The 112,622-nt window shown below is 65.6% G+C and carries 101 protein-coding genes, 2 tRNA genes and 1 pseudogene (1 of these 104 running past the window's edge); 31 read left to right on the top strand and 73 right to left on the bottom strand.

Translation table 11 applies throughout. The features are described from left to right. The first annotated feature begins 27 nt into the window (after window positions 1–27). Window positions 28–867, top strand: a complete 840-nt coding sequence (locus tag MRBLWH12_RS17420) for an SDR family NAD(P)-dependent oxidoreductase (protein ID WP_363550995.1) — start codon at window positions 28–30, stop codon at window positions 865–867. An 18-nt stretch (window positions 868–885) separates the two neighbouring features. On the opposite strand, the gene MRBLWH12_RS17415 is transcribed toward MRBLWH12_RS17420, so the two are convergent. The 9 genes from MRBLWH12_RS17415 to MRBLWH12_RS17375 form a co-directional block, all read right to left on the bottom strand. After that, window positions 886–1,548 carry a GntR family transcriptional regulator gene (locus MRBLWH12_RS17415; protein ID WP_363550994.1) on the bottom strand — a complete coding sequence of 221 codons (663 nt, stop codon included), beginning with the start codon at window positions 1,546–1,548 and terminating at the stop codon, window positions 886–888. Window positions 1,549–1,664: 116 nt separating this feature from the next. Then, window positions 1,665–2,372, bottom strand: coding sequence for an NADPH-dependent F420 reductase (locus MRBLWH12_RS17410; RefSeq protein WP_363551402.1), 708 nt, complete (start codon window positions 2,370–2,372; stop codon window positions 1,665–1,667). Continuing rightward, window positions 2,373–3,314 carry a GNAT family N-acetyltransferase gene (locus tag MRBLWH12_RS17405; RefSeq protein WP_363550993.1) on the bottom strand — a complete coding sequence of 314 codons (942 nt, stop codon included), beginning with the start codon at window positions 3,312–3,314 and terminating at the stop codon, window positions 2,373–2,375. Between the two features lie 33 nt (window positions 3,315–3,347). Continuing rightward, window positions 3,348–3,785: a Fe-S cluster assembly sulfur transfer protein SufU gene (sufU, locus tag MRBLWH12_RS17400; RefSeq protein WP_341975968.1), complete on the bottom strand. Its 438-nt coding sequence runs from the start codon at window positions 3,783–3,785 to the stop codon at window positions 3,348–3,350. Further along, entirely contained in the window at window positions 3,782–5,089 is a 1,308-nt protein-coding gene (locus MRBLWH12_RS17395; protein ID WP_363550991.1) for a cysteine desulfurase, read from the bottom strand. Before MRBLWH12_RS17395 ends, sufU begins: the two co-directional genes overlap by 4 nt. Window positions 5,090–5,296: 207 nt before the next feature. After that, on the bottom strand, window positions 5,297–6,751 hold the full coding sequence (locus tag MRBLWH12_RS17390; protein ID WP_363550989.1) for a glycoside hydrolase family 32 protein: 1,455 nt from the start codon (window positions 6,749–6,751) through the stop codon (window positions 5,297–5,299). A 67-nt stretch (window positions 6,752–6,818) separates the two neighbouring features. Further along, a complete protein-coding gene (locus MRBLWH12_RS17385; RefSeq protein WP_363550987.1) occupies window positions 6,819–7,652 on the bottom strand; it encodes a carbohydrate ABC transporter permease in 834 nt (277 codons plus the stop codon). A 9-nt stretch (window positions 7,653–7,661) separates the two neighbouring features. After that, entirely contained in the window at window positions 7,662–8,603 is a 942-nt protein-coding gene (locus MRBLWH12_RS17380; RefSeq protein ID WP_341975972.1) for a carbohydrate ABC transporter permease, read from the bottom strand. Beyond that, complete coding sequence (locus tag MRBLWH12_RS17375) at window positions 8,603–9,985, bottom strand: ABC transporter substrate-binding protein (RefSeq protein ID WP_341975973.1); 1,383 nt, start codon at window positions 9,983–9,985, stop codon at window positions 8,603–8,605. The genes MRBLWH12_RS17380 and MRBLWH12_RS17375 overlap by 1 nt, the downstream gene beginning before the upstream one ends. A gap of 150 nt (window positions 9,986–10,135) precedes the next feature. On the opposite strand from MRBLWH12_RS17375, the gene MRBLWH12_RS17370 reads away from it, so the two are divergent. Next, window positions 10,136–11,161, top strand: a complete 1,026-nt coding sequence (locus tag MRBLWH12_RS17370) for a LacI family DNA-binding transcriptional regulator (RefSeq protein WP_363550985.1) — start codon at window positions 10,136–10,138, stop codon at window positions 11,159–11,161. A gap of 66 nt (window positions 11,162–11,227) precedes the next feature. Here the strand turns inward: MRBLWH12_RS17370 and MRBLWH12_RS17365 are convergent, their stop codons facing one another. From MRBLWH12_RS17365 to MRBLWH12_RS17345, 5 genes are all read right to left on the bottom strand, one after another. Next, complete coding sequence (locus MRBLWH12_RS17365; protein ID WP_102194762.1) at window positions 11,228–11,362, bottom strand: methionine/alanine import family NSS transporter small subunit; 135 nt, start codon at window positions 11,360–11,362, stop codon at window positions 11,228–11,230. Further along, entirely contained in the window at window positions 11,359–12,981 is a 1,623-nt protein-coding gene (locus tag MRBLWH12_RS17360; RefSeq protein ID WP_363550984.1) for a sodium-dependent transporter, read from the bottom strand. Before MRBLWH12_RS17360 ends, MRBLWH12_RS17365 begins: the two co-directional genes overlap by 4 nt. A 160-nt stretch (window positions 12,982–13,141) precedes the next feature. Continuing rightward, window positions 13,142–15,403: a heavy metal translocating P-type ATPase gene (locus MRBLWH12_RS17355; protein WP_363550983.1), complete on the bottom strand. Its 2,262-nt coding sequence runs from the start codon at window positions 15,401–15,403 to the stop codon at window positions 13,142–13,144. 36 nt (window positions 15,404–15,439) lie between these two features. Beyond that, the gene (locus tag MRBLWH12_RS17350; protein WP_363550982.1) at window positions 15,440–16,393 is read right to left on the bottom strand and encodes a heavy-metal-associated domain-containing protein; all 954 of its coding nucleotides are present in this window, start codon (window positions 16,391–16,393) and stop codon (window positions 15,440–15,442) included. After that, on the bottom strand, window positions 16,393–16,602 hold the full coding sequence (locus MRBLWH12_RS17345; protein WP_363550981.1) for a heavy-metal-associated domain-containing protein: 210 nt from the start codon (window positions 16,600–16,602) through the stop codon (window positions 16,393–16,395). The genes MRBLWH12_RS17350 and MRBLWH12_RS17345 overlap by 1 nt, the downstream gene beginning before the upstream one ends. Window positions 16,603–16,812: 210 nt before the next feature. Here MRBLWH12_RS17345 and MRBLWH12_RS17340 point away from each other — a divergent pair, with 210 nt between their 5' ends. The 3 genes from MRBLWH12_RS17340 to MRBLWH12_RS17330 are packed head-to-tail and all read left to right on the top strand — an operon-like array spanning window position 16,813 to window position 18,795. Further along, a complete protein-coding gene (locus MRBLWH12_RS17340; protein WP_363550980.1) occupies window positions 16,813–17,481 on the top strand; it encodes a hypothetical protein in 669 nt (222 codons plus the stop codon). 31 nt (window positions 17,482–17,512) lie between these two features. Next, window positions 17,513–17,692, top strand: coding sequence for a hypothetical protein (locus MRBLWH12_RS17335; protein ID WP_341975981.1), 180 nt, complete (start codon window positions 17,513–17,515; stop codon window positions 17,690–17,692). A 17-nt stretch (window positions 17,693–17,709) separates the two neighbouring features. After that, complete coding sequence (locus MRBLWH12_RS17330) at window positions 17,710–18,795, top strand: GNAT family N-acetyltransferase (protein WP_363550978.1); 1,086 nt, start codon at window positions 17,710–17,712, stop codon at window positions 18,793–18,795. A gap of 86 nt (window positions 18,796–18,881) precedes the next feature. Here MRBLWH12_RS17330 and MRBLWH12_RS17325 read toward each other — a convergent pair whose 3' ends face one another. The 3 genes from MRBLWH12_RS17325 to MRBLWH12_RS17315 form a co-directional block, all read right to left on the bottom strand. Next, window positions 18,882–20,336 carry a cellulase family glycosylhydrolase gene (locus tag MRBLWH12_RS17325; RefSeq protein WP_341975983.1) on the bottom strand — a complete coding sequence of 485 codons (1,455 nt, stop codon included), beginning with the start codon at window positions 20,334–20,336 and terminating at the stop codon, window positions 18,882–18,884. A gap of 286 nt (window positions 20,337–20,622) precedes the next feature. Further along, window positions 20,623–21,474: a sugar nucleotide-binding protein gene (locus tag MRBLWH12_RS17320; protein ID WP_363550976.1), complete on the bottom strand. Its 852-nt coding sequence runs from the start codon at window positions 21,472–21,474 to the stop codon at window positions 20,623–20,625. A 33-nt stretch (window positions 21,475–21,507) separates the two neighbouring features. Beyond that, the gene (locus MRBLWH12_RS17315) at window positions 21,508–22,083 is read right to left on the bottom strand and encodes a TetR/AcrR family transcriptional regulator (RefSeq protein WP_363550975.1); all 576 of its coding nucleotides are present in this window, start codon (window positions 22,081–22,083) and stop codon (window positions 21,508–21,510) included. Window positions 22,084–22,168: 85 nt separating this feature from the next. Here MRBLWH12_RS17315 and MRBLWH12_RS17310 point away from each other — a divergent pair, with 85 nt between their 5' ends. From MRBLWH12_RS17310 to MRBLWH12_RS17300, 3 genes are all read left to right on the top strand, one after another. After that, the gene (locus tag MRBLWH12_RS17310) at window positions 22,169–24,661 is read left to right on the top strand and encodes an MMPL family transporter (RefSeq protein ID WP_363550974.1); all 2,493 of its coding nucleotides are present in this window, start codon (window positions 22,169–22,171) and stop codon (window positions 24,659–24,661) included. A gap of 27 nt (window positions 24,662–24,688) precedes the next feature. Next, window positions 24,689–25,516, top strand: coding sequence for an SDR family NAD(P)-dependent oxidoreductase (locus MRBLWH12_RS17305; RefSeq protein ID WP_363550972.1), 828 nt, complete (start codon window positions 24,689–24,691; stop codon window positions 25,514–25,516). 420 nt (window positions 25,517–25,936) lie between these two features. After that, window positions 25,937–26,386, top strand: a complete 450-nt coding sequence (locus MRBLWH12_RS17300; RefSeq protein ID WP_363550971.1) for a MarR family winged helix-turn-helix transcriptional regulator — start codon at window positions 25,937–25,939, stop codon at window positions 26,384–26,386. A gap of 65 nt (window positions 26,387–26,451) precedes the next feature. Here the strand turns inward: MRBLWH12_RS17300 and MRBLWH12_RS17295 are convergent, their stop codons facing one another. Then, complete coding sequence (locus MRBLWH12_RS17295) at window positions 26,452–26,835, bottom strand: VOC family protein (protein WP_341975986.1); 384 nt, start codon at window positions 26,833–26,835, stop codon at window positions 26,452–26,454. Between the two features lie 112 nt (window positions 26,836–26,947). Between MRBLWH12_RS17295 and MRBLWH12_RS17290 the strand changes: the two genes are divergently transcribed. Then, the gene (locus tag MRBLWH12_RS17290) at window positions 26,948–29,470 is read left to right on the top strand and encodes an excinuclease ABC subunit UvrA (protein ID WP_363550969.1); all 2,523 of its coding nucleotides are present in this window, start codon (window positions 26,948–26,950) and stop codon (window positions 29,468–29,470) included. 157 nt (window positions 29,471–29,627) lie between these two features. Here MRBLWH12_RS17290 and MRBLWH12_RS17285 read toward each other — a convergent pair whose 3' ends face one another. Then, on the bottom strand, window positions 29,628–34,640 hold the full coding sequence (locus MRBLWH12_RS17285) for a hypothetical protein (protein WP_363550967.1): 5,013 nt from the start codon (window positions 34,638–34,640) through the stop codon (window positions 29,628–29,630). A 175-nt stretch (window positions 34,641–34,815) separates the two neighbouring features. On the opposite strand from MRBLWH12_RS17285, the gene MRBLWH12_RS17280 reads away from it, so the two are divergent. Further along, window positions 34,816–35,217, top strand: a complete 402-nt coding sequence (locus MRBLWH12_RS17280; protein WP_363550965.1) for a nuclear transport factor 2 family protein — start codon at window positions 34,816–34,818, stop codon at window positions 35,215–35,217. Between the two features lie 66 nt (window positions 35,218–35,283). On the opposite strand, the gene MRBLWH12_RS17275 is transcribed toward MRBLWH12_RS17280, so the two are convergent. The 10 genes from MRBLWH12_RS17275 to MRBLWH12_RS17230 form a co-directional block, all read right to left on the bottom strand. Then, a complete protein-coding gene (locus MRBLWH12_RS17275; RefSeq protein WP_341975991.1) occupies window positions 35,284–36,045 on the bottom strand; it encodes a FadR/GntR family transcriptional regulator in 762 nt (253 codons plus the stop codon). Then, entirely contained in the window at window positions 36,038–37,228 is a 1,191-nt protein-coding gene (locus MRBLWH12_RS17270) for a mandelate racemase/muconate lactonizing enzyme family protein (RefSeq protein ID WP_363550963.1), read from the bottom strand. The genes MRBLWH12_RS17275 and MRBLWH12_RS17270 overlap by 8 nt, the downstream gene beginning before the upstream one ends. Window positions 37,229–37,267: 39 nt before the next feature. Then, window positions 37,268–38,236, bottom strand: coding sequence for an aldo/keto reductase (locus MRBLWH12_RS17265; protein ID WP_363550961.1), 969 nt, complete (start codon window positions 38,234–38,236; stop codon window positions 37,268–37,270). Window positions 38,237–38,248: 12 nt separating this feature from the next. Further along, on the bottom strand, window positions 38,249–38,557 hold the full coding sequence (locus MRBLWH12_RS17260; RefSeq protein WP_363550959.1) for an L-rhamnose mutarotase: 309 nt from the start codon (window positions 38,555–38,557) through the stop codon (window positions 38,249–38,251). A gap of 38 nt (window positions 38,558–38,595) precedes the next feature. Next, window positions 38,596–39,540 carry a carbohydrate ABC transporter permease gene (locus MRBLWH12_RS17255; RefSeq protein WP_363550958.1) on the bottom strand — a complete coding sequence of 315 codons (945 nt, stop codon included), beginning with the start codon at window positions 39,538–39,540 and terminating at the stop codon, window positions 38,596–38,598. Next, window positions 39,527–40,360, bottom strand: a complete 834-nt coding sequence (locus tag MRBLWH12_RS17250) for a carbohydrate ABC transporter permease (protein WP_363550956.1) — start codon at window positions 40,358–40,360, stop codon at window positions 39,527–39,529. The genes MRBLWH12_RS17255 and MRBLWH12_RS17250 overlap by 14 nt, the downstream gene beginning before the upstream one ends. Window positions 40,361–40,532: 172 nt before the next feature. After that, on the bottom strand, window positions 40,533–41,900 hold the full coding sequence (locus MRBLWH12_RS17245; RefSeq protein WP_363550954.1) for an ABC transporter substrate-binding protein: 1,368 nt from the start codon (window positions 41,898–41,900) through the stop codon (window positions 40,533–40,535). Window positions 41,901–42,120: 220 nt separating this feature from the next. Next, window positions 42,121–43,326, bottom strand: a complete 1,206-nt coding sequence (locus MRBLWH12_RS17240) for an amidohydrolase family protein (protein ID WP_363550953.1) — start codon at window positions 43,324–43,326, stop codon at window positions 42,121–42,123. Between the two features lie 74 nt (window positions 43,327–43,400). Then, entirely contained in the window at window positions 43,401–43,901 is a 501-nt protein-coding gene (locus tag MRBLWH12_RS17235; RefSeq protein ID WP_363550951.1) for a RidA family protein, read from the bottom strand. Next, complete coding sequence (locus tag MRBLWH12_RS17230; protein ID WP_363550950.1) at window positions 43,898–45,220, bottom strand: MFS transporter; 1,323 nt, start codon at window positions 45,218–45,220, stop codon at window positions 43,898–43,900. Before MRBLWH12_RS17230 ends, MRBLWH12_RS17235 begins: the two co-directional genes overlap by 4 nt. 157 nt (window positions 45,221–45,377) lie before the next feature. Here MRBLWH12_RS17230 and MRBLWH12_RS17225 point away from each other — a divergent pair, with 157 nt between their 5' ends. Together MRBLWH12_RS17225 and MRBLWH12_RS17220 are read left to right on the top strand one after the other, a co-directional pair. Next, window positions 45,378–46,295: a LysR family transcriptional regulator gene (locus tag MRBLWH12_RS17225; protein WP_363550949.1), complete on the top strand. Its 918-nt coding sequence runs from the start codon at window positions 45,378–45,380 to the stop codon at window positions 46,293–46,295. Window positions 46,296–46,410: 115 nt separating this feature from the next. Beyond that, window positions 46,411–47,535, top strand: coding sequence for a PLP-dependent cysteine synthase family protein (locus MRBLWH12_RS17220; RefSeq protein ID WP_363550948.1), 1,125 nt, complete (start codon window positions 46,411–46,413; stop codon window positions 47,533–47,535). A gap of 52 nt (window positions 47,536–47,587) precedes the next feature. Here the strand turns inward: MRBLWH12_RS17220 and MRBLWH12_RS17215 are convergent, their stop codons facing one another. Next, entirely contained in the window at window positions 47,588–48,259 is a 672-nt protein-coding gene (locus tag MRBLWH12_RS17215; RefSeq protein ID WP_363550946.1) for a maleate cis-trans isomerase family protein, read from the bottom strand. A 38-nt stretch (window positions 48,260–48,297) separates the two neighbouring features. Next, complete coding sequence (locus MRBLWH12_RS17210; protein ID WP_363550945.1) at window positions 48,298–49,608, bottom strand: MFS transporter; 1,311 nt, start codon at window positions 49,606–49,608, stop codon at window positions 48,298–48,300. Window positions 49,609–50,174: 566 nt separating this feature from the next. On the opposite strand from MRBLWH12_RS17210, the gene MRBLWH12_RS17205 reads away from it, so the two are divergent. After that, complete coding sequence (locus tag MRBLWH12_RS17205; RefSeq protein ID WP_363550943.1) at window positions 50,175–50,549, top strand: winged helix-turn-helix transcriptional regulator; 375 nt, start codon at window positions 50,175–50,177, stop codon at window positions 50,547–50,549. Here the strand turns inward: MRBLWH12_RS17205 and MRBLWH12_RS17200 are convergent. Continuing rightward, on the bottom strand, window positions 50,536–51,042 hold the full coding sequence (locus MRBLWH12_RS17200) for a CGNR zinc finger domain-containing protein (protein ID WP_363550942.1): 507 nt from the start codon (window positions 51,040–51,042) through the stop codon (window positions 50,536–50,538). The two genes, MRBLWH12_RS17205 and MRBLWH12_RS17200, sit on opposite strands and share 14 nt — an antisense overlap. Before the next feature lie 46 nt (window positions 51,043–51,088). Here MRBLWH12_RS17200 and MRBLWH12_RS17195 point away from each other — a divergent pair, with 46 nt between their 5' ends. Then, complete coding sequence (locus MRBLWH12_RS17195) at window positions 51,089–52,018, top strand: AEC family transporter (protein WP_363550940.1); 930 nt, start codon at window positions 51,089–51,091, stop codon at window positions 52,016–52,018. A 28-nt stretch (window positions 52,019–52,046) separates the two neighbouring features. Here MRBLWH12_RS17195 and MRBLWH12_RS17190 read toward each other — a convergent pair whose 3' ends face one another. Further along, entirely contained in the window at window positions 52,047–53,840 is a 1,794-nt protein-coding gene (locus tag MRBLWH12_RS17190; RefSeq protein WP_363550938.1) for a glycoside hydrolase family 3 protein, read from the bottom strand. A 9-nt stretch (window positions 53,841–53,849) separates the two neighbouring features. After that, window positions 53,850–55,127, bottom strand: coding sequence for an MFS transporter (locus tag MRBLWH12_RS17185; RefSeq protein ID WP_363550936.1), 1,278 nt, complete (start codon window positions 55,125–55,127; stop codon window positions 53,850–53,852). Between MRBLWH12_RS17185 and MRBLWH12_RS17180 the strand changes: the two are divergent. Continuing rightward, window positions 55,108–55,434 (top strand): annotated as a pseudogene (locus MRBLWH12_RS17180) (helix-turn-helix domain-containing protein); the annotation flags it as partial. The gene MRBLWH12_RS17185 and the pseudogene MRBLWH12_RS17180 sit on opposite strands and share 20 nt — an antisense overlap. Before the next feature lie 51 nt (window positions 55,435–55,485). Beyond that, complete coding sequence (locus tag MRBLWH12_RS17175; RefSeq protein WP_363551401.1) at window positions 55,486–56,430, top strand: TetR/AcrR family transcriptional regulator; 945 nt, start codon at window positions 55,486–55,488, stop codon at window positions 56,428–56,430. A 1,012-nt stretch (window positions 56,431–57,442) separates the two neighbouring features. On the opposite strand, the gene MRBLWH12_RS17170 is transcribed toward MRBLWH12_RS17175, so the two are convergent. Then, window positions 57,443–57,805 (bottom strand): winged helix-turn-helix transcriptional regulator, encoded by a 363-nt coding sequence (locus MRBLWH12_RS17170; protein WP_363550934.1) that lies wholly within the window; start codon window positions 57,803–57,805, stop codon window positions 57,443–57,445. Between the two features lie 85 nt (window positions 57,806–57,890). Here MRBLWH12_RS17170 and MRBLWH12_RS17165 point away from each other — a divergent pair, with 85 nt between their 5' ends. Continuing rightward, window positions 57,891–58,292, top strand: a complete 402-nt coding sequence (locus MRBLWH12_RS17165) for a nuclear transport factor 2 family protein (RefSeq protein WP_363550932.1) — start codon at window positions 57,891–57,893, stop codon at window positions 58,290–58,292. A 167-nt stretch (window positions 58,293–58,459) separates the two neighbouring features. Here MRBLWH12_RS17165 and MRBLWH12_RS17160 read toward each other — a convergent pair whose 3' ends face one another. Beyond that, window positions 58,460–58,972 carry a class I SAM-dependent methyltransferase gene (locus tag MRBLWH12_RS17160; protein ID WP_363550930.1) on the bottom strand — a complete coding sequence of 171 codons (513 nt, stop codon included), beginning with the start codon at window positions 58,970–58,972 and terminating at the stop codon, window positions 58,460–58,462. A gap of 710 nt (window positions 58,973–59,682) precedes the next feature. Here MRBLWH12_RS17160 and MRBLWH12_RS17155 point away from each other — a divergent pair. Beyond that, window positions 59,683–60,528, top strand: a complete 846-nt coding sequence (locus tag MRBLWH12_RS17155; RefSeq protein ID WP_363550928.1) for an SDR family oxidoreductase — start codon at window positions 59,683–59,685, stop codon at window positions 60,526–60,528. 330 nt (window positions 60,529–60,858) lie between these two features. Here MRBLWH12_RS17155 and MRBLWH12_RS17150 read toward each other — a convergent pair whose 3' ends face one another. From MRBLWH12_RS17150 to MRBLWH12_RS17120, 7 genes are all read right to left on the bottom strand, one after another. Next, window positions 60,859–61,125 (bottom strand): metal-sensitive transcriptional regulator, encoded by a 267-nt coding sequence (locus MRBLWH12_RS17150; protein WP_363550927.1) that lies wholly within the window; start codon window positions 61,123–61,125, stop codon window positions 60,859–60,861. After that, complete coding sequence (locus MRBLWH12_RS17145; protein ID WP_363550926.1) at window positions 61,118–61,414, bottom strand: hypothetical protein; 297 nt, start codon at window positions 61,412–61,414, stop codon at window positions 61,118–61,120. The genes MRBLWH12_RS17150 and MRBLWH12_RS17145 overlap by 8 nt, the downstream gene beginning before the upstream one ends. Further along, window positions 61,407–63,098, bottom strand: coding sequence for an FAD-dependent oxidoreductase (locus tag MRBLWH12_RS17140; RefSeq protein ID WP_363550925.1), 1,692 nt, complete (start codon window positions 63,096–63,098; stop codon window positions 61,407–61,409). The genes MRBLWH12_RS17145 and MRBLWH12_RS17140 overlap by 8 nt, the downstream gene beginning before the upstream one ends. Then, window positions 63,095–63,466 (bottom strand): thioredoxin, encoded by a 372-nt coding sequence (gene trxA, locus MRBLWH12_RS17135; RefSeq protein ID WP_363550924.1) that lies wholly within the window; start codon window positions 63,464–63,466, stop codon window positions 63,095–63,097. The genes MRBLWH12_RS17140 and trxA overlap by 4 nt, the downstream gene beginning before the upstream one ends. Before the next feature lie 93 nt (window positions 63,467–63,559). After that, window positions 63,560–65,860: an alpha-L-fucosidase gene (locus MRBLWH12_RS17130; protein WP_363550923.1), complete on the bottom strand. Its 2,301-nt coding sequence runs from the start codon at window positions 65,858–65,860 to the stop codon at window positions 63,560–63,562. 237 nt (window positions 65,861–66,097) lie between these two features. Beyond that, a complete protein-coding gene (cynS, locus tag MRBLWH12_RS17125) occupies window positions 66,098–66,580 on the bottom strand; it encodes a cyanase (RefSeq protein ID WP_363550921.1) in 483 nt (160 codons plus the stop codon). Then, entirely contained in the window at window positions 66,577–66,951 is a 375-nt protein-coding gene (locus MRBLWH12_RS17120; RefSeq protein WP_363550919.1) for a cupin, read from the bottom strand. Before MRBLWH12_RS17120 ends, cynS begins: the two co-directional genes overlap by 4 nt. Before the next feature lie 189 nt (window positions 66,952–67,140). Here MRBLWH12_RS17120 and MRBLWH12_RS17115 point away from each other — a divergent pair, with 189 nt between their 5' ends. Together MRBLWH12_RS17115 and MRBLWH12_RS17110 are read left to right on the top strand one after the other, a co-directional pair. Beyond that, window positions 67,141–67,857 carry a helix-turn-helix transcriptional regulator gene (locus MRBLWH12_RS17115; protein WP_363550918.1) on the top strand — a complete coding sequence of 239 codons (717 nt, stop codon included), beginning with the start codon at window positions 67,141–67,143 and terminating at the stop codon, window positions 67,855–67,857. 88 nt (window positions 67,858–67,945) lie between these two features. After that, window positions 67,946–68,767, top strand: coding sequence for a sulfite exporter TauE/SafE family protein (locus MRBLWH12_RS17110; RefSeq protein ID WP_414685021.1), 822 nt, complete (start codon window positions 67,946–67,948; stop codon window positions 68,765–68,767). Window positions 68,768–68,784: 17 nt separating this feature from the next. On the opposite strand, the gene MRBLWH12_RS17105 is transcribed toward MRBLWH12_RS17110, so the two are convergent. From MRBLWH12_RS17105 to MRBLWH12_RS17080, 6 genes are all read right to left on the bottom strand, one after another. After that, the gene (locus MRBLWH12_RS17105; protein WP_363550914.1) at window positions 68,785–69,384 is read right to left on the bottom strand and encodes a TetR/AcrR family transcriptional regulator; all 600 of its coding nucleotides are present in this window, start codon (window positions 69,382–69,384) and stop codon (window positions 68,785–68,787) included. Between the two features lie 104 nt (window positions 69,385–69,488). Then, window positions 69,489–71,918 (bottom strand): glycoside hydrolase family 3 protein, encoded by a 2,430-nt coding sequence (locus tag MRBLWH12_RS17100; RefSeq protein WP_363550912.1) that lies wholly within the window; start codon window positions 71,916–71,918, stop codon window positions 69,489–69,491. A 4-nt stretch (window positions 71,919–71,922) separates the two neighbouring features. Then, window positions 71,923–73,203, bottom strand: coding sequence for an MFS transporter (locus tag MRBLWH12_RS17095; RefSeq protein WP_363550910.1), 1,281 nt, complete (start codon window positions 73,201–73,203; stop codon window positions 71,923–71,925). Between the two features lie 300 nt (window positions 73,204–73,503). Then, window positions 73,504–74,298: an amino acid ABC transporter ATP-binding protein gene (locus tag MRBLWH12_RS17090; protein ID WP_363550909.1), complete on the bottom strand. Its 795-nt coding sequence runs from the start codon at window positions 74,296–74,298 to the stop codon at window positions 73,504–73,506. Next, the gene (locus MRBLWH12_RS17085) at window positions 74,295–75,275 is read right to left on the bottom strand and encodes an amino acid ABC transporter permease (RefSeq protein WP_363550907.1); all 981 of its coding nucleotides are present in this window, start codon (window positions 75,273–75,275) and stop codon (window positions 74,295–74,297) included. The genes MRBLWH12_RS17090 and MRBLWH12_RS17085 overlap by 4 nt, the downstream gene beginning before the upstream one ends. After that, window positions 75,272–76,201, bottom strand: coding sequence for an ABC transporter substrate-binding protein (locus MRBLWH12_RS17080; protein WP_341976016.1), 930 nt, complete (start codon window positions 76,199–76,201; stop codon window positions 75,272–75,274). The genes MRBLWH12_RS17085 and MRBLWH12_RS17080 overlap by 4 nt, the downstream gene beginning before the upstream one ends. Window positions 76,202–76,495: 294 nt before the next feature. On the opposite strand from MRBLWH12_RS17080, the gene MRBLWH12_RS17075 reads away from it, so the two are divergent. From MRBLWH12_RS17075 to MRBLWH12_RS17060, 4 genes are read left to right on the top strand one after another with little or no spacing between them, the layout of a single operon-like run. After that, complete coding sequence (locus MRBLWH12_RS17075; protein ID WP_363550905.1) at window positions 76,496–77,641, top strand: M20/M25/M40 family metallo-hydrolase; 1,146 nt, start codon at window positions 76,496–76,498, stop codon at window positions 77,639–77,641. Next, window positions 77,638–78,465, top strand: a complete 828-nt coding sequence (locus MRBLWH12_RS17070) for a GNAT family N-acetyltransferase (protein ID WP_363550903.1) — start codon at window positions 77,638–77,640, stop codon at window positions 78,463–78,465. The genes MRBLWH12_RS17075 and MRBLWH12_RS17070 overlap by 4 nt, the downstream gene beginning before the upstream one ends. A gap of 37 nt (window positions 78,466–78,502) precedes the next feature. Next, the gene (menC, locus tag MRBLWH12_RS17065) at window positions 78,503–79,627 is read left to right on the top strand and encodes an o-succinylbenzoate synthase (RefSeq protein WP_363550901.1); all 1,125 of its coding nucleotides are present in this window, start codon (window positions 78,503–78,505) and stop codon (window positions 79,625–79,627) included. 47 nt (window positions 79,628–79,674) lie between these two features. After that, window positions 79,675–81,357: a PucR family transcriptional regulator gene (locus MRBLWH12_RS17060; protein ID WP_363550899.1), complete on the top strand. Its 1,683-nt coding sequence runs from the start codon at window positions 79,675–79,677 to the stop codon at window positions 81,355–81,357. Window positions 81,358–81,400: 43 nt separating this feature from the next. Here the strand turns inward: MRBLWH12_RS17060 and MRBLWH12_RS17055 are convergent, their stop codons facing one another. Beyond that, window positions 81,401–81,988, bottom strand: a complete 588-nt coding sequence (locus MRBLWH12_RS17055) for a TetR/AcrR family transcriptional regulator (protein ID WP_363550897.1) — start codon at window positions 81,986–81,988, stop codon at window positions 81,401–81,403. Window positions 81,989–82,086: 98 nt separating this feature from the next. Between MRBLWH12_RS17055 and MRBLWH12_RS17050 the strand changes: the two genes are divergently transcribed. Continuing rightward, on the top strand, window positions 82,087–83,001 hold the full coding sequence (locus MRBLWH12_RS17050) for an alpha/beta hydrolase (RefSeq protein ID WP_363550895.1): 915 nt from the start codon (window positions 82,087–82,089) through the stop codon (window positions 82,999–83,001). A 97-nt stretch (window positions 83,002–83,098) separates the two neighbouring features. Here MRBLWH12_RS17050 and MRBLWH12_RS17045 read toward each other — a convergent pair whose 3' ends face one another. The 6 genes from MRBLWH12_RS17045 to MRBLWH12_RS17020 are packed head-to-tail and all read right to left on the bottom strand — an operon-like array spanning window position 83,099 to window position 88,253. Beyond that, entirely contained in the window at window positions 83,099–84,322 is a 1,224-nt protein-coding gene (locus MRBLWH12_RS17045; protein ID WP_363550893.1) for an aspartate transaminase, read from the bottom strand. Next, on the bottom strand, window positions 84,319–85,005 hold the full coding sequence (locus tag MRBLWH12_RS17040; RefSeq protein ID WP_363550892.1) for a 4-carboxy-4-hydroxy-2-oxoadipate aldolase/oxaloacetate decarboxylase: 687 nt from the start codon (window positions 85,003–85,005) through the stop codon (window positions 84,319–84,321). Before MRBLWH12_RS17040 ends, MRBLWH12_RS17045 begins: the two co-directional genes overlap by 4 nt. An 11-nt stretch (window positions 85,006–85,016) precedes the next feature. Continuing rightward, entirely contained in the window at window positions 85,017–85,775 is a 759-nt protein-coding gene (locus tag MRBLWH12_RS17035) for an SDR family oxidoreductase (RefSeq protein WP_363550891.1), read from the bottom strand. Continuing rightward, window positions 85,772–86,770 carry a biotin-dependent carboxyltransferase family protein gene (locus tag MRBLWH12_RS17030; RefSeq protein WP_363550890.1) on the bottom strand — a complete coding sequence of 333 codons (999 nt, stop codon included), beginning with the start codon at window positions 86,768–86,770 and terminating at the stop codon, window positions 85,772–85,774. The genes MRBLWH12_RS17035 and MRBLWH12_RS17030 overlap by 4 nt, the downstream gene beginning before the upstream one ends. Continuing rightward, window positions 86,767–87,486, bottom strand: coding sequence for a 5-oxoprolinase subunit B family protein (locus MRBLWH12_RS17025; protein ID WP_363550888.1), 720 nt, complete (start codon window positions 87,484–87,486; stop codon window positions 86,767–86,769). The genes MRBLWH12_RS17030 and MRBLWH12_RS17025 overlap by 4 nt, the downstream gene beginning before the upstream one ends. Next, the gene (locus MRBLWH12_RS17020; RefSeq protein ID WP_363550887.1) at window positions 87,483–88,253 is read right to left on the bottom strand and encodes a LamB/YcsF family protein; all 771 of its coding nucleotides are present in this window, start codon (window positions 88,251–88,253) and stop codon (window positions 87,483–87,485) included. The genes MRBLWH12_RS17025 and MRBLWH12_RS17020 overlap by 4 nt, the downstream gene beginning before the upstream one ends. Before the next feature lie 363 nt (window positions 88,254–88,616). On the opposite strand from MRBLWH12_RS17020, the gene MRBLWH12_RS17015 reads away from it, so the two are divergent. Beyond that, window positions 88,617–89,630, top strand: coding sequence for a LacI family DNA-binding transcriptional regulator (locus MRBLWH12_RS17015; RefSeq protein WP_363550886.1), 1,014 nt, complete (start codon window positions 88,617–88,619; stop codon window positions 89,628–89,630). 42 nt (window positions 89,631–89,672) lie between these two features. Here MRBLWH12_RS17015 and MRBLWH12_RS17010 read toward each other — a convergent pair whose 3' ends face one another. The 7 genes from MRBLWH12_RS17010 to MRBLWH12_RS16980 all read right to left on the bottom strand — a co-directional run bounded on the left by MRBLWH12_RS17010 (window position 89,673) and on the right by MRBLWH12_RS16980 (window position 98,769). Beyond that, complete coding sequence (locus MRBLWH12_RS17010) at window positions 89,673–91,034, bottom strand: MFS transporter (RefSeq protein WP_363550885.1); 1,362 nt, start codon at window positions 91,032–91,034, stop codon at window positions 89,673–89,675. 466 nt (window positions 91,035–91,500) lie between these two features. Further along, window positions 91,501–92,514, bottom strand: a complete 1,014-nt coding sequence (locus MRBLWH12_RS17005; protein ID WP_363550884.1) for a LacI family DNA-binding transcriptional regulator — start codon at window positions 92,512–92,514, stop codon at window positions 91,501–91,503. Continuing rightward, complete coding sequence (locus MRBLWH12_RS17000) at window positions 92,514–93,512, bottom strand: family 43 glycosylhydrolase (RefSeq protein WP_363550883.1); 999 nt, start codon at window positions 93,510–93,512, stop codon at window positions 92,514–92,516. The genes MRBLWH12_RS17005 and MRBLWH12_RS17000 overlap by 1 nt, the downstream gene beginning before the upstream one ends. Beyond that, entirely contained in the window at window positions 93,509–94,429 is a 921-nt protein-coding gene (locus MRBLWH12_RS16995; protein ID WP_414685047.1) for a carbohydrate ABC transporter permease, read from the bottom strand. Before MRBLWH12_RS16995 ends, MRBLWH12_RS17000 begins: the two co-directional genes overlap by 4 nt. After that, entirely contained in the window at window positions 94,413–95,294 is an 882-nt protein-coding gene (locus MRBLWH12_RS16990) for a carbohydrate ABC transporter permease (protein WP_363551399.1), read from the bottom strand. Before MRBLWH12_RS16990 ends, MRBLWH12_RS16995 begins: the two co-directional genes overlap by 17 nt. A gap of 59 nt (window positions 95,295–95,353) precedes the next feature. Further along, window positions 95,354–97,447 (bottom strand): beta-galactosidase, encoded by a 2,094-nt coding sequence (locus MRBLWH12_RS16985; protein ID WP_363550881.1) that lies wholly within the window; start codon window positions 97,445–97,447, stop codon window positions 95,354–95,356. Window positions 97,448–97,458: 11 nt separating this feature from the next. Next, a complete protein-coding gene (locus tag MRBLWH12_RS16980) occupies window positions 97,459–98,769 on the bottom strand; it encodes an ABC transporter substrate-binding protein (protein ID WP_363550880.1) in 1,311 nt (436 codons plus the stop codon). A gap of 211 nt (window positions 98,770–98,980) precedes the next feature. On the opposite strand from MRBLWH12_RS16980, the gene MRBLWH12_RS16975 reads away from it, so the two are divergent. From MRBLWH12_RS16975 to MRBLWH12_RS16960, 4 genes are all read left to right on the top strand, one after another. Beyond that, window positions 98,981–99,223 carry an aldo/keto reductase gene (locus tag MRBLWH12_RS16975; protein ID WP_363550879.1) on the top strand — a complete coding sequence of 81 codons (243 nt, stop codon included), beginning with the start codon at window positions 98,981–98,983 and terminating at the stop codon, window positions 99,221–99,223. 110 nt (window positions 99,224–99,333) lie between these two features. After that, window positions 99,334–100,443 carry a Gfo/Idh/MocA family protein gene (locus MRBLWH12_RS16970; protein ID WP_363550878.1) on the top strand — a complete coding sequence of 370 codons (1,110 nt, stop codon included), beginning with the start codon at window positions 99,334–99,336 and terminating at the stop codon, window positions 100,441–100,443. Next, entirely contained in the window at window positions 100,440–101,366 is a 927-nt protein-coding gene (locus MRBLWH12_RS16965; RefSeq protein ID WP_363550877.1) for a PmoA family protein, read from the top strand. Before MRBLWH12_RS16970 ends, MRBLWH12_RS16965 begins: the two co-directional genes overlap by 4 nt. Next, entirely contained in the window at window positions 101,363–102,088 is a 726-nt protein-coding gene (locus MRBLWH12_RS16960) for a cupin domain-containing protein (protein ID WP_363550876.1), read from the top strand. The genes MRBLWH12_RS16965 and MRBLWH12_RS16960 overlap by 4 nt, the downstream gene beginning before the upstream one ends. Before the next feature lie 1,001 nt (window positions 102,089–103,089). Here the strand turns inward: MRBLWH12_RS16960 and MRBLWH12_RS16955 are convergent. From MRBLWH12_RS16955 to MRBLWH12_RS16910, 10 genes are all read right to left on the bottom strand, one after another. Further along, window positions 103,090–104,109: a TerC family protein gene (locus MRBLWH12_RS16955; protein WP_363550875.1), complete on the bottom strand. Its 1,020-nt coding sequence runs from the start codon at window positions 104,107–104,109 to the stop codon at window positions 103,090–103,092. A 283-nt stretch (window positions 104,110–104,392) separates the two neighbouring features. After that, entirely contained in the window at window positions 104,393–104,740 is a 348-nt protein-coding gene (locus tag MRBLWH12_RS16950; RefSeq protein ID WP_363550874.1) for a substrate-binding domain-containing protein, read from the bottom strand. Window positions 104,741–105,014: 274 nt separating this feature from the next. After that, window positions 105,015–105,106, bottom strand: a tRNA-Ser gene (locus tag MRBLWH12_RS16945). An 89-nt stretch (window positions 105,107–105,195) separates the two neighbouring features. Further along, on the bottom strand, window positions 105,196–106,431 hold the full coding sequence (locus MRBLWH12_RS16940) for an LCP family protein (protein ID WP_363550873.1): 1,236 nt from the start codon (window positions 106,429–106,431) through the stop codon (window positions 105,196–105,198). Window positions 106,432–106,490: 59 nt separating this feature from the next. Then, window positions 106,491–106,575 (bottom strand) — tRNA-Ser (locus tag MRBLWH12_RS16935). A gap of 86 nt (window positions 106,576–106,661) precedes the next feature. Next, window positions 106,662–107,666 carry a LacI family DNA-binding transcriptional regulator gene (locus MRBLWH12_RS16930; RefSeq protein WP_363551398.1) on the bottom strand — a complete coding sequence of 335 codons (1,005 nt, stop codon included), beginning with the start codon at window positions 107,664–107,666 and terminating at the stop codon, window positions 106,662–106,664. Between the two features lie 46 nt (window positions 107,667–107,712). Further along, entirely contained in the window at window positions 107,713–108,333 is a 621-nt protein-coding gene (locus MRBLWH12_RS16925; RefSeq protein WP_363550872.1) for a hypothetical protein, read from the bottom strand. Beyond that, on the bottom strand, window positions 108,333–109,244 hold the full coding sequence (locus MRBLWH12_RS16920) for a carbohydrate ABC transporter permease (protein WP_341976060.1): 912 nt from the start codon (window positions 109,242–109,244) through the stop codon (window positions 108,333–108,335). The genes MRBLWH12_RS16925 and MRBLWH12_RS16920 overlap by 1 nt, the downstream gene beginning before the upstream one ends. After that, entirely contained in the window at window positions 109,241–110,221 is a 981-nt protein-coding gene (locus tag MRBLWH12_RS16915) for a carbohydrate ABC transporter permease (protein WP_363550871.1), read from the bottom strand. The genes MRBLWH12_RS16920 and MRBLWH12_RS16915 overlap by 4 nt, the downstream gene beginning before the upstream one ends. A gap of 19 nt (window positions 110,222–110,240) precedes the next feature. Then, window positions 110,241–111,530, bottom strand: a complete 1,290-nt coding sequence (locus MRBLWH12_RS16910) for an ABC transporter substrate-binding protein (protein ID WP_363550870.1) — start codon at window positions 111,528–111,530, stop codon at window positions 110,241–110,243. A gap of 301 nt (window positions 111,531–111,831) precedes the next feature. Between MRBLWH12_RS16910 and MRBLWH12_RS16905 the strand changes: the two genes are divergently transcribed. Continuing rightward, a protein-coding gene (locus MRBLWH12_RS16905; RefSeq protein ID WP_363550868.1) for a DUF6807 family protein crosses the window boundary here: on the top strand, window positions 111,832–112,622 show its start. 1,141 nt of this gene lie beyond the right edge of the window; the window shows 791 of its 1,932 coding nt (coding positions 1–791); the start codon lies at window positions 111,832–111,834; its stop codon lies off the right edge, out of view.

Raw genomic sequence — 112,622 nt, 5'->3', positions numbered from 1 at the left:
CTCGAGATCGCCCCCAGAGGAGGATGGATGCAGCCGCTCACGTTCACCGGCAGCACAACGGTCATCACCGGAGCCGCGAACGGCATGGGCGCCGCTGTCGCCCGCCTGCTCGCCGCCCAGGGCGCCCACCTCGCGCTGCTCGACCACGATGCCGACGCGCTGGCCGCCGTGGCCGAGGACCTGGCGAATACGACCGTGACGACGCATGTCGTCGACCTGCGCGATGACGACGCGGTCTTCGCGGCGGCCGCCGAGATCGCCGCTGCGCACGGGCAGGTGAACGCCCTGATCACCTGCGCAGGCTCGTCGATGCTCGGCTCTCTCGACCAGCTCACGATGGAGGAGATGCGCTGGCTGGTCGATGTGAACCTGTGGGGAACGGTCTCGATCACGAAGGCACTCCTCCCCGTGCTGCGCGCGGCGCCGGCGGCTCACATCACGCATCTCGCCAGCGTCTACGCCCTCGCCGCCCCCGCCGGTCGCATCCCCTATGCGCTGAGCAAGTTCGCCGTCCGCGGCTTCTCGGAGTCGCTGCGCCATGAGCTCGAGGACACCTCGGTCACGGTCGGGGCCGTCTACCCCGCCGGAGTGCGAACGGGGATCATCCTGCACGGCCGCTATGCGGCGGCGATCGATCCGGCCGTCGCGGCCCGGGCCGCCGCAGCGCAGGCGCAGATGTATCACACCGACCCTGCGGATGCCGCGGCCCGCATCGTGCGCGCCACGCAGCGGCGCCGCGCGCGAACGATGATCGGTCGCGAGGCGCGTCTCATCGATCTGCTCGTGCGCGCCAGCCCGACCGGATACTGGGCGGCGATGCGGCGACCGCTCCGTGCGGCGATCGACACGACGTCCCCCGCCTCCTGAGCCTGTTCGCGGTCGCGTTCAGTCCGACGAAGCGGCGCGCGCCAGGAGAACCCGTTCGGCGGTCGCCCGCCCGGCGGCGAGGTGCCGCGGCACGAGGACGCGCAGGGCATCCACGTCGCGCGCGATCAGCGCATCGAAGATGATGCGGTGCTCGGCAGCCATCGCGACGAGATCGTCGTGCTGCCCGAAGAGCCACTGCAGGCGCGTGATGAACACGCGGATGAGTTCATCGAGCATCTCGTTGCCGGCCAGCTCGGACACGATCTCGTGGAACCGTCCGGCGGCGATTCGCGCTGCTTCCGTATCGCCCGCGTGCGCGGCGCTCTCTTCCCGTTCGAGTGCGGCGCGCAACCGTTCGATTCCGGAGTCATCGTGCCGCTCGGCGGCGAAGACGAAGATCAACGTCTCGACAGACTCTCGAACTTCGCTGAGATCGTACAGGTCGCGCACGGTGAACTCGCGCACCACCGCCCAACTGCGCGGTCGCGCCACGACGACTCCCTCAGCGACCAGAGCGCGAATCGCCTCTCGCACCGGTAGACGTGACACGTGGAGTTCGGCCGCGATATCCCGCTCGATGAGCTTGGTTCCGGGCAGACGCCGGCCCAGCACGATGTCGTCGCGCAGAATCCGCGTCACCCGCGCAGATTCCAATTCCCCGACTGCCCCCAGCCCTGTCATGTGTAAATTCTCGCACTGTTCGGAGTTTCGCGTTCGCGTGTGTCTCCCCGCGCGTGCACGTCAAAGGGGGGCGGGATGCCGCAGCACCCCGCCCCCTTCATCGGCTGGGACGATCGTCAGGGCAGACGGTTCGCGAGAGCCAGGTTCGCGGTCAGCTCCTCGGCGTTCTGCCTGACCACGTACGCGGGACGATCGCGCTCCACGCGCCACGATTCGCTCAGCGGGCCGACGTTCACGGTGTCGAATCCGATCTCGTCGTAGAACCGCTCGACGAACTCGGCCGCGTCGTCATGGTCGCTCGCGGTCGCGAGTGCGCGCCGGTTCGGTGACCCGGCCGGGGCGCCGGCCGTCGCGATCTCCGAGGCCAAGATGTGGTTGAACGCTTTCGCCACCTTGGAGGTCGGCAGGTGCTGCTGGAGGAGCTCCGAGGTGGTGGTCTCCCCCTTGTCGAGAGCCTCGATGCGGCCGTCGCGCTCGAAGTAGTAGTTGTTCGTGTCGAGCACGATCTTTCCGGCGAGCGGCTCGACCGGGACCTGGTCGATCGCGTGCAGCGGCACGGTCACGACGACGACATCTCCCGCCGTTCCCGCCTCTGCGGCCGTGGCGGCTCGCGCCTTCGGGCCGAGTTCCGCGACGAGGTCGCCGAGGGTTTCCGGACCGCGGGAGTTCGCGATCACGACGTCGTAGCCGGAGGAGACGGCCGCGCGTGCGACCTGGGCTCCGATGTGTCCTGCACCGATGATTCCGAGAGTTGTCATGTCCGGGCCAACGCCCTCCGCACTGCGGTATTCCCGTCGGTGACGCCGGAAGTCACGAAGGCCGATTCACAGCTCCAGAAGGAGATGTTCTTCCAGCCGACGGTAGCCGAGCTGTTCGTAGAGCGAGACAGCACCGACGTTGAACCCGAACACGTGCAGTCCGATGGAGCCGGCACCGAGACGCTCGGCTTCTCGTTCGGCGGCGTGCATGAGCTCGCGGCCGTACCCCTTCCGCCGCTGATCGGCGGCCACCTCGATATCGAGGATGAAGGCATGCGGATGACCACCCCGTCGGCGCATGCCGATCCAGAGGATGCCCACCTCGACGCCGTCGACCGTCGCGGTGAACAACTCCTGACCCGGTGTCTCCAATCCCTGCGGCAGCTCCTGCAGGAACTGCCGGTGGGACTCCTCCACCGCCTCCTCCATCGTGTATCTGCCCGCATCGACGAGGTCCTGCGCGAAGGCCGCCTCGGATTCGATCTCGTAGCGGGGGTAGCGCTCCGGGGTCATCGGCGCCACCTCCACGTGGGCCGCGATCTGCCGACCCGGTAGCGGCTCGAGCAGCATCTGGATGGACGAGACCTGGAAGCCACGGCCGTCGGCGAACCGATGCCCCGCAGCATCCTGGGGGAACAGCCCCATGCTGACCCTGCGGACGTCATGCTCACGGCCCGTGTCCAGCACCGCGGCGAACACGGCGTCGCACTGCGCATCGCTGGGTTCGGTGCTGAACGCGAGATCGACGATGAACATCGTGGTGCTGTTCAGGCCGAGCCACACCGTGCCGATCTCGCCGTCTGCATCATCGACGATGCGCAGAATGCGCGACGTGGCCGTGTCCGTACCGTCGGGAATCAGGTCGGTGAAGTAGGCGTCGGCCTGGTCGACGGCATCCTGTCCCAGGCGCAAACCCGAGTCCTGCCGCAGCCGGATGAGCCGCGTCCTGGTGACTTCCCGCCACTCGTCGTAGCGGTCGGCATTCAGAGGAAGCAGCTTCAGAGGCATTCGTCCATCATCCTCTGTTGCCGCCGCGACCCGTCAAGCCAGCTTGTGCAGTGCGTCCTCCGCAGCGACCCAGGCCAGCATCGCGCACTTCACGCGCGCGACGTATTTCGATACCCCGCCGAGGGCCGCGGCATCTCCGAGCAGCTCCTCGTCTGGTTCGATCTTCCCGCGTGAGCGCATCGCCTCGCGGAACGCGGCGATCCGGACCTCCACCTCGTCGACGGTGAGCCCTTCGACGAGTTCGGCGAACAGCGAAGCGGATGCCTGCGAGATCGCGCATCCGTGGCCTTCCCACGCGACCGCTTCGATCGTGCCGTCGGCGGCGCGGTGCAACTGAAGGGTGACCTCGTCGCCACAGGTGGGATTCACCTGATGCGACTGCGCCGCGACCTCATCACGCAGCCCGAAACCGTGCGGGGTCCGGGAATGGTCGAGGATGAGCTCCTGGTACAGGTTCTGCAGGTCGCTCATGCGCCCCTCCGGAAGAAGTCGATCGCCGCGGCGACGCCCTCGATGACGGCATCCACCTCGGCGTCAGTCGTGTAGAGGTAGGTGCTCGCCCTCGTGGACGAGGTGACGCCGAGCCGCCGATGCAGCGGCTGGGCGCAGTGATGCCCGACGCGCACGGCGATGCCGCGATCATCGAGGAACTGACCGACGTCGTGGGAGTGGATGCCGGCGACGTCGAAGCTCGCGAGTCCCACCCGCGGCAGGTCGATGCCCGCGCCGAGCACACGGACACCGTCGATCGCGCTCAGCCCGTCGACGAGCTGCCTGCCGAACGCCGCCTCGTGCGCAGCGATCCGCGGCATCCCGACCGCCGTCAGATAGTCGACGGCCGCGGCGAGCGCGATGGCCTGCGAAACCCGCTGCGTGCCCGCTTCGAAGCGCTGCGGCGGCGGCAGGTACTCGGCGGTCGTCGTCGTGACCGTGGTGATCATCGAGCCGCCGGTGAGGAAGGGCGGCATCGCCTCGAGGAGTTCGCGCCGCCCGTACAGGGCGCCGATCCCGGTGGGTCCGAGCATCTTGTGGCCGGACAGCACGGCGAAGTCGACGTCGAGCTCTTTCACGTCGAGCGGGAGGTGCGGGGCCGATTGGCAGGCGTCGAGGAGCACGAGCGCGCCGACCTCACGCGCACGGGCGACGATCTGCGGGACCGGGTTGATCACGCCGAGCACGTTGGAGACGTGCGTGACGGCGACGATCCTGGTGCGCTCGTTGATGATGGTGGCCACGTCGTCGAGCCGCAGCGCGCCGTTGTCGTCGACCGGAATGACCCGCAGCGTCGCGCCGGTGCGGGCGGCGAGCTCCTGCCACGGGATCAGGTTCGCGTGGTGCTCCATCTCGGTGGTGACGATCTCGTCGCCCTCGCGCAGCCGGAGCCGGTCGGCCTCGGCACCGCCGCGTCCGATGGAGGCGTTGGACAGTGAGTAGGCGACGAGGTTGATCGCCTCGGTGGCGTTGGATGTCCAGACGATCTCGTCGTCATCGGCGCCGACGAAACGGGCGAGGGTGCTGCGAGCATCTTCGAACAGCTCCGTCGCCTCGGCGGCGAGCGTGTGGGCGCCGCGGTGCACAGCCGAGTTCATCGTGGACGCGAACTCGCGCTCGGCATCCAGCACGGCGAAAGGACGCTGCGACGTGGCCCCCGAATCGAGGTAGGCGAGCGGATGCCCGTTCACCTGCGTCTGCAGGATCGGGAAGTCCTCGCGGATGCGACGCACCTCCGCCTCGCTCAGCGGGGCAGCCAGGTCGACAACAGGGGAAGTGCTCATCCTTCAAGTTTCCCACCTGCCGCTGGGTGCGGGCCCGGTCGGAGTCGCGTCGGGGGCGAGATTGCGCGCATACGAGGTCGAAAACGCATCGGAAACGCGCCGTCGCCTCGGTGAGAGGTCAGAAACGCATCGCAAACGCGCGTTGAAGGAGCGTTTCTGACCACTCGCCGCCCGCGACCGCCAGCCGCAGCACGGCCACGCCGCTCCTCACCCCGACGCGATGACCCCGGCTACCGCGATCCGCTCCACGTGCACGGCTCCCCCGCGCCCCTCGATGGCGAGAGCCGTTCCCGCCTGCGGGGCGATCAGATCGGTGAGCACGCGAGTGCCTCCGTCGGCGAAGATCTCGATCGACGCGCGGTCCAGCCAGATGACGAGCTCAACCAGGCCTCCACCCGCGACAGGCATCACCTCGACGCTCGGAAAGCTCTCGGGCAGTCCTTCGGTGCCGGGGCGTCGATCGAGAGTGACCCGCAGGTCGCCGCGATCGTAGGCGAGGACGACACCGCCGTCGCCGGAAGGGTCGCATCGCAGATGGAGGGCGAACCCCGCCGCATCTCGGGTATCCACGCGCACGGTCATCCGCCCGGCTTCCGGCAGCCGCTCCATCAGCGTGACCCGCTCGTCGACGGACACCGCCTCGACCGCGCTCTCCCTCTCGAGGGGAGCGGACACGGGCTGCTGCCGCAGCCGGATCCGTCCCGCTCGACTGACGAGCGACAGCCGGCGCGGGAGCGTCATCATCCCGTGCCGAAGCAGTCCTTCACCGGCGGGCAGTTCCCGCGCATAGTCCCAATTCGACATCCACGCGATCAGGGTCCGTTCCTCGCGATCCAGACCGTCGAAAGTGACCCCGGCGTAGCAGTCGCGGCCGAAGTCCAGCCAGTCCGCCGGCTCATCCGTCGCCTCGGCATCCGCCGTGAAGGTCACGCCGTCGAAACTCCCGATGACGTACTGGGTGCCCGAGCCGCCCGCGACGCCGCCGGGGCTGAGGCTGATGATCAGCACCCAGCGCACCTCTGACGGGTCGCCGTCGACGGCGAGCGGGAACAGGTCCGGGCACTCCCAGACGCCGTCGACGGCCCGCTCCGGTCCGAAGCTCGACAGGAACGTCCAGCGTGTGAGGTCATCGGAGCGATACAGCAGCACCTGCCGGTCGACCGCCTCGACGGTGACCATCACCCAATAGCTGCCGGCCGGCCCGTCGTAGCGGAACACCTTCGGGTCGCGGAACTCCCCGGTGCCGCGATCGAGCACCGGGTTGCCCGCGTACTTCGTCCAGGTGAGTCCGTCGTCGATGCTGTAGGCGAGCGCCTGCGCCTGCCGACTCGGGTTCCTCGATGCCTGGGTGTACAACGCGACCAGCGCCGGCGCGTCGGCCGAGCCGAGACCCGACGTGTTGCCGTGATCGATGACGACGGATCCGGAGAAGATCTCCCCGGCCTCATCGTCGCGAATGGCCACAGGATGGTGTTCCCAACTGACCAGGTCGGCGCTGGACGCGTGCCCCCAGCTGATGTGATCATGCATCGTGCCATCCGGGTTGCACTGGTAGTAGAGGTGGTACTTGCCCCGGTGGAACACCAGCCCGTTCGGGTCGTTCATCCAGTTCCGCTCCGGAGTGAAATGCAAGAGGGGTCGGGGCGTATGGGCGTCGGTCACTACGGCATCCTTCAGGTGATCGGGTCGGGTCGAGGGTCAGGTATCAGGAGCGGGCCAGGGCCGTGGGCTACTTGCCGGCACCCGCCGTGAGGCCTTCGCGCAGCGGCTTCTGTCCGAAGATGAACACGAGCAGCGCCGGGATCATCGAGATGATCACACCGGCGAGCACTGTGGCCACGCTTCCGGTGCCGAGGTTGCCCTGCAGCGTCACGAGGCCGAGCGGCAGGGTGAAGTTCTGCTCGCTGATCGTCATGATCAACGGCCTGAAGAACTCATTCCAGTGGTAATTGAACGCGAGGATGCCGACGATGGCCAGCCCCGGTGCGGCGAGCGGCAGGTAGACGCCGAAGAACACGCGCCAGGGTCCGGCGCCATCGATCTCGGCCGCCTCGGCGAGCTCGGGCGGCAGGCTCAGGAAGTACTGTCGCATCAGGAACGTGCCGAACGCCGTCGGCAGTGCCGGAACGATCAGCGCGAGCAGGGTGTCGGCGAGCCCCATACCTCTGACGAGCATGAACACCGGCACGATCGTGACCTGCATCGGCACCATCATCGTGGCGAGGATCAGCATGAACAGAATCTTCTTGCTGCGGAACTCGAACCGCGCGAAGACGTAGCCGGCCATCGCCGCGCTGAGCATCTGCCCGACCACGATCAGCAGCGTCACCAGGGCGCTGTTCCAGGTGTACAACCAGACCGGGATGCGCGCGAAGACGTCGGCGAACGCGCCGCCGCCGAACTCGATGGCGCCGGTGTCGATGTTCTGCGGCGACATCGCCGTGATGAGCGTCCACACGACCGGAGCCAGGGTGAGGAACGCGGCGACGATGAGCAGCGTGTACTTGCCGAGCGAACCCAGTCCGCGCAGCGGAGAGGTCCTCTGGACCGCTTCGATAGTCATGTCAGTTCCTCACCCGTAGAAGACGAAACGCTTGCTGAGCTGGAACTGCACGGCGGTCACCAGCATGATCAGAATGGTCAGCACGATGCCGATCGCCGAGGCGAGGCCGAACTCGAGCTGCTGGAAGGCGGATTCGTAGATGACCATCACCGCGGTGCGGGTCTCATCTCCGGGTCCGCCTCGGGTGAGGACGTAGGGCTGGTCGAAGATCTGCAGGGCGCCGATGATCGCCATCACGCTCGCGACGAGCATCGTCGGGCTGATCAGGGGGATCGTGATCTGGCGGAACTGCCGCCACCCGGTCGCACCGTCGATCGAGGACGCCTCGTAGACCTCCTTCGGGATGGCGGCGACGCCGCCGATGAAGAGCAGGAACGTGAACCCGAAGTTCTGCCACACGTACACCAGCAGCACGACGACCTTCGCTCCGAAGCCCGTGGTGAGCCAGCCGATCTTGGCGACGCCGAACCAGCCGAGCACCTGATTCACCAGCCCGAACTCCTGATTGAACAGGTAGGCCATCACCAGGGAGACGGATGCCGCGGACAGGATCAGCGGGAAGAAGAGCGCCGAACGGAAGAACGTGCGCAGCCAGTTCGGCATCTTCGATTGGACCAGAACCGCCAGCCCCAGCGCGACGGCGAGCTGCAGGGTCACCGCCACGATCACGAACCCGATCGTGTTCAGGAACGACACCCGCACGGTCGGATTCGCGGCGAGCTGGACGAAGTTGTCGACGCCGACGAATTCCGGAGCCGTGATGATGTCCCAGCGGAAGAACGCCAGAACGATCGACCCGATGATCGGGATGAACGTGAAGATGCCGAGCCCGATCACGGTCGGCGCCAGGAACACCCAGATGAGGAGGCGGTTGCCGCGCTTCTTCTCCGGAGCGGGCTTCGCGCCCTTGGGCACGACAGTGGCGCGGGTGGAGAGCGTCGTGGTGGACATCATCGTCCCTTCAATGCGAGTTCGAGGTCACGCTGCATCGTCTCCAGTCCGCGGCGGACGCCGCCCTGACCGTTGGTGATGGTCGTGACGACGTTCTTGATCAGCGCGGACTCGACGGCTGCCTGCTGCGGAGGTGCGGGCATCGGCCCGCTCTCGGGGAACTTGTCCAAGGTGTCGTAGAACACCTGCCAGTGCTTCGGCCCCATGCCTGCGCCGTACAACTCGTCGTTGATCGAACGGCGAGGGATCGAGGAATCCGGGCGCGGGTGGGCGATGCGGAGACCCTCGTCGGAGATGCAGTACTTCAGCCACTCCCAGGCTTCGTCCTTGCGAGGCGAGGTCTCCATGATGGCGTAGCCGCCGGCCCCGAACTGGTGCCGCTGGCTGCGCATCTTCGGGAAGAAGCTCACGTCGTATTCGTCGTTGGCGACACCGGCATCGTTCAGTCCCTGTACCCAGAACCCGCCAGCGGGGGTCATCCCGACCTTGCCGGTGGAGAACAGTGAGACGAGCTCGTTGCCGCCGCCCTGCGCCGGGTTGGCCGCGAGGCCTTCGCTGACCATCTGCTGCAGGACTTCGAAGCTCTCGATCGTGCGCTCATTGAGGGCGTCGGCGTTCTCCCACAGCGGCCCACCGCCGCGCGGCTTCTCGTTCGGATAGAACCTGTTCCAGAGCCAGTCCCCGCCGGGGGCCTTCTCCTCGGTGAGGAAGCTGGTGTCGTTCACGTACAGCCACGGCACCACTCCGCCCCAGAGGCGGTTGTTCCAGAAATAGGGCAGGAAGTTGCCGTCGGCCGACTTCTTCATGGCGCGGGACACCTGGAAGAAGTCGTCGACCGTCCAGTCGTCACGCGGGCGCTCCAGCCCCGCCCGTTCCAGCGCACCCGTGTTGTAGAACACATTCGGGGCGTTGAAGTTGTCTGGCAGCTGGAAGAGATTGCCCTTGTACATGAACGCCTCGACGAGTGCGGGATTCACGTCGTCGAAGTACTCCTTCAGTTCGTCGCCGTCGCGCTGCACGTATTCGTCGATCGGGTGCGCCATCCGTGAGGCGAACAGCTGCGTGCCCTCGGTGGCCACCGTGACGACATCCGGCGGCGTTCCCGCGGCGACCATCGTGAGGATCTTGGCGAAGTAATTGCTCCAGTCCTGCCCCTGGATCGCGACGATGCGCACGGCGATTCCCGGATGCTTGCGCTGAAACCCTTCGACGAGCGCCTGCCGCGCTGCGGCATCCTGCGCGGTGCCGAAGAGCGCCACGGTCAGAGCGTCATCGCCTCTGCCGGGGATGTCCCCACCGGTGAGGCGAGGCCATGAGACGGCGGTGCCGATGGCACCGAGTCCGAGCAGGGCGATCATCGCCCTGCGACTGAGTTCAACCACGTTGTCGTTCCCCGCTCGTGAGTTTCGGCCTGAGCGGTCGACGACGACGAACTCAGGTGCTGAATTGATTCAGCAAGAGGAAAGTAGCACCCGATCCCACCCGATGGCAAGAGTTATGCTGAAATGGTTCAGCACTTGTCGGGGAGGCAGATGATGGAGAAGCCGGTCACGCGACGCGTCACACTCGCCGACGTCGCCCGGCAGTCCGGCATGTCCAAGGCGGCCGTGAGCATGATCCTCAACGACAAGCCGGGCACCCGCCTCTCCGAGCAGGCGACCGAGCGCGTGCGCGCGGCAGCCGCAGAACTCGGCTATCGCCCCAATCCTGCCGCCCAGAGCCTACGGCTCGGAAAGACCAGGGCGATCGGATTCATCTCCGACCAGGTGACGATCACCCGCTATGCGTCCGGCATGATCAGCGGCGTCCTCGCCGCGGCCAAGGAATACGGCCACACGGTACTGATCGCAGAAGCCGGCGAGGCCGGCCAATCCGGGATCGCCGACGCCTTCGAGTCGATGATCGACCGCCGGGTCGACGGGGTACTGGTGGGTCTCCTGGGGGCGCGCCTGATCGATCTGCCCGAGACCACCGTGCCCGTGGTCGTCGTGAACGGAACGACCACGGCAGATCACCCCAGCATTCTCCCGGATGAGCACACGGCCGGGCTGACGGTGGTGCGGCGGCTCACCAGCGCAGGCCACCGTCGCATCGGGCTGATCGGCGATGTGCCCCATGCGTTCGGCAATCCCCGCGAGAGCGTGACGATCGATCTGCGCTTCGCCGGAATGGAAGAGGCGTTCGCCGAGGCCGGGGTCATCCCGGTGCGGGTGCCCGTGCCGGATTGGATCCCCCAGGTCGGCTACGCGGAGACGCATCGGATGCTGGATGCTCATCCCGACCTCACCGCGATCCTCGCGTGCAACGACAACGTCGCCTTCGGCGTCTATCAGGCTCTGGCCGAACGTGGAACCCGCGTGCCGCACGACATCTCCGTGATCTCCTACGACGACGAAGAACTCGCCGGCTACCAGCGCCCAGGGCTCACCACCGCCCGACTGCCGTACGAGGAGATGGCACGACGCGGAGTACGGATGCTCCTCGGCGACAGCGAGCCGGCGCACGAGTTGGTGCCGATGCCGCTCATCGAGAGGGAATCGGTCGGCGGGCCGGCGTGAACGCCGGCGGTCACCGGGGAAACGATCACGCCGCCCTTTCGGTCGACGGTCTCAGAGCCCGACGGCCTAGAGCTCGACCGGCGGAGCGGGCTCGGATTCGGCGACTTCCGGGTGGCGTGCGAGGTTCACGATCGCGGCGATGAGGCCGCCCCAGACCGTGACCATGGCGATGATCATCATGACGATCGCTGTCGTGGTCATGCGCGTGCTCCCTTCTCGGACGGTGCCAGTGCATCGATCGTCCCGGTCTCCGGGTCGGCCTCATAGCTCTCATCGACCAGGAACTCGTCGTACTCGGGGTCATCCTTGGCGTGCGAACGGCCGCTCCACGGGAGGACCGACAGCACGAGCGCGAGGATCACCAGCGAGATGACCATCCCCCAGCCGAAGATCGCGAGGAACCATGCCGGATAGTCGCCGTACGGGGCCGAGGTCTTCGCGATGATCTCGCTGACGAGCAGGTAGCCGAGCACGATCGGACCGAGGACGCCGACGCAGATCTTCCAGATGCGGCCGACGCCGAAACTCGAGCGGCGGTTGAGGTGCTCCTGCAGAACCGGCAGCTTGTGCAGCATCCAGGCCACCACGATGACCGCGACGAGCGCCACGGCCATGATGCCGAAGGCGTTGACGAAGGCGTCGGCGGTGTCGAGCACCGACAGCGCGGTCGTCGTCGAGAACAGCGCCATCGAGACGATCGCGAGCGGGATCGACACCACCATCGTGGTCCGGATGCGCCCCCAGCCGAGCTTGTCCTGGAGGGCGGCGACGATCACCTCGAGGATCGAGATGAGCGAGGTGACCCCGGCGAACACCAGTGCTCCGAAGAACAGCACCCCGATGATCGAGCCGCCGGCGGCGTTGGAGACGATCGTCGGGAAGGCGATGAACGCGAGGCCGATCCCAGATGATGCGACACCCGCGACCTCCGTCCCCTGCGCCTGAGCCATGAATCCGAGGGCTGCGAAGACGCCGATGCCGGCGAGGATCTCGAAGCCCGAATTGGCGAACGCGACGACGAGACCGGAGCCGGTGAGGTCGGTCTTGCGCTTCAGGTACGACGAGTAGGTCACCATGATCCCGAAGGCGACGGACAGCGAGAAGAAGATGTGGCCGTACGCCGATGCCCACACGGCCGGGTCGGCGAGGGCCTCCCAGTTCGGCGTGAAGAAGGCGTTGAGGCCGTCCATCGCACCGGGAAGGAACAGAGACTGTACGACGAGGATCGCGAACATCACCGTGAGCAGCGGCATCAGGATCATGTTCGCCCTGCCGATGCCGCGCTTGACGCCGAGCGCCATGATCCCGATGACGACCAGCCAGACGATGATGAGCGGCACTCCGACCTGCGGCACGAACTCGGTCGAGACGCCGACCGCGGCGACATCCGCCGACTTCAGGAAGTCGACGAAGAAGAAGTCGTTCTCGTTACCCGGCCCCCAGGTGAGCTGCGCCGAGAACCAGGTGTACATCGCCGCCCACGCGATGATGACGGCGTAGTACACGGCGATGACGACGCAGATCAGCACCTGCCACCACCCCAGCGGCTCCGCAGCGCGGTGGATGCGTCGGAACGCGAGCGGCGCCGATCCGCGGAAGCGGTGACCGATCGCGTAGTCGAAGAACAGCAACGGGATGCCGGCAGTCAGCAACGCGCACAGGTACGGGATGAGGAACGCGCCACCGCCGCCCTCGTAGGCGACGTACGGGAAGCGCCAGATGTTCCCGAGGCCGACCGCCGAGCCGATGGCCGAGAGGATGAACACGTTCCGTGAGCCGAAGGCCTCGCGCTTGGGTGCCTGCGTTGTTGCGTTCGCCATGACCGCGACCCTACCGGAGTGCGTGCCCGCTGTCCGCGAGGCGAGCGGGAGGGTCCGTCCGCGGTACACCCGTCTGCTCGAATTCACACCTGCAGGCCGAAAAAAGCGGTTTCCGCCTGCAGGTGTGCTTTCGGACCGACAAAGTGTCCCGTCGAACGGCTCACCTGTCCGCCGTGACGCTCCGGAACCCCCGCAGGCGCAGACTGTTGCCGACGACGAACACGCTGGAGAACGCCATCGCAGCACCGGCGAGCATCGGGTTGAGCATGCCGAGCGCGGCGATCGGGATCGCGGCGACGTTGTAGGCGAAGGCCCAGAACAGGTTGGTCTTGATCGTGGAGAGGGTGCGGCGCGACAGGCGGATCGCGTCGACTGCGCTGCGCAAGTCGCCTCGGACGAGGGTGATGTCGGATGCCTCGATCGCGACGTCGGTGCCCGTGCCCATGGCCAGCCCGAGGTCGGCCTGCGCGAGGGCGGCGGCGTCGTTCACACCGTCGCCGATCATCGCCACGACCTTGCCCTCCTGCTGCAACCGGGTGATGACGTCGACCTTGTCCTGGGGCAGAACTTCGGCGTGCACCTGCTCGATCCCGACTTCGGCGGCGATCCGGCGGGCCACCGCCTCGTTGTCACCGGTGAGCAGAACCGGGGTGAGGCCGAGCTCCTTGAGCTGGGAGATCGCCTCGGCGCTGGTCGGCTTCACCGTGTCGGCGACCACCAGGATGCCGCGGGCCCTGCCGTCCCAGCCGATCGCGACGACCGTCTTGCCGTCGCCCTCGGCATCCGCTTTCGCACTTGCGACCTCGGGGCTCAGGTGCAGCGCCCAGTCGGCGAGCAGGGTGTCGCGGCCGACGACGACCGCCACACCGTCGACGACGCCCTGCACGCCCTTGCCCTCGATGTTCGCGAAGTCCTCGGGAACGGGCAGCGCGCCGATCTCCTGGGTCGCGCCCTTCGCGATGGCCTGTGCGATCGGGTGCTCGGACGCGTCCTCGAGCGCGCCGGCGAAACGGAGCAGCTCGGCACGATCAACACCGGACTCGGTGACGACGTCGACGAGGGTCATCCGTCCGCTGGTGACGGTGCCGGTCTTGTCGAGCACGACGGTGTCGACCCGGCGGGTCGATTCCAGAACTTCCGGGCCCTTGATCAGGATGCCCATCTGCGCGCCGCGGCCGGTGCCGACGAGCAGCGCCGTCGGCGTAGCCAATCCCAGCGCGCAGGGGCAGGCGATCACGAGTACGGCTACGGCCGCCGTGAACGCCGCGGTGACGGGGAACCCAGCCCCCAACCACGCCCCGAGCGCAGCCACGGCGATGGCGATGACGATCGGCACGAACACCCCGGAGACGCGATCGGCCAATCGTTGCACCTCGGCCTTGCCGGTCTGCGCCTCCTCGACGAGCCGGGCCATCTGCGCCAGCTGCGTGTCGGAGCCGACCCGGGTGGCCCGCACCACCAGACGACCGCCGGCGTTGACGGTGGCGCCGGTGACGGCATCCCCCGCGCCGACCTCGACCGGCACCGATTCGCCGGTGAGCATCGAGGCGTCGATCGCAGAGGTGCCGGAGACGACGACCCCGTCGGTCGCGATCTTCTCCCCCGGTCGCACGATGAATTCGTCACCGACCGCGAGCTCCGCGGTGGGGATCTTCACCTCGACGCCGCCGCGCAGCACCGAGACCTCCTTGGCGCCCAGTTCGAGCAGAGCGCGCAGCGCCGCCCCCGCCTGCTTCTTCGACCGCTTCTCGAAGTAGCGGCCCGCGAGGATGAACATCGTCACCCCCGCGCCGACTTCGAGGTAGATGTTGGCTGCGCCGTCCGATGGAGCAATCGTGAACTCGAAGGGATGCGTCATCCCCGGCGTGCCGGCGGTGCCGAAGAAGAGCGCGTACAGCGACCAGAGGAACGCCGCGGATGTGCCCATCGAGATGAGCGTGTCCATCGTCGCCGCGCCGTGCCGGAGGTTCATCCAGGCGGCGCGGTGGAACGGCCATGCCGCCCAGATGATGACGGGAGCGGCGAGCGCGAGCGATGCCCACTGCCAGTAGGTGAACTGCAGCGCGGGAATCATCGCCATCGCGATCACCGGCACGGTCAGCACGATCGAGCCGATCAGCCGATGCCGCAGAGACGTCAGCTCGGGGTCCTCGGAATCGCCGGCATCCGTACCCGCGGCGACCGCGGGCTTCGGGAGGTGCGCGGTGTAGCCGGTCTTCTCGACCTCCGCGATCAGCAGTGCGAGGTCGTACCCCTCGGGGAGGGTGACCTTCGCCTTCTCGGTCGCGTAGTTCACGCTCGCCTCGACGCCGTCGAGCTTGTTCAGCTTCTTCTCGATCCGCATCGCGCAGGAGGCGCAGGTCATGCCCCCGATCTCCAGTTCGATGCCCGGTCCTCGCACAGGCACTGCCGATGTGCTCATCGTCGTTCCTCTCTTCTCGCGCCGTGATCCGTCGGATCAGTGCGAATCGTCGTGCGTGTCGGATTGTTCTCCGTGAGGCGCCTGTGCCGCCTCGACGACGAACTCCGCGCTGTGCACTGTGCCGTCGACCTGGAAGTCGAGGTACAGCAGGTACCGTCCGGCGGTCGGTGCTTCGGCCATGAACCCGATTTCGGGCCCGGATGTCTCTCCCGCCTCGGGGTCGTCTCCCTCGGCGTGCACGTGCAGGTAGGCCAGGTCGCCCTCGCGGAGGGCGACGAGGTGCCCGAAAGCGCCGAGATACGGCTGCAGGGTCGTCACCGGTTCGCCGTCGCGGGTCACCGTGATCGTGAGTTCGCCGGACGCTCCGGCCGCGAGGTCACCCTCGAGCGAGACCGTGTAGCCGTCGACGTCGTCGACTTTCGACAGCGCCGGCTGCGTCGGGGCGAAGGATCCGGCGACCTGCAGAGTGCGCGTCAGGGTGAGCCCGACCGCATCCTTGCCGCTCGGAGTGAAGTCCGCGTAGACGCGGTAGGTTCCGGCATCCGTCCACGTCCAGGGGAGCGACCAGAGGCCGGTGCCCGTGTCGAGTTCCGGGTGCACGTGGCGGAACAGCATCCCGTCGGAACGCACCACGATCAGGTGGAGCTCCTTGTCGTGAGCGGTGGCGTACGACGTCACCGGTTCACCCGCTTCATCGAGGATGCGGAAGCTCAGCTCCCCGCCCTCCCCGACGGCGCCCGGCGCCTCGACGGGCGACAACGTGAAGCCACCGGCGCTCAGGGACAGGCCTTTCAGCGCGTCCGCCGTCGTGTGTTCCGACGCACCGTGCGCCGCGGTTCCTGCCTCTTCTGTGTGACCGTTCATCTCATCCTTCTTCACCCATGTCGCAGCGATGTCGCCGGGGACGACCGCGCCCGCGACGGCGAAGGCCGCACCGAATGCGACCACCAATCCTGCCCCGTAGAGCGCGAGTCGTCCGCCGGCGTTCATCAGACGCGCACTGCCGAATAGCCGGCCTCGCCGACCGCGGCCAGAACCTTGGCGTCGTCGAGGTCGTCAGCGCCGGTGACGACGAGCTGGCCCGTCTTCGCGCTCACCTGGATGCTCTCGACTCCGGAGATCTGCTCGACCTCTTCGCGCACCGACATCTCGCAGTGTCCGCACGTCATGCCGGTCACCTGGTACTCAGTCGTGGTCATGATGTTCCTCTCCGTCTGGGACGCTTTCGGTCCGATACTGATGTCAACCCTATACCCCCTAGGGGTATTCCCGAGTCCGTCGGACCAAATGAATGTCGACGTTCCGCGTAATGATCCGACTCGAACTCCGTCTTCTGTACGAGGGGTCATGTCGCCCCTCGTCGCGCTCTGGGAATAGCGCATCCGCCACTGGGGAATTCGGGTAATCACATGGAAATGAACATTCAGCGTCCGGCAACGAAGCCGCACCACACGCAGGGCGAAGGAGTCTCGCGTCGGTCCGTCGCCAAGGGCCTCGCCTGGTCGGCACCGGCCATTGCGTTGGCGGTTGCAACACCGCTCGCAGCCGCTTCGACCAACGGGCCGGGCTGCGGCTGCCTCACCACCGGCTCACTGGGCGCGTTCACCGCGCAGTCGCTCACCGTGCTCAACGTCGGCACCGTGACAGGCAGCATCGTCTTCAACCTCAACAGCGGTGGTTGCGATGTCGGCTTCTTCAAGCCCGGATACACGGTCATCGGAGTAGGCGGGAGCATCTCCTTCAGCGATGGCACCAGTCACAACTACACCGTCGCCGGAACGACCGGTGTCGGCACGATCGGACAGATCAGCGCCTTCACCTCCACCTTCTCGGTGCTGGGCAACGTGAACATGCCCGACGACATCTTCCCGCCCTACGGCCCGAAGATCCCTACCAGACTCTGCATGACCTTCACGGCGATCTTCATCCCGCTCCTTCCGATCCCGCAGGTGGAGTGCACGTACAGCCTGTGCTTCGACATCTCCAACCCGTCGAGCCTCGGCGCCGTGGTTGCCGGCACGGGAACCGTGAACTGGACCGACCTCACGCCGAGCAACCCCGTGCTCACGGCTTTGTAAACCGACGGGGATGCATACTCATGGAACTGTCATGAGCGCCCGCCCGGCCTCCTTGGCCTCGCAGGTCCGCAGGCGTCGTCGGCGCCGACGCATGGAGCGCTACTACCGCTCGATCAGCCCGGCGATGGAGCGCATGAAGACGATCGGCACCACCGTCCTGGTCGTCGGCGGCGTCGGCTTCCTCGTCTGGGTGTTCGCCTTCTATCGGTGAGGACTCAGCTTCTGTCGGTGAGCGCAGGGCGACTGAGCGCCGCGGCGTGCGGCGGCGTCTGGCCCGCCCGCACGCCGCGGCTCGAGATCAGGCCTTGCACCGCGGAGGACATCGACACGATGTGGGAGTGGCGGCGGCTTCCGGAGGTGAGCCAGTGGCTGAGCCCGGCTCCGGATACGCTCGGTGCCTTTCGCGCGTACTTTCGGGCGCCCTACCGGCTCGCGTCGACGTTCATCATCGATCTGCACCCTGAGCGCGAGGATGAGCTTCCGACGCCGATCGGTGACGTCACGGTGCGCTGCATCGACGGCGAGGCCGACGAAGAGGTGGCCGGCGATGCGCGGGGCGTCGAAGCGGAGCTCGGCTGGACACTCGACCCCGCCCACGAAGGAAACGGATATGCCACCGAGGCGATCCGCGCGGTGATCGACACCTGCTTCGGGTCACTCGGTATGAGACGAGTCCACGCCGGATGCTTCGCCGACGACGAGCATTCGTGGCGCCTCATGGAACACCTCGGGATGCGACGTGAGGGGGTCAGTCGCAAGAGCGCCCTCCATCACTCAGGCACCTGGCTCGACTGGATGAGCTACGGACTCCTCGCCGAGGAGTGGCCCGTGATCGAGCTGGTGCGGGGATCGATTCCGGCTGACGTCGAGAAATGCGTCAGCCTGTGGACCGAGGTCGCCTCCGCTCGCGAAGGATCCGCCGAGATGCGCGGAACGGACGACCGGCTCAGGCAACTCTTCGACGGCCCGGTCGCGCGGTTCACCGTGGCGGGAGAGCCGCTGGCCGGGTTCGTGCTCGTGGTTCCCAAAGCAGGAGACGACGGCACGCTCGTCCTCGAGAGACTGGCGGTGCGGCCGATGGCCGCGGGCCGGGGAATCGATCGCGCGCTTCTCACCGACGTGATCTCGTGGTCGGAATCGAACGAGTTCGAGGCCATCGAAGTGGCTGTGCGCGCCGGCGACAGAACGACGCCTCTGTACGAGGCAGCCGGTTTCCGGCCCGCCGTCGGGCCGACCCCGCGCGCCCTCAGCGACGACCCACTGGTCACATATCGCCTCCCCCTCCCGGCGAGCGCGCGTGAACAGCGGGATTGAGTTCAGAAGTCGCCGAGCAAGACCGACGGCCCGGAGCATCACGCCCCGGGCCGTCGTCCTCACCGGTCAGTGACCGGACCTGTTCGTCAGAGCGCTCCGGCTCGGACGTGGTTGATCACCCAGGCGCCGACCGGCTTGAGGGTGGAACCGGTCCACGGGCCGTTCGTGTCGCAGGTGCCGACCTTGAACGCGGCGCCGCTGAGCGGGTCATCGGAGAAGTTCCACTTCACCCAGCTGATGTCCTTCTCCTCCATGAGGTCGAGGTAGCGCTCGGCCATGGGGAGATCGAGCGCTCCGCCTCCGGTGTACTCCTCGGCACCCCACTCCGTCACGAAGGTGGGCAGCACGTCAGAGGTGTTGTCGAGTGCCGTGAGGTACTCGTCGCGGTGCGAGGTCGCGTAGAAGTGGAACACGTACATGATGTTCGTCGCGTTCACCGGGTTGGCGATGATCGGCGCAGGTCCGTGGTCACCGGACACTCCGAAGGAGGACCAGTCGGGCGTGCCGACGAGGATCACGGCGTCAGGATCGATCGCGCGGATCACCGGGATGATCTTCTCGGCGTAGCTCTTGATCGTGCTCCACTGCACGCCGCTCGGCTCGTTGGCGATCTCGTAGAGAACGGTGCCCTTGCTGCCGTGGCGCGTGGCGATCGCCTTGAAGAACTTCTTGGCGTTCTCGAGGTTGACGTTGGGATCGCCCTTCTCGAGGATGTGCCAGTCGGCGATCGAGTACATACCGCGGTCGTGGGTCTCCTGGATCAGGTCACCCGCGAGGTTCGTGAAGTGCGTCGGGTTGCTGACGTAGCCGTCGTCTTCCACATACGTGGACAGGCGCACCACATCGGCGCTCCAGTCGTCGGCCAGGGCATCGAATGCGGAGTCGGTCATGCAATCGCTGTGCCACTGCAGCCCGTGCGTGCTCATGCCGCGCAGCTGCACGGGGACGCCGTCTTCACTGCAGAGCTTGAGGCCGCAGACCTCCAGAGTGCCGGCCTTCTCGACCGGGGTTCCCGTGGTGGGGCCGCCAGAGCCATCGCCGGGAGTGCCGTAGACCTTGAGCTCCCACAGGGAGTAGCCCCACGCCGTGCCGCGGACGGTGTTGTAGATGCGCAGGTAGCGCCCCGTTCCCGAGCCGGTCCAGCTGTCGGTGCCGCCGTTGCCTGCAGTCTCGGTCTTGAGAGTCGTCCAGGTGCTGCCGTCTGCCGACATCTGGATCTTGTAGCCCTTGGCGTAGGCCGCCTCCCAGTTGAGGTCGACCTTCGACACGGTGGCTCCGGCTCCGAGGTCGACGCTGATCCACTGCGCGGCCGAGCCCTCTTCGCTCGCCCAGCGCGTCGTGGAGCTGCCGTCGACGGCCTTGCCTGCGCCGAACGTCGAGTCCTCGATCGAGGATGCCGTGGCCGGGCGCCCCTGAGAGATCAGGGTGTCGGCAAGTGTGCCGACAGGGTCTGCGGCAGCCGCCGTGGGCATGATCATCGCTGCGGTCACGAGCACCGCGGCCAGCCCGGCGAGACTGCTCCTCATCATGGCTTTCTTCATCGGTCATCCTTTCGTGGGATCACATCGTCGTATCCCCGTGGCGGTATGGCGCTGCATTCCATTAGGAAATGTTGTTTATGAATGCCTTGCGGTTGAGAGTGTAGCCGTCACCGAGCGTCACGACCAGCCCCCTGCACCGATCGTCCGACGAGCGTCGCGACCGACGGGAGGCGCCGCCGGCGTGACGGATGCTGTCAGGTGGCGCGCCCGCGAGTGAGGACGACAGCGGAACGCACCTCGACGCCCGCACGAAGTCGGGGCCGCGCCTACAACCGAGATCGCGTGGTCACGCGGACTCTCCGAGCATCTGCGCGTAACCCTCCCGGAACGAAGGGAAACGCAGCGACCCGAGGAAGTCCACCAGTAGCTGTCCGTCCAGCACGGTCCCGCCGCCGACCTCCGGTACGACTCGCGGTGGAGGCTCCACACCCAGGCGATCCGCGATGAAGGTCACCACTTCACCCAGCAGGGCCGGCTCCGTGTCGACCGCATGGATGAGCGCCGGCGGGGTCTCGGCCCAGAGCATCGCGTGGAGCAGCCCGACGAGATCGTCCTCGTGGATGCGGTTCGTACGTCGTGAGTAGTCGACGGGCGCGTGCCCTCGGACACGACGGATCAACGAGTCCCGCCCAGGCCCGTAGATGCCTGCCGGCCTGACCGTGACGGCACCGAACAGCTCAGCAGCCAGGGCTTCTCCCGCCAGGAGCGCCCGGGCGCGCGCCCCGGCCGGGGCCGCCGCATCCGACTCTGAAAGAGGAGCGGTGCCCGCACGCCCCTCGAACACTCGCGTCGATGAGACGAAGACGACCCGCGAAGGGAGTGACGGCAGGGCGTCCGCCAGGTTGGTCAGCGCGGCCGAATAGATGTCACTGCCATCGCGCTCCTCGGCATCCGGAGGCAGAGTGATGACGACCGAGTCACAGGGTGGGAGAGCACGGCTCCGAGCAACGCGGAGGTCGTCGGCGATCACCGAGAATCCGTCAGGGAGCTCCGCACTTGAGCGGCGCATCGCAAGAACCTCGACACCCTCAGCGACGAGGCGCTCGCCGACCTTGATCCCCAATTTTCCGCAGCCCACGAGTAGGGTCCTCCCGGGCGACCTTCGCCCCCGGCCCCAATTCTGCAGCGACGTGTCCATGTGCTCTCCGTGTTTCTGGGTGCGAACCGCTCGTCAGCCGGTCGGGCGAACGACGTAGTCGATGAGATGCCGGAACTGGTCGGCGTCGATCTGACGACGCGCGAGGACGGGAACGATGATCGCCCCGAGGATCGCGAGCCCGAGCTGATCGACGGGAGCGTCCTCGGCGAGCTGTCCCACCTGGACCGCGCTGACGAATCGCTGCGAGAGCTTCTGATCGGCCCCGAGCGCCGCCGCGAGACGGTCGCCCACGGCAGCGTCTTCTGCTGCGGCGGCAACCAGGGAACGCAGGAGCGACCCACCAGCGGGGTCGGCGACGATCGCGAGGATCGTTTCGAGCCAGACAGTCAGATCGCGCCGGAGGTCGCCGGTGTCAGGGAGGTCGATCTCGACCGGTATCAGTCGGCCTTCGATCATGCAGTCGGCGATCAGAGCTCCGCGCGAACGCCACCACCGGTAAATGGTCTGCTTGCCGACGCCGGCTTCCTTGGCGATACCTTCCATCGTGAGGTTGTCGTAGCCCTGCCGGGTGAGCAGGCGGGCTGTCGCATCAAGGATGGAGTCGCGTGCCGCCGCGCTGCGGACGGGCCCGCTTCGATGTTCGCTCATGACCCTCAGCTTATCCTCAGACTCTAGACGAGACGTGCCGTATCGTCTATCTCGTCCTCCTCTCCTTCTCCGAACGGAAGTCCTCGTGGCATCTCTGCTTTCTCGCTTGGCCTTGCTTGCAGCTCGACGCGCCTGGGCGGTGATCATCGCGTGGGTCGTGATCCTCGGAGTGTCCATCGGAGCGTTCCTCGCGGCATCCGCTCCCCTGACGAACAGCTTCGACATCCCGGGCACGGCATCGGGTGCGGTCACCGATCAACTGGCCGAGAAGCTTCCTGACACCGCAGGCGGCACCGGAACGATCGTCTACCGCACCGATGACGGCTCCGCTCTCACCACGGACCAGCGGAAGCAGATCTCCGATCTCACCGCGTCAGCCGCCGACCTAGACGGTGTCGCTGCCGTCGTCGACCCCTTCGACGCGCAGCAATCGCTCGCCGACCAGACGAAGAAGCTCTCCGACGGGCGTGCCCAGCTCGCCGCGGGCACGGCGCAGCTCGCGTCCGGCCAGGAACAGCTCGATGCCGGTCGCGCACAGCTCGATGCCGCGCAGCAGCAGCTCACTTCGGCTCGCGAGCAAGCCGTCGCCGAAGGTGCGTCTGCGGACCAGATCTCCGCGATCGACGCCCAGCAGGCACAACTCGACACACAGACGGCAGCCCTGCAGCAGCAACAGAACACGCTCGACTCTTCGCGCGCCAAGCTCGAGTCCGGCGTCGAGCCCCTGGATCTCGGCGAGGAACTGCTCGGCTTCGCCGACGGGATCAGCGTCGTCTCGGAGGACGGCTCGACCGCGATCGTGAACATCTCCTTCACCCAGCCGCGTCTCGAGCTGAGCACCGAGGTCAAGCAGGGCGTCATCGATCACTTCGAGAAGACACCCATCAGCGGCACCGAGGTCTCCTTCGCGACCGACCTCGCCCAGGGCGCTCCCCAGCTCTTCGGCGTCGGCGAGGCTCTCGGCCTCGTCTTCGCCGCCATCGTCCTGGTCGTCCTGCTCGGCTCCCTCGTCGCCGCGTCGCTCCCGATCGTCACTGCGCTAGTCGGCGTGGGCATCGGCGTCACGGCTTCGCTCGCGTTTTCGGGGGTCATCAGCATGGCATCCCCTACGCCCGTCCTCGGCCTGATGCTCGGGCTCGCGGTCGGCATCGACTACGCGCTGTTCATCATCAACCGGCACCGCAAGCAACTGCTTGCAGGCGCCGAGGTGCGCGAGTCGATCGCCCTCGCCAACGGTACGGCGGGCACCGCGGTCGTCTTCGCGGGCTCGACCGTCATCGTCGCACTGCTGGCGCTGAACATCACAGGCATCCCGTTCCTCGGCCTGATGGGAACCGTCGGTGCGGTCTGCGTCGCGGTCGCCGTCCTCATCGCGATCACCCTCGCACCCGCGATGCTGGCGCTGCTGGGCGAACGACTGCTCCGCCGCAAGGCTCGCGCGAGCATCGGCCACCAGCGCGCCGTGAAGCCTGCCCGGCCGATGTCGACCGTGCGCGCGATCGTGACGGTCGCCGTGTCAGTCATCGCCCTGCTGATCATCGCCCTCCCCGCCCTGTCGATGCGGCTCGGACTGCCCGACGGCGCCAGCGAACCGGAAGGCTCCACCTCCGCCCAGGCATTCGAGGTCGTCGGTGACGAATTCGGTGCCGGCGCGAACGGTCCGCTCCTCGTCAGCGCGTCCGTGCCCGGCGGCGTCTCGGACGACGATCTCCTCGCCACCCAGGTCGACATCGCCCGCGCACTCGCTGCTCAGGATGACGTGGTCGCCGTCGCCCCGATCGCCAGCTCCGAAGATGGCACGCTCCTCGCGTTCCAGGTGCTCCCAAAGGACGGCCCGAACAGCACGTCGACGGCGCAGCTCGTCCAGGATCTCCGCGCTCTGCCAGCGGTCGATGGCGATATCACCCTCGGCGTGGCCGGTCAGGCGGCCACCAACATCGACATCTCCGACGGACTCAGCGCGGTACTGCCGCTGTATCTCACCGTGGTCGTCGGGCTGTCCCTGCTCATCATGATCGTCGTCTTCCGCTCGATCCTGGTGCCGATCATCGCCACGGCCGGGTTCATCCTGTCGCTGTTCGCCACCTACGGGCTGGTCACCGCGGTGTTCCAGTTCGGGTGGGGCGCCGACCTCATCGGCCTGCATTCGGTCGGTCCGATCCTCAGCTTCCTTCCGGTCATCCTCGTCGGCATCCTGTTCGGGCTGGCGATGGACTACCAGCTGTTCCTCACCTCGGGGATGCGGGAGGCGTACGCGCACGGAGCGAATGCCCGCCTGGCCGTCGCGCAGGGGTTCCAGTCCGGGAAATCCGTCGTCATCGCGGCGGCACTGATCATGATCGCGGTGTTCGGCGGCTTCATCTTCTCGGAGTCCACGATCATCCGCTCGATCGGCTTCGGACTGGCGTTCGGCGTGCTCCTCGACGCGTTCGTGGTGCGGATGCTGCTCATGCCCGCCCTGATGCATCTGCTCGGCCGCTCCGCCTGGTGGCTGCCGAAGAAGCTCGACCGCATCCTGCCGGATGTCGACATCGAGGGCGCCTCGCTCGAGCGAACGCACCCGCACCCGCGCGCCTGATCAGCAAGACGAACGCAAGGAGCAACGATGAACACAGCAGTTATCACCGGCGGCGCCGGCGGAATGGGCCTGGCGACCGCGAAACTGCTCGGCCACGACCACCGAATCGTGATCGCCGACCTCGGGCGGGAGCGGATCGACGATGCGGTCAAGGAACTGACCGGCATGGGGATCACGGCATCCGGTGTCGTGTGCGACGTTACCAACGAACGGTCGGTGAACGACCTCCTGGTAGCCGCCGCGTCCGGTGGGAACCGCGTGCGCGCCGTCGTTCACACGGCTGGAGTCAGCCCGCAGATGGGCAAGCCTGATCTGATCGTGCGGATCAACGCGCTCGGCACGGCGAACATCGCGCGGGCCTTCCTCTCCCTGGCCGACGAAGGCGACGTGCTGGTCAACGTCGCCTCCTACGCAGGTCACGCGCTGCCGGCGATCCTCATCCCCTTCCGCAAGTTCCCTCTCGCAGAGAGCGACCCGGCACGGTTCGTGCGCAGCCTGGTTCGTCGAGCGTCTCTCGTCGGACGCAAGCAGCATGCCGGATTCGCGTACGCCCTGAGCAAGGCGTACGTGATCTGGTACAGCACGACGCTGGCCGCGCGGTTCGGCACACGAGGAGCACGAGTCGTTTCGGTGTCGCCGGGAAGCTTCGAAACGGCGATGGGCCGTCTCGAAGCGGATCACGGCGCCGCAGACCTCCTCAAGACCGCCGCCCTGAAGCGCTTCGGCAAGCCGGAGGAGATCGCTTCGGTCCTCGCCTTCTGCGCCAGCGAGGCACCCGGATACCTCACCGGCACCGACATTCTGGTCGACGGGGGAACACGTGCCGGACACAGGGGCCGGAAGCGCTCGACCTGACCCGGGTTGCCGCCCCGCGACTACCAAAAACGAATGAGCCCCCGGAATCCGGGGGCTCATTCGTTGAAGATGTCCTGAGACATCCCATGGCGGAGACGAGGGGATTTGAACCCCTGGACCCCGTAAGAGGTCTCCACCTTAGCAGGGCCGCAGAACGCCCATCAGAGGCGAAAACATGCACTTCTCACATGCCCGCCGCACTCCACACACGACATCATCCGCCACTTCGGTTCGCGCTGAGTCCGCACGATTCAGTCCACTGCGGGTGACCTCTCCGATCGCCAGGAGAGGACTGCGAGCCCAGCAGCCACAAGAACGTGGAGCGCCCGGGACCTACGATGTGAGTGTGGCAACGTCGTGCAAGGAATCCTCATCACGTGGGTCTCGCCCCTCACCCCTAGGAGCAGGGCGGATGCGAGAGTGACCGATGTCACGGCAATCTATGACGATCTCGTTCGATTCGAGACGATCCTGTGGGGCGCGGTAGACGCCAGATTGCGGCGCGACTGCGACCTGAGGCTGACCTGGTTCGAGATCATGCAACTCCTCCATCGAAACCCTGGCGCACGCACGCAAGACATCGCCAACGAGTTCTCGATCACAGTGGGAGGAGTGAGCAAAGTTATAGACCGCATGGTCGATGCAGACTATTGCCGAAGGTCACCAAACCCTGCTGACGGTCGTTCGGCCCTGATCTCACTGACGGCGGAGGGCACCCGCAAACTGGAGATCGCGCGTCCAGTGTTCGAAGAAGAACTCGAGAAGCGATTTCGATCCGTGCTCGGCCCCGCCGAACTCGCCCGACTGGCCGTCGCACTGAAGCTGTTGCGCGTCAGCGCTCAACACCGCGACGAGGTCGACAAGGAATAGGACCTGCGAGACAACGCCCTGCCTCGGGTCCAGTTTCGAAACGGGACCCGAGGCAGGGCTCGAGGTCACGCAGGTGACGGCATCGAGTAGACGCCGAAGTGGTGTCCGTCGGCGTCACGCAGGCGCGCAAAACTCACACCGGCGGCGTCCACAACGGGCTCCATCGTGACGGTACCGCCAAGACTCCGAGCCTTCTCGATGGTCGAAGGAACATCCTCGACCAAGACGTAGAAGACGGCGTACTCATCGGAGGAGTCCGCGTGTTCGAAGATCCCCCCCGTCGGGCCAGGCGCTCCGGGAGTGACTGCGGCGTGGTAGTTGACACCCTCGAGATCGGTGTTCAAGCGGAACTGCCATCCGAAGAGTTCACCGAAGAACTTCTTCACGTCATCTGGCTTGCCACTGCCGATCTCGAACCAGGACACGGATCCGATAGCGGGAGCATTCATGTTTCCTCTTCTCGTTTGGAGCTGATCGTCTGACCACCATACGGGATTTAGTTGACAAGGAATATAACCGGCCCGTATCGACCGAGTAGAGTGGGCGTATGAGGCGACGAGAATGGTGAATCAGGAAAGCTCGAAGTCGACGGATGCCGGCGCCGTGCGGGTGCGAGGCGCTCGCGTGCACAACCTGAAGAACATCGATGTCGATATTCCGCTGGGCAAGCTCGTGGCCCTGGCCGGAGTATCCGGCTCGGGTAAGTCCTCGCTCGCCATGGGTGTGCTGTACGCAGAAGGATCCCGCCGGTACATCGAGGCTCTTTCCACATACACCCGCCGTCGCATGACGCACGCGACGAGAGCGACTGTCGACTCGGTCAGTCATATTCCCGCCGCTCTCGCGTTGCGACAGCGGCCAGGGATACCTGGGGTGCGCTCCACCTTCGGCACGTCGACGGAGCTACTGAACGTCTTGCGAGTGATGTTCTCACGGCTCGGCTCACACCTTTGCCCCAACGGACATCGCCTGGCGCCCACCATCGACGTTGCTGCCAACCTCGACCTGGTATGCCCAGTCTGCGGAGCGACCTTCTACCCTCCCGGAGCAGAAGTGCTCGCGTTCAACTCCGCCGGCGCCTGTCCGACGTGCTCTGGCACCGGGATCGTCCGAAGAATCGATGACGCGACACTCATTCCCGATCGGTCGAAGAGTATCGAGCAGGGAGCCGTCGCACCGTGGGGGATGTTCGGGCTATCGGTCATGCCGCAGGTCGTGGCGGAGTTCGGCGTCAGAACAGATATTCCCTATTCCGAACTCACCGCCGCTGAGCATCAGATCGTTCTGAACGGCCCCGCGGAGAAGAAGCACATCGCGGTGCCGTCGAAGAACGGCAAGCTCTTCGAGATGAACTTCACCTACCGGAACGCGCGACTTGCCGTCCAGGAGGCGTTGGACAAGGCAACGGGCGAAAGAGGCCTCGACCGTGTGCGTAGGTTCATCACCTCGGGGACGTGCGAGACCTGTCACGGCTCGAGGTTGAGCGCTCAGGCGTTGGGCAGCGAGGTCGCGGGGATCAATCTGGCCGCGGCTTCAGCGAAGACTCTCGACGAAGCGGTCGACTGGGTGGCGAGCGCTGCCGAAGACCTCCCGCCGGAGATGCTCTCGATGGCACAGATGATAGTCACGCAGTTCACCGACATGGCTCAGCGACTGCTCGAGCTGGGACTCGGCTACCTGGCGCTCGATCGCGCCAGCTCCACCTTGTCCACCGGCGAACGGCAGCGGGTCCAGTTGGCTCGAGCGGTCCGCAACGAGACCACCGGCGTCCTGTATGTGCTCGATGAGCCGTCGATCGGCCTGCATCCGGCGAACGTCGAGGGCCTCGTCGGCGTCATGCGGGATCTGCTGGCCAGCGGCAACTCGATCATTCTCGTCGACCACGACGTCCAGGTTCTGAGAGAAGCCGACTGGCTGATCGAGATCGGACCCGGATCCGGTGCAGAAGGTGGTCACGTCCTGACGCAAGGCACGGTGGCGGAGGTCTCGGCAGACGCGTCATCACTGATCGGCGGGTTCCTCGATGGGCGTGAAGAGACCGTGATCAGAGACCGACCGTCGGTGGCAGATGTCTTCGCCAGCGGAGCGCTGCACATCCAAACGGATCCGATCCACACCGTGCACAGCCTCGATGTGCAGATCCCGGTGGCACGCATCACCGCAGTCACCGGAATGTCGGGATCAGGCAAGACGACTCTCGTGCTCGACAGCATCGTCCCTGCACTTCGGACGCGGGAAAGCGGTACGGAAATGCCCCTGCACGTGCGGTCGTTCGACCCTGCCGGGATCCGCCGCGCCGACGTGGTGGATGCCACCCCCATCGGAGTCAATGTCCGCTCCACGGTCGCCACGTACAGCGGCGTGCTCGACGAGCTCCGCCGTGCGTACGCGACTACTCACGGCGCCCGTGAACAGGGCCTGAACGCCAGCGCTTTCTCCTACAACACCGGGTCTCTGAAGTGCCCCCGATGCGAAGGCACTGGCCAGGTCGTCCTCGACGTGCAGTTCCTGCCCGATGTCGAGATCCCCTGCCCCGACTGCGACGGAAGTAGATACGCGCCTCTCGCGCACACGATCACCAGACTCGGAGCAAACGGCGTCGAAGTAAGCCTTCCCGACCTTCTCGGCATGACCGTCAAGCAAGCCCTCGCGTACATCAGCGATCTTCCGAAGGCGAAGAAGAAGCTGCAGACACTCGCGGACCTCGGCCTGAGCTACCTCACTCTTGGTGAGGACACTCCCGCCCTGTCCGGGGGCGAGGCGCAGCGGTTGAAACTCGCGACCGAGCTCAGCAGAGATCAATCCGACGCGCTCTTCGTCTTCGATGAGCCGTCCGTAGGGCTTCACCCCATCGACACCCGCGTACTCATCGGAGTACTGGAAAGGCTCCGCGCACGGGGGGCGACGATCGTGGTCATCGAACACGATCTCGACGTCATCGCCAACTCGGACTTCGTCGTGGATCTCGGCCCTGGAGGCGGTACCGCGGGCGGCAGAATCGTTGCGAGCGGCACCGTTGATGAAGTCGCATCACGCCCTGAGAGCGTAACCGGTCGATACCTGCGCGAGTCTCTCAGCAGATGATCGGGGCAGCTTTCTTCGCATCCGCCCCCGTCACCTCGTGACCGGTGCCGACATCGCGTTCGGTGACGCCAGCGATCGGTCGGACGGCGAGCTCCCACCTCGACGCCGACACTGACAGCGCGGGGCCTCTACCGACCGGCAGAGGCCCCGCCTCTCCTCATCGGCAGGCTGCCGCAGCGTAGGCCACGGGAACTGAGACGCTCGCCCCGTCACCCGAGGTGGCCGCGAAGTCCGCAACTCCGGTCGGGATGGATCCGAGTCGCGTGTTGAAAGGCACCGCCACCGTCTTTCCTGGCGGGATCTCGAGAAGCGACTTCGTGCCGTACACCGTCGAGATCGTGACCGAGATGGGACCGCTCGAGTCGTTGCGAACCGATGCGTAGAGATGCACCTTCCCTGCTACGCATCGAGTGGCGACCGACGGTGTGATCTCAATCGCCTCGGCTGCATCGATCGTCACGGTGGCGTTCCCGACCGCGCCGGAGCGCTCGTCTCGCGCCGTCACGGCGTAATCGCCGGCGTCGAGCCGCGGGATGGTCATCGTCGCCTCGCTGTCCGCATCGACCTTCGTGCCGGCCCGGAACACCACGCTGCCATCCACCACCCGCGTCGCTGTGACGACCATGAAGGCATCCCGCGACGTCGGGTTGGTCAGCGTCGCAGTCGCAGCGCCGTCGCCTGCGCCATCATTCGCTGGCGCCGTGGCGGCCACGCTGAGGCCGGGAGCGACGATGTCCGCGCCGAACAGGAGGTCTCGGAATCCTGCAGTCGACACGGGGCCCTGGAGCCCGCCATTGGCGACATGCCCCACACCCGCATCCAGCGCGGCCTGCGGTTTGGAGGTGAAGAACCCGGCACGCGAACCGAGCGGCTGGAACGTCGCTCCGCCGTCGATGGAGTACGACGCGACGAGCGTCGTACCGTTCTCTCGGGTCAACCGCAGCGTCACGGGAGTCGTGATCGTCTGTGCGACGTTCCATGGCGTGGTCGCGGCGACCTCGATCGGATACCAGTTCGATCCGGAGTTCTCCACGGTGAATCGGATGCCACGCGTAGGGGTGACGACGAGTGCGGCAAACCCGCTGGACGTGCCCGTGCCGTTGGATGCACCGCTGCTGCCCGCCGTCGACACAGAGAGATCGTCACGGATGACGATGCCCGTCTTCGTAAAGTCGCTCACTCTCTCCTGCCCGGTCACCGTGACCTGAACGAAGTCATTCGCCCCGAGCACGTCGCTTCGATAGACCGAGCTGTACGAATCGGTCTTCGTCGAGTTCTCCCCGCTGATGTCGTTGCTTCGCTGCCGTATTATCGCGATCTGGTCCCCATCCACACCGAGGGACTGCGAGGTGGCGCCGCCGGGTTGGCCGGACTTCCATGGCTCGGGAAGTTCGGAGAACGTGCCGTCGGTGATTACCATCTCCGTCGTGACCTCCGGAGATCCGTCATCGCCGACGACGGTGATGAGGTAGGACCCGGCCTTGAGTCGCGCCGCGCGGGTTGAAGCTGTGGCGCCGGAGTCCACCGTGAGCTCGGTGCTGTGCACCGTCGCACCGGCGGCGTCGGTCACCGTCACCTCGTAGGCAGCAGGATGCTCCGCCTCGTTGCGTACGTCGATCACACCCGCACCGGTCGCCAAAGCGGGTACCGTCGCCTCGCGATCGCTGACGACGACGGCGGGAGCCGCCGGTGCGACATCTCGGACGATGATGCGGATCTCCTGAGTGGCCGCGCCGCCGGCACCGCGCGCCTCGACGGTGGCGGAGAACACTCCGGCCTCAGTCGGCTCGCCTTCGATCTTTCCATCCTCGGCGAGGTTCAGCCCGGCGGGAAGGGCACCATCGACGACGGCGAAGCTCGAGGTGCGCGTGGCCGTGAGCGCGAACGAGTACTGCTCACCCACGACCGCGTCGTTCGGCCGACCCGACGTGATGACGGGCGCTGTGGATTCGTTCGTGAACGTCAGGTCTGAGAACGTCGCGGTTGATGTCGTGAGCGCTGCCCTGGCGTGTACGGATGTGCGATCCGCGCTGGAGTGCAGGACCCCCGCGTCGAGCACCCCCGCATCAGCACCGACGAGCGCAACCGTGCCCGAGAGCTGTGTGAACGCCGTGCCGTCTGTGGAGTACCAGCCGGTGAGGGTGTTCTCCTCGCGGACGATACGCAGCCAGATCGGGCGAGCCGACACGCCTGCCTGCGCGACCTGGGTGTCGATCACACCGTCGCCGTTCTGGTCGAATCGGAAGGCGACCCACCCGGGTTCAGCGACGAGTGTCGCGTAGCCGGTCGACTTCTCTGCCACCGCAGCATCTGCGAGTCGGCTGAGATCGTTCCGCACGGCGAGGCCCGTGCGGTAGAACGCCCCTTCAACGGCGTTGATCTTTACTGTCACCGAACCGTCCTCGCTGAGCCCGTCTGGCGCGTACACCGTGGAGTACTCGTCGCCGGCGTTCCCGATGTCCCGGCCCGAGGATTGCACGGCGATCGTGCGACCGTCCTGCACTGCCTGGGGCGACAGGTACGTCGAGAATCCGGCTGTGCTCAGCCCGGGTTCGACGGGCCCGCCGAGCACGACAGGAAGGGAACGCTTGACGCTCTGCGAAGAGCCCTGTTCGGTCATGGCCGCTGACACCGACACCGACCCGTCCGTGATGGCGGCGTTTCCGGTGATCCGCCAGACCGCCGTGCCCGTCTCCCCCGGGGCGAGCGTCGCGGGAGCCTGCGTCACCGGCTCGAGGCCGACCGCGGCGGAAGGTGTCGCGGTGAGCGCGATATCGGACAACACGGTAGATCCGAGGTTCTCGATCGTCGCCGCCAGAAGCTGCGACCCGGATTCGTCGCGAGAGAGCGACAGGTCCAGCCCACGAGGCTCGCCCACTCGGTCGCCGTCGCGCCGATACTCGGGTCGGATGCCTGCCTGCGCGATCACGCGCTGCGCGTCGAGTGGGAACTCCGAGATCCCGATCTGACTCCGGGTCGTGATCCTGTTGTTCCACCGCCCGTCCCCGTTGGGGTCGCATGCACCCGAGTCATAGCACCACGGCCCCTGATTCAAGCCACCGCCGAGCACCCACGTCCCGTCGACGGTGTTGTCGCGCGTGGTGTTGGGCTGGCCGTTGGAGGGTGTCGCGGCACCGTCCGTGAACGCGTTGGCGAACGTCCACGTGCCCCCGGCGGTGAGCACATTGTTCTTCGCCGTCATGTACCGGGTGCCCTCGTCGAAGTAGAGCTTGTACCCGTCCGCGCCGATCACGTAGTTGCTGTCCCAGGAGCTCCCCGGAGTCGCACCGAGGTTGTAAAGGATCCCGCCGTCCGACCCCTGCTGTTTGAAGTCCCACATCACGTTGTGCGCGATGTGCACGTTGCGGTTGATCGTCGGATCATCGTTCGCGTAGCGCTTCGAGAACAGGTACGCGCCGCGTCCCTGGTACGCAGGGTTTCCCCCCGCGTCGGGGATGCCCCATGCCCACCCGCTGTCGATCGCGTCGTACGGCCCCTTCGAGAGCTCGTTGTGCACGATCTCCGCACCGTCGAAGAAGGTGATGAGGATGCCGGAGACGTCGTAGTGATCTTTCCCGATGTCACGGATCCGGTTGTCGCTGATCGTGATCCCCGCGTTCAGATTCCCCGCGAGCGTCGGGTGATGCGCTTCTTCCTCGATCCCGCCGGCGGAGATCGCCGTCGCTGCGAGATCATGGAACGAGTTGTCGATCACCGAGACGTTCTCGGTGCCGAGCCCGACGCCGCTGAGCGTGGCAGCGGAGTCGTTCCCCACGCCGAGCGCCGTCGCCCCGAGATGGGCGAAGGTGTTGCGTTCGAACGAGACGTTCACGGCAGCCGAAACCTGAACCGCTGCCGACGACTGCTCGAAAAAGCTGCGGAACGACTCGAATCCGATGCAGTCCGACGGATAGGTCGGCAGCGCGCAGTTCACCTTCTGCGCGCTCGGGTGTGCAGCGTTCCATGTGGCGAGCTGCGAGGAGTTGAGCGGCAGATTCGGGTAGTCGCGCATGTTGATCAGTCTCGGGAGGTCGGCGACGTTCACAGCCGACCCGTCATCCGCATATCGGTGGACCCCGTCGTCTCCGAGACGGATGACTCGCACGGACGGAGCCTGCTCGACCCCGGTGAACACCCGCTGGTCCGATGTCGGCAGGTCGCCGGTCACCGGATCGACGAGGGCGTAGATGCGGCCCGTGATGAAAGTGCCGTTCTGCTGATTGGCGAAGCCCTCATCGGAACTCGGTCGCAGGGAGCTGACGTGCGCGAACGAGAGACCCTCGAAGTGAAGATTGGCGACCTTGTCGTCGACGCCGTCGCCGCTCACGCTCATCAGAGTCTCCATTGCGGGGGCGATGATCTCGAGCGTGTTGGGGTCGACTCCCGCCTTCGGCTTGTAGTGCAGCGATCCGGCGTTGATGTCGTGGAACCATTCGCCCGCGGTGTCGATCAGGGCGAAGGCGTTCTGGATGCGCAGGGTGCGGTGGTCGTTGTTCGGGAGGGGCTTGTCGATCGTGTCCCATCCCCACGTGTTGTTGTCCCAGGACGGCTGCCGCATTGTGGCGGATGTGCCTTCGATCGAGAGGAAAGGGGCGTATCGGTCCGTGAACGAGCCGCGACTGCGCAGTTCGACTCGTCGCTGGTCAACGGGGGACAGAGCTGCCAGCTTCGCCCAGATCGTTCCGATCTGCCCCGACAGGTACGCGGCGTCGATGGAGAACCCGGACCGCGACCAAGTGAACCGGTTCGCATCGACCTCCACGCTGGCGCGTGTCGCCTGCGCTCCTTCCACATACAGCTGGCGGAAGTCGAACTCGGAATCGATGGGTGCCTGCCAGATGCCGTCCCCATCGTCATCGTTCCATCCGACGACGGCCTTTCCGCCGGAGATCACCGGTTCGGCGTCCGCCGCTGCGCGCCACGTGACCGAGTGATCGCCCTGGCCTCCGTCCGCCGTCCGGAACACGAGCGGTTCGGCGATCTCGTACCTGCCGTCGCCGACGATCACGATCACATCAGAATCGTGGTTGACCGATCGGACGGCCTCCTGCGCGCGTTCGACGGTCGCGAACGGCGCTGACGAAGACGTTCCTGCAGACGCGTCGTCACCGTCGACGGCGACATAGAAAGTCGCCGGTTCAGCCGCAGCAGCGGCGGCGGGAGTCGTCACGAGCATGGCACCCCCCAGTATCGCGACCATAACTGGAGCTGCAAAGGATACGAATCCACCACGGGCCACGTTGACTCCTCATCGAGTTCTCACAGAATTCATCTTGAATCCGAAAAGTAAACATATGATGTAATACAACTGCTGTCAAACAGGTACCCCTAAAGAAGGAGACATCATGACCGGAACGACCCCCGCGGCTGTCGCGCAGACGTACTTCGATGCCCTCGGACGCGGCGACTTCCCCACGGTGATGGCGCAGTTCAGCGACGACATCGTGTGGCACCAGCCCGGCAACCACCGGTTCTCCGGTGATCACGTCGGCCTGGACGGCATCGGTGCCCTCCTCGGCGGCATGACGGAAGCGAGCCAGGGAAGCTTCTCCCTGACCGTCACGGGCCCCGCCATGGTGAACGGCGAGATGGTGGCCGTCCCCGTTCAGTTCTCCGGGAGCCGTGCAGACGCCTCGATGAACATGTCGGGCGTCGACCTGCTCACCGTGCGAGACGGCAAAATCGTCTCAGTCCACCTGTTCTCCGAAGACGCGCCCAGCGAGGACGCCTTCTGGGGAAGCAACTGACAGACGCATCCACGGTGAGGGCCTCGCAAGCGAAGGGGTCCTCACCGTTCTGCTGCCAGGGGGACGCTACGGCTTGCGAGAAGTGGGCGGTCTACGGCGCTCCCAGGATTCCATGATGTGATGCCGCATCGCCGCCTCGGCCGCAGCAGCATCTCCCTCGCGGATGCAATCGAGGATGTTCTTGTGCTCCTCGAGAGTCGCATCGAACGCGGCTTTCGTGGCATTCCTCGTGAAACGAGCACTCTCCCGTGCCCGGGAGTAGAGCGTCTTTGTGATGCCTTCGGCCAGAGGGATATGCGAGAACGACATGACTGCCGTGTGGAAGGCCATGTCAGCGTCGGAGAATCCGTCGATGTCGTCGATCGTCTCCGACATGCGCTGGAAGGCATGGTCGAGCTGATCGACCTCCGACAGCGTGCGCCGTCCTGCCACCGCAGCGGCCATGGCACCCTCGAGTGCGCTGCGCACGATCGCGAGGTCATCCAGGACACCGAGCGAGGCGTCGTTCTCCAGCATGACCTGGAGCACGACAGGGTCGAGCAGATTCCACGAGTCGCGGTGTCGCACCGTGGTGCCGCTGCCTCGCACCACCGTGACGAGCCCCTTCTCCTCGATGCTCCTCATCGCCTCTCGGACGACGGTACGACTCACCCCGAAGTGCACGCTGAGGTCGGCCTCGATCGGAAGCATCGACTTCTCGGGCAACTCGCCTGTGACGATGGCAGTGACGATGTCGTGCACGACAACGACACCGAGCCGGCCGGCTCGACCGCGTGCGGTCCCACTGAACACGTCCTCGGGGAGCGGTCTGGTCGGGGAGTCAGTCATCGTGTGAAGTATAGGGGAACGCCCGCGCACTCACCGGGAGCCCATCCTGCGCGGTCATCGCCAGACCGGCGCGTGCTGGTCGGACGTGCGGACCCGCTTGCTCCCGCCAGTTGCCCTGCGGATTCGCGTCGCGGATGAGGGTCTCGTCGATCTGGATACCTGCTCCGGCCTGATCGCCGAGGACGATGCCGCCGTCCGCATACTCCTGGTCGACCGTAACACCGAAGGGCGCCCCCAGATCCTGCACTTCCGCGGAGAGATGATTGGGAGCGGCGGCGGCAGCGTGGGCGACCGCGGGGTTGCTCGTGAGTCCCACCGGACTTGTCGGCAGATCGCGGAAATGCGCGGCCGCGGCGACGCGCAGGAAATGCGTGATCCCCCACACCGCACCGGTCTGCACTATGTCCACGGCGCCCTGATCGAGCAGAGGCCGGAACTGCTCCAGCCCGGTGAGATTCTCCCCCGTCGCCACGCTCGTGCGAACCTGCGAGGAGAGACGTCTATGCCCCTCCGCATCCCACCGCCGCAGCGGCTCCTCGATCCAGGTCAGGTCGACGGCCACCTCGACTTCGGAGACGTACCGCACCGCCTGTTTGAGATGCCAGGACTCGTTCGCGTCGAGCATGAGGGCCGGCCGCGGTGTGTTGGCGCTCAATGCATCCCGGATGAGCAGCAGTCGCCGGATGTCAGCCTCAGCATCTCGTCCGCCCTTGAGCTTGCCGGCGGCGAAACCGCGATCCGCCATGGTCGCATAGAACGCGACCAGCTCGTCATCCCCGAGCGCGATGTCAAGGCCGGAGGCGTAACCCGGCACGAATCGGTCCGCCGCGCCGAGAAGGCGCCAGAGCGGTTCACCGGCTGCCTTCGCCTTGAGGTCCCAGAGCGCGGAATCAAGGATGCCGATTCCGCCGAACGTGGCACCCCCATGTCCCGCCTTGAACGAATGCGACAGAAGCGCGTCGTACAGACTCACGACGGCACGAGGATCTCGCCCCTCGATGGCCGGAAAAAGCTGTGCGACATCGTGATCGGAGCCGATGCCGATGCCTTCGATCCCGGCGTCCGTCTCAAGTATCACGACGGCGACTTCCGTGATGCCGGAGGCGATGAAACCATTGACGTCGCCGACCGGGCGCCCCCAATCTCGATGGGTGCGGACCGTACGGTATCCGGTGATCTTCATTGTGTCTTCAAACCTGACTTCCGAGCAAAAAAACATACATCATATGTGGGAGTGTTCAACTAAGCGACGCCATGCGACCGCGGGTACCGATGCCGAATATCGGCGGAACGCGCTGCGCACATGATCGGGTGTGCGCATGCCGACGACGACGGATGCCACCCCCCGATCCCGCAGTGGAAACTGCACAGCCGCCTCCGGCAGCTCGCACCCCGCGTCATCGCAGATCGCAGCGAGATCCTTCGCGGCACGAATGTTCTCCGGCGAGGCCTGCCGGTAATCGAAGCTGGCGTCATCGGAGACGATCCGGGTGCTGAGCAGACCGGAGTTGTATACGGCGGCCGCGACGACGGCGACCTTCCGCTCCGCGGCGAGGGGCAACAGTTCCAATTGCGCCGTGCGATCGAGGAGCGTGAGGCGCCCGGCCACCATGACCACGTCGATGTCGCATTCTCGGACGAATCGTGCCAGCATCGACGCCTGATTCATTCCGGCACCAATCGCGCCGACGACGCCTTGATCACGAAGCTCCATGAGGGCGGCGACCCCAGAAGTGGAAGCCTGCTCCCAGTGCGCGTCAGGATCGTGAAGATAGGCGATGTCAAGGCGATCGAAACCCAGCCGGTCGAGGGTGTCCTCGACCGAGCGCATCACCCCGTCACGGGAGAAGTCCCATCTGCGTCGATGGGTCGCGGGCACGATGAACCCCTGAGCGTCATCGAGTACCCCGGCGGCCGCACGCTCGGGCGTGTCGATAAGGAGGCGGCCGACCTTCGACGACACGACGAAATCGTCTCGCGGGCGATCTGCCAAAGCATCACCGAGCCTTCTCTCGGAGAGTCCCAGACCGTAGTGCGGAGCCGTGTCGAAGTAACGGATCCCCTGCGACCAGGCCTCATCCACGGCCGCCCGCGCGTCCTCGTCCGTGACGCTCCGAGAGAGGTTCCCGAGTTGAGCCGCGCCGAATCCGAGCTCGGTCACCGATACGCGGCCGATCGTTCGTGTACCCATCGGTTCCATCTTTCAGTCCCGATGCCAGATCTCATCGAACTGCTCCCAGTTCGGCTCAGCGGATCCTTCCCGGAAAGGCCGCTGGCACGGCGCAGTCTCGGCCCACCACCTCTGCGTCACGGGGTCGGCAGCCATGGCACGCTGATCGGCGTCGTAGTCATCCCCCACGTACTCGTAGTACGCGATCAGCACGCCGTCGAGTTCGAAGATCGTGAAGTTGCGGATACCGCACTCCGTGATGGTCTCCTCGACATGAGGCCAGACGCTGCGATGCAGCCGGAGGTACTCATCCCGCTTCGAAGGCACAAGTCGTGCCGCCATGCCGAACCGTCGAACGTTCGCGACGGAGTCCGGGCCGCTCACTCTTTGGTACCTCCAGCCGTCATTCCGCTCACCAGGAACTTCTGGGAGAACAGGAAGATCACGAGCACCGGTGCGACGGAGACGATCGTGGCGAGCGCCAGCACCGGCAGGCTGATCGTCACCGATGCCGAACTCGTGGGATTGAACAGCGGCACGTTGGACAGCAACTCGACGAGTCCGACCTGGATCGGCGATTTTCGCCCTGGGGCAGCGACGAACGGGAGGAAGTAGTTGTTCCAGTTGCCGACGAGGTTGAAGAAGCCGACCAGTGCGATCACGGGGGTCGCCAGGGGCATGGCGATCTTCACGAACACCCGGAGTTCGCCGGCGCCGTCGATCCGCGCCGCATCGAGCAGGTCCCTCGACACGCTGGTCGAGAAATAGATGTATGTGAGGTAGACACCGAAGGGGAAGAACGAGAACGGCAGGATGACGGCGAGAGGATTCCCGATGAGCCGGACAGCCGAGAGTTCGAGGAAGATCGGGAGCACCAGTGCCGTGTTGGGGATGAGCATGACCACGAGGGTGAGCATGAGCAGTGCTCTGCGAAGGCGGAACTCGGTCAATGCGAGGGCATAGCCGGCAGGGATGCTGACCAGCAGCGTCACCACCAGTGCCGCACCGCTGTATAGAACCGAGTTGCCGAGCCACGTCCACACGATGCCGTTCTGGAACGCGACCAGTGCGTTCCAGTTGGCGATGAGGGTGTCGAACGTGCCCGCACTGAAGGGCGCGTTGAGCAGCAGCTCCCCCGCGGTCTTCGTGGGCGCCAACAGCAGCCACACGATCGGCACTGCGAAGAAGAGGGCGAAGAAGAGCAGGATCGCCACGACCAAGGCCCGGCCGATCCAGCGTCCGGGACTCATCCCGGACAGTTCGGCGGATCTCCTCGAGTTCGCCCGTTCGTCGCTTCTTGCGGGAGCGAAGTCAGTCGCGCTCAAAGAGTCCTCCTCGGAAGACGAAGATCGCAGACAGCGCCGCCGCAACGAGAAGCAGAAGCAACGAGATCGCGGCGGAGCCGTTGAAGTCGCCCTGCCGGAACGCGTAGAGGTACGCCAGCTGGTTGATGGAGTAGTCGGGGGGCACGACGCCCTTTGACGCCTGGGAGAGCACGCGTGGTTCCACGAAGAGCTGAGTACCGGCCGCGAGCGACATCACCGCCATATAGGAGATCCACTTGCGAAGGAGCGGGATCTGGATGTGCCATGCGGTCTGGACAGGTCCGGCGCCATCGATGCGCGCTGCCTCCATGACGTCACCGGAGATGTTGTTGAGGGCTCCGTACATGATGACGATCCATCCGCCGGCCCCGGTCCAGAACGCGACGACGGTGAAGATGAGCGGCAGGTTGTCGATCGACACCGTCTGAACGAAGGTCTCGAGCCCGAATGCTCGCAGAATGAACGCGACCGGGCTCACCGAGGGGTCCAGCAGGAAGAGCCAGAGCATCACGCTCGACGCACCTGCGAGTGCCCCGGGGATGTAGTAGACGAATCGGAAACTGCTCGAGAGCCATCGACGTCCGAGGGAATGCACCACGAGCGCGAGAAGCACGACGAAGACGAGCAACGACACCAAGTAGATGACCAGATACAACGCGACATGCCCGACCGCGGGCAGGAACCGGTAGTCACCGAACACCTGGGCGAAGTTCGCGAAACCGGCGAAGGCACCGTCGGCCGTGAACGCCAGGAAGATCGTGTAAAGCGTGGGCAGGATGCCGAAGGCGACCAGGAGGATCGTGTAACCGGAGACGAACACGTATCCGACGCTCGCCTGCGAGCGGTCGAGCCGCCGAGGACGAGCGGGCCGTCGGGAGTTGGGGCCGGGCGCCCGCCGCCTCCCCTCGAGGGGGAGCGCGGCGGGCGTCGTGGTGGGAATGGAGATGGGATTTCCTTTGCTCGGGCGAAGGTCGAGTCGCGACGAACGGCGGCTACTTGATCGAGTAGCCCTGCACCTGTGCTTCGTTCTCGTACTCGGCCTGCCATTCGGAAGTCAGTTCGCTGAGCGACTTTCCGGCGGCGAGACCGGGGATGACGATCGACGAGTACGCGGTCTCCGGGCTGAAGGACGGGAAGCCCCAGCCGCTCCAGACGCTCTTCGCCGCCTGCGTGATGGCCGCGGAGAAGTCCCCGGCGAAGTATCCCGACTCGGACTGCTGATCGAGCCACGCCTCCGCCGTCGACGCGTATGCGGGAAGGCCGGTCGCGAGCTCGGCGGCCTTGTCGGAGTTGCTCACGTATTCGAGGAACGCAGCCACACCCTCGAGATTCTTCGAGTGGCTCGAGCCGTACCAGACTCCGCCGCCGACGTTGCCGGTCACTTCATCCTCGCCCTCCCAGAAGAGAGGCGCCGCGGCGCCGATCGAGCCGGCTTCGGCGTTGAGGCTGTCGGGATTCTGGAAGATCGCCCCGGCGTACCACGCCGGACCGGGAGTGCCGAGCAGCTTGTCGCCGTACTTCGTGACGAAATCTGCACCGAAGACGCTGTCCTGGACGAGAGTGCCGTTGTCGAGCATGTGGTCGATCAGGTCGGTCACCTTTTCGGCGTTCTCGTCGCTGAAATCGCTGGAGAAGGAATCGCCGTCGACCTGGAAGATCGGGGCCTCTCCGCTCCAGTAGTAGGTGTAGGGCCCGGAGAACGAGTCGCCGACCGAGCCGAGGATGTAGCCAGGGTGCTCGGCGGCGACCTTGTCGCTCAGGTCGCGATAGTCCTCCCACGTGGTGGGTACTTCGTAGCCGAACTCCGACATCAGGGTCTCGTTGTACCAGTACACGACCGGTGCGAGATCATTGCGCACGCCGTAGACATTGCCGTCTCGCGTCATCGGATCGAGAGCGCCGTCCGTGAATCCGTCGAGGAACTCATCGGACATCAGCCCCTTGTTGAGGACGGCCGCATATGGCTGCACGCCGTTCTGCTCGACACCCGCCCACGCCGTGTCGTTCTGCTGAGTGGAGAACACCACGTCCGGCCAGCCCTCGCCCGACTGATCGAACAGGGCGACCTTGGTCTTGAACGAGTCGCTGCCGCCAGAGCTGCCGTCATACGTCTCGATGTTGATCTCGACGTCGGGGTTCTCCTCCTGGAATGCTTTCGCGATCGGTTCGCGTGCGGCATCGACCCAGACGGTGAGCGGGGCGGTCGCATCCTGCTCGACCGCGGGGAACCCGTACTGGTCGTCAGTCTGGCCTGCGGGTCCGCTGCACGCTGCAAGCAGCCCGACGGTGGCGATCGTCGTCGTGCCGAGCGCGAGCATCCGGGCGATTGAGCGGTGGGGGCGTCGCTGCTGTGTGTTCATAGCGGGTCCTTTTCGAGTCGGCTTCTTTGTCGTGAAAAGACCGCCTACGGGCGGGCTGAACTCATTACATCATATATCTGATCTAAGCGACAGCCCGCTGCGCATCACGACCGATCGAGCCCCCGAAGAACGGCGCAAAGGCGGAGGCGTGCATCTCGCCATTCCGGCACAAGAAAGCCGGTGCAGCTCTCCGCAGAGAGCTGCACCGGCATTTCCTGCGTCAACGGTGCGACTGCACCTCGACCTCCCGGATCGGGGCCGGGGAGTTCCGACTGCGAAGCGCGCGGATCTGTCCGTTGATGATCACGCCGGCGATGCCGGTGATGTCACCACGATTGAGCGCCTTGATCGGATGATCGGCGGGGCCACCAACGGGCTGCTGCACCAGGACCAGGTCGGCCGGACGCCCTTCCTCCAGCACGCCCTCCTCACGTCGCAACACGCGGGCGGCGTTGCTGGTCGCGTAGGCGATGACATCGGTCGCCGGCACGCCGCCGATCGATGAGAGCTCAGCGATCGTCTTGATGATCGCGAGCGGCATGACTCCGGTGCCGGATGGCGTGTCGGAGCCGAGGATGACGCGGTCCAGCGCGCCGTGCTCCGCAGCCATGCGCTGGATGTTCAGGCTGGCCGACAGGTTGCCCGCCTGCACGAGCTGCAGCGCGGCATCCGACTCCTTCACGAGCCGCTCGACATCGGCCTCCGGCAGACTCGTCGTCCCGCCGTTGATGTGACCGGCGATGTCCGGGCGCATCGCGATGAGGTCGTCGACCGTGATGGGCGCGACACCGGGAACCGACGAAGCTCCGCCCGAGTGGGACATGACGACGAACCCCGCCGCCTGCGCCCACCGCACGTGCGGAACCGCGTCCTGCGGGACGTTGAAGCCGCCGAACCCGACCTTCATCAGCCAGATGCCCTGCTTCGCGAGATCGGCGTAGTCCTCCTCCTCCATGTACGGTCCGGTCATCAGGGACCCGCCGTGGATGCGGACCCCGCCCGGGCGGTTGTTGGTGAAGGAGCGGTTCGCCGCGACGGCAACCGCTTTCACGCCGAAGCGGTCCATCGGCCGCCCCGGGAAGTGCACCTCGCCGGCGGACATCATCGACGTGACTCCCCCGTGCATGTAGCTCTCGATGAAGCCGATCGTGTTCTGCTTCGGGTTGAAGTCACCGATCGAGAAATGCGTGTGCGTATCGAAGAGTCCAGGCAATGCCACTGCACCCTTGGCGTCGATCACGACATCGGCCTCCGCATCGGCGGGACCTCCGATCGCAACAATCCGATCGCCCTCGATGAGAACGGTCTCCACCTCTCGGACGACCTCCCCCAGGCGCCCGGTGACGATGCCGCGCAGGTTCTTGATGAGAAGCGTGCCGCTTCTGGGCCCGAAGAATTCCTCCGGGTAGGTCTCATCCCAAGTCATGCGTGTTCCACCAATCGTTGTCAGGGTCCGCGATCGCGGACCAAGGGTCTTGCTCTTCGGTTAGATCCAGTCGGTCAAGCAGCGTCGACGTGAAGGAAGGCAACGAGCTCGACCTCCACCGGGCTGTTCTTGGGAAGCGCCGCCACACCGACCGCGGACCGCGTGTGCACGCCCGCCTCGCCGAACACCTCCTTGAGGAGGAAGCTGGCACCGTCGATCACCTTCGATTGCTCCGTGAAGCCGGGATCGCTGGCCACGAAGCCGGTGACCTTCACGATGCGGTCGATGCGGCCGAGGTCACCGAGTTCTCGCTGAAGGGCGGCGATCGCGTTCACCGCGCACTGGGCTGCGAGTTCGGCCGCGACGTCCGGCGATACGAGGCCGGCGGTTTCACCGACCTTCCCCGTGGTGGATATCACACCGTCGCGGAGGGGCAACTGCCCCGAGGTGAAGACCAGCAGGCCGGCTGCGAGCGCCGCGGTATAGGCTCCGATGGCCGCAGGAGGCATGTCGGGAAGCGAGTACCCCGCGCCCTGAAGGCGGTCGATGATGTCCTGGTGTCTGCGCGAAGTCATCGCTGCATCTCCGCCGCTGTGAGAGCGGGAGTATCGCGTGAGGACTCCCGCGCGATCATGACGGAGACCACCGTGATGATCAGCATGCTTGCGACGTAGATCGCGATCGGCACCCAACTCTCGAACCGTCCGTAGAGGGCCACGGCGATGATGGGCGCGAGAGCCCCGCCGAGGATTCCTGACAACTGGAAACCGAGCGACGCGCCGCTGTATCGGACGTTCGCCGGGAACAGCTCGGTGGTGAACGCCGCCAGCGGCCCGTACATCGCCGCCCAGCACAGCATCCCGACGAAGTCCGCAAGCAGGATCAGAGCGAGGTTCTGGGATTCGAGCAGCGGGAAGAAGGCGAACACCCACAGGAGCGCGCCGATTGCGCCGCCGATGTACACCGGGCGACGCCCGAGTCTGTCGGACAGCGCCCCGAAGATCGGGATGAAGAGGATCATCGTCGCCGCGCTGACGAGGACGACGAGGGTGGCCGTCGTCTGCTCGATGCCCACCATCTGCGTGAGGTAGGTCACGACGAACAGCACGAAGATATAGAAGGCGACATCGGTGCCGATGCGTGAACCGGTGGCGATGAGCAGTTCGCGGCGCTGGGTTCGCAGCACCTCGAGGATCGGATGTTTGACCCGGTGCCCCTCGGCGGCGAGCTTCTCGAACTCGGGCGATTCCGTGACGTTGAGTCTGATCCAGAGCCCGATGGCGATCAGGACCGCGCTGAGCAGGAACGGCACTCGCCAGCCCCAGGCCAGGAACGCCTCATCATCGGTCAGCCACAGCATGACCGTGAGCGCACCGTTCGCGAGAAGCAGTCCGAGGGGGACACCGATCTGAGGCCAGCTTGCCGCGAGGCCTCGACGCTTCGGGTCGCCATGTTCCAGAGACATGAGGACCGCGCCGCCCCACTCACCGCCGAGACCGAAGCCCTGCACGAAACGGAGCACCGTCAGGGCGATCGGTGCGAGGATGCCGACCGTCCCGTAACCGGGCAGCAGACCGATGAGCATCGTCGATATCCCCATGATCATGAGCGTGATCACGAGGATGCGCTTGCGCCCGATCCGGTCTCCGAAGTTCCCGAACACGATCGCCCCGATGGGACGGGCGACGAAACCGACGGCGAAGCTGCCGAAGGCGAGAAGCGTTCCGGTGAGCGGGTCGACGGTGGGGAAGAACACGGTATTGAAGACCAGAGCTGCGGCGGTGCCGTACAGGAAGAAGTCGTACCACTCGAGAGCGGTGCCAATGACGCTGCCGCCGATGGCGCGGCGCCGCGTCCGCAGATCACCTGCTCGGGGCCTTGCGCTTGAAGTCATTTCGTCTCCTTGGAATGCCGTGGCCGGTCAGCGCATGGATGGCTTCTACCCGTCGAGTAGCGCTGACGTCGGGCGAATTCCCCCATCATGACGCCGCGGACGCCAAAAGCCAACGGTGGGTTGCTTGCATTCTCCAAACTGCTGCTTATACTCGGATATGCTCGACACGCAACGGCTACTCACCTTCGCGACAGTCGTGCGCGTGGGCAGCTTCGCGGCAGCGGCACGCGAGCTCGGCTACACCCAGCCAGGAGTGAGCCAGCAGATGAAGGCGCTGGAGCGCGATCTCAACACGACGCTCTTCGTCCGCGAAGGCCGAGGATTGAAGTTGAACGAGCAGGGAGAGGTCCTTGCGGAACGCGTCGATCGGCTCATCGACGATCTGCGCGCGACGGAAGAACGCGTCGCCGCCGTCACCCGCCTGAAGGAAGCCCGCGTCCGCGTGTGCGCCTTCCCCAGCGCCAACGCTACGCTCGTGCCGGCAGCGATCTCTCGTCTGCGGACGAAACACCTCGGCATCGAGATCGAGCTGTTCGAAGCCGAGCCTCCGGAATCTCTGGACGGGTTGGAGCGCGGGGACTATGACGTCGTCGTCGCATTTCGATACGACGATCAGCCTGCACCTGATCTCAGTGACAACCTCGAATCGATCGCACTCCTGGACGAGCCGATGGTGCTGATGTGCTCTGACGATCACCCTCTTGCGCGGCGCAAGCAGGTGGAGCTCTCGGAATTGCGGGACGAGAGGTGGGTCGCAGGATGTGTGCGGTGCCGCCAGGAGTTCGTCAGCGCGTGCGAGTACGCGGGTTTCACTCCGCGGATCGACATCACGACGGATGACAACCTCGCGGTGCAGAGCTACGTGGTCGCTGGCCTGGGGCTTGCGATGATGCCCCGCATGACGCAGTCGTTCGTCAAGCATCCGAAGCTTCGCACAAGACCTCTCCTTCCCGAACGACGCAGGCACGTCACCGCTACCATCCTGCGATCACAGCGGCGCACGCCGGCCGTCGTCCGGGTGCTCGAATCGTTACGGCAGGCGGCCGCCTCCTTGGCTTCCGCAACGCCTATATAACTCCCCGTTTGACTTGCAACAGATTCTCACGCTCGCGGTTTGACCGAGTTCTCTTCAAGCTGGGAGAACGCGCGGACGTCATGCTCCGTGCTGCCAGCACCAACGTGAGGTCACCATGTCGAGCGAGCCGTCGATCCTGTTCCCCGAACGCAACGCTCAGCGTCATAGAGCAGAGCGCCGCTGGGTCGCCCAAGCCTTGAAGCTCATCGAAGCCGAGGCCGGCCGCAGCGGGTGGACACCTCTGTTGCCTGTGAAGCTCGCAGGGCTGTCCGGCGTCGATGTGTATCTCAAGGATGAGTCTCTGCATCCGACGGGCAGCTTGAAGCACCGGTTGGCGCGATCGCTCTTCGTGCATGGACTCTGCAACGGCGACATCGGTCCCCACACGACGATCGTCGAAGCGTCAAGCGGATCCACCGCGGTCAGCGAGGCATACTTCGCTCACATACTCGGCCTCGAGTTCGTCGCCGTCATTCCTGCGGCCACCAGCCGCGAGAAGATCGAGCTCATCGAGCGGCACGGCGGTAAAGCCCATCTCGTCACGGATCCCGCTGATGCTGTACGAACGGCTGAGCAGATCGCCCGCGAGGGCGACGGCCATTTCATGGACCAGTTCACATTCGCCAGTCAGGCGACGAACTGGCGTGACGGCAACGTCGCAAGCGAGATCTTCAGTCAGATGCTGCGAGAGAACCACCCGATCCCGCAGTGGGTCGTAGTCGGCGCGGGCACCGGAGGTACCAGCACCTCGATCGCGCGTTACGCGCGATTCCAGGGATTGGAGAGCCGCATCGCGGTCGTGGACCCCGAGGGCTCCGCGTTCTATGAGGGCTGGCTGCGAGACGACTGCGCTGTCGTCACCAACACAGCATCGCGAATCGAAGGCATCGGCCGATCTCAGGTGGAGCCCTCGTTCTTTCCGAATCTCATCGATGAGGTCATCCCGGTGCTGGATGCGGCATCTGTGGCAGCGATGCGATGGATATCACGGACCCTCGGCAGGCGGGTCGGCCCCTCGACGGGCACCAATATCTGGGGCACGCTCCAGCTTGCCCAGCGCATGGTCGCGAGCCGTCACCCCGGGAGCATCGTGAGCCTCGTGTGCGACGCCGGCGACCGCTATGCCTCGACCTACTACAACGACGACTGGCTCACCGCTCAGGACCTCGACATCAACCCGTTCGAAGAGGCGCTCGCCGAATTCGAATCGACCGGCGTCCTGCGCACCCCTGAGTACTGAGCTTCCGGACGCACATCGGAGCCTCCCCTCGAAAGAGGGGAGGCTCCGATGGTTACTGCGCGGCCTCCATCGCGGAGATCGCTTCCGCAAGCAGTGCACCGTTGCTGGTGATGATCGGGATGTCGAGGAGTTCACGCAGTCGTCGCGCGGCTTCGACCGCGCGCAGATTCGTGCAGGAGAGGAAGATCGCCTCGGTGCTCGAGTCCTGTGCGGCATCGATCGCCCATTGCACGATCTCGCCGACCGAGATCATCGCGATCTCGTGCACGTCGGACAAGCCCATCGAACGCTGGGCCGAGACTGCTATCCCGTCCTCCTCGATCCCGCGGCATACGGCCATCGTCAAATCTTCGGGATAGGGCGTGATCACAGCAACGCTCGAGACATCGGCACGCGTCAAGACCATTCGCACCGCGTGGTTGGCGCTGATGGCCGGCGCCGAGCAGCTCCGGCTGATGAAGTCCAACAGGTCCTGTTCGGCCTCCGCCCCCAGAAGAGCCGTGGCACTGGTGCAGGCGAATACGACCAGATCCGGCCGAGTGGTCGCCAGCGCGGCGACCGCCCCCTTCAACTGATCATCGAGCATGCGCAGCTCAGCGTCGGCAGACAACCCGTCCAGCAGCATGCGCGCTGTGTGCATGCTGATGTTCGGCGGCAGTATCAGGCGGCTGTCGGGCTCAAGCACTGTATTCGGCGAAGGCACCAACACACCGAGCCGCATCATCGATCGCTCTTGCGCACCGGAACCGCTCCCGGGCTCGATCATTTGTTCACGATGTGCTTGGGGGCGATGTAGGCCAGCGCCGCCCCGATGATGAGGAACGTCGCGATGATGTACAGGCCGACGGTGGCCGAGCCGGTCAGATCAGTGACGATGCCCATCATGTAGGGACTCGCGAAGCCCGAAAGGTTTCCGAAGGAATTGATGATCGCGAGCGCCGCGGCGGTTCCGACACCCGTGAAGAAGGCGCCGGGCAGATTCCAGAACATCGCCAGGGCGGGATAGACGCCCATCGCCGCCACGGAAAGCGCTGCGATCGCTGCGACAGTACTGACGGGCGACAACAGGGCAGAGGCACAGAGTCCGACGGCGCCGATGAGCAAGGCGACAGCCAGATGGTGCCGCCGCTCCAGCCGTGCATCGGAGCTTCTGCCGAACAACACCACGGCGAGCGCCCCCAGACCGAAGGGGATGGCAGCGACGAGCCCGATGCTCAGGGCGCCGCTGACCCCCGCTGCCTGGACCAGCCGAGGCAACCAGAACGTCAGTCCGTAGATTCCGAAGGCCTGGCAGAAGCACAGCACGATGAGATAGATGAGCCACTTGTTGTGGAGCAGTTCACGGACGCTGTGAGCGGCGAACGAACTCTTGCGCTCTCGTTCGACGGCGAGATCCCTCTCGATAACGTCGCGCTCCGCCGGGGTGAGCCAGCGCGCTTCCGCAGGTGAGTTCGACAGGAGCTTCAGACACAAGAGGCCGAGCACGATGGAGGGGATCGCCTCGACGATGAACAGATGCTGCCATCCGGCGAAGCCGAACAGTCCATCCATGCCAGAGAGGATCGCGCCCGAGAGCGGAGCTCCCACCATCCCGGCGACGGGCAGTGCCAGGATGAAGAGGCTGGTTGCGGCGCCCCGCCGGTGCGACGGGAACCAGTACGTCAGGAACAGCAGCACGCCCGGGTAGAAGCCGGCCTCAGCCACTCCGAGGAGGAAGCGGAGAATATAGAACTGCCAGTCCTCGACGACGAAGGCGAAGAGGCCGGAGATGATCCCCCAGGCGACCATGATCCTGACGAGCGTCGCCTTCGCTCCGACCCGGTGCATATAGAGATTGCTCGGGAGCTCGAAGAGGAAGTAGCCGATGAAGAACACGCCGGCGCCCAGTCCGTAGACTGTCGCACTCCAGCCGAGATCCTTCGACATGTGCAGTTCGGCAAAGCTGACATTCACGCGATCAAGGAATGCCGCCACGTAGCACAGCATCAGAAAAGGTATCAGTCGAATGAAGGCCTTTCGATACGCGGTCTTCTCGTGCACCGTCGGAACTGCGAGGCCTGTCGTGGTATTCATGTGAAGTCCTATTCGCTGAGCAATCGAGGGTTGATCCCGGATCGACGACGGCAGTGCACGGCAGGTTCGATCGAGCACATCGGAATGCTGTACGGAAGCTTTCACAGATGCGCTGATCGTCGAACTTGCTTGTACAGGATCACTCGGGTCGAGTTCGCCGCGTTCGAGTCGCTACCGGGCATCGGTCTTGCCTGCAGCGGACTTAGGCCCATGATCGCTAGTGCGCGAGACAAAATCTACGGCATGCTTTCTTGGCTTTGTATAAGAGGTTGTTATGCCACGCTGGGCGTTCCGGGCTGAACTCGATGCGGCCCCCGGAGTGACCATCGGTACACGAGACGCACAGGGGCAATTGCTGACGCGCGCCGCCAGGAAGACGCTTCCGACGCCAACACATAAGTCATGGTTTGCCTGCTCATAGACGCGCGGGACGAGTCGCGAGCGAGTCCGCTCACCATGCGGCCTGCACTGCTTCGACATCTCCGAAACGGTATAAGATGAGCGTCCTATTAGTGCGCGTGATGCATCGGTTGCGTACTATGCACTGGTGGCAATACGCTGGAGTCATGAGATTCGATCACTGCGCACTGCAGGAGTGCGGCGTCGCTCGATTCCTCAGTCTGCTCGATGGCCCTTGGGCGACTCTGATCGTGCGAGAACTCCTCAAGAGACCGCATCGATTCAACGAATTGCTCACCGCACTCCCGGGAATCAGCGCGCACACGCTCTCCAGCCGCCTCCGCAAATTCGAGGCTCACGAGCTCGTCACTCGCACCGCGTTCGCGGAGATCCCGCCCCGCGTCGTCTACGAACTGACGCCCGTGGGCATGCAGCTACGCCCGGTGCTCGACGCCATGAACGCGTGGGCCATGACGGTCCCGCCTCGGCTCTTCGGCCTTGAGGACCCCGAGACCGTCGACAGCCCCGTCATCGCCGACTGAGCGGTGCGCGGTGGCGGCGCACCGCGTCGTAGTTGCCGCATTTCGCCGAGCAATAGGCACGTCTGCCGTTTCGGCTGGTGTCCACGAACGCCACCGGGCATCCCTCCCGCCGACACACGCCCAACCGAGCGCCCTCGGACTCAACGACGAAGAGGGCGAGCCCACCCGCGGTCACCGCCCGAACACGCGCGATGACGTCCTGCGTCTCCGACGCGAAGTGCAGATGCGGTCGAAGTGCGTCGTGTGAGGTGAGATACGGAATCGTCGTGCCTGCCGCGAGGAGTCGATTGATCGTCGTGCAGCGCGCATCAACGGTCGTCGCATGGAATACGGGCACGATCTTTTCCGCCCACGCCCGGAGCCGCTCACCAGCGACCGCATCGAGTTCCGCCCGTCGGATCTCATGCGCCGCCAGCGTTGCCGCGGCGGCTCCCTCGTGCCACCCCTGACCGACGAGGGTCACGAGATCTGCGGCGAGCAGCGGGCCGGTCATGTTGTCATGGTTGAACTGCATTGACTCATTGCATCACAGTTGCAACATGGACGTCATCACCACGGGGATCGCCCCGATCATCCTGCTGCTCGGCGGCGGGCTGATTCTGCGCCGACGCATCCTGACAGATGCCGTCTTCTGGTCAGGTCTCTCGTGGATCAGCTACTGGGTCTTCACCCCCGCCCTCTTCATCACCTCCATCGGCGCTGCTGACCTCGGCACTGTGTCGCCGGGGCCACTAGCCCTCAGCGTCAGCATCCCCACCCTGGCGGTCGCCGGACTGTCTTTAGGTGCAGCACGACTCACCCGGGCGGCCGGGCCGCAACTCACATCACTGATGCAGGGGTCGATTCGCATCAACACCTATGTCGGGCTGGTCTTCGCGTCGGCGTTGCACGCACAGGAAGGCGTGGCGACGTTCGCTCTCGCCAGTGCCATCGTCGTGCCGCTTGTCAACGTGATCTGCGTCACGACGCTCTCCCTCCACGGCGAGCGGGGCGCCACGCCCCGGCGCTTCGCGCTGTGGAGAGACCTCGCGTCGAATCCGCTCATCCTCGCATGCGGGGTCGGATTGCTCCTCAACCTGAGCGGCATCACGATGCCGGTTCTCCTGCAGACGACCCTCGACATGATCGCCGCTCCCGCTCTGGTCGTCGGCACGCTCATCGCCGGTGCCGCCCTGCGATTCACGTTCCGCGTGCGCGACCTCCTTGATGTCGGGATCGCATCTCTCCTCAAATTGTGCGTACTCCCGCTCGCGGCGCTGTGGATCGCGCTCGCCTTCGGAATCACCGGCGCATCCCTCACGAGTATCATCCTCATCACCGCGGTCCCCACGGCCCCGAGCGCCACCATCCTCGCGTCACGCATGGGCGGAGACACTCGGCTCATGGCGGCCATCACCGGCGTCCAGACCGTGCTCGCCATCGCCACGATCCCCCTCCTGCTGCTTCTCGCCGACACCGTCTCTGCATGACAAGATCACCCGGAGAGGTGGCTGTGGCTCAGCGCGAGTCGTAGCTCAGCCCGTGCCCGAACCGCAGGCGGGGATCAGCGGTGTCGAACGGAACATCGGGGCGCGACGCCTCGACCGCCGCCATGCTGGAAGGCAGATCGAAGGGCAGACGTCCGCGCGGCGCGTCGCGCCCGAACAGCACGTCGAGCACTGCTCGCGGGTGGGCGCCGTAGTTGGCGACGACCGCATGCGCCGCGTCCAGGACCGGGGAGAGAATCGCCGGCCTGTCGAGGAAGACGTCCACGATCGTGGTCGTCTTCCGGCTCAGATCGGTGAGGTGAGACACAGTCTCATCGTCCATCTCCAGCGAGCCCGCGTGGAAGTAGTTCTCGAACGCCGTCGACCTCTTTTCGTACGGCGCATGGATGCGCACGATGGCGAGGTCGGCCTGGAGCGGATCGACGACGACGGTGCCGTACTCGGCAGCGACATCTTCGGGAATGCCCTCGACGTACAGGCGCCGCCCCGTCGTGGCCGGGAGCGCGGGGCTTCCGCCCTCATCCGCACCGTTCGTGAGCAGCGTCAGAGAGGCACGCTGGGCAGCGAGGCCGGCCGCGATGAATGCCGGAGCACCGACCACCCGGCCTGCCTCCGCCTCATCGACATAGGGAGCGTCGAAGAGGCCGAGGACGAACTTCTCCGCAAGGAGTCTGCGCGCCGACTCGTCCACGCGCGCTTCAGAAATCTCGCCCGCCTCGACGAGCTCCACCAGCATCTCGGGACACGCCTCCCCACCGAATTGGTCCACTCCCGCCTCGACGGCTTTGCGCATGCGCTGGCGCGGCGAGAGATCCTCGACACCCCACGCCCGAGCAGGGAAGGGCTCCCCCTCCACGGTGGCGTCGCTGATCAGTCCCCAGTCCGTGCAGACGATCCCTTCGAATCCCAGTTCTTCGCGGAGAAGTCCCGTGATGATCGAGCGGTTGAACCCGAATCCCACCTCCTCGTATTCCGTGCCGACGGGCATGCCGTAGTAGGGCATCATCTGGGAGGCGCCCGCCGCGATCGCTGCCCGGAACGGTTCCAGGTGCAGATCGAACCGGCCGCCGGGATACACCTGCTCACGCCCATAGGCGAAGTGCGGATCTTCGCCATCCTTCTGCGGCCCGCCGCCAGGAAAGTGTTTGGCCATCGTCGCCACGGAATCGCGACCGAGGGAGGCGCCCTGGAACCCCTGGATGTAAGCGACGCCGAGACGACTCGTGAGTTCGACGTCTTCGCCGAACGTATCGAGCTGGCGAGCCCAGCGCGGCTCCGTGGCCAGGTCGATCTGGGGGTGCAGGGCGACACGGATGCCTACGGCCAGGTATTCCCGACGAGCGATATCGGCGAACTCGCGCACCACGTCCTCTTCGCGAATCGCGGCGAGGCCGAGCGCTTCCGGCCACACCGAGAACGCCCCTGCGAGGAGACCTGCGAGCGGATTGTCGCTGTAGGAGTTTCGGGGATCGGTCGATACCGTGACGGGGATGCCGAGCCTCGTCGATCGCGCGAGCTCCTGAATGCGGTTGCTCCAGCCCGCCATGGTCTCGGGCGACCCGCCGGTGAGCAGGTTGAAGTGGGTCATGTGGCGCTCGACGACGTACTCGGCGTTCGAGGGCAGATCGAACTCCGTGTCGCCGTCGGAGAGCGTGCCGCCCTCCCCCATCGAGATCATCGCGTGGAAGAATAGCCCCGCCTTCTCCTCGAGGGTCATCTGTGCGAGCAGGATCTCGACCCGTTCCGCGACCGGGAGGGTGTCGTCGCGGAATCGCTCGTCGATGCTCTGATTGTCGGAATCCATACCTGCGCCTTACTTCGTGCTTTTGACTCGGAAGATGATGATCGCGCCGACAAGCGCCGCAGCCGCGCCGACGAGGTAGAAGAGCGAGTAGCCACCGATCGCCGTGGTGGCGCCCAGCGCGATGACCGCGGGTGCGATCGCCGGAGCGATCGACTGCGGCAGCGCATTGGCGATGTTGATGACTCCGAGGTCCTTGGCCGTGTCTTCCGCATCAGGCAGCACCTGGGTGGCGAGCGCGAGGGATACCGACAGGAACGACCCGATGCCCAGCCCGATCAGCCCCTGACCGACGATGACCATCTCGACTGTCGGCGCAAACGCGATCACGACAAGGCCGGCCACCATGATGATTCCGGCGGCGAGGACGAACGGCTTGCGCCGACCCGACTTGTCGGAGAGGTAACCGGCGAGGGGGCCCGAGACCGCCTGCGCGCCGACCGCCGCCAGATTGCAGATGAGGACGGCGGTGATGGCGTCGGCTTCTGTCAGACGGAACTCGTCCGTCAGGTACAGCGGCAGATACGTGGCGATACCGGCGTATCCGAACATCACCAGAAACGTCGTCAGCCAGGTCCATCCGAAGTCCGGGTTCTTGCGGGGGTTGAAGACGAAGGAGCCGGCGAAGTCCTTCCAGCCGTAACTGGTGGCAGGCGGCGTGAGACGCACACCGTCCTTCAGCATCATGGCGAACAGCACGGTCAGCACCAACCCGATGAGCGCCGGCACCGCGAACCGCGCGAGATCCGAGTCGAGGAAGTTGACCGCGAACGTCCCGCCCAGGATGCCGAGGGAGGTGGTGATGCCGATCACACCGGACGCCAGCCCGCGCTTCCACACGGGCATCCGGTCGGCGATCGTGGCGTTCAGAGCCGCCAGTGTGCCGTTGAGCGCCGCCTGGGCGACGCACCAACCCACCAGCACCATCCAGACTTCGCTTGCCAGACCGATCGTCACGAGGGCGGCGAAGCCGACGACGGCGCCTGCGATCAGCCAGGGACGACGCATGCCGAATCGCGACATGGTCCGATCCGAGAGCCGGCCGACGAGCGGATTGAAGATGATCGCGAAGAGCGTCCCGACGCCCATCACCAGGCTGAGCGCCGCGACCGACTCACCGCGGTTTGCGGTGATGTGCTCGAGCTTGAAGGCCAGGGAGACGAAGACAGGCGTCAGCAACGCGAGGTAGACGCCGAAGTTGGCCAGACCGAGCGTCGGCAGATAGGCCACTGAGACCGGCCCGGCCGGGAGCGACCTGGTAGGCGGGGTAGTGGTGGAAGGTTGCGTCATCGTCGACTCCTTGATCGTGCCCGATTGGCGATTTCGGATCAGAATAGCGCAAACCAGATCATTTTGTAACCGAATCTCGAACAAGCTGTATCTCAATTGCCCATGCGATCATGGGTCGGTGACAGTTTCCGACCTCGACACCTCCCGCGCCGCGACGACTGCACGGACGCGCACACGGGTCCTCGAGGCAGCGAGGGTGCAGATCGCGTCGCACGGTATCGCACGCTTGCAGCTCGAGGAGATCGCCGCCGCATCGGGCATCAGCCGCCCGGGACTACTACGCCACTTCCGCTCTAAAGCAGCTCTAGTCGCCGCGCTGAGTGTCGAATTCTGCGCGGAGACGGGTACGAAGATGCCAATGGTTCGTGACGCCTGGGCCCAGCTCCTCGCGATCACGGACTATCGTGCTTTGTCGGTGCAGCTCTTGAACGCAGCGCTGACAGACGACTCATCGGTGCGAGCATCGATCTGCCACCACGAGCAGCTGATGACGGCCTCCGGTAACATCCTCGCAGCGAGTCGACACTCTCCCGCTATCACGCCCCGCGCCCTCGTCGCCACCTGGGAAGGACTGCTCGTGATGCAGTCCTACTTCCCCTCTTTGGAACCCGGAGAGATCATCAGAGCTCGACTCGAGTCCCGAAGTCTGGATGCCGCCCACACCCCCATCCACGTCACGCCACTGCCTCTGTCAACACTGGTCCCTCCGGGGTTCGGTTACGCCACCGGGCAGTCCCGTCGACGCCAGATCGTCGAAGACGCGACCCTCCTCTTCGCGCGCAACGGGTACCATCGCACCACGCTGCGCGAGCTGGCGGCCGAGGTGGGCATTTCCTCATCGACGCTGTTGCACCACTTCGGCGACAAAGCCGGACTGCTCGCCGAAGTCCTCCGCCGACGCGACGAACAACTCGTAGACCGTCGGGGGGACGAGATCTTGGACCCACGACTCGAACTGGGCGAACTCGGCGATGAAGCCCGCCGAGATCTGAAGGCGGAGCGAGGCCTCATCGACATGTATGCGGTCCTCTCGACCGAGGCGGCGCATCCTGAGCATCCCGCCCACGCGTACTTCGCGTATCGCTACGCGCGCACGATCGACTACTTCGAAAGCCTCATCGTCCGCGCGTCAGCGGACGTATCCGATCCGCATCTTGAGGCAGTCTGGCTCGTCGCCCTCTGGGACGGCCTGCAGTATCAATTGATGCTGAACCCGCAGGACATCGACCTGCCGAGTGAGCTGGAGCATCACATCGAAGCAACGCTCGGCATCGCGCCGGGCGAATCACACTCACGCAACTGATCGGCGGCCCGCGCGGGCGCGCCCATCGAACGAGGCGTACGGCATTCTCCGGTTCGTGGAGGTAGTTCCGTCGGATGCCGAGTGCTCACAAGGCTCGAGAAGAGGGGCCAAGTCGTCCGCTCCGGCGAATCGCCGATGAAAATACGTTTCCACGCGGCGCGATCCGGCGAAGAGTTCACCTGTGATTCCATGGCCTCCGCGCTGGGCCGCGCAGAGGATCGCCACGCCGTGCTCGCTCTTGCCGGAACCCTCGAGATGACGATGTCGCATTGCTGAGATCCGCTCTTGGTGGCTCCTCCACCACCAACTGACCCATGCTCTTCTGGACGATCGCGATCTGCGGTACGGTCAGCACCGACGGGCGACTCGAGGTACAGGCGACCTCGGTGGGCGCTCACACGCAGCTCGCGCAGAAGGTCGCCCTGACCGAGCAGGCCCAAACGCGCAAAGCCGACGTGCAGAAGCTCAGGCACACTGACCACCGGTACCCTGACATGCAGGATTCCGAAGTCTTCGGAGTCTCCGCGCAAGCGATGTGGATTCCGGCCGCATCGGCCGAGTGCGGGTCGGAGCACGCGATCGCCCGAGCTATCGAGAAGGCGGCATCACCGTACGCCGGTAATCTGTTACCGCTCGCCGAATTCACCGCGAAGCCGGGACTCGGCGCGGTCGCGGCGCTGAGCGCACAGGACTCGAGATCGTGCTGCTCACGAGTGATTCCCCCCGCGCGACCTCGCACATCGCGTCGGAGATGGGCGTCGATAGCGTGCATGTCGGCGTGCTTCCGGCCGAGAAGGCCGACGTGCTCCGCTCCCTACAGGAAGATGGCAAGCGTCGCCGCGATCCCGATCCCGATCGCGGCCGCCGGGCTGCTGAACCCCCTGATCGCTGCCGCGGGCGATGTCGCTGTCATCGATGTTCGTGGTCTACAACAGCCTGCGCATCCAGAAAGTGCGCGGCTCACGCTGATCGCCACTGGAGCAGCAGCGGAGACGGAGACGTCCCTTTCCGCCTACCGGCGGTCGTACTCCTCACGAGCGACGAGTACCTCCGCGATGTGATTCTCTGCCCAGCGACCCAGCGCCGTCAGTGGCTCACGAAGCGTGAGTCCCAACGGCGTCAATTCGTACTCCACCCTGGGCGGCATCTGGTCGTACGCCGTTCGCGTCAGCAGGCCATCCCGCTCCAGGTCGCGAAGGGTCTCGGCGAGCACTTTCGCGCTGATACCCCCGACACGGTCTCGGATCGTGCCGAATCGCGCCGCCCCTTCGCTCAAGGCGATCACGATCATGGCCGTCCATTTATTGGCGACGCGCGCCAACGACGTGCGCGACGGGCATGTCGCCAACATCACATTCCAGACCGGATCACCCATCGTCGAAACTCGCTCTCATAGTTACGTTGAGGTAACAGGTTACCATGTGTAACTATAGACGTACCGTTCAAATGAAGGAGAAATCATGACTGACACGACCCCCGCCGGCGTTGCCGCAACCTACTTCGGCGCTCTCGCTCAGGGCGACATCCCCACCGTTATGGCTCAGTTCAGCCCGGACGTCGTCTGGCACCAGCCGGGTTCGCACCAGTTCTCAGGCACGCACACGGGCATCGACGGTGTTGGTGCGCTCCTGGGCGGCATGATGCAGGCGAGCGAGGGGAGCTTCGCGCTCGTCGTCACGGGACCCGCGATGGTCAATGGCGAGATGGTCGCTCTCCCCGTGCGCTTCTCCGGCAATCGCGCCGACGGCTCCATGGACATGGCGGGAGTCGACCTGCTCACCGTCCGCAACGGCAAGATCATCGCCGTGCACCTCTTCTCCGAAGACGCGACCAGCGAGGACGCCTTCTGGGGTCAGCGCTGATCAAGCGGATTCGCATCGACGGTGCCCGGCTCAAAGCCGGGCACCGTCGGTGCGGTTAAGCCCTCGCTCGACGCTCCCGCTGACCCGTTCCCTCGAAGACTCCCTCGGCATCGCAGCGTGATCTGGCCGAGGTATCGCACGCAGACATGATCCCCGGCGCCGTGAAGTCATTCCACGAGTGCCGGGTGCACCGCGCGCAACAAATAACCGTTCGTCGATTCGTGCTCTGCGATCTCAACAAAACCCGCGGCCTCGAACAGGAGTCGAAGTCGAGACGGCGGGCCACCGGACGGCGGTGTGAAAGCACAGAGCACCGGAGATCCGGCCTGCAGGACGCGTCGGACCTCTGCGAGACCCGCAAGCGGATCGGGCCAGAAGTGGAGATTGTCAACGAAGATGGCGGCATCACAGTGCGCGTCCGGGAGAGGAAGCGCTTGGGCGGTGCCCGAAAGGAGAACCACGCTCCCCCGAGCGATCGCCCCGGAATTTCTGGCCGCCGCATTGCGATGACTCACGTCCGACGGATCAACACCGATGATCTCGCCGTTGGGGAGCACGCGTGACAACACTGCGATCCCCACCCCCGGGCCGAAGCCGATCTCGAGCACCCGCGCCCGCGGATTCTCCACGCCGAGCAGCCCCACAGCCTCGCGCGCCATGGCACCGCCCGCGCGCGCCATGATTCGCACACCCTCATCACCTGCAGCTCCGGATGGCAGTATGAACATATCGTGCATGGATCCCCTTCTCCCCGCCATGGCGGCGTGGGCGTCGTTTCAGACACTCCCCTACTTCGAACTCCATCGAAGCAGAAGATGCGATTCTCTCGGCGCGGGCGACACGTTCCCACGGTCATGTGTTCATAAGCACCAGCATCCACCCCGCGCCTGCGGCCATTGCGATGTGCCAGACCCCCGCGCAACGATGGCATGATCGCGAGCGCAAGAATCGCGAGGATTGCCACCTGCGCCCAGGTGACGGCATCCCACACGGTCCATCACGGAAGAAGGTCGAAGGGGCGCTTGCGCCGTGCGCATGCGCCGGTCGGACTCGCCGTCGGCATCGGAATCTTGGCGCTCGTCTCCCTCTGGACTTCCTTGGACGGGGCTGTGGGGCAGCGTGTCCGAAGATGTGGCGGCAACGGGCGGATCGGCCTTCTGGAGCGCTGACACCGCAGCGGAGTCCACAATATGAAAGACCTCATCGAACAGATCGATGGCTCCAACGCCCCTGCAGGCGGCGCGGGTAGGCATGGGCCCCACGGCGCAGAGCGAGGGCTCGGGCGCGCAGGTCTCCATCGACGCCGCCACCTCCGCCGGCACATCCCACTACCGCCAACTGCCTTTACTGCATTTGACTTCACTGATGCACTGTATGCACTAATAGGGTTATGAAGATCATCATCCACGGTGCCACCGGCGCCCAAGGCGCCCCTGTCCTCAACGCCCTGCACGCGCAGGGCCTGTCCCCCATCGCCGCCGTCCGCGACCCTTCGAACTACGCCGGGGCCGGACAGGCCACGGCGGTCGACATGTCCTCCGTCGAATCACTGGTCACCGCCTACGCCGGCGCGGACGCGATCTTCGTCCACCTGCCCGTGGGGCCGGCAGAGGTCCAGCAGCAGCACGCGGAGGTGATCGTCGAGGCTGTCGGACGAGCTCTCCCCGCCCGGGTGGTCGTGTCCACAAGTGGCTACCCGTTCGGTGCACCGGGTGGACCGTCGGCGATGGACACCCTCGTCGACGGACTCCGCGCCACCGGCGTGTCGCTGGCGATCGTCGCCCCGAAGCTCTTCCTCGAGAATCTGCTGCTGCCGATGGTCTCCGCCGGAGTCGCATCTGAGGGCGTGCTTCGCTATCCGATCCGTGAGGACTACGCGATCTCCTGGAGTTCGCATCTCGACATCGCCGACGTCGTGACACGGCTGATCCAGAGCGACGACGTGACCGGCGTGATCGAGGTCGGCGCGTTCCCCGGCCTGCTCGGAAAGGACCTCGCCGCGGGATTCTCCACGCACCGGGGAAAGGACGTCGCTTTCGAAGCTCAGACCCCCGACGCGTTCGGAGCGGAGATCATCCCCCTCTTCGGCGAGGCCGGCGCCACTCCCGTCGTCGACTCCTACAGATGGCGGGCGACACAGCCCGACGAGGTCATCAACAACGAGGCCAGCGCCCAGTCGCGTCTCGCCTTGCACCCCCGATCGGTTGCGGACTGGCTGAACGACATCTCCGTCTAGCGTGGCGCAGAAGGGTCGGGCTCCGCAGTGGCGCTCGGCCCTTTCGTGCGCAATGGCTCGCTCGCGATCCGCACGGAAAGAGGCAATCCCGGTGGGCGTGACAAACAACTGCGCTCCAATCTCAGCTGGAGGACTTCCACAGCCGCGAGAAGAGACCGGGCGAGGTCGTCTTCTCATGACCACCGCAACGCTGAGCGGACGACACGTGGCGCATGACGTCCGCGACGTGCTGGCCGCATCCGGCCCAGGTCGTTTTGCCGCAGGTCTCGCATGTGACTGCTCTGCACATGGGCGACCTCCTTTCGTGTGAAGCGGGTGCGCAGCCTGGGTTCACGCCAGACTGAGGAAGACCTTCTCGAGCTCTTCCACTGTCGGGCCCTCGGCATCGTCGGAGCGGCCGACGCACTCCTCCAGCGCCGACGCGACGATGACGAAGCCTGCCCTGTTGAGGGCGTGCGTCACAGCCGCGAGCTGCGTCACCACATCACGGCAGGATGAGTCAGCTTCCACAGCGGCGATCACCGCATCCAACTGCCCCCGCGCGCGGCGGAGCCGATTGACGACACGCCGTTGCACCTCTTGATCCGTGTTATCCATCGATATCTCTCTCCTTCTCGGGCACCCGAACAGGACGATCATCCTGACCTGTCGATGACTCTGCGCGCGAAGACGAACGCGCGCTCGTACGAATCCACGAAGCGGCGCATCTCCCGGTCGCCGCCATCGCCGCCACGCCCACCGCGATCAGCCCGGCGACGACCGCGATCGCTGGGGACGACGGCAGCATCGATGCCCCGAATGCGCCCACGAAGACCGCGGCGCCCACGTAGGCGAGTCGTTCCGCCGTCGTCGCACGGCAGACGACGGCGGCGGGCCGCTCAGACATCGCGTGACAATCTCGGCACGGTCAGCACCTGGTCCGCACGATCCGCGAGTACGGCGCGCAGTGTCGCCATCCCCCCGGAGAGCGATGCGGAATCGAAGCCGGATTGATCAAGGATGCGGTGCGCGATCGCCGATCGGACGCCGGACGCGCACATCACTCGCACCGGCCGGCCGGCCGCAGCCAGACGCACCTCTTCGACGCGCTCGCGCAGCTGGGTGTGCGGGATGTGAAGCGCGCCGGGAATCATGCCCTCAACGACTTCCGCGTCGCCTCTCACATCGAGGATCAGTGAGCTCTTGCGCACGAGGTCGAGCTCCCGTGCATCCCACAGGCGCATCGTGCCATCGAGGAGATTCGTGCCGAGCATCCCGGCGAGATTCACCGGATCCTTCGCCTGCCCATAAGGCGGCGCGTAGGCGAGATCCAGATCGATCAGATCGGCGACCGCCATCTCCGCGCGCATGGCCGTGGCAAGGACATCGATCCGCTTGTCGACGCCGTCGCGTCCGCACGCCTGCGCGCCGAGGATGCGCCCGTCCTCCTCCCTGAGGTGCACATCCAGACGGATCGGAGCGGCACCGGGAAAGTACCCGGCGTGTTGATTCGGATGCAAGCTGATCGTGCGGAAGCGGATTCCCGACCGAGAAAGCGCCTCACGGTTCGCGCCGGTGACAGCGACAGTCAACTCCCCGACGCGCACGACGGCCGTGCCGAGAGGCTGCGGGATCGGCCGCGCCCGGTCCGGACGGATGATGGCATCGGCCACGAGGCGTCCCGCGCGGTTGGCGGGGCCGGCGAGCGCCACCGGCCGACAGATCCCGGTCACGGGATCCGTACTCGCCACGGCATCTCCCACAGCCCACACCTTCGGCAGCGACGTGCGCCCGTGCTCGTCGACGATCATCGCCCCGCGCTCACAGGCGACTCCCGCCGCCTCGAAGACAGCGGTATCAGGTCGTACTCCGACGGAGAGCACGATCAGATCGGCGATCACTCGCGCACCGTCCGACAAAGTGATGACGTCGGCGTCATCCCCCGCGATGATCGCCTCGGCTGCGACACCCGTTCGAACATCCACACCCAGTCGGCGCAGTTCTTCGGCGACCAGCCAACCGAACTCGGCATCGACCGGAGGGAGCACGTGGTCAGCGACCTCGACAAGAGTGGTCTCGACGCCCTGCAACGCCAACGCTTCTGCTGCTTCGACGCCGATGAACCCGGCCCCGAGGACGACGGCGCGCCGAACACCGGCTTCAACCTGTGCGCGCAAGTGCACAGCATCCTCCACACTGCGCAGCGTCCGCACCCGCGGCGAGTCCAGCCCGGGGATGTCCGGGCGTGCCGCTCGCGCACCCGGCGCCAAGACCAGAGCGTCGTACCCGATGCGCTCCTCGCCCGCCGAGGTGCGGACAACGACGCACTGCGCGTCGGCATCGACACCCACGACATCGTGCCCCGTGCGGACGTCGAGGTTCAACGACGTCCGCAGCAACTCGGGCGTCTGGACCAGCAGGGAGGCCTCGTCCTCGATCTCGCCCCCCACGAAGTAGGGAAGCCCACAGTTCGCGAACGACACATGCGCGCCGCGCTCGAGCACGAGAATCTCCGCGGTTTCGTCCAAACGCCGGGCTCGTGCCGCGCAGCTCATACCTCCCGCGACACCGCCGACGATGACGATTCTCATGCGGGGCCGTCGGGCTGCGCGGCAATCTGCGCCCGCACGTCATCCATGTCGAGGCTCTGGACTGCTTCGACGATCTGCTGGAGACCAGCCGCCGGCAGCGCGCCCGGCTGCGAGAAGACCAGGATTCCGTCACGGAACGCCATCAGCGTGGGAATGGAAGTGATCTGAAAACCTGAGGCGAGTTCGCGCTGGACCTCGGTATCGACCTTGCCGAACACCAGGTCGGGGTATTTCTCGGACGCGGCCTCGAAAATCGGTCCGAACATCCGACACGGACCGCACCACTCGGCCCAGAAATCGAGCAGCACGATGCCGCCGCCGTTCAAGGTCTGATCGAAGTTCGCCGTCGTGATCTCTTGAGTAGCCATGTGTCGATGGTATACCCCATAGGGTATTTGCTGGCTGCCTGGGACCTCACCTCGGGGCGAAAGCGTTGCCGATGCGCTGCCGTAACGATCAGGTCAGGAGCACGAGTCCGCCCCGTACGCGACCTCGGTCGACGCCGGTGACCGGTCCGTCGCGCTGCCCGCTACGGTTACGGTGCCCGACGGGACCGAGCCGAGCCGAGCCGAGAATGCCACGCTCGTCGTCTTGCCGGGCGCGAGCGCCTGCACCGTCCTGGAGCCGAAGGCTGTCGTGATCACGACGTCGGCGGACACGGTGTCCGCGTTCTTCACGGAAACGGTGAGGTAGACCTTCTTGGCGGCGCATCTCGTCGTCGCCGTGACGACCAGATCCAGTTCCTTGACGGTGACGTCGACGAGCGCCCACTGCTGATGGGCGGACCCGCGATACACCTGCTGCTCTGCGCGGGTGCCGTCGGCGATCGCGGCCGCCGTCAGCCCGAGCGCGTGGGTCGAGAAGCGGTTGATGAACGCGACTCGCCCCTCGCCGACGGGCGTGGCCGACCACTGCTGCTGAAGAACGGCGACATCCGACCTGATTCCTGCCTTAGCGCCGGTCGCGCGCGAGCGCCCGCCGATCTCCAGCACTTTCCCGCTGTTCGCATCCGTGAGCGTGTAGAAGCCGTCGACCTCGGTGGTGAACGTCCAGCGCTGATTCGGTGCGCCGGTGTCGGGTGCGAGAACGACGGCGGTGCTGTCGGCCGTTGCACCCCCGAGGACGGTCAGCGCCTTGCCGCTCGTCGCGTTGATGACCTTGTAGATCCGGTCGGGCGCGACGGCGAACGACTGCCGCACCGGCTCCGCGGTCCGTCCGCCGACCCGCAGCCCGGACACGTTCGTGTAGCCGCCCGACCCCGCTTTCGCGGTGAACCGGATGAATCCCGCGATGACCGACGGCCACTCCACGACCTTCGGGGTGCGATCTGCGACCCAGGTGCCTGACGCGACCGTGGTGAACGTCACCCCGTCAGCACTCGTGGACACCTCGAACGAGGTGACGTCGCCGTCGGTGCCGTTCTCACGGGACCACTGCTTCGGCAGATACTCCAAAGTCGTCACGTTGTCGTAGACACCGCCGAGGTCGAGGGTGATCGAGACGGGCATCGCGAGCTCTTCCGTGCCCGGCCATGTCGACCAGCAGGTCTGCGAGTTCCTGTCGCCCCTGCCGTCGATGGCGAAGTAGGGAGGCTCGGGATCGCGAAATGCGGAGGCGTAGACCGCGACGGGCGTGATCAGGTACTCGGCGCGAAGCGGCTGAGGTGGCAGCGCTCCGCGCTCCAGGTTGGGCGACCACGCGGCGCCGACCTCGGCGAGACGGGTCACCACGTTGGCATCCAGCTTGCCGTCTCGGTTGGGCGCGCAGTTGAGGATGAATGAAGTCCACTTCTCCTCGAGTCCGGTGATGTGCGAGACGATGTCGTCCTTCGACATCAGCGGGCCGGTCGGCGTGGACGGATGCCAGAACCAGTCCCGATTGCTGATCGTCTGGCCCTGAAGCCCTGCCCAGGTGTTGCCGGCCGGTGCGGTGATGCCGAGCGGTTCCTCCCAGAAGATCGCGTCACTGAGCCAGGGAGTCAGAACAGCGCAGATGTCGATCATCGTGCAGTTCGGCTGGAGTGTCTTGACCAGGTCGCGCACGCGCTGAAGCGGAACCTGCTGGTTTCCCATCTGCCACGCGTATCCGTCGAGCATGAAGAGCTCGATCTCACCGTAGCCGGTGAGCAGCTCGGTGATCTGGTTGAGCACATACTCGATCTGGGCGGGATCGACGCCCGCACTTTGATCGCTCACGTGGAAGCCGCCCGTGGCCTGCACCGGATACGTGCGGTCCCAGATGGAGAAATAGAACCCGACCTTGAGATTGCGCGATCGGAACGAGTCCACGTACTGCTGCACGACGTCGTGCCTGTACCCCGAGCTCATGACATTCTGCGTGCCATACGCCGTCGGCCAGAGAGCGAAGCCATCATGGTGCTTGGTCGTGAGGACGCCGTAGCTCATGCCGGCCGCGACCGCAGCATCCGCCCATTGATCCGTGTCCACCGACGGCGGTGCGAAGAGCGCCGGGCTCTGGTTCGGCGCCGCCCACTCCTCGTCGGTATAGGTGCCGAGATTGAAGTGGTTGAACATACCGAACCGCATATCCACCACCTTCTGCAGGAGAGCCTGCGTGTCCCACCCCACTCCCGTCTCGACCGCGGTCTTCACAGAGGCGCCTGCCGCTGCAGGTGCAAGCGGGGCGGATGCTGCCGCGGAGGCGGGAGAGGCACCGCCGACGACCGACGGAAGCAGAACCCCCGCGGCCGACGCGCCAGCGATGCTGAGGAACGATCGACGATCAAAGGTTCGTGACGACATTGTCAACTCCATGCTGTTGCAATGCGATCCGCCCACTCGCCACCTCCTGGGGATCAGAAGAATGACGATTGTGAGCGCTCACATCATTTTGGACATTGATCCGATGATAGAGGTTGAACTCTGCTTGTCAACAGGACGCAATGAACTCAGAAGGTTGATTTTCCGGTAGATCGCCAAATATCAGATCGGATGTTTCGCACCAGCGCGTGGGCACATTGAAGACATCCCGTCGGCAAGTCACCTCGCCGCAGTCTTCTCCTGGCCCACCTCTCCCGATGACGCCCATGCGTAGGGCAGGAACTTCCCGTCGATCGTCATCACGACCCGATCTCCGTCGGGATGCGCGGCCCGCTCCAGGGTGATGCTGCAATTGATCGCGCTCATGATCCCGTCCCCGAACTCATCGTGAATGAGCGATTTCAGAGCCGGCCCATATACCTGGACGAGTTCATGGAAGCGATAGATGGTCGGGTCATCGGAGAGGTCACGACTCGGCGACCTCGTGGGCTGGCGGACGAGAGCATCGACGATCTCGTCTTCCAGGTTCAATGCCCCCCTCAGCTCCTCGGCCTCCCCTTCGGGAATCGGATGCATCCCGAGCGCAGCGGCAGCAGTCCAGACGGGGGGCCTATCCAGACGTCGGGCGAGATCGCGCCATGACAGCCCTAGTTTGCATCGACGCTCATCGAGGATGTAGCCAGCGTCCTCCTTGCTGATCACGGTGCGATTCCATCCGCGTAGTAGTCGTTGCCGCGTGAGAACTCGACGAAGGTGCATGCAATCTCGCCCACGGTCCAGGCATCGTGCCCCGGGGGCAGCAGCATGACATCGCCAGCGGAGAAATCCTGACGCTCACCGTCCGCCATCACCACCGCGAGACTTCCCGCGATCACCAGCGCGACGTGCGGCAGTTCACAGTCTTCCGTGCCCGCGTACCCCTTGAGGTCATTCGACCACTTCGCCCCGACGTCGAACGTCACTTGCGTCACCTCGACACCGTCCAACACCGCGGTCCGCTTCGAGATGAGTCCATAGTTGCCCGCCGGCATATCTGCGAGGGTCGCTTTCTGCATCGATGTGTTGTACGCCATGTCTGGCCCTTTCGTCGGATCGCGCCCGGTGCGCGGTGCGTCGATCACATCATCCTCACGGCTTGTCGCGAAGGAGGAATGCGCATGACTCTCGACTCTGCGCGTTTCGCCGGTCCTGTAACACGACAGTCACGCGCGTGACACGACGGGGCAAAGCGCCACCTCTAGTGTTCAGCGCATGGGTGAACCATGACCGGGGCACGCGACCCGTGGACACGCGCCGTGCTCGATGCGGTGCCTCACCCATTGCTCGTGATCGACGCGCGGGGAGGCGTCCACCAGATCAACCGTGCCGCGACAGCGATTCTCGGGTATGCCGACGGACGAGAACTCCTGGGCCACGCCAGCCACGAGGCGCTGCACGCTCTTCGGGAGGACGGAACGCGGTACCCCGCTCACGAGTGCCCGATCGTGCGAGCAGCGCCGGGTCGCTCGCGTCCTCCTGGGCGAGAGGTGTTCCTGGATCGAGCCGGACATCCGCTCCACGTGACCTGGAACGTGTCGAGCCTGCCCCAATCGGGACACAAGCTCCTCTCGTTCGAGCCTTCGAAGCAGAGACTCACCTCCTCCGGGTCGACTGGGCGGAGCCTCCCGTCGGCCGATGACATCCGCGGCCAGGTTTCAAGGGAATTCCGGGACCCCGCACTCACACCGTCGCGTCTCGCTGAGATGAACAACGTCTCGGTGCGGACGCTTCAGAACCTCCTCTCCAGGGAAGGCACGTCACCGGCGCACATGATCCGATCCGACAGGTTGCGCTACGCGGCCCAGTTGCTCAGCCGAGGAACACCACCTCGGGCGGCCGCCTTCGAGGCAGGCTTCAGCGACACCGACACTTTCTCGCGCGCTTTCCGGCGGCACTTCGGCATGGCGCCGAGCGCCTACTCCATCCGCAAGGGTCGGTGAATCGCCGGCGCTTCGTTGGCCGCCGGTCGAGTTTCGTACCGCGACTATCGGCGCGCGCTATGTACAGACCGTGCGCTCGGTCGGTATAATGGAGTCGCATCGACGGACGCCGCGACGGTGCCGAACCGGCCGCCGTCGCTCACCGACAAGGAAGAGGTGCAGAGTGCTCATCATCGTCATCGTTCTCGGAGTGACGATCGGTGCGCTCACCGGCCTGCTGGGAGCGGGAGGCGGGATCCTGACCGTGCCCGCCCTGGTCTACCTGGTAGGCATCCCCATCTCGTCGGCAGTCTCCACCTCGCTCGTCCTGGGAGCGATCGGCCCACTCGCGGCATTGATCCCACGTCTGCGCGGCGGCGTCGACTGGCGAATGGTGCTGCCCGTCGCCGGAGCCGGAGCGGCGGCTGCATTCGGCGGTACATTCGTCGGCGGCCTCATCTCGGATGACGCGCTCCTTCTTGCCTTCGCCGCCCTCATGGCGGCGTCCGGCGTGCAGATGCTACGCGGACGACCGCGCAGCGAAGGATCTGATCACCAACCGAAGCTGTGGGCCGTGAAAGGAATCGCCGTCGGAGTCCTCGTGGGCTTCCTGACCGGTCTGCTCGGCATCGGAGGAGGGTTCATCACTGTTCCCGCGTTGATCTTCCTCCTTGGGATGTCGATGAGGCTGGCCATCGGCACTTCCCTCGTCGTCGCCACCATAAACTCGCTCGCAGGCATCGTCGCCCACGCGGGACTTTCGAGCCCCGACTGGGGATTGGTCATCGCTTTCGCCGTTCCGGCGATGGTGGCATCATTCTTGACCGCGCTTCTCGCGAAACGCGTGAGCAACTCATTCCTGCAGAGAGCGTTCGCCGTCATGATCCTGATCGTCGCTGCCCTCACGGTGACGCAGGTGCTCTGGGCGTAAAGGCAGGCATCTCCTGCCTATGGCAGTGACGAGGACGATTCCCAACAAGTGCGGAGACTCGCTACGTGGGCAGCGACCTGACTCACCATGTCGATGCGGCGGTCGACGAGCCACTGCTGCTGGATCCCGTCGAGCACCGCGATCGTGTTCCCGACCAAGAGTTCGGTGGGGGCATCCGCACGGATTCTTCCCGATTCCTTACCCTGCTCGACGGCATCGCCCAGCCATGCGCGCGTGCTGGCGTAGTGATCTCGCAACCACTCGTGCGCGGGATGGTCGGGCTCAGTGGCCTCTGCGGAGACGCGGACGAACACGCCCACCCATTCCGGACGAGTCGAGTTGCGGGCAGCGAGCGGGACAAGGGCCTCGAATGCCTCCCAGCCGAGTGGGACAGTGCCGTCGCCGAACAGGAATGCGTTGTCATCCTGCTCTCGCTGCTCGAGGATCGCGCCCAGGAGCGCCACTTTCGACGGAAAATGATGGAGCAGTCCTGATTGGGATATTCCACTGGCCGCGGCGACGTCAGCGATCGACATCTTGTGGAATCCGACGTCGGCGATCTGTTCCACGGCTGTGCCGACGATCTGCTGCTGCGTCTCGACAGCAGATCGCCTCATACGGCGCTTTCGTGTCTCAGGGGAGTATCGCGGGGGGAAGGACAAGGATGCCTCTCTCGATGTGGATCGAAACCATCTGACCACCAGTGACGGTCAATTCGGCCTCAGGGAATCGTAACGCGGACGTCTCCCAGGCCTCGACCTATGAGGATCGTTCCCGCGTGAAGCGGCACCCACTCGTCGGTGCTCTGCTCCCAGCGACGCTGCATTCGAAGGTCGCACGCGGCTCGGATCTGCACCTCCTGTCCAGGCAGAGCATCGGATTGACCCCAGCCGATGAGCCGGACCGGCTCGTCACCTTCGGGATCGAAGTAGACCTGCACCGTCTCGCGCCCGGCATGCCGACCGGTGTTGCGCACTGAGACGTCGACGGCGTCGATTCGGCCGTCAGCCGACCGGGCGATCTGTGCATCGGAATACTCCCACGTGGTGAGCCCCAGCCCATGACCGAACCAGAAGGCAGGCTTCTCTCCGCTCTCGAACCACCCTCGGTGACCGAGCGAGGTCCCCTCGGCATACTCCAGGGCGCCCCGACGTGGCGTAGTGCTCCAAGCCGGCGCGCGATGATTGCCCGCCGGGAAGGTGGTGACCAACCGCCCCTCGGGAAGCACATCGCCCAGGAGCGCGGCCGCAACGGCGTCTCCTGCCTCCTGCCCGGGGAGCCCGGTGAACAGGACCGCATCGACATCGGCGAGCCAGGGCATGAGCACGGGTGTCGCAGCGTTCACGACGACCACCGTGCGCCGAGCGACGTTCGCGACCGCCGCGACGAGCGCATCCTGATCGCCCGGGAGCGACAACGTCGTCTTGTCTTCACCCTCCGTCTCCTGATCGGGGGTGAAGCCCACGACGACGATCGCCGCATCGGCCGTTCGAGCCGCCGCGGAGGCGCCAGCGATCGCCGAGGCCGACGATCGCACCGCCTCACTGACGACCAGCCCGAGGATGCGCGGCATCTCGTCCCTCTCCACAGAAGCGGTGACGAGCTGGCCGGGCTCCATCCGCACAGCCGCGGCGTGGCTCTTCGGACGGAAGAAGCCGCCACCGGGACCTGGGTGATAGTCGATCCGGTAGCTGCTGTCGTGACCTTCTGTGACAAGGTGCCAGTTTCCGGGCCCACGGGTACCGAGCTGCACCATCCGGCGCTCCGGAAGGTCCAGCGTTGCGCTCAGCTCGATGCGGGCGGCGCCTTCCAACCAGCCGGCCTGGCCGTCTTCGAGTTCAGCGACCTCGAGGTGGCGACTGTGCAGCAGGTCGCCGGTATCATTGAAGACCCGCACACGGATGCCGTGCTCGCCTGTCTCCGGATCGCGTACCAGGGTGGGCGGCACTGGGGGCAGAGTCTTCCGAGTCTCGACGCCGTCGGTGAACGTGACATGTTCGGCGCCGAGTCGCGAGGTCAGCCCGTCGACGATGGACACGATGTGCGGAGCGCGAACCTGGGCGGACCCCCCGCCTTGACCGATCGTGTCGGACGCGTGGCGCCCGATCAGAGCGTAGGAAGCATCCTCCCGTAGCGGAAGCATGTCGTCGACGTTCTTGAGGACGACCATGCCTCCGGCAGCGAGTCGCCGGAGTTGCGCGCGCCGAAACGCGCCGGCCGGCGCTTCGCCGTGCTCCGGCCAGCTGCGCGTACTGTCGAGCCCTCCCACCCGATGCGCGAGCAGGAGAAGACGTCTCACGTGGTCATCAACCTCCGCTTCGGAGACCGCGCCGGCGCGCACCGCATCGAGGAGCCCGGTCGTCCAGGGTGTCGTCGGGCCGGGCATGACGAGGTCGAGGCCGGCAGCGGCGCTCTCCGCGGCAGTCTTGGTCGCGTACCAATCCGACATGACCAGCCCGTCGTACCCCCACTCCTCCTTCAGCACCTGCGTGATGAGTTCGCGGTGCTCCGTCGACGGAACGCCGTTGACGCTGTTGTACGCAGCCATCACGGTCCAAGGGTTCGCATCTGCGATCGCGATCTCAAAGGGGGTCAGGTACACCTCGCGGAGAGTCTTCGCGGTCATCCGGATATCCACCGTCGTCCGCTCGGTCTCGGACTCGTTGCCGAGGAAGTGCTTCGCACTGGCACCGATGCCGCGCTCCTGAAGAGCGGAGATATACGCGCTCGCCAGATGGCCGGTCAGAAGCGGATCCTCGCTGAACGCCTCAAAGAGCCTCCCGCCCAGCGGTGACCTGTGCAGATTGATGGTCGGGCCCAGGACGACATGCGTGCGCTGCGCCTCCGCTTCCTCAGCGAGGATTCCTCCCGCTTCTGCGAGCGCTTCGCGATTCCAGGTCTGTGCCAGGAGGCTCGCATTGGGCAGAAGGCAGCTCTCGCGGCCGCCGACGACGACCTCACCGCGCACCCCGGTCGGCCCATCGGAGAGCACGAGACCGTCGAGGCCGATCGTCTCTTCGGCGTGCAAGGAGAAGTTGTCCGCGCCGGAGAGCAGACGCAACTTCTCTTCCAGCGTCAGCCGGCGGAGAAGATCGTCGAAGAGGCCCTCGATCCTCGCGCCCTCTGGGTTGGGCTCGTCCTGGATGCTCATCGATTCACCTCACGCTTCGAACGGGAATGATCAGCAGCGCACCGATGACGGCGATCACGCCGGCGACGATCAGCATGATGTCATAGTTCGCACCACTGCTCAGCCCGACGATCCAGGCGGCGAGCGCCGGTGCCACCACCTGCGGACCGGCCATGGCGATGTTGAAGACGCCGAGATCCTTCGCCGTCTCTTCCGGATCCGGCAGCACATCGAGTACCAGGGCGAGGTCGACGGCCACGTAGGCCCCGAAACCGACACCGATGATCGCCTCCGCGATGAAGAAGATGGTGGGATCCGTGGTCTGAGTGAGCAGGATCGTTCCGGCGGCGAAGATGAGCGCGGAGACGACGATGAAGACTTTGCGGCGCCCCAACTTGTCAGACAGCCATCCGGCGATCTGGCCGCTGACGATCAGAGCGATCGTGAAGACCAGAACTCCCGTCGCCATGATCTTCACCGCATCAGCGGGCTCGAGGTCCATCTCGTGCTGTATCCACAACAGCCGGAACGTGATGAACATGAAGTTCGCCAGTACGACCAGGAACCGCGACCACCAGGCGAGTCCGAAGTCGGGGTTCTTGATCGGGTTCACCCAGAATGTCTTCAACGCCGTGCGGATGCCCCCAACAGAGCGGGCAGGGAACGGCCGCGGCTTGTCGGGCAGCATGATCGCGTAGACGAGGACCAGCAGAAATCCGATCACACCCGGAACCAGGAACAGGAGCAGCAGCTCCGTGGCGAAGAACTGTGCGGCGTAGGCCGCGCCGAGTGTGGCCGCCTGCTGTGCGATGCCGATGGCGCCCGCGACCTTGCCTCGCTGCGAAGAGGGGAGTTGGTCGGCGATGGATGCGGTGTGGGCGGCGATCGCCGCGTTGGCCGTGATCTGCGCGAGGATCCATCCGGCACCGACGACCAATGCGGTGGGGGCGACAGCCATGATCAGGAGGGCGACCAGGAGGCCCGCCATGCCCATGATCATCCAGGGCCGGCGTCGGCCGAACCGGCTCATCGTCCGATCGCTGATACGTCCGAACACCGGGTCGAAGAACAACGCGGAAAGAGCGCCGATGGATGTGATCAGGCCGAGGGTGCCGATGACCTCCCCCTGCGGCATCAGCGACTGCAACTTCAGAACAAGAGCAGCGGAGATGACCGTCGACAGCGGAAGCATGAGGCCCAGGCGCGCGAGCACCATCGTGGTGACCACTGCAGGCCGTGCACGCACGGTGGGAACGGCGAAGGTAGGGGGCGGGGTTGAGCCACCGACAGCGGTGTCGTCGATCATGATGCTCCTCGTTGAGTTCAACTATACCGACCGAGCACTCGGTCGGTATGACCATAGCGCAACGCTCGTCGGATCGCAATCGCGAATCGATCTCTTGCAGTTCGCTTCTCGGCATCGCCGCCCGGCATGACGACAGCAAGGATGGTCCGGCATCAATTCGATGCGCTTGGAAGCCCCGTCCACTTCATCCTCAAGGAGGACACGTGGCATCCCCCGCCGCACGCCGTTCAACTTGGAATTTCAAGCGCGGGCTTCCTGAATCGGACGTCCGTCGTTTCCTGTCGCGCGCATGGGGACCGCCTACATCACGCTTTCGAGGAACGCGCGCGTGCGCTGGCGCTGCGGGTCGTCGATCAACTGAGACGGCGGGCCGGCTTCGACCACCACACCTCCGTCCATGAAGACGACCTGATCGGCAACGCTTCGCGCGAAACCGATCTCGTGCGTGACCACGATCATCGTCATTCCGTCGCGCGCGAGTTCCTTCATCACGTCGAGCACGTCGCCGACGAGTTCAGGATCCAGCGCCGAGGTCGGCTCATCGAACAGCATGACCCTCGGATCCATGGCGAGCGCCCTCGCGATCGCGATCCGCTGCTGCTGTCCGCCGGAGAGCTGTGCCGGGTAATGATGCGCGAAGTCGGCGAGGCCGACGCGGGCGAGCAGCGTCATGGCGCGCTCCCGCGCCGCAGCCCGCGAGCGTCCGACCACTCCGACCGGTGCTTCGACGATGTTCTCGAGCGCGGTCATGTGCGGGAACAGATTGAATCTCTGAAACACCATGCCGATCCCTCGCCGTTGGCTGGCCGTCTGGGTCGGAGTCATCTCATGTATCTTGTTGCCCGTCTGCCGGTATCCGATCAGTTCCCCGTTCACGACGATACGTCCTCCGTCGATGGTCTCGAGGTGGTTCACGCACCGCAGAAGGGTCGATTTGCCGGACCCGGATGGCCCCAGAAGCACGGTCACGGTTCCCGCGTGCACTTCGAGCGACACATCGCGAAGCACCTGATGCGCGCCGAAGCTTTTACGCACTCGCCGGATCTGTACGAGGGCCGCAGGGGCCGGCGACGTTAGATTCTCGATCGTGTTCATTCGGCAATCACCTTTGTCGTCTGCGTCGGGGGCGCCGGCTCCACGCCAGGCTTGCTGCGATCCAGCACGCGCCGAAGCCGCTGGAGCGGCGTCGGCGGCAGAGCGTGACTCGAACCGCGTCCGTATCGTCGCTCGAGGTAGTACTGCGGAATAGAGAGCACTGTCGTCATGAAGAGATACCAGATGCTCGCGACAACCAGCATCTCGACCTGTTTGAGGTTCTGCGCGGAGATCGCGGTCGCTGCCGTGTACACCTCGGGCACGGCGATCACCATCAGCAGTGAGGTGCTCTTCATCATGGAGATGGTCTCGTTGCCCATCGGCGGGATGATCATGCGCATGGCCTGAGGCAGTAGCACGCGGCGGAATGTGTACACGGGCGACATGCCGAGCGAGTACGCAGCTTCCCGCTGCCCGTCGTCGACGGAGATCATGCCCGCTCGCACGATCTCCGACGAGTAGGCCGCCTGGTTCAGGGTGAGTGCGAGCGTTCCCGCCACGAACGCGTTGATGAGGTCGTTCGTGTCCACCTGCCAGAACACGATCTCCGTCAGCGGAATGCCCAGCGTGAGCTTCTGGTACAGCAGGCCGAGATAGCCCCAGAGCACGATCTGCACGATCTGCGGTGTGCCACGGAAGAGCCAGACGTAGAACCACGCCGCTCCCGAGAGGACGGGATTCTTCGACAATCGCATCGCCGCCAGGAGCACGGCGAGAAGAGTCGACACGACCATGGCGATGAGCGTGATCAACACTGTCAGGCCGACGCCCACCAGGATCCGCTTGTCGGCGACGAATCTTCCGATGGTGACGAGGTCGAGGTTCGGATTGGTCACGACGGAATAGAGGAAGAGGGCGAGGATGACCAGCAGAGCGACCGCACCCGACCAGCGCCACGGATGGCGGCGCGGCACTGCGTCGACATCGTCCGCATTGCTGAGACGCTGTGAGCCCTGCGGGGGTGCGATGACTGTCACAGGCCCGCTCCGCCTTGGTTCGTCTCAGCCGACTCCACGGCATAGGAACTCATGTGATTGCGCTCGAGGACCTCCTGGTAGCTGCCCTCGTCGATGAGCGCCTGCAGTGTCTTCTGGATCACTTCGACCAGTTGCGTGTTCTCCTTCAGAACACCGATGCCGCTGTACACCGGGTTGAAGCCGGCGGGGTTCTGCGGATCGCGCACCACTTCGTACGCCTCGCCGTCGTCGGTGGTGACGGCCACGTACTCGGCCACGAGTGCATCGGACGAGTACGCGTCGCTCTTACCTGCACGCAGCGCTGTGAGTGCGTCCGGATCAGTCGGCAACTCCATGACCTCGATCGGGTCTCCCGGGCATTCTGTGGCGCGCAGAAGTTCCCCTTGGACTGTGGCCTTCTGCACCGACACGGTTTTCCCGCACAGATCGGTCAGAGTCTTGATGTTCGTCGGGTTGCCGGCCCGCACGAGGATCGCGAACCCGCCGAGCGTGTAGTCGACGTAGGTGATCGTCTTCTCCCGCTCCGGTGTGTCGTTCATACCGCTCATGATGATGTCGTGCTTCTTCGCCTGCAGCGAGGGGATCACGGAGTCGAAGGGCTGCTTCGAGATGACGACATCGATGCCGAGCTTCTGCGCGATGAGTCGGCCGAGTTCGGGGTCGAAGCCGACCTCCCGTCCGTTCTCATCGTAGGAAGCGAATGGCGGATAGGGGATGTCGATGGCGATCCCGATGTAACCCTTCTCTTTGATGTCTGCCGGCAGCAACTTGGTCAGCGACGGGTCCGCAGTGGTCGTGACCTCATCGCCCTGCGGAACATTCGGCTTTCCGGTTTCGTCGCCATCAGCGCCGTTCGTACACCCGGTGAGCGCGAGACTCATGATCGCGAGAGCGCCGATCAACGAGCGGGTGAGTTTCTTGGGCATGGATTCTTCCTTCTTCGTCGATGGGATCCAAAGGGCCTGGGCTCAGGCGAGTCACGCAGGTCGACGTTCTCGACGCGCCCGGTCGCCCTGATTTTCAGAGCGTAGGCGAGGCGCCCTTGCCGTACTTCGTCTGTTTTTCACAACCGAGGCCCGTCGATTGGGAGGATTTCACTACCGAGGTGACTCGTCGAATATTCCCAATGAACGCGCTCTTGTTCATGTGATCGGACATCCTCATCGAGAGTTCAGATCTTCACACTGGTAGGGACAACACCGTCGATCCGAGGAGCACTGATGCCTGCACGACCGCCAGCCGCACTCCGCGAACAGCTCCTCGATGCCGACACCATGGTCGCCGACGTCCTGAAGCTGGTGAGATGCGAGTCACCTTCTGAGGACCATGCCGCGATCGCCCGCAGCGCCGACCTCGTCGACGAGGTCGGCGCGAGGTACCTGGGCAGGCGCGCGGAGCGCATCCTGATCGACGGTGTCACTCACCTCCGCTGGCGCTTCGGCGATTCATCGCGCGTCCTGGTGCTCGGACATCACGACACCGTGTGGCCGATCGGGTCACTCCTGAGCAATCCCGCGCAGGTCCGGGACGGCCGCCTCACCGGGCCCGGATGCTTCGATATGAAGGCGGGTATCGTCATGGCGCTGCACGCGCTCGCCGCACTGGCGTCAACGGAAGGGATCACCCTTCTCATCACCGGTGACGAGGAGCCGGGGTCGACCACTTCCCGTCCGCTCATAGAGGCGGAAGCGCGTAGACACTCCGCCGCGCTGATCCTGGAGGCATCCGGACCGGGAGGGGCACTGAAGACCGAGCGAAAGGGCGTTTCGCACTACGTGGTGAACGTTCTCGGGCGCGCGGCGCACGCCGGCCTCGAGCCGGAGCGCGGCGTCAACGCGACCGTCGAACTCGCCCACCAGGTGCTCGCCGTCGCGGAGATGAACTCGCCCGAACTGGGAACCACAGTGACCCCGACCCGCACCGAGGCAGGCGGCACCTCGAACACCGTTCCGGCCGCTGCCTCCTTCACGGTCGATGTCCGGACATCATCGCTCGCAGAGCAGCGGCGAGTGCACCGTGAACTGTCGGCTTTGACCCCTCGACTCGACGGCGCCATCATCGAGATCGTCGGTGGACCTGCGCATCCGCCGCTGACCCGATCGAGCTCCGCGGCGTTGTTCGAGCGGATCAACCGGATAGCCGCCGACACGACGACCGGAACGTTGGCCGGCATCGCCGTCGGCGGCGCATCCGACGGCAACTTCACCGCGGGTGTCGGCACCCCGACTCTCGACGGCCTGGGCGCTGTCGGCGGAGGAGCGCACGCTGAGGACGAGCACGTCATCGTCGCGGAACTCGTTCCGCGCACCCTCTTGCTTGCGGCCTTGCTCGATGAACTGCGGCACGAGAAGGAGACGAGCTGGTGACGTCCGTCCATGACGGCGTCGCCGGAGCCGGCATCGGCCCACGCGATGACGCGACCCAGGCGGCGAGCCGTTCGGGGGTCGTGATCCGCGAACTGGAAGACATGGGGTCGCTCGCCGCTGTGCAACGGCTCTACGAACTCGTCTGGCGCACCGGCCCAGCCGGCACGCCGGTGACGGCTGATCTCTTGCGAGCTCTGGCGATCTCGGGCAATCCCGTGTTCGGCGCCTATGAGGGCGATGAACTGCTCGGCGCGTGTTTCGGCTTCTGTTCACCGCCCGGCACGCACAACTTCCACAGTCACATCGCCGGGGTCCCGCAAAGCGCGCAGGGTCGCAGCATCGGGCTAGCGCTCAAGCTGCACCAGCGCGCGTGGGCGCTTGAACAGCGAATGACGACGATGACGTGGACGTTCGACCCGGCGATCCGACGCAACGCCCACTTCAACCTGTCGAAGCTCGGCGCAGAGCCCGTCCAGTACTTCTCCGATCTCTACGGGGCGATGGACGACGACGTCAATCGCGATGATGCGAGTGACCGCCTGCTCGTTCGCTGGCAGTTGGACAGGCCTCTCCCTTCTCGGGATGCTGCGCCGCATGGCCGGCTTTCGAGTGCGGAGCCAGTTCGCATCCGCGTGCCCGCCGACATCGAGTCGATGCGTCTCGAGGACCCCGTGCGCGCCGCCCGATGGCGTCTCGAGTTGCGCCGCGAGCTGGGTGGACGCATGAAGGTCGGAGCCCGGGTTGTGGGATTCGACCGCGAGGGACACTATCTGGTCGAAGCCGCAGGATCTCATGCAGATGCACCTTCGCCACCCGGTCGCTGATCTTGACCCCTTCAGAACCCACAGAGCAGGAGATCGCATGAAACTCACCGGGATCGAGACCCGCATCGTCGAGATGCCACTCGTGACGCCCTTCCGCACCTCATTCGGCACCGAAACCGTCCGGCAGGTGCTGGTCGTGCGTGCCGTCACTGAGGATGCCGAGGGCTGGGGCGAGTGCGGAGCGAGCGAGTCTCCGCTGTACTCCTCCGAATACACGGGCGGTGCGGCCGACGTGCTCGAAGATTTCTTCATCCCCGAGATCCGGACCGCTCAGAGACAGCTCGGAGACGACTTCGACGCGCACCGGATCGCGCCGGTGCTCGCCGGGTTCAAGGGGCATCGTCTGGCGAAATCGTCGTTGGAGACTGCGGTCCTGGATGCTCAACTGCGCGCGCAGGGCGTCTCGTTCGCTGCAGCGCTCGGCGCGGTGCGCGACTCCGTGCCGTGCGGAGTCTCGCTCGGAATCACCGATACCATCGATCAGCTGTTGGACACCGTGGCTGCTTCGCTTGAGGCGGGATACCTGCGCATCAAGCTGAAGATCGAACCTGGATGGGACGTCGAGCCCGTGCGTGCGGTGCGGGAACGGTTCGGCGACATCGATCTGCAAGTCGACGCGAACGCGGCGTACCGCCGCAGTGACTTCCGTCTGCTCGCGCGGCTCGACGCGTTCGATCTGACGCTGTTCGAGCAGCCACTGCCCTCCGACGATCTGCTGGGACACGCAGCCCTCGCCCGCGTCATCTCGACGCCCATCTGTCTCGACGAATCGATAACATCCTCCCGGGCGGCTGCCGCCGCCATCGAGCTCGGCGCCTGCAGCATCGTGAACATCAAACCCGGCCGTGTGGGCGGCTATCTCGAGGCGCGACGGATACACGATCTGTGTGCCGCCCACGATGTGCCGGTCTGGTGCGGGGGCATGTTGGAAACCGGGATCGGTCGTGCTGCGAACGTGGCCCTCGCCGCGCTTCCCGGGTTCACCCTGCCCGGCGACACATCCGCTTCGGAGCGCTACTTCGCAACCGACCTCACCGAGCCGTTCCGGCTGGAGAATGGAAGGATCTCGGTACCGAAGGGACCAGGACTCGGCGTGACACCGCTTCCTGAGGTTCTGGAGCGCTTCACTGTGCACCGCGAGTGGTATTCCGTGTCCGGCTGACGAGTCCTGCTAGCCTGCTGGCGCCGCCCATACTCCAAGGAGGAGTGATGACAGAGGAACCTTCGCTCCGTCCGGGGACGACGATCGGTCGCATCCTGGCCGAGTTCGGCCCGGCTCATCTTCAGGCCGTCTGCGGCCCGCTCGATCTCACCCGTCGGGTCGAGTCCATCCTCATCCAAGACCCGGAGGACGAACTCGAAGCTCGAGAGAACGCGCTGGTTCTCGGGATCGGTCTTCGCACCGGCGCCGCCATGCAGACGATCATCGACGGCCTGGCCGCGCACGGTTCCACCGGTCTCGTCGTGCGCGGCCCGTTCGAGGCGACCCCCGCGGTGCGCACCCAGGCGGAGAAGGCAGGAGTCGACGTGCTCTCGCTCTCGCCGGGAGCGTCGTGGGGGCATCTCGCCGCGATGCTGAGAACACTGATGACGCCGCGGGACGTCGACGGCTCGCGCGGAGAGACTTTCGGTGGAATCATCGCAGGCGACCTGTTCGCGGTCGCGAATTCGGTCGCGGCGCTCCTCAAGGCTTCCGTGACCATCGAGGATCGCCATTCGAGACTTCTGGCGTTCTCCAGTGTGCGAGAAGGCGCGGACGCCTCGCGTGTCCAGACGATCCTGGGCCGTCAGGTGCCCGCCCAGTACACCCGCTACCTCGAAGAGGCCGGCGTGTTCCAGGCCATCTATCGCGCCAGCGGATCCGTGACCGTGGCTCCGCTGCCCGAGGAGGCCGGCGCACCTCCGGAGGAGGGAGGCCGAGTGGCCATCGCCGTCCGCGCGGGTGATGAGATCCTCGGTACGATCTGGGTCGCTTCCGAACGCCTGAGCGTCGAGCAGGAGCAGATCCTGCTCGAATCCTCCCGCCTCGCAGCCATGCATCTCGTATGGCAGCGCACCGATGCTGATGTCGAACGTCGGAGGAGCGCCGAGATCGTGGCATCCGTGCTCCGCGGTCCGTCTGGGAGCGAGGAGGCAGCCCGCAGGCTCGGACTGCGCGACGAGTCGTCGGTCGTTCTCGCGTTGACACTCAGCGTTCCCGGGAGCGGTCACCTCACCTATGCCGATATCGCGACCGAACGCCGCAAGCTCGCCGATGCGTTCGCCACCCACTTGTCGTTCGCGCACCCGAGGGCGGCGTCCGGCCTCATCGAGGACGTGACGTACGGGATCGTGCCGGTTGCGGCGGCCGACTCCGGCTCGATTGCCGTCCGGCTCGCCGAGGACTTCCTCGATCGCGTCCACTCACCGCTTCAGGCTCTCATCGGCATCGGACGCGTCACCTCGGGGCTTGGTGATCTACCGCGCTCACGCTCCCAGGCGGACCGAGCGTTGAAGGTGCTCGAGTCGTCGACACTTGATCGCCGAGTTGCTCGCTTCGACGACGTGTACGCCGAGGCGCTCCTGCTCGAACTGCCCGCAGATGCGACCGAACTCCCTTCAGGTCCGATCGCCCGGCTGGCCGCGTACGACCGCGAGCATCAAAGCTCGCTCGTCGACACCCTCCGCGCCTGGCTCGATGCGTTCGGCGACATCGCCCAGGCGGCCGCTGCGACGTTCGTGCACGGGAACACCTTCCGGTACCGTCTACGACGCGTCACCGAGGTCGGCGGGATCGACCTCGACGATCCTCGGGAGCGGTTCTCAGCGATGCTTCAGATGCAGATCATCGCGCTCGCCGGCGGACAGGCGCCCTCGGAACACGTTCACAACCTCACCGGAAACCAGGGCTAGAGCAACCGACTGGCCATCCGGTTGCGCAGTCGCGGCGGGCCGGTCACCGATCTGGAGAATCCGGCCCGGGTGGCAGCAGCAGTGCGACGACCTGGTCCGCCGATGGACCCGGCATCGACTCCGGCGACAGGAGACGCATGATCAGGGTCCCTGTGACGGCAGTCGCCAACGCGTCGAGGGATCCGCCGGATGTTCGCAGTTCTGCGTGTGACGCAGTCGCAAGCCGCCGCACAAGCGCGGACAGGACTCCGAGTTGAGCGTTGAGCGCCTCTGCAACGGAAGGATTCTCGGCAGCGGCGCCGACGAGTGCACGGAAGACGTCCCGGTTGGTGCGATCGTCGATGAGATCCATCGCCTCGCCGAGCCAGCGGGTGAGATCAGCACGGACGTCGCCGGTGTCCGGTGGCTCATATGCCGGTGAAGGCAGCAGGTTCTCGACCAGGCAGTCGGCGATCAAGGCTCCCTTCGAGCCCCACCATCGGTAGATCGTATGCTTGCCGACGCCTGCCCTTGCGGCTATGCCCTCGATCGAAAGGGAGTCGTATCCCTTGTCGGTGAGCTCGTCGACAGTGGCGGTCAAGATCGCGACGCGCGCCTGCTCGCTTCGTTTCCTGCCTCGTTTTCCATCCACACATCGACCTTAGCGAGCTTCGATGCCGTCTAGATTTAATTCGACACGGACCGTGCCATAATTGATGCAGCAAGCACCCCTCAATCAGGAAGAGCACGATGGACATCTCGGACATCAATCCCCGACTGCGTGCAGCAACGAAGAAGGCTCCGCGCATCAACTTCGAAAACGCTTTGACCCGCTGGATCATTGCCAAGGCCGCGGGGCTCGCACCCGGCAAGCGAATGGAGGGTGTCGAGCGGCGAATCGTCGTTCACGAGGGTGTCAGACTGCGCGTCTACATTCCCGCACATGCATCCGGTGCGGCATTGCTCTGGGTTCACGGAGGCGGTCTGGTGGTCGGAAGCGCGGCCCTCGACGACATCATGTGCAGCGAGACAGCTGCACAGACCGGGGCCGTCGTCGTCTCCGTCGGTTACCGCCTGGCCCCCGCGCATCGCTTCCCCGCGGCGATCGACGATTGCTACACCGGGTGGCGATGGCTCCAGCAGAACCTGAGCGCTCTTGGCATCGATCCGAATCGAGTCGCGATCGGCGGCCAGAGCGCCGGCGGAGGACTCGCTGCCAATCTCGTGCACCGCGCACATGACGCGGGAGATCCGATCGCCGCGCAATGGCTGTTCTGCCCCATGCTCGACGACCGCACGGCCGCTGACCGTTCGCTCGACGCAGTCGACCACTTCGTCTGGAACAACCGCTCCAACCTGGTCGGCTGGTCGTCGTACCTCGGGAGCGCGATGGGCGGCGACGAGTTGCCCCCCTATGCGGCAGCGTCGCGCCGCGGCGATCTGTCCGGCCTGCCTACGACGTGGATCTACACCTCCGACATCGAGCTCTTCCGCGACGAGGATCTCGAGTATGCGCGACGACTGACCGATGCCGGAGTCGATGTCACCCTCGAGATCGTCAACGGTGCACCACACGGTTTCGAAGCATGGGCGCCCAAAGAGGCGATGGCCAGAGACCTATTGGACGGCGCGCGCACGTGGCTTGCCACTCAGTTGTCGCACTGACAACCGTGCACCAGATCGATCCGCGGCTTCAACACGGCAAGCAACTCGCACAGTTCCGAAACCGAGGCGCCGCCACGACGACCCACATCCCGTGGGCTCATCGAAGCTCCCCGACGGCCGCGGCGATCGCGGCGATCGCCAGGGTGATCGTCGTCAGGTCCGTCGCGAACGAGATCCGGAAGAACGGGGACTGGCCGTACGCCGACCCCTGGATCACTGCCACTCCGGACTCCTCGAGCAAGTGGAGCGTGACATCCTGATCGGTCTCCAAGATGCGGCCATCCGCGGTGGTCCTGCCGATCAGTCCTGAGCAGTCGACGTAGAGGTAGAAGGCGCCGTCGGGCACGAGCGGGGTCAGTCCGTCGATGGCGCTGAGACCCGCAACTGCGACATCCCGTCGCTCCGCGTACGCGGGGACGGATACCGCGATGAAGTCCTGCGGCCCCTCGAGCGCGGCCACCGCCGCAGCCTGGCTGATCGAAGATGGACAGGACGACGTCTGCGACTGCAGCGTGTTGATGGCGCCGACCAGCGTCGGATCCCCCGCCGCATAGCCGAGTCGCCAGCCCGTCATCGCGTACGACTTCGAGACGCCAGAGACGACCAGCACACGATGCCGGAGATCGGGGGCGACGGCCACGAGGCTCGGTGCCGGCGAGCCGGTGAAGGATATCTCGCTGTAGATCTCGTCGGAGAGCACAGAGACCGACGGATGCCGACGCAGCACCTCCGCCAGAGCCGCGAGCTCGTCCTGGGTGTAGATCGCCCCGCTGGGGTTGCCGGGGCTGTTCAGAATTAGCCACGTCGTGCGCTCGCTGATCGCGGACTCGAGATCCTCCGGGCGGAGCTTGTACCCGGCCACATTCTTGGTCGGGACGATGATCGGAGTACCGCCGTTCGCCCGTACCATGTCCGGGTACGAGACCCAGTACGGCGCGGGGATGAGCACCTCGTCGCCGGCATCCACCGACGCCATCAGCGCCAGGAAGATGACCTGTTTGCCACCGCCGCCGACGGCGATCTCGGCGTCCGAGTATTCGATGTCATGCGTCCGCAGCAGCGATCCCCTGATCGCCTGGCGAAGGCGCGGCGTGCCGTTCACCGGTGTGTACTTCGTCTCGCCGGCCTGGATCGCGGCGATCGCCGCCTGCTTGATGTGCTCCGGGGTGTCGAAGTCCGGCTCTCCGACAGTGAGGTCGAGGATGCGCCGCCCTTCGGCCTTCAGCTCGCGCACGCGCGCCGCCGCAGCAGTGCTGGGCGACGGCTTGATGCGGCCGAGCCGGCTCGCGGCACGGAAGGAGGACTCGAGCACGTCGGTCATGACGCGTCCTCGATGTCGGAGGTGAGCCCCTTCGACTTGAGCACCTCGGTGAGGTTGCACAGCTCGATCGTGGTGCCGCCGGCCCGGTACTTCTCGATCAGCTCGGCCTCGTGGGCGTCCCGTGCGGCCGACAGCTCCGCCGCCGCGCGTACCTCTTCGCGGCGGACGACGACGACGCCGTCGGCGTCGCCTTTGACGATGTCGCCGGGGCGGATGTACTCACCGCCGAAGACCACGGGCTGGTTCAGCGCCCCCAGGGTCTCCTTCACGGTGCCCTTGATCGACACACTTCCGGAGAACACCGGGAGTCCGAGCTCGCGCAGCTCCTGCGTGTCGCGGACGCCGGAATCTGTGACGAGGGCGGCGATGCCCTTCGTCTTGCAGGCGTTGCCGAGCACGTCGCCGAACAGGCCGGCCTCCGTGAACCCGCCGGCCGCGACGATGAGGACGTCGCCCGGCTGGGCGTAGTGGATGGCGACCTGCAGCATGAGGTTGTCGCGCGGGGCGCATACGACGGTGAAGGCCGAGCCGATGAACGAGGTGTCGCGATCGATGGGCTTGATGTTCGACGAGAGCGCACCCCGTCGGCCCTGCGCCTCGTGGATGGTGGCGGCGCTGAACGCGCCGAGCCGGGCGATGTGCTCCACGGCGGCTCGCTCGATCTTCGTGGTGACGTGAATCATGGTGAGTGTCCTTACTCTGCGTCCTGACGGCGGTCGAAGGTGAGACCGCCGGGCACCTGGAACGTGGGCATGAGCTCGATGAGCCCGACGTTGACATGCGTCGGCGCGTCCACGGCGAACTCGATCGCCGAGACGATGTCGGCGACGGTGAGCGACTCGAAGCCCTCGTAGTACGTGGTCCAGGCCTCAGCATCCGTCTCGGGGGTACCGCCGAGGTTTCGGGAGAAGATCTCGGTCTCGATCCGGCCGGGGCTGAGCTCCGTGACCCGGACTCGCTTGCCGAGCGCGTCGTTGCGCAGCTGTCGGGAGAGCTGATGGATCGCGGCCTTCGTCGCGTGATAAGCGGTGTGGCCGAAGAAGTTGTAGTGCCCGGCGATCGAGGAGATGTTGAGGACGTGCCCGCGGTCGCGCTCCACCATGCCCGGGTAGACGAGCCGCAGGATCTGCATCACTGCCGTGAGGTTCACCTCGATGAGGTCGTCGAGGTCCTCAGCCGACGAGTTCAGGATGTTGCCGGGACGGCTGACACCCGCGCTGTTGAGGACGATGTCCGCCTCGATGCCTTCGAGCTCGCGGGTGAGCGCTGCCGTGTCGCGCACGTCGAGCGCGTGGGCGATGACGCCCTTCTCCGCGAGGGCCGCAAGTCGCGATTCGTCGCGGGCGACGGCGTGCACGGTGAGCCCCTTCGCAAGGAAGAGGTCGACCGCGCCGCGGCCGATGCCGCTGGTCGCGCCGGTGACGACGGCGACGCGGTAGTCGGAGAAAGTCATGAGAGGGTCCTTCCGGTGGTTGCGCTTGAGAGAGCGTCCAGTGCCGTGAACACGGACTGGACGCGAAGACGGAGAGTTTCCAGGGCGACCCGGTCAGCGCGTGCGCGCCCGGCTGCCGCCGAGGACGAGACCCGCTGGAAGCGAATCCTCTGACCAGGGCGCACCTGGGCGAGGACGTCCAGGGATCCGGAGGTCGCGACGGCGAGCACGGGGTAGCCGGCAGTGACGCCCCGACCGCGGTGCAGGACGAGGAGTTCGTCGCCCGGGGGCACCTCGACGGCACCCACGGGCACGCCTCGGGAGAGCATCTCTCCCTGCGCACGGCGCTCCGGAAGCGGACCGGTCATCCGCAGTCCGATGTGGTTGCTGTTCGGGGTCACGAGGTAGGGCTGTTCGAAGAGCCGGCCCGCGGTGTCTGCGAAGTCCGCGAGGTCGGGGCCGTCCGTCACGTCGACGACGAATCCGGACGACGATCGCGGCACGTCCAGGGAGTACAGCTCGGCGGTGAAGTGGTCGTTGAAGATCGGGTCCGTCGAGCACCGCACCGGGATCGATGCGCCGCCGACGATGCGACCGCCGAAACCGAGGACGGAGTCCGGAGCGCAGCTGCCGAGGAGCATGGGCACGTCGAACGCCCCCCGGACGGCGAGATACACACGCAGTCCTCCCTGAATGTGCCGCAGTGCGACGGTCTCGCGGGCGCGCACGGACACCGGCTGGTTCGAGGGGCGACCGACGCCATCCACGCTCAGGTGAGCGTCCGCGCCGGCGACAGCGAGGAGGATATCGACGTCGGGCACGAACTCGACGTCGAGGGCCGTGATCTCCAGCAGAGGTGCCTCGTCTGGGTTGCCGACGAGGATGTTCGCGATGCGCGCGGACCGCTGGTCGAGCGCTCCGTTCACCGGGACCCCATACCGCGGCCCTCGGCGGCGTCCGAGATCCGTGACCTGGGTGGCACCGGCCTCGATGAAAGTGAGCATTCCGGCGGTCATCGTGCCACCATCCGGGTTCCGCGCAGCGACTCGTACTCGTCGCGGTCGATCGGCCGGAAGCGGATGAGGTCCCCCGGCTCGTACGGTACGAACGGCTCAGCGTCGAGGTCGAGCACCGTGAGGGGCGTCCTGCCGATCAGCGGCCAGCCTCCGGGCGCGGCGGCTGGCGTGATCGTCGCCTGGCGTCCGGCGACCGAAACCACACCCTGCGGGACGTGCGCGCGCGGACTCGCCAGGCGCGGCACGGGATGCGGGAACGGCGGACCGTCGAGCATCGGGGATCCACCGGGAGCGCCGAGGCAGCGCACGACATAGGTCGGCTCGCCGTGGAGGTGGACGATCTCCTCGACGCTCAGCCCCTGTACGTCGGCGACGCGCCGCAGGTCTAGCCCTCCGTCAAGGTCATAGAGCACGGGTACGTCGAACGTGCGAGGCGACTCGGTGAGAGGCCTGTCGACGTCGAGCCCCTCGACCACGTGCGCGAGGTAATCGCGGAGTGCATCGAGGGACACATCAGTGGGATCGATCTCGATCAGCGCCGCGTCATAGGTCGGGATGACGCAGACCACTCCGGGGACATGCGCCGCGTCCACGAACCGGGCGAGATGATGGACGAGCCGCCAGCCGGCTTCCCGGTCGGGGAGCATGCTCGCCACGCGCAGCGCAGAGTTCCCGCTGGGCGAGATGACGACGTGCGCGTCCAGCACGGCACTCACTCCAGCCAATCAGCGAGAGGAGCGATCACGACGCCGGCCGCTTCGAGACCATCGCGGATCTGCCGAGCGAGCGCCACCGCCCCGACGGTGTCGCCGTGCACGAGCACGGTATCGCAATCAACGGGGATCAGCACGCCGTTACGGCTCTCGATCACGCCGTCGACGACCATCCTCACGGTGCGGCACCGGATCTCCTCGCCGTCATGGATCACGGCGCCCGGCTCGCTGCGGCGCACCAGGGTGCCGTCGTCTTCGTAGGTCCTGTCGGCGATGCCCACGATGCCGACCCGGAGACCGGCGGCGCGCGCGGCATCGGCGAGCTTCCCGTCCTGCGCGAGGACGATGAGCTCGGGGTCGAGGCGCCTCGCGGCCGATGCGACGGCATCCGCGTAGTCCTCCCGGACGGCGACGAGGTTGCCCAGCCGGCCGTGCGGGGCGATGTGGGTGACCTTCGCCCCGTGGTAGGCGGCGATCGCGTGCAACGCGCCGAACTGGTACAGCACGTCGGTGCGGACCTCGTCGGCGGTCAGCCCCATGTCACGCCGTCCGAAGCCCTGCAGGTCGGGGAAGGAGGGGTGGGCACCGATGCCGACACCGCGCTGCACGCAGGCGAGGACGGTCTCGTCCATGATCTGCGGGTCGCCGGCATGGAAGCCGCAGGCGACGTTCGCCGAGGTGAGGATGTCCAGCAGTGCGGCATCGTCGCCCATCCGCCACGGGCCGAAGCCCTCGCCGAGATCGGCGACCAGATCGATCTTCCTGGTCATCGTGAAGCTTCTCTCCTCATCGCGATTCCACTGTCATGAACAACGCTAGAACGGCGGCATCCATCGATGCAGAATCGTGCCCAATTCATGCCAGATGCTTCGCCACTTCGTTGTTTTTTCAAGGAACCTCACCCTGTTGTCTGGCACATTCTGTGCCAAACACATCAGCATGCCGGGATCGCACTCTCCTGCATCGACCGGAGTGCCTCACCGACTCGATGATGTCGTCGTCCTCACGGCAGCATTCGATCCGGCCCGCGGTCGACGCCGGGCCCGGCGTCATGACCTCTTCCCGGGGATCTTCGGTAGCATCACGTTGCGGCAAGAACCTTGCCGCAACCGTTGCCGCAGGAGGAAGCTCTCATGGTCGTTCCCGCTCGCCGTGTGCAGCGCCGCGTCACGCTCACGGAGATCGCCGAAGCGTGCGGAGTGGCCCCTTCCACGGTGTCCCGCGCGTTCTCCAACCCAAATCGCGTGAGCCCCATCATGTACGAGCGCATCACCAGCAAAGCGCAGGAGATGGGCTACACATCGGCTCTCCTGCCCGCGGTCGACAACAGGATGGCCCGAGGGACGATCGCGCTTGTCCTCCCCAATCTCACCAACCCGTTCAACCTCGACGTGACCCGCGGCGCCCAAGCGCAGATCCGCGCGGCGAGTTACCTGCATCTCCTCGTGAGCACGGAGGAGTCCCTGCCGATGGAGGAGCAGTGGTTGCGGGAGATGGCACGGACGGTTGACGGCATCGTCGTCTCGTCGCCCCGGATCGACGACGAGACTCTGCGCTCCGTGGCCCAGATCGCCCCGACCGTGATGATCAACCGCGAGGCCCCCGGCCTGTCCGGCGTCGTGATCGACACTCCCGCCGGCCTCGGCCAGGCAGTGCACTACCTGAACTCGCTCGGGCACACGCACATCGCGTATGTCCGAGGTCCCCACGGATCCTGGACGGATCGGACCCGCTTCGATGTGATCACCACCGCCGCGAGCGAAAGGGACGTGGAAATCGTCGCCGTCGGCCGATATCAGCCGACACTCGCGAACGGTGCGGCGGCCGCTGACGCGGTGGTCCTCACGCGCGCGACAGCCTGCATCTTCTTCAACGACGTCCTCGCCATCGGCGCGCTGGATCGCTTCCATCAACTGGGCGTGTCCATTCCCGATGACCTCAGCGTCGTGGGCTGTGACGACATCTTCGGCGCGTCCTTCTCCCACCCGCCGCTCACCACGGTCACCTCTCCGGGTGAGAGCGCGGGCCGCGCCGCCGTCGATATGCTCATCGGCCGGTTCTCGATGCGAGATCGATCCGACCGCATCGACCACATCTCCGCGCACCTGACGGTGCGCTCGTCGACCGGACCGCGAAAGATGGGCTGACCCCGGGCCGCGACAGCGGCCCGGGGTCAGTCGACGGGAGTCCTATGCCGTCTTCGGAAGCACGATCGCGGCAGTGACTGCTTCCTTCTCGCGCTCGCTCTGCTGCAGGTCGTCGATCTCGTCGAGCGTGTAGTCACGGGTCTCCTTCGCGGTCAGCGCCGAGATCGTCGCGACGAGCATCAGGCCGATGGCGAGCGCAGCCGGGCCGACCCAGCCCTTGAGGTCCGCTCCAGCCAGCGCGGTCGAGGCCACGGGGCCGATCGCCCCAGCGATGGCGAAACCGATCTGCGTGCCCGCCGCGAGGCCAGAGACACGCACGCGGCTCGGGAACATCTCGGCGAAGAAAGCCGGCCATGCAGCGTTGGCCGTCGAGTAGAACAGGCCATTGCAGAGGATGCCCAGCACGAAGATCAGCGGCCAATTGCCCTGCGTGATCGCCCACAGGTATGGAGCGGTCGTGAGGCCCGCGCCGACCGCTCCGATGATGAACACAGTCCGGCGGCCGATCCTGTCCGCCAGTATTCCGGCGAGAGGCGTGTAGAAGATGGCCAGGAAGCTCGCGCACACCGGGACCCACAGCATCGTCGGCTTGTCCAGCTCGTATCCGACGGTCGCGAACGACACGGAGAATGCGGCGAACAAGTAGCTGACGCCGGCGATCATCGCACACGCGGCGATGCGGATGATGCTCCCCCAGTGGAACCGAGTGGCCTGCTTCAAGGGCGACAGCTGCACCTTGATGGCCTGCGTCTCGAGGAAGGCAGGCGGCTCCTCCAGCTTGCGGCGGATGACATAGGCGACGATCACCACGACGGCCGACAGCCAGAACGGGATGCGCCATGCCCAGCCCAGAAGGTCTTCCTGCGGGAGCGCGGCGAAGGGGATGAAGACGGCGGTCGCGAGCAGGCCGCCGGACGCGGAGCCGCTCGTCACGAAACTGGTCGTGAACCCTCTGCGGTTGTCCCGGGCGTGCTCGAGACTCATCGTGATCGCGCTCGCTTGCTCGCCCGATACCGAAAGGCCCTGGATGATGCGGATGACGATGAGCAGGATCGGGGCGAGAATGCCGATGTCCTCGTACGTGGGCAGGCAGCCGATCAAGAAGGTACAGGCGCCGATCCCGAACAGCGTGATCATCATCACGAACTTTCGGCCGAAGCGGTCGCCGAGCGGGCCGAGGATGAGCGCGCCGAGGGGTCGGACCACGAAGCCGATCGCAAACGTCGCCATGCTGAGCAGGACCTTGAGTCCTTCCGGCAACTCCGGTGGGAAGAAGATGACGTTGAAGACCAGCGCCGCCGCCGTGCCGTACACGGCGAAGTCGTAGTACTCCAGCGTGGTGCCGACCCAGGATGCGACCGCAGCCTTCACGGGCGTCTTGTGGTGAGTGGCGGTACTCGTCATTTCGCCTCCATTGGCGCGGTCTCGGGGAGGCTTGCCGATCGGGAGTTCCCCGGGCCTCGGTGCCGGTCGCGCTGATCTGGTTGTTCTGGGGAGACCGGTGCGGCTCACCTGATCGAACTTTAGGAACCGGTCTCTCAGCGCACCAAGAGTTGTGCCAGATTCGTGCCGTATAACCCCTGTTCTTCCCTGCGAAATCAGGAAGTAGATGAGTGTTCTCCGAGCCGCTGTGCCACGTTCTTGCCATCTTGCCGAATGCCCTCAGGCTCTCTTCTTGTGGACATCGCAATAGACCTCGGGCGCCGAACGGCCTGCGCGCGTGGGCGACTCGATCATCGCGGCGAGGAACGACGCTGCGCCGCCGAGCCGAGCCGAGCGGGGCTCGAGGGCAGTACTGGAAGCCCTCGGACCAGGTCGAGCACGGTCGGCAACAGCCCTGATTCCTCGGCTCGAAGAGTGGCTCTCGAGGTCACGGCCTCGCCGGTGCGCCGGTCGATTCCCGCCAGATGATGCGGTTGACCAAAGGCTCGGCCGCGGGGGCCTCTTCGCCGCGAACGGCCGCGATGAGTCGGCGCATCGCGTTGCGACCGAGCCCCTCGAGGTCGACATCCACGGTGGTCAGGGAAGGCAGCGCGAACTGCCCCAGCACGTGGTTATCCCAGCCCGTGATGCTCACGTCCGCGGGAACACGCCATCCGCGCTCGAAAGCGCCCCTGACCGCTCCGGCGGCGACGACGTCGTTCGCCGCGATGATCGCGGTGGGCCGATCCTTCTCATCGAGAGAGTGCATCGCCCGGATACCGGATTCGCCGCTCCAATCCCCGTCGTACACGCCGACCAAGTCGAGCCCGAGACGTCGCACCGTGTGCACGAAGGTCTCGGCGCGCGCTCGAGCGGAAGCGAAGTGCCGGGCCCCCCCGATGTGGAAGAAGCGGCGGTGACCCTGCTCGGCGAGGTGCGTCACCAGCTCGACGACGGGTGAAGCGTCGGCGAGCATGCCGACACCGCGCATGTCGTCGTCGAAGTCCTCGCTGATGACCACTGGCGCGTTCAGACCGGCGAGCTCCCCGGGACGAACCGAGACGGGCGCCAGCGAGAGCACACCCTCGACCTGACCGGAATCAGCCAGATCCAGCACACGCTGCTTGCGGGCATCAGCGCCGTTGACGCTCACGACCTCGATCGAGAAGCCGGCCTCCGCCGCGGCTGCGCTCGCACCTGCGACCATGCGCGCAGGGTCGTACGTCATCCGCGGCATCACCACAGCCAATCGCCCGGTGCGACGGGTGCGCATCGACCGTGCCACGAGGTTCGGCCGGTAGTTGAGCTGCTGCACCGCACGCTCGATGCTGTCTCGTGTGGCGGGCTTCAACCCGCCCTCGGCACGGAGGTAGCGGGAGACGGTCTGATGCGACACTCCTGCGAGCCGGGCGACCTCCATGATCGTCGGACGCTTGGCGTTCTGCGGCCGGATGTCAGTCATCAGTCGGTCCCCTTCGCGCGCGGATGCGAGCGCGCCGTGCCAGACAACCCTATCGTCGGCGGCGACGCCCGCCGGGTGTCATCGAAGATGACTCCCTCGCCGCCGAGCGTCGGGATCACCACCTGCATCAACCCCGTGTCCTCGTCGAAATGGAGGCGATCGATGACAGTCTCCCGATGCATGCCGTCCCCGCCCGGCCGCGCGAAGCGGTGATAGACAATGAACCAGTCATCGGTGCCCTCGACGTTGAGGATCGAACTGTGTCCCGTGCCGAAGATCCCGAGTTCCGGCCGCTGTTGCAGGATGACTCCTCGGTACGTCCACGGGCCACGGATGTCGTGGGCGGTGGCGTATCCGACGCGATACTCCTTCCATCGGGTGTCCCCGATGGAGTAGGTGAGGTGGTACAGTCCGCGGCGGTGGTTGAGGAACGCACCCTCGCTGAACAGCGCCAATCCCTCGGGCTTGGTGAGCGTCTGCGGGAGGATGCGCAGCGAGTTCTCGCTGAGCTCGGCGAGGATCGCGGAAGTGTTGCCCCAGAGCAGGTACCGGCGACCGGTCACCGGATCCGCGAATGTCGCCGGATCGATGGCATGGCCGACACGCACCTCCTCCGTGTTGGTCACGATCGGTTCGCGTTCGGCGAGGAACGGGCCGAGTGGGTCGTCGGCCACCGCGACGCCGATGGCGTGGTCGCCGAGCGCGGGGGCGAACCCGCAGAAGTAGAAGAAGTACTTCTCACCTCGCCGCATGATCGTGGGCGCCCAAGCCTTCCCCGAGGCCCACGGGACGTCTCCGTCCGGAGCGAGAATGAGGATCGGATCGGCGGTGCGAGACCACTCGCGGAGGTCATCCGACCACCACGCGTAGTACTCTGTCGCCCCCCATTCCGGAACGCCGTCGGTGGTCGCGTAGATGTAGAAGCGCCCATCGAACTCTGCGATGTTCGGGTCTGCCCAGAGCCCGGGAAGCGCTGGCCTCTCGTCGAGCGGGCTCACTTGAGTCCGCTCGTGGCGATTCCCCTGATGAGGAATCGCTGCCCGAAGAGGAACACCAGGAATACGGGGACCAGGGTGATGACCGACATCGCGAAGAGGGAGCCCCAGGATGCGCCGCTTGTCGCGTCGACATAGTTGCGCAGCGCGACCGGAGCGGTGAGCATCTCGGGACGCGTGAGGTAGACGAGCTGGGAGAAGAAGTCGTTCCAGGTCCAGATGAAGGTGAAGATCGCTGTGGTGGCGAGCGCCGGGACGGACAGCGGCAGCAGGATCCGGAAGTAGATGCGCCAGTACCCCGCGCCGTCGATCTTCGCCGCCTCGTCGATCTCGCGCGGAAGTCCACGGAAGAACTGCACCATGAGGAAGATGAAGAACGCGTCCGTCGCCAGGAACTTCGGCACGATCAGGGGGAGGAACGTGTTCACCCACTCGAGGTTGGCGAAGATCACGTACTGCGGAATCAGGACGACCTGAGCCGGCAGCATCAGTGTGAGAAGCATCACACCGAACGCGAGCTTTCGTCCCCGGAACTCGAGACGAGCGAACGCATAGGCCGCCATCGAGCAGGTGAGCAGGTTTCCGATGAGGCTTCCCAGGACGATGATCGCCGAGTTCAGCAGGTAGAGGCTGAACGGGTGCGAGAGCGCATTCCATCCGTCGGCATAGTGCGAGAAGTCGAACTCGGCTGGGAGCAGCGAGGGGTCACGGAAGATGAGGGCGTCCGGCTTGAATGAGCTGGACAGCATCCACAGCAGCGGATAGATCATCACCAGGCCGACGAGGATGAGTGACACATGTTTGATGACCGCCCGGATGTGATCGGGCCTCCGGCTTCGGCGAGCGACACGCGCCTCGCGGTCTCTCCCGCGTTTCGGCGGGGTCACGATCTCTTCGAGCAGATCAACGGTCACCGTAATGCACCCATCGCTTGGAGAAGTAGAAGTTGATCGCCGTGAAGATCGCGATGATCACCAGGAGCAGCCACGCCATCGCCGATGCGTAGCCCATGTTGAGCCGCCCTCCGAATGCCTGGTCGTACAGGTAGAGCGAGTAGAAGAGCGTCGAATCCGACGGGCCGCCCGTGCCGCCGCTGACCACGAAGGCCTGCGTGAAGGTCTGGAAGGAGTTGATGATGCCGAGCACGAGGTTGAAGAAGATGATCGGTGTGAGCAGCGGCACCGTGATGTGCCGGAACTGCTTCCACCCGGTCGCGCCATCGATCGCCGCGGCCTCGTAGTACTCCTCGGGGATCTGCCGGAGGCCGGCGAGGAAGATCACCATGGAGGCTCCGAAGGTCCACACGTGCAGCACGATGATGGTCATCAGTGCGGTGTCGGGGTTCGACACCCAGCCTGGCCCTTCGATGCCGAACAATGACAGGAACTGGTTCACCAGCCCGTCCTTGCCGAACACCTGGCGCCACAGCACACCGACGGCCACTGACCCGCCGAGGAGCGACGGCAGGTAATACACCGAACGATAGAACGGAAGTCCGCGGACGCCCTTGTTGAGGAACAGCGCGAGTGCCAGGGCAACTACCAGCAGAAGCGGCACCCCGATCAGGACGTACGTGAACGTCACGCCGAGTGCCGTGTGCAGGCGGGTGTCGGTCAGCATCTGGATGTAGTTGTCCAGGCCGAGCCATTCGGGGGCTCTGAGCAGGTTGTAATCGGTGAATGAGAAGTAGAGCGACGCTGCCATCGGACCGACCGTGATGGCCAGTATCCCGACGACCCACGGGGCGAGGAAGCTCCAGGCCGCGCGCTCTTCGGCCCGCTTCATCCGGGATCGTGGTGGAGGGGTCTTCGTGCCGCGGTCGGGTTTCGTGCGCGCAGAGATAGTCATGCGGATCCCTCCTTCGAGATCGGCGGGCAGGTGAGCACCGCGGCGGCCCGTGCGTCGAGGGTGATGGTCGACGCCGGTTCGACGGTGCGGCCGGTGAGCAGATCGAGTCCACCGATCTCGATCAGGACCGTCTGCGGCTCCGCCGTGTGATTGAGGAAGAAGAGGAACGATGAGTCGCTGCTTCGGCGCTCGACGACCTCCACGCCCCTGGGCGCAGGATGCGGTGCCCGAGCGCCCGCTGTGGCCACGAACTCACCGATCACCCGGTCGAGCAACGCCGGGGCGAGATCGGTTCCGAGGTACACGACCCGGCCCTGACCCGACCGATGATCCAGGACCGCAGGACTGCCGGCGAGGTCACCGTCCGAGAATTCCAGCAGCACGTCGGCTGCCTCGACCACGATCTCGTCCTGCCACCGATGCGCATATTCCGTGGAGGCATCGAGTCCTGCACCTCCCGGCACCCGGAGGGCGGCACGTTCGGAATCGGGGCGAGCAGCGAAATCGATCACTCGAGCGCCGATCAGTTCACGCAGTCCTGGAGCGTACCCGGGAAGATTGACGCGATCGTACTCGTCGACGATGCCGGAGAAGCTCCCGATCAGCACGTGACCGCCGCCGACGACGAATGCGTCGAGGTGCGCTCGCCGATCCTCCGAGAGGAGATATTGGTTCGGCACGATGATCGCTCGGTAATCCGAGAGGTCGTCCGCCCAGCCGATCACGTCGACGCCGATGTTCCGCGACCAGAGTGCCGCGTGCCACGTGCGTACGAGCGCTCTGTAATCGACATCGTTGCGCGGGTGTGCTGCGCCTTCCACCGCCCACCAGTTCTCCCAGTCCCAGACGATCGCGACCTCGGCGTCGACGGTGGAGCCGGCGACATCGTGCAGCAGTTCCAGTTCCGCCCCGAGCGCCTCGATCTCCCGCCAAGTCCGGGATTCCGTGCCGCCGTGCGGAACCATCGCCGAGTGGAACTTCTCGTGCCCGAAGCGCGATGCGCGCCACTGGAAGAACATGACCGCGTCCGCGGCATGCGCGACGGCCTGCAGCGATCCGATCCGCATCTGCCCCGGGCGCTTCGCCACGTTCACCCTCCACTGCGCGACACCGCTCGGAGCCTGCTCCATCAGCATCCATGGCTGGCCCGCGCCGAGCGACCGCATCAGGTCGAACTGCAGGGCGGCCGAGACATGAGAGGAGGGCTCTCCAGGGTCCGGATAGGAGTCGAACGCGACGACGTCCCACGCGTCCGTCCACGTCCGATAGTCGCCCAGCGGGTAGTTCTGCAGGAGGTTCGTCGTGGTCGGGATCTGCGGAGTGACCGCCTGGAGCAGGGCGCGCTCTTCGCGCACCAGATCGCTCTGCACATCCGAGACGAATCGTGAGAAGTCGAGCTCCCGAGCTGGATTCACGCTGCCGCGTACAGGTTGGGGCAGGTGCACCTCCGCCCATGCGCTGTACCGCTGGCTCCAGAACACGGTTCCCCATGCGTCGTTGAGAGCGTCGAGTGAGCCGTATCGCGTCTGCAACCAGCGCACGAAGGCGGCGTCGCACAGGTCGCAGAAGCAGTGGGCGTGGTATTCGTTGCCGATGTGCCACATCGCGAGGGCCGGATGTGCCGCGTAGCGCTCCGCCAGGGCCCGGGCGATGCGCCGGCTCTTCTGGAGGTACACCTCGGATGACGGGCAGAAATGACCGCGACTTCCGATGGCCATGCGGGTGCCCGAACGGTCGACCAGCAGGGTCTCGGGATGGCTCTCCGCCAGCCATGGCGGAGGAGCTGCATTGGGTGTAGCCAGATTGACCGCGATCTTCGCCCCCGCGAGGAGATCCAGCACCTCGTCGAGCCACGCGAAGTCGTACTCTCCGTCACGGACCTCCAGAGCGGCCCAGGAGAACACCCCGACGCTGACCAGGCGCACTCGCGCTTGTCGCATCAGTTCGACGTCTTCGCGCCAGATCTCAGGCGACCACTGCTCAGGGTTGTAGTCGCCGCCGTAGATGATGCCGGGGAGGCGCCGGCGGAACATCGCGAGGGGCGTGATGTCCGCCGACGTCTCCGACGGCCGGATGGATCCGGATTCCATCACGAACCGTTTCACATCTCCGCGCGGAGTTCGGCGATGAACTGCTCCGCGGCCTCTTCCGGGGTCAACCGGTCGAAGAGCACATCTTGGTTGATCCGGGCGAAGGTCGGAGAGGCGATCGCGCCCGCGTCGACGTTCGCTCGCGGGAACGGTGTGGGTTCCTGCTCCTCGATGAGCTGCATGTATGCCGCGACCCGTTGCTCCGCTTCGGAGAGATCGGGGGTTATCGCCTCGAGCACGTCGCCGTTGGCGGGCACACCGCGGTCGAACTTGAACAGCTCGCCGACCGCTTCGGAGTTGGCGAGGAAGTCCACCAGCATCGCCGCTTCCTCCGGGTGCTCCGAGCCAGCGGACACACCGTAGAAGAGACCCGGCTTCGAGAATATGCCTGTGGACTCTGCACCTGCTTCGCCCGGGAAGAACAGCAGTCCCACCTCGTGACCGACGGTCTCCTCCAGCAGCGCCTGCTGCCCACTCAGACCGACCTGCATCGCACCGACTCCGGTGCCGATCGCCGACTGCTCCATGCTTCCTCCGGCGGATTGACGCTCGATCGCCGCTTCGACGGAGGGAACCCCGCCGCTGTCGCGGAGCTCGAGGAGCCACTCCCAGTAGGCCGCCGCCGTATCGACAGTGAACCCGACGTCGGTCGCGTCGTCGCTCCAGAAGTTCTCGCCGTGCTGTCGGAGCCACACGGTGAACGCCTGCTCGTCAAGCGGAATCGCGCTGCCTTCGATGCCGGGCGACGCCGCCGAGATCTCGGCGGACAACTCGATCCAGTCATCCCAGGTCCATGTCTCGCCGTCAGGGAACTCCACGCCAGCCGCCTCGAAGACGGTCGGGTCCGCCGAGACGCCGAACGCGGTGAGACCGGCGGGAACTCCGTAGATACCGCCATCCGACTCCACGAACGCCAGCGCCTGCTCGGTGAAACCGTCTAGGGGAAGCTGCTCCGACACCTCGGTCAGGTCCAGCAACTGCCCGTTGTCGATGTACGAGTACATGAAGGGATCGACGATCTGCAGCACATCGGGCAGGTCTCCCGATGCCGCGCCGGTGGAGAGCTTGTTCCAGTAATCGGCGTAGTTCGAGAACTCCGCCTGCACAGTGATGTTGGGATGCTCTTCCTCGAAGAGCGCGATGGCTTCCTGCGTCAGCGCATGACGCGCGTCTGCCCCCCACCAGTTGAAGCGGATCGTGACTTCCTCCGCTTCGCCCGTGGGCTCGCCTCCGCCCGCGCTGCAGCCCGTGACGACGATGGCGGCGACCGCTCCGAGAGCGAGGAATGGAATGCCGCTGCGGCGGCGATGACGATCAAGCATGATGCTCCTTTGCTCTTGCTGAGGTCTTGTGCGCCGTCGGTGGTGCACAAGATGCCGGAATGGGCGCTCAACCGACGAGTGAACGTTCACCATCTTTGGTTCTGCATAATATAGTGAACGTTCACCTTGATGTCAAACACCGTGATCCACCTAGGATCTGAGCCCGGAATACACACGACTCGGTCGGAGCCCGACGAGCTCCAGGAGGCGTTTGCCCGCCTCGCCGACCGGGGGCAAGGTTGTCTACGCCGCTCTTCGAACTGCCGCCCTCGGGATCGCCTGGCTTCTCCACCAGACGTCCGTCACCGCTCCCGTGGTCGGCCCGAGCCGCCCGGAGCATCTCTCCGACGCCCTGTCCGCACTCGACGTTCGACTCGATCACGAATCGCTGGCGACTCTCGATCGCATCTGGCCCGGGCCGAGCGGGCCGGCTCCTGAGTCGCACAGCTGGTAACCCGACCTCGTCGATCCCTGGTTGACATCGACAGCGAGGTGCCAGTACGGTCGGCAGATAAAGTGAACGATCACTCGATCGATTCATCGTGAGCGCAGGAGCTGAACCGTATGACCATCCCGAGAAAACTCCGTGTCGCCATCATCGGCACTGGCACCATCGCTCAAGCGCACGCCGAGGCCTTCGCCGACGTCGGCGACCGCGTCGAGCTGATCGCTGTGGCGGATGTCGATGCGGGTAGGGCTGCGCTCTTCGCCGCCGACCACGGAGTCGGCACCGCCTACTCCGACGCCACCGACCTGTTCACCTCGGAGCGTCTCGACATCGTGAGCGTCTGCACGCCGCCGCAGACGCACACCACCCTCGCGATCGCCGCCGTCGAGGCCGGAGTCATCCCCCTTGTGGAGAAGCCGACCGCGCTCAGCCTGCGCGAGATGGACAAGCTCGAGGACGCTCGCCGCTCGACCGGGCTGCCCATCCTCACCGTCTTCCAGCATCGTTTCGGTCCGGCTGCTCTGCGACTGCGAGATCTGGCACGTGGCGGCGTGCTGGGTCGCCCACTCGTGGCGTCCTGCGAAACGCTGTGGTACCGCCCCGACGAGTACTTCGCCGTGCCGTGGCGCGGGCGGTGGGACGTCGAGGGCGGCGGCCCGACCATGGGCCACGGCATCCACCAGTTCGATCTGCTCCTGGCCGTGCTCGGCGAGTGGGCGGATGTCAGCGCGATGGCTGCGCGGCAGCTGCGCCCGACCGACACCGAAGACGTCTCTGTCGCGGTCGTGCGTTTCGCCGACGGTGCGCTAGCCACCGTAATCAATTCCGTGGTCTCACCGCGCGAGACATCGCGTCTGCGGTTCGACTTTGAGTACGCCACCGTCGAAGTCGAGCATCTTTACGGCTACCGGCATGAGGACTGGACGTTCACGCCCGCGCCCGGCCACGAGCACCTGCTCGACCTGTGGAACGAGGGTGCGTCAGATCTGCTCAGCGGGCACACGCTGCAGATTACGGCGATCCTCGACGCATTGGACCGAGGACACACGCCGGAGGTCGATCTTCCGGATGCCCGTCGAACGATCGAGTTCGCTGCCGCGGTGTACGCCTCGTCCTTCCGCTCGTCTTCGATCTCTTTCGGCGAACTGATCGGAGACGATCCCTTCACAATGAGCATGGACGGTGGCGCCGTGCCCTGGGCCCCTCGGAAGGGAGTGTCGGTATGAGTGCTCTGCGGTGGCGATCGGTCGACGACGGACAGGTCAGTGTCGTACACGGTGATGTCGAGCTGCTGCGCTACACGTACGAGCCGACCACCGACCCGCTCGAGTCTCCGAAGCCGTACATCCATCCGTTGCGTACGCGATCCGGTCGGGTGGTCAGTCTGTTCCGCCCCCATGACCACGTCTGGCACAAAGGGATCGCCTGGTCACTTCCCGTTGTCGGCAACGAGAACTTTTGGGGCGGTCCGACGTATGTGCATGGACAGTTCTACGTCCAGCTGGAGAACAACGGCCAGCAGCGCCACCGATCGAGCACTGCGTCCGGCACTGACGGTGAGCCGACAGCTTTCTCGCACGACCTGGACTGGGTGACGCAGAACGGAGAGCGGCTGTTCACCGAGCGCCGGACGCTCTCCGCTTCGCTGGCGGGTACCGACGACTGGGTGCTCATCTTCGACACCACCATGCGCAACCTGAGCGGTCGCGATGTCACGATCGGCTCGCCGACGACGCGTGGGCGAGAGAATGCCGGCTACGGCGGGCTGTTCTGGCGTGGACCCCGCTCGTTCACCGGCGGCACCCTCGTCACGGCCCACGGCCTGGGCGGCGATGACCTTCGCGGATGGCGCGGCGAGTGGATGGCCTTCGCCGGTCGACACGACGAAGAGGATGGATCATCGCTCGTACTCATGCTCGACGACACGATGAACCCCCATCACCCACCGCAGTGGTTCGCGCGTTCCGAGGAGTTCGCGTGCCTCAATCCCGCACCGTTCTTCAGCGAAGAACTCACGGTCGCCGCCGATGAGGAAGTGCGGTTCCGCTACGGTGTCGGCTTCTCCGACGGGGAGGCCGCAAAGGCGCCCGCGCTCGCGGACGAGGTCAGGACCGCGTTGACGGCCGTCCCCCGATCGGCACGTCGATGACCACGACATTCCCCGGAGGCACGTCCGTCTCCTTCCTCGCCGTCTACGACGACAAGGCGCCGGACGGACTCCGCGGCGGCAGTCCGCATGTTCACCTCGCCTCCACAGAGTGTTACACGGTCACGGACGGACGAGGTCGACTGCAGACCATCGACCGACACGGATTCCGTGAGACGCTCCTCGAGCCCGGCTCCGTCGTGTGGTTTACCCCGGGCACTATCCATCGAGCCGTCAATGATCACGACCTGCGAGCAATCGTCATCATGAGCAACGCCGGCCTCCCCGAGGCGGGCGACGCCGTTCTCACTTTCCCCGAGGACATCGTCGCCTCTGAAACCGCCTATCGGTCAGCAGCCACGCTGCCAGAAGGAGACGACAGCACACGTCGCGCGGCCGCGGCCCGACGCCGCGACCTCGCCGTGGAGGGATTCCTCGCGCTCCGGAACGCCGTCGAGCGCCACGACCCCGGTCCGCTGGAGGCGTTCTACTCTGCGGCGGCGGCGCTCGTGCGCGATGAGGCGCAGGCGTGGGACGACGTCGTGCGCTCGAACGCGCTGGAGCAGTCGCACCGTGCGCTGGCACTGGTCGCCGCTGCCGCACAGGGCGACTCTGCCTTCCTCCACGAGGCAGAGTTGCGGCACGCACCGGCCACCGCGGATGCGGCACTCGGGATGTGCGGTCGACTCCGAAAGTTCGACACTGCGGCTACTCACCTCTTCTAGATCACTTCAGAGCACGCCCTTTTCGGAATCGCGGGGGATGCGTCGTTGAAGCGGCGCGCCTAGCCAATTGAAGCGCCAGCACGCAAGGGGACGTGAGACCAGATCGCGTGCGCTGCTTCAGGACGGGATGAAGATGGCGGGTCGCGAGCAGGCCTCTCGAGGCGGAGCCGCTCGTCGTGAAGCTCGTCGCGACGGGGAGCGACAGTGTGCCTCGAACCCGATGGGTCAGCGGCCCTCGACGAGTGAAGACTGGTCGGCGACGGCTGTCGGCGCCTCGGTTGCTCGCCTGGCCTCGCTGAGCCAATGATCTAGGCGCCTGCCCGCAGCGGACCTCGCCGGCGCCGCGCGCGAAAAGTGGGTCCGCGACGCCGGGACGATCCGACGGTGATTCTCTGACGGCGTTCATCGAGGCCGGAAAGTCGAACGGGCGGCGACCCTAGTCAAACGTCGACACACGCGTCAGCCCAGTTTTCACGGGAGCGGCAGCGTCGGTACGCGTCTTCCGAAACTCACCCTGAACAGCCGCGGAATTCCGCGGAAGAAGACGAGGAGCACCACCTTGAACAGGTGCAACCAGGTGGAGTCTTTGGCGGTACGCGCACGGTGCGCATGTATCCGCCGAGATCGGGGTAGATCCAGTCGCACCGCACGCAGAAATGCGTGTTGACCAGGTAAATATGGCGAAGATGAGGGGATTTGAGCCCCTGGGCCCCACAAGAGGTCCCCATGTTAGCGGGGCCATCTTGCACCCATCACAGGCGAAAACATGCACTTCTCGCACGCCTGCCGCACTCCACACACGCCATCATCCGTTGCGTCGGTTCGCGCTGAGTACGCGGCCGCGCGAATCGCGAACCCAGTCTCGTGACCTCCATGAGCCTCGGCCGAGGCAGGGGAGTCGCGAGGACTTCTCCTCGGACTGCCTACCCCCTCACCTGTCCAGGGCATTCGACAGAACTGAATTGCGGGATGGAATGGGGAGTCCGGGCGAGGGGACGTGTTTACGTGAGGTTCTTCTCGGTGTCGTTTGCTGTGAGTGTGGTTTCGAGGTGAGGTGGGCGGTCGCCGCGGGTCTTGATCAGGCTGGCTGTGGTGGCGACGACGATGGTCAGTGCGATGAAGAGGAGGGAGAACCAGATGGGGATCTCGGGGGCCCACTCGATGGCGTCGCCGTTGTTGATGAAGGGCAGTTCGTTCACATGCATGGCGTGCAGGACGAGCTTGACGCCGATGAAGGCGAGGATAACGGCCAGTCCCTGTGCGAGGTAGACGAGTCGCTCGAGCAGCCCGCCGATGAGGAAGTACAGCTGGCGCAGGCCCATGAGTGCGAACGCGTTGGCGGTGAACACGATGTAGGCCTGTTCGGTCAGCCCGTAGATCGCGGGTATCGAATCGACCGCGAAGATCAGATCGACGAACCCGATGGTGATGATCACCAGGAGCATGGGTGTCACGAAGCGCCGACCGTTCCTCACGACCGTCAGCCGGTCACGATCGTAGGTGTCGCTGACGGGAAGATGGCGGCGGACGAATCGCATGACCCTGCCGTCGGCGGGGTTGGAGTCGCTGTGCGCGAATGCCTGCCGGTAGGCGAGGAACAGCAGCAGTGCCCCGAAGAGGTAGAACACCCAGGAGAAGTTCTCGATCAGTGCGGCGCCGACGGCGATGAAGATGCCACGCAGGATCAGGGCGACGATGATGCCGATCATCAGCACCTTCTGCTGATAGATCTTCGGCACCGCGAATCCGGTCATAACGATGAGGAAGACGAAGAGGTTGTCGATCGACAGGGCCTTCTCGGTCAGATAGCCGGCGAAGTACTCGCCCCCATAGGTCCATCCCGACACCATGCCGATGCCGACGCCGAAAATCAGGGCGAGACCGATATAGAACGCGGACCAACGGGCCGATTCACCGATCGTCGGTTCGTGGGGTTTGCGGACGTGCGCGAAGAACTCGTAGACGAAGAAGGCGATCGTGACCGCAATCGTGACGCCCCATACGAGCGGGCTGATGTGCAAAAGAGGCTCCAAACCTGGCGCGAACGTCCACGTCCAAGGTCTTCTCCATCTCCTGATCGGAGACCGGTGGCCCGGAATGCGCCCTGCATCCGTAGTGACGAGCCGACCGTGTCGGAGTACTCCCCTTGAGGTTCAAGCCTAAGCGACCCGGTCCGAGCATCCCTGAGAACTCGCCGAATCCGAACCGCCTGCCATTTGCCACGGCTGTCGTCCCGCTCATACGGACGTAGGGCCTGGCCGCGCTTCATCGATATCGCCGTACCGACGTCGGTTTGCTCTGCGATCAGCTCACAGATGCGTCATCGAAGCCGTGCATCCTCTTGATCGTTGCGGCAGCGGCTGAGCAGAAGAATGACAGCACCGAGAGGGCTGCCGCGGGATCGGCCGTCGCCGTCGCCGTCGCCGTCGCCACGCCGCCGCCGCCGAAGACGGTTTCGATTGCGCAGCCCGGCGGCAGCACTCCAAGAATCCGGATACCGTCCTGCTCGATAGTCTCACTGAGCCGCTGGAAGCCGATGTCGACCTCGCCATCAGCGACGAGGCGTGCAACCGGTGTCCCCGGCCGTGCCTGGACGACCGCGCATCTCAGCGACCATGTTCCAGTTCTCGATCTAACGCAGCAGCGCAGCACCGCTCGGACCTGTCGAATAGCCGATGCTGCTGGCTGCGCCCTGGGATCCCGGTGCACCAGGTTGCGAAATGGCTAGGGCACAAGAACGCGGCGACTCTGTTGAGAATCTACGCTCACGTGCTGGGCGAAAGGCAGGAGATCGCCGCACTCCAGCATCTCGACGGTCTTCAGACGGTTCGCGCTGAGTACGCATCGCACGTTGAGGATCCGAATCTGAGAGCCGCGATGAGCGAGATCCAGCCGGACAAGAGCATGCTCTGATCAGGACTTTATATGGCGGAGACGAGGGGATTTGAACCCCTGGACCCCGTAAGAGGTCTCCACCTTAGCAGGGTGGTGCACTAGGCCGGACTATGCGACGTCTCCAGGCATCCGACCCGAAAGCACGGATGCACGTAGTAATCATAACTGCTCCCGCGGGCGGGCACGAACCGGCGCCCTTCCGCGGCTGGCCGCTACTCGCGGACGTTGCCGTTCGAGCAGGTCTGCTGTGCCGCGGAGTTGCCCTTGATGGAGTCCGGCAGCGCCACAACGGGCTGCGACGGATCCGGCGTCGTGGCGGGATCTGTCTCGCCAGGAGGCGGGTCCGTCACGACGACGCCGTCCCTGTCGGTGTTCACGTGGGTGATCTGCAACTGCGAATTGGCGTTGATCGCGTCCCACATGGCCGCCGCGGCCTCCTCGTCCGGGATGACCTTGTTGGGGTCGTCGTAGTCCGTGACGTTCGGGTACTGCAGGAAGACGATGTCCTGGAACGGCACATTCTTCACCGCGAGCGCGATCTGCACGATCTTCATCGGATCGGCGAGCGATTGACTCGGCTCGAGGTTCTTCACGCCGGTGGTCGCGAGCTTGAGCATCACCGGGATGTTGCCGAGCGTCTCGCCGCTGATCATCTTGCGCGCCAGGCTCGTCATGTACTGCTGCTGGTTGCCGATGCGACCGAGGTCGCTGCCGTCGCCGACGCCGTGGCGGGTGCGGAGGAACTGCAGCGCCTGGATCCCCTGGATCGTGTGGTTTCCGGCCGCCATGTCGAGGCCGGTGTGATCGTCCTGGATGGGGTTGGCGAGGCACACGTCGACGCCGCCGATCGCGTTGGTGATCTCGATCACGCCACCGAAGGTGACGGATGCCGCGAACTGGATCTCCTGGCCCGTGAGCGCGGAGATTGTCTTCACGACACAGTTGAGACCACCGTCGGTGTACGCCGTGTTCAGGGGCTGCTTGCTCATGCCGGAGCGGACGTCGCCGTCAGCATCCACGCACTCCGGGATCGGGATCATCAGGTCGCGCGGGAAGCTGACGGCCGTGATGCGGCGGGGTTCCTCGGAGACGTGGATCAGCAGGTTCACATCGTTGAGGGTGCCTTCCGAATCCGGCCCCGAGCAGCGCTCGCCGAAGTACTGCTTGTACGCCTCTTCACAGGTGTCGACGCCGGTCAGGAGCAGGTTGAAGCCGCCCTTGTACGCGCCGATGTCCGGCGGGAGCTCCTCCTGGCCCTCGAGCTCGACGGCGTTCGCCGTGACCGTGCTGGCGAGGTCGTAGAACACGTACGCCGCGACGCCGATGCCGCTGACGAGCACCACCGCCATCGCGATGCCGATGAGCTTGAGCAGCTGAGAGGCCGTGCTGGGCGTACGCAACTGACCATGCCGCGCGATGGTGCGACGGCGTCGGGTGTTCTCGCTCAATCGGGGACCTTTCGGCTCTGCATGCGGTGCGTTGGGGGCTTACACCGTGCTCAATTCTGCGGAGGGTAAGGGATTCGAACCCTTGAGACATCTCTGCCCACTGGTTTTCAAGACCAGCTCCATCGGCCGCTCGGACAACCCTCCCGATAGACGCATCTATCGACACGGCGTGAGTCTAGCCGAGTTCCATTCTCTCGCGCCGACCTGGGCGGGTCCTGGATGCGCATGTCTCAGCCGCTCGACTCCCGCACGACGAGTTGCGGCTGGAAGCGGACGAATCGGTCATGATCACCCGGCTCTTCGGATGTCTCCTTGAGGAGCAGGTCCACCGCGGTCCATCCCAGCATGCGTGCCGGCTGGCTCACCGAGGTGAGCGGGACGACCGTGGCGGCTGCGAAGTCGATGTCGTCGTAGCCGACCAGCGCGATGTCCTCCGGGACGCGGATGCCACCACCGAGAGCGAAGGCTTGAAGCAGTCCGACCGCGAGCAGATCGTTGGCGGCGAACACGGCGTCCGGGCGGTCCGCCGGCACGCGCGCGACGATGTCCTCCCCCGCTGCGCGTCCGTTCAGCACGGTCAGCCCTCCGCGCTCGATCACCTCGAGCGTCGCCCCGCCGACAGCATCCACGGCTGCGCGCGCGCCCTGAAGACGATGTGCGACCTGCGGGATCGACGTCGGCCCGGCGAGGAAGGCGATCCGCCGGCGCCCGCGGTCGAGCAGGTGCGCGACCGCGAGGCGCCCACCCTCGACATCGTCTACCGCGACCGACGCGAACTCCTGATCCGGGTCCTCACGGTCGACGAAGACCACGGGCACACCGGCCTCCTTCAGCGCGCGCAGTGCGGTCAGGTCGTCGGAGACGGGTGTGACCAGCAGACCGTTCACCCGCTGCTCGCGGAACAGCTCGAGATGAGCGGCCTGTCGCGTCGGGTTCTCGTCGCTGTTGCCGAGGAGGACGGTGAGTCCGGCTTCGGCCGCTCTGTCCTCGGCTCCGCGTGCCACCTCGGCGAAGAACGGGTTGCCGACATCGGGGACGACGAGGCCGATGCTGCGACTGCGGCCGGCCCGGAGCTGCCTGGCCGCATCGTTGCGGACGAACCCGAGCTCGCGGATGACCCGAAGCACCCGTTCCGCCGTGGCGGGCGCGACCCGATCGGGCTGGTTCAGCACGTTCGAGACGGTGCCGACCGACACGCCAGCGGTCGCCGCGACATCCTTGACGCTCACCGACATGGTCACCTCTGCCCTTCTCGCATCGCCGTCCAGTGTGGCACGCGGCTCAGCGTTTCCGTTCGCCGACCGCCACCACTGCGAACACGAGGCAGCCGACGCCCGGAACGATCAAGGGGAGCAACTGCCAGGTGACGACCGCGGTGAGCACGATCGCAGCCGCGAGATAGGCCGATCCCATGGCATCCGCTCCGATCCTGGCGGGCACGGCGCGAACCGCGGCGAGCCATCCGCTCGTCGGCGACCAGCCGGCGGCGGCCGTCAGGGTGGCGAGTGCGACGAAGAGCAGACCGAACACGCCGACCACGCCGACCACCGGACCGCCGGGCAGCACTCCCCCGCTCGCGAGCAGTACATCCCAGACCAGCAACGCGGTCGCTGCGACCGCGATCGCGCCGACACCCAGCCCGCCGAGAAGCGCCCGCTGCAGGTCCCGAAGGAAGAGCCCGATGCCGGACGCCTCCGCCCGCAGGTGACGACGCAGATGACGGATGCCGGCGGCAAGCGCGGCCGGCATCGTCACGATCGGCAACGAGCACGCGACCACCAGGATGCCGACCCACATGACCTCCGCGAACAGGGCGAATCGGTTCACCGCGCCCGGCCAGCGCAGCTGGCTGCCGTCGATCTCCGGCCGGCGGGTCCGCGCCCGCGGCATGCGCCGTGCCATCAGCCCTTCAACCCCTGCGTCGCGACGCCCTCGACGAGGAAGCGTTGGAAGATCATGAAGAATGCCAGCACGGGCAGCAGCGCCAGCACCGAGACCGCGATGGTCGCACCGAGATCCGAGGTCGAGGTCTGGTCGTTGAAGATCCGCAGCGCGAGCGGCACCGGCTGCTTGCTCGGTGAATTGAGGTACAGCAGCGGCCCGAGGAAGTCGTTCCAGCTCCAGATGAACGCGAAGATCGACGACGTGATCAGCGCGGGCTTGATGAGGGGCAACGTGATCGAGAAGAACACCCGCGGGTGACCTGCCCCGTCGATCCGCGCCGCCTCATCGAGCTCGCGCGGCAGACCGCGGATGAACTGCACCATGAGGAAGACGAAGAACGCCTCCGTCGCCAGGAACTTCCCGATCAGCAGCGGCACGAAGGTGTCGACCAGCCCCAGATTCCGGAACAGCATGTACTGCGGGATGATCAGCACGTGGAACGGCAGCAGCAACGTTCCGATCATCACCGTGAAGAACACCGCCCGACCCCGGAAGTCGATCCGGGCGAAGGCATAGGCGGCCATCGATGAGGAGATGACCACGCCGATCACCGATCCGACCGCGAGCAGCAGCGAGTTCAGGAAGAACTGCCACAGCGGCACGCCTCCCACACCGCCCAGCACGGTGAGGTAGTTGTCGAAGGTCGGGTTCTGCGGCAGCAGCCCCTGGTTGGCTCCGAACTCGGAGTGCGGCTTGAAGGACGCCGCGAACATCCAGATGAGCGGGTAGAGCACGATCGCGGCGAGGGCGATCGCGATGATCCCCCAGATGATGGCGATGGTCCGCGACCGCGTGCGAGACCGTCCGACCGGAGCAGCGCGGGCGATCCGGTTCTTGTCAACCGTGAGCAGGGTTCTCGTCTCACTCATCGCGAGTCACCTCCGTAGTGCACCCAGCTTCTCGAGGTGCGGAACATCAGGAACGCGATGATTCCGACGACGATGAGCAGCACCCAGGCCATCGCCGAGGCGTAACCGAGTTGCCCGTCGCGGAACGCGCGTGTGTACAGGTAGACCGTGTAGTAGTTCGTCGCCCCGGCAGGTCCCCCGGTACCCGAGCCGATGATGTACGCCGAGGCGAAGATCTGGAAGGCGTTGATCATCTCCAGCAGCAGGTTGAAGAAGATGACGGGGGACAGCATGGGCAGGGTGACGTTGAAGAACTTGCGCCAGGGGCCCGCGCCATCGACGGATGCCGCTTCGTACAGCTCGGCCGGCACCCCTTTGAGACCGGCCAGGAAGATGACCATGGGGGCGCCGAACTGCCAGACCGCGAGCAGGATCATCATCGGCAGCACGAGCGCCGGGATGCCGACCCATCCGCCCATCTCGATACCGAACAGGCTCAGCGTGCCGTCGACCGGACCATCCGTGGCGAACATCGCACGCCAGACAATCGCGATCGAGACGCTGGCGCCGATCAGCGACGGCGCATAGAAGGCCGACCGGAAGAAGCCGGAGCCGCGGGAGCGTGCGTTGAGCAGCATCGCGACGCCGAGCGCCGCGGCCAGTTTGATCGGTGTGCCGATGAGGACGTACCCGAGCGTGATCTGGACGGAGCCCCAGAACTTCTGGTCTCCCATCATCCGCTCGAAGTTCGCAAGTCCCGTCCATTGCGGCGAACTGAAGATGTCGTACGTCGTGAACGCCAGATACAGCGAGAACAACATCGGCCCGGCCGTGAGACCGATGAAGCCGAGCAGCCACGGCGAGAGGAAGACGTAACCGGCGACGGTATCCCGGCGGGAACCGCGCCGGGATACCGCCCCTCGGCCATCGACCGAGGGGCGGTCACCGGAATCGGCGACGCGTGAAGCACTCGGCGCGATCGCCGATTCGGTGGACATCGCAGTGATCCTTTCCGGGTCAGCCCGCGAGGATGACTTCGGCCTCATCGAAGAACTGGGTCACCGCGTCGTCGACGCTGATCGCCCCCAGACCGATCGACTTGCCGAGGTCCCAGAACGTCTGCTCGATCGAGCCGTATCCCTTCACCGGAACCGGAGGCGCGTCTCCGATGCGGTCGGCGACGGACTCGAGGTAGTCGGCGACCTGCTTGTCAGCGCCTTCGAGCTTCGCTCCGTCGAGCTTGCTCGAGGAAGCCGGGAATCCGAGTGTGGTGCCGAAGATCTCGCCGGACTCGGGCGAATTGACCAGGAAGTCGAGGAAGATCGCGGCGGCCTCCGGGTGCTCGGTGTTGGCCGAGACCGCGACCTGCAGTCCGGCCTGGCGGTAGAGGTCCTTGGCGTCGTCGTCGCTGGTCGGCGGTGCCACCATCGACAGCGCGGAGTCGCCCGTCTCGGCGAGATATCCGCCGAGGAAGTTCGACCAGCTCATCTCGCTCGCGGTCAGCTTGGCGCCGAGTCCCGAGGTCGGGGTGATCTCCTCGAGCCGGGACTGCGGAATGCCGACGCCGTCGCGCACCTGCGCGCCGGACTCCCAGAAGTCGCGCAACTGGTCCTCGTCGAAGCCGAGGGCGCCGTCGTCGGTGAACAGATTTCCGCCGTCCTGACGGAGCAGGAGCTCGAGGTTCTGGATGCGCTGCGTGTAGTCGGTGCCGCCGTAGACGCTGCCGGCGGAGGCCTCGGTGACGCTCGCCATCCATTCATCGTGGTCCTCGTATGAGGTGCCGCCTTCGTACGGCTCGACCCCGACCTGGCTGAGCAGGTCGTCGTTCTGGAAGACCGCCCAGGCGCTATAGCCGGTCGGCAGCGAGAACTGCTTGCCGTCGAGCTGCCCGGTGCCGAGCAGCGCTTCATCGAACGTCGAGGTGTCGACGAAGTGCTTGTACGTGCCGAGGTCGAGCAGCAGGCCCGACTCCCCGTACTGACGCAGATACGAGTCGGAGAACTGCCAGACATCGGGGAGACCGTTGCCAGCGGCCTCGGTCTGGCGCTTCTCCCAGTAGCTGGGGAAGTCGGTGAAGCTGCCCTCGATCGTGATGTTCGGGTACTCCTCGTTGAACGCCTCGATGAGTGCTTCGTAACGGCTGGCTCGGTCGTCGTTGCCCCACCAGGTGAAGGTGAGCGTGACCTTCTCGTCGGCGTCGTAGACCGGCTTCGCATCGGGTGCTGCGCCTCCGGCGCAGCCGGCGAGCGCGAGTGCCGCACCCGCGACGAGGGCGGTCGCCGCCGCGATTCGCTTCGTAATGAACATCGTTGTCCTCTCTTGGTGAACTTCTTCGTCGACCGGTGGGGGCCGGGCGCCGCTGACCGGTCATTGCTGTGGTTTCGCGCTAACAGGAAAGCGCTTCCCGGCAATCTACTCGGGATTGAAACGTTTCGCAATAGCTCATTCTCGCCATCGTCGATCGTATGGTAAACGTTGTAATGAACACGCCGATAGTTCCGGCTTCCGGGCCGCCCATCGATACATCCCCTTCGCTCGGGAAGCGCTTTCCCATATGCTGGAGGAGAATGTGATGCAGCATCCGCTCCCCGACCGAAGGATTCCCGCGATGGCCACAGACGTGCTGCTCGTCGGAGCCCACGGTTTCGGCGCCGACCACCTGCGCAACCTGGAACGTCTCGGTGATCGTGTGCGCGTGGTGGCGTTGGCGGATCCGAACGGTGGACCCGGCGAGGGCTACGGCTCCGACGCACCCGCCTTCGCCGGGCTCGCCGAGGCCTTCGACGCGGGCATCCGCCCCGATGTGGTGATCATCGCGACGCCGACCGGGACGCATTTCGCGCTCGCCTCGCTCGCGCTCGAGCATGGCTGCGATCTGTACCTCGAGAAGCCGCCGCTGGCGACCATGGAGCAGTTCGAAGCTCTGCTGGCCCTTCAGAGGCGCTCAGGTCGAGCGGTGCAGGTCGGGTTCCAGAGCTTCGGCTCGCACGCGTTCGACCGCCTCGCAGAACTGGGCGAACCGACATCGGTCGCAACCTGGGGGGCCTGGGCGAGGGATGCCGCCTACTGGTCGCGCTCTGCATGGGCGGGCAGACGCACCCTCGACGGCCACCCCGTCGTGGACGGTGTCGTGACGAACCCGCTCTCGCACGCCGTCGCCACCGCTCTGCGCATTGCCGGCGCCCGGCGCTGTGACGACGTCGCGCGAGTCGAGCTCGAGCTCTACCGCGCGAACGACATCGAGGCCGACGACACCTCCAGCGTCCGGATCACGCTCACGGACGGGCGAATCGTCTCCGCGGCGCTGACCCTCGCCGCCCCAGCGCATTCCGACCCGCTCATCGAGGTGCGCACGCGCGAGGCCGACGTGATCTTCTCCTACACGACCGACCGGCTCAT

Origin of the sequence: Microbacterium sp. LWH12-1.2 (assembly GCF_040675825.1) — a bacterium.
Classification (GTDB): Bacteria; Actinomycetota; Actinomycetes; order Actinomycetales; family Microbacteriaceae; genus Microbacterium.
Note: the sequence above shows the minus strand (reverse complement) of the source record. Positions and strands in the feature narration are given on the sequence as shown.

What these genes read in the sequence shown, in the direction of transcription:
- MRBLWH12_RS17420 (WP_363550995.1), top strand. Translation starts at nt 28, where the DNA reads ATGCAGCCGCTCACGTTCACCGGCAGCACAACGGTCATCACCGGAGCC.
- MRBLWH12_RS17415 (WP_363550994.1), bottom strand. Translation starts at nt 1,548, where the DNA reads ATGACAGGGCTGGGGGCAGTCGGGGAATTGGAATCTGCGCGGGTGACG.
- MRBLWH12_RS17405 (WP_363550993.1), bottom strand. Translation starts at nt 3,314, where the DNA reads ATGCCTCTGAAGCTGCTTCCTCTGAATGCCGACCGCTACGACGAGTGG.
- sufU (WP_341975968.1), bottom strand. Translation starts at nt 3,785, where the DNA reads ATGAGCGACCTGCAGAACCTGTACCAGGAGCTCATCCTCGACCATTCC.
- MRBLWH12_RS17395 (WP_363550991.1), bottom strand. Translation starts at nt 5,089, where the DNA reads ATGAGCACTTCCCCTGTTGTCGACCTGGCTGCCCCGCTGAGCGAGGCG.
- MRBLWH12_RS17385 (WP_363550987.1), bottom strand. Translation starts at nt 7,652, where the DNA reads ATGACTATCGAAGCGGTCCAGAGGACCTCTCCGCTGCGCGGACTGGGT.
- MRBLWH12_RS17380 (WP_341975972.1), bottom strand. Translation starts at nt 8,603, where the DNA reads ATGTCCACCACGACGCTCTCCACCCGCGCCACTGTCGTGCCCAAGGGC.
- MRBLWH12_RS17370 (WP_363550985.1), top strand. Translation starts at nt 10,136, where the DNA reads ATGATGGAGAAGCCGGTCACGCGACGCGTCACACTCGCCGACGTCGCC.
- MRBLWH12_RS17365 (WP_102194762.1), bottom strand. Translation starts at nt 11,362, where the DNA reads ATGACCACGACAGCGATCGTCATGATGATCATCGCCATGGTCACGGTC.
- MRBLWH12_RS17360 (WP_363550984.1), bottom strand. Translation starts at nt 12,981, where the DNA reads ATGGCGAACGCAACAACGCAGGCACCCAAGCGCGAGGCCTTCGGCTCA.
- MRBLWH12_RS17355 (WP_363550983.1), bottom strand. Translation starts at nt 15,403, where the DNA reads ATGAGCACATCGGCAGTGCCTGTGCGAGGACCGGGCATCGAACTGGAG.
- MRBLWH12_RS17350 (WP_363550982.1), bottom strand. Translation starts at nt 16,393, where the DNA reads ATGAACGCCGGCGGACGACTCGCGCTCTACGGGGCAGGATTGGTGGTC.
- MRBLWH12_RS17345 (WP_363550981.1), bottom strand. Translation starts at nt 16,602, where the DNA reads ATGACCACGACTGAGTACCAGGTGACCGGCATGACGTGCGGACACTGC.
- MRBLWH12_RS17340 (WP_363550980.1), top strand. Translation starts at nt 16,813, where the DNA reads ATGGAAATGAACATTCAGCGTCCGGCAACGAAGCCGCACCACACGCAG.
- MRBLWH12_RS17335 (WP_341975981.1), top strand. Translation starts at nt 17,513, where the DNA reads ATGAGCGCCCGCCCGGCCTCCTTGGCCTCGCAGGTCCGCAGGCGTCGT.
- MRBLWH12_RS17325 (WP_341975983.1), bottom strand. Translation starts at nt 20,336, where the DNA reads ATGAAGAAAGCCATGATGAGGAGCAGTCTCGCCGGGCTGGCCGCGGTG.
- MRBLWH12_RS17320 (WP_363550976.1), bottom strand. Translation starts at nt 21,474, where the DNA reads ATGGACACGTCGCTGCAGAATTGGGGCCGGGGGCGAAGGTCGCCCGGG.
- MRBLWH12_RS17315 (WP_363550975.1), bottom strand. Translation starts at nt 22,083, where the DNA reads ATGAGCGAACATCGAAGCGGGCCCGTCCGCAGCGCGGCGGCACGCGAC.
- MRBLWH12_RS17305 (WP_363550972.1), top strand. Translation starts at nt 24,689, where the DNA reads ATGAACACAGCAGTTATCACCGGCGGCGCCGGCGGAATGGGCCTGGCG.
- MRBLWH12_RS17295 (WP_341975986.1), bottom strand. Translation starts at nt 26,835, where the DNA reads ATGAATGCTCCCGCTATCGGATCCGTGTCCTGGTTCGAGATCGGCAGT.
- MRBLWH12_RS17290 (WP_363550969.1), top strand. Translation starts at nt 26,948, where the DNA reads ATGGTGAATCAGGAAAGCTCGAAGTCGACGGATGCCGGCGCCGTGCGG.
- MRBLWH12_RS17280 (WP_363550965.1), top strand. Translation starts at nt 34,816, where the DNA reads ATGACCGGAACGACCCCCGCGGCTGTCGCGCAGACGTACTTCGATGCC.
- MRBLWH12_RS17275 (WP_341975991.1), bottom strand. Translation starts at nt 36,045, where the DNA reads ATGACTGACTCCCCGACCAGACCGCTCCCCGAGGACGTGTTCAGTGGG.
- MRBLWH12_RS17270 (WP_363550963.1), bottom strand. Translation starts at nt 37,228, where the DNA reads ATGAAGATCACCGGATACCGTACGGTCCGCACCCATCGAGATTGGGGG.
- MRBLWH12_RS17265 (WP_363550961.1), bottom strand. Translation starts at nt 38,236, where the DNA reads ATGGGTACACGAACGATCGGCCGCGTATCGGTGACCGAGCTCGGATTC.
- MRBLWH12_RS17260 (WP_363550959.1), bottom strand. Translation starts at nt 38,557, where the DNA reads ATGGCGGCACGACTTGTGCCTTCGAAGCGGGATGAGTACCTCCGGCTG.
- MRBLWH12_RS17245 (WP_363550954.1), bottom strand. Translation starts at nt 41,900, where the DNA reads ATGAACACACAGCAGCGACGCCCCCACCGCTCAATCGCCCGGATGCTC.
- MRBLWH12_RS17240 (WP_363550953.1), bottom strand. Translation starts at nt 43,326, where the DNA reads ATGACTTGGGATGAGACCTACCCGGAGGAATTCTTCGGGCCCAGAAGC.
- MRBLWH12_RS17235 (WP_363550951.1), bottom strand. Translation starts at nt 43,901, where the DNA reads ATGACTTCGCGCAGACACCAGGACATCATCGACCGCCTTCAGGGCGCG.
- MRBLWH12_RS17230 (WP_363550950.1), bottom strand. Translation starts at nt 45,220, where the DNA reads ATGACTTCAAGCGCAAGGCCCCGAGCAGGTGATCTGCGGACGCGGCGC.
- MRBLWH12_RS17225 (WP_363550949.1), top strand. Translation starts at nt 45,378, where the DNA reads ATGCTCGACACGCAACGGCTACTCACCTTCGCGACAGTCGTGCGCGTG.
- MRBLWH12_RS17220 (WP_363550948.1), top strand. Translation starts at nt 46,411, where the DNA reads ATGTCGAGCGAGCCGTCGATCCTGTTCCCCGAACGCAACGCTCAGCGT.
- MRBLWH12_RS17215 (WP_363550946.1), bottom strand. Translation starts at nt 48,259, where the DNA reads ATGATGCGGCTCGGTGTGTTGGTGCCTTCGCCGAATACAGTGCTTGAG.
- MRBLWH12_RS17210 (WP_363550945.1), bottom strand. Translation starts at nt 49,608, where the DNA reads ATGAATACCACGACAGGCCTCGCAGTTCCGACGGTGCACGAGAAGACC.
- MRBLWH12_RS17205 (WP_363550943.1), top strand. Translation starts at nt 50,175, where the DNA reads ATGAGATTCGATCACTGCGCACTGCAGGAGTGCGGCGTCGCTCGATTC.
- MRBLWH12_RS17200 (WP_363550942.1), bottom strand. Translation starts at nt 51,042, where the DNA reads ATGACCGGCCCGCTGCTCGCCGCAGATCTCGTGACCCTCGTCGGTCAG.
- MRBLWH12_RS17195 (WP_363550940.1), top strand. Translation starts at nt 51,089, where the DNA reads ATGGACGTCATCACCACGGGGATCGCCCCGATCATCCTGCTGCTCGGC.
- MRBLWH12_RS17190 (WP_363550938.1), bottom strand. Translation starts at nt 53,840, where the DNA reads ATGGATTCCGACAATCAGAGCATCGACGAGCGATTCCGCGACGACACC.
- MRBLWH12_RS17185 (WP_363550936.1), bottom strand. Translation starts at nt 55,127, where the DNA reads ATGACGCAACCTTCCACCACTACCCCGCCTACCAGGTCGCTCCCGGCC.
- MRBLWH12_RS17175 (WP_363551401.1), top strand. Translation starts at nt 55,486, where the DNA reads ATGGTTCGTGACGCCTGGGCCCAGCTCCTCGCGATCACGGACTATCGT.
- MRBLWH12_RS17170 (WP_363550934.1), bottom strand. Translation starts at nt 57,805, where the DNA reads ATGGGTGATCCGGTCTGGAATGTGATGTTGGCGACATGCCCGTCGCGC.
- MRBLWH12_RS17165 (WP_363550932.1), top strand. Translation starts at nt 57,891, where the DNA reads ATGACTGACACGACCCCCGCCGGCGTTGCCGCAACCTACTTCGGCGCT.
- MRBLWH12_RS17160 (WP_363550930.1), bottom strand. Translation starts at nt 58,972, where the DNA reads ATGGCGCGCGCGGGCGGTGCCATGGCGCGCGAGGCTGTGGGGCTGCTC.
- MRBLWH12_RS17155 (WP_363550928.1), top strand. Translation starts at nt 59,683, where the DNA reads ATGAAGATCATCATCCACGGTGCCACCGGCGCCCAAGGCGCCCCTGTC.
- MRBLWH12_RS17150 (WP_363550927.1), bottom strand. Translation starts at nt 61,125, where the DNA reads ATGGATAACACGGATCAAGAGGTGCAACGGCGTGTCGTCAATCGGCTC.
- MRBLWH12_RS17145 (WP_363550926.1), bottom strand. Translation starts at nt 61,414, where the DNA reads ATGTCTGAGCGGCCCGCCGCCGTCGTCTGCCGTGCGACGACGGCGGAA.
- MRBLWH12_RS17140 (WP_363550925.1), bottom strand. Translation starts at nt 63,098, where the DNA reads ATGAGAATCGTCATCGTCGGCGGTGTCGCGGGAGGTATGAGCTGCGCG.
- trxA (WP_363550924.1), bottom strand. Translation starts at nt 63,466, where the DNA reads ATGGCTACTCAAGAGATCACGACGGCGAACTTCGATCAGACCTTGAAC.
- MRBLWH12_RS17130 (WP_363550923.1), bottom strand. Translation starts at nt 65,860, where the DNA reads ATGTCGTCACGAACCTTTGATCGTCGATCGTTCCTCAGCATCGCTGGC.
- MRBLWH12_RS17120 (WP_363550919.1), bottom strand. Translation starts at nt 66,951, where the DNA reads ATGGCGTACAACACATCGATGCAGAAAGCGACCCTCGCAGATATGCCG.
- MRBLWH12_RS17115 (WP_363550918.1), top strand. Translation starts at nt 67,141, where the DNA reads ATGACCGGGGCACGCGACCCGTGGACACGCGCCGTGCTCGATGCGGTG.
- MRBLWH12_RS17110 (WP_414685021.1), top strand. Translation starts at nt 67,946, where the DNA reads ATGGAGTCGCATCGACGGACGCCGCGACGGTGCCGAACCGGCCGCCGT.
- MRBLWH12_RS17105 (WP_363550914.1), bottom strand. Translation starts at nt 69,384, where the DNA reads ATGAGGCGATCTGCTGTCGAGACGCAGCAGCAGATCGTCGGCACAGCC.
- MRBLWH12_RS17100 (WP_363550912.1), bottom strand. Translation starts at nt 71,918, where the DNA reads ATGAGCATCCAGGACGAGCCCAACCCAGAGGGCGCGAGGATCGAGGGC.
- MRBLWH12_RS17095 (WP_363550910.1), bottom strand. Translation starts at nt 73,203, where the DNA reads ATGATCGACGACACCGCTGTCGGTGGCTCAACCCCGCCCCCTACCTTC.
- MRBLWH12_RS17090 (WP_363550909.1), bottom strand. Translation starts at nt 74,298, where the DNA reads ATGAACACGATCGAGAATCTAACGTCGCCGGCCCCTGCGGCCCTCGTA.
- MRBLWH12_RS17080 (WP_341976016.1), bottom strand. Translation starts at nt 76,201, where the DNA reads ATGCCCAAGAAACTCACCCGCTCGTTGATCGGCGCTCTCGCGATCATG.
- MRBLWH12_RS17075 (WP_363550905.1), top strand. Translation starts at nt 76,496, where the DNA reads ATGCCTGCACGACCGCCAGCCGCACTCCGCGAACAGCTCCTCGATGCC.
- menC (WP_363550901.1), top strand. Translation starts at nt 78,503, where the DNA reads ATGAAACTCACCGGGATCGAGACCCGCATCGTCGAGATGCCACTCGTG.
- MRBLWH12_RS17060 (WP_363550899.1), top strand. Translation starts at nt 79,675, where the DNA reads ATGACAGAGGAACCTTCGCTCCGTCCGGGGACGACGATCGGTCGCATC.
- MRBLWH12_RS17050 (WP_363550895.1), top strand. Translation starts at nt 82,087, where the DNA reads ATGGACATCTCGGACATCAATCCCCGACTGCGTGCAGCAACGAAGAAG.
- MRBLWH12_RS17045 (WP_363550893.1), bottom strand. Translation starts at nt 84,322, where the DNA reads ATGACCGACGTGCTCGAGTCCTCCTTCCGTGCCGCGAGCCGGCTCGGC.
- MRBLWH12_RS17040 (WP_363550892.1), bottom strand. Translation starts at nt 85,005, where the DNA reads ATGATTCACGTCACCACGAAGATCGAGCGAGCCGCCGTGGAGCACATC.
- MRBLWH12_RS17035 (WP_363550891.1), bottom strand. Translation starts at nt 85,775, where the DNA reads ATGACTTTCTCCGACTACCGCGTCGCCGTCGTCACCGGCGCGACCAGC.
- MRBLWH12_RS17030 (WP_363550890.1), bottom strand. Translation starts at nt 86,770, where the DNA reads ATGACCGCCGGAATGCTCACTTTCATCGAGGCCGGTGCCACCCAGGTC.
- MRBLWH12_RS17020 (WP_363550887.1), bottom strand. Translation starts at nt 88,253, where the DNA reads ATGACCAGGAAGATCGATCTGGTCGCCGATCTCGGCGAGGGCTTCGGC.
- MRBLWH12_RS17015 (WP_363550886.1), top strand. Translation starts at nt 88,617, where the DNA reads ATGGTCGTTCCCGCTCGCCGTGTGCAGCGCCGCGTCACGCTCACGGAG.
- MRBLWH12_RS17010 (WP_363550885.1), bottom strand. Translation starts at nt 91,034, where the DNA reads ATGACGAGTACCGCCACTCACCACAAGACGCCCGTGAAGGCTGCGGTC.
- MRBLWH12_RS17005 (WP_363550884.1), bottom strand. Translation starts at nt 92,514, where the DNA reads ATGACTGACATCCGGCCGCAGAACGCCAAGCGTCCGACGATCATGGAG.
- MRBLWH12_RS16990 (WP_363551399.1), bottom strand. Translation starts at nt 95,294, where the DNA reads ATGAAGCGGGCCGAAGAGCGCGCGGCCTGGAGCTTCCTCGCCCCGTGG.
- MRBLWH12_RS16985 (WP_363550881.1), bottom strand. Translation starts at nt 97,447, where the DNA reads ATGGAATCCGGATCCATCCGGCCGTCGGAGACGTCGGCGGACATCACG.
- MRBLWH12_RS16980 (WP_363550880.1), bottom strand. Translation starts at nt 98,769, where the DNA reads ATGCTTGATCGTCATCGCCGCCGCAGCGGCATTCCATTCCTCGCTCTC.
- MRBLWH12_RS16970 (WP_363550878.1), top strand. Translation starts at nt 99,334, where the DNA reads ATGACCATCCCGAGAAAACTCCGTGTCGCCATCATCGGCACTGGCACC.
- MRBLWH12_RS16965 (WP_363550877.1), top strand. Translation starts at nt 100,440, where the DNA reads ATGAGTGCTCTGCGGTGGCGATCGGTCGACGACGGACAGGTCAGTGTC.
- MRBLWH12_RS16960 (WP_363550876.1), top strand. Translation starts at nt 101,363, where the DNA reads ATGACCACGACATTCCCCGGAGGCACGTCCGTCTCCTTCCTCGCCGTC.
- MRBLWH12_RS16930 (WP_363551398.1), bottom strand. Translation starts at nt 107,666, where the DNA reads ATGTCGGTGAGCGTCAAGGATGTCGCGGCGACCGCTGGCGTGTCGGTC.
- MRBLWH12_RS16925 (WP_363550872.1), bottom strand. Translation starts at nt 108,333, where the DNA reads ATGGCACGGCGCATGCCGCGGGCGCGGACCCGCCGGCCGGAGATCGAC.
- MRBLWH12_RS16920 (WP_341976060.1), bottom strand. Translation starts at nt 109,244, where the DNA reads ATGAGTGAGACGAGAACCCTGCTCACGGTTGACAAGAACCGGATCGCC.
- MRBLWH12_RS16915 (WP_363550871.1), bottom strand. Translation starts at nt 110,221, where the DNA reads ATGTCCACCGAATCGGCGATCGCGCCGAGTGCTTCACGCGTCGCCGAT.
- MRBLWH12_RS16910 (WP_363550870.1), bottom strand. Translation starts at nt 111,530, where the DNA reads ATGTTCATTACGAAGCGAATCGCGGCGGCGACCGCCCTCGTCGCGGGT.